This is a genomic window from Ruegeria sp. CH8, from assembly GCF_056536985.1.
Map to the genome: position 1 here is coordinate 1 of NZ_JBQFQR010000001.1, position 113293 is coordinate 113293.

The following is a 113293-nucleotide window of genomic DNA, read 5'->3' on the forward strand; positions in this document are numbered from 1 at the left end:
TCCCACCGTCACACTCCAATCCTGCCTGCTCGACAGAGAAGTGTGACACTTCTACTTTGCTAATATGGGACATTTTAACTTTGCTGCTTCATGATTAATGCGTGTAACTAGGATTCAACTTTGTTGAAAAGTGTCAGAGCGACCTTGGTCAGCGCAGACCAAAGGTTATGCTGTACTTCCGAGCTCCATTCAATATGTCATTAGAGCTTTAGTCAAAATGACCGGTCATTTACCGGTCATTTTGCTGAAGTTCTGACAGTAGATTTGTGCCGAACCGGTCGTTTAACGATGGTAGTTGTCTCCAGAACAAAGTCAGACGAACTTAAACGAACCGCCAATGAATTGAATAGACCGACTACATATCATAAGTGAAACCTTACCATTTTTAAGGGTGAGCAATCTTAAATATCGGATAAGGCTGTGCAGGATTTAAGATCAGACATCGTGCAAGTGTACACAAACCCTATGTCCGTTCATCATTATGCCGTGCCAAGTAAGGTGCAGCTTTTGGATCATCTTGCTGCCGAATTGATTGCTTCATAGCGTACTGCTTACGGTTGTGGTTCGGCGTCTTTGTTCGTACGATTCCTCTTATTCCTAATTTTTAAAAGGACACGAGTTTGCAAGAGCCGACGATTGGATGCCCAAACTGTGGAACAGAAATTAAACTTACTGAGTCGCTCGCGGGGCCCTTGTTAGCTGCGACCCGAAGTGAGTACGAAGAGAAACTAAACGCACAAAGAAAGAGCTTCCAGAGTCGCGAGGAAGCTCTCATGCTGAAGGAAGCAGAGCTTCAAGACGCGAAAGAAACCTTGGACAAGCAGCTAGAAGACCGCTTGAAGGTCGAGCGCGCGACAATCGCGGATCAAGAGAAACAAAAAGCCCAAGTCGCTTTGAAATCTGAGATCGACGCCAAAACCACTCAACTAAGTGAGTTGGAAGCTGTGCTCAAGACTAACAACGAAAAGCTTGCTGAAGCCCAAAAAGCCCACGCCGCCCTTATCAAAAAGGAACGCCTGCTTGACGATCAAAAGCGAGAACTTGAGCTGACTGTTGAGAAGCGAGTCCAGCAGTCGATAATGGAAGTTAGGAAAAAAGCCAGAGAAGAAGCTGAAGATGAGCTCAAACTAAAGGTTTCCGAGAAGGAAGAACAAATACTGTCTATGCAGAGACAGATAGAAGAGTTGCGGCGAAAGTCCGAACAAGGCTCTCAACAGCTCCAGGGGGAAGTCATGGAGCTACATTTAGAACAAGAGCTCACATCTAGATTTCCACAGGACAGCATTCAACCGGTCCCCAAGGGGGAGTTTGGTGGGGATGTTCTTCAAATTGTAAGCACACCCAACGGAACTCATGCAGGCTCGATCTTATGGGAGTCAAAGAGAACTAAAAACTGGAGTGACGGTTGGTTGGCGAAACTTCGTGGCGATCAACGAACTGCAAATGCAGACATTTCGATACTAGTTTCTCATACGCTTCCTAAGGAACTCGATAGTTTTGGCCAAAAAGACGGCGTCTGGGTCACGTCACCAAGATTCTGTATCGGTTTGGCAATTGCCCTGCGACAATCACTCACTGAAGTAGCCATGACGAAGCATGCTCTGGATGGCCAAGAAACCAAAATGGAGCTTGTTTATGACTATTTGACAGGCCCAAAGTTCAAGCACCGGGTCGAAGCTATCGTCGAGAAGTTCTCAGATATGCAGGCCGATTTAGAGCGAGAACGGAAGGCGATGACTCGCCTTTGGGCAAAACGTGAAACCCAAATCCAAAGCGTAATCGAAAGCACGGTAGGGATGTATGGGGATTTACAGGGTATCGCAGGCCGAGCCATTCAAGAGATTGAAGGGCTAGATTTACCGTTGCTGAGCGACGATTAAAACAATTCAAAAAATGAAGAACTCAATATGCATATCAAGAAGTTGGTCGTCAAAAATTTCAAACAGATACATGATGAAACTTTCGATTTTAATGACGACGTCAATATACTTGTTGGCGACAACGAAAGTGGCAAAAGTACAATCCTGGAAGCCATCGAGCTCTGCCTGAACCTTCGTTATCGTGGGAAACCACTATCATCCAGCTTGTCTGCCGACCTATTCAACCTTGACGCCGTGTCCAGTTTCCTCTTGGGAAAAAAAGACCAAAGCTCATTCCCTGAGATTTTGATTGAAGCCTACCTGGATGGAGACAGCGACCTGAAGGGGTCTAACAATACTCTAGGCAAGAATTGTCCTGGTTTATTCGTACGTATATTTTTTGACCCGGAACTTGCCGATGCCTACCTCGAATATGCAAAGAACCCAGACGAGATTTTGTCGTTACCCATAGAGTTTTATAGATTTGAATGGTTTGCGTTTTCTTGGGCCAAACTAACTCAACATAATAAAAAAATTACTTGTCTTTTTGTTGATCCGACAACCTTGCACCCGACTATGGGAACACGGCGGTATATTTCAGATATTCTTGAAACTGCGCTGGCGAAGGCCGACAAGACTCGGCTGAACGTCAACTATCGACAGTTAAAAAAGAAATTCGACACAGAGTCCGATGTTATAAAGATCAATGATGAGTTGGATTTACATGATGAAATTACGGATAAGAACCTCGAATTTTCTATAGAGAGCTCATCACAATCGAGCTGGGAGAACAATTTACAACTAAATCTGGACAGAATTCCGTTCACCCAAATTGGAAAGGGCGAACAACACCAGGTTCAAATGAAGCTAGCTCTCTGGCAAAGGTCATCGTCGGCGAATGTTGTCATGATCGAAGAACCAGAGATTCATCTTTCTCATATGAACCTAGTAAAGCTGGTAAAGTTCATTGAAAATAGGCACCGAGGTCAGCAGATATTCCTGACGACGCACAGTTCCTACGTACTCAACAAGTTGAGTTTTGAAAAAATCTGCCTGCTTGCAGAGGGCTATAAGCGCTTACAAGATATTGACCCCAAAACCGTAAAGACCCTTAAAAGACTGCCTGGTTATGACACGTTGCGCGTCGTATTGAGCAAGAAATCCATCCTTGTCGAAGGACCTTCCGATGAGCTCATACTGAAGAAAGTCTACCTAAGAACTTTTGAGAGGCTTCCAGAGGAGGATGGGATCGATATCATAGTTGTTCGAGGCATTGGATTTAAGAACTTCTTAAACATAGCTCAACACCTTGGAAATGCTGTCCATGTTGTCAAAGACAATGATGGGAACTGGCAAGAAAACATCGAAGATTGGCGAGCGCCATTCAATAAGTACCCTTTCATCCAAGTCTTTTCTCCAACGGAAAATCAAGAATACTCATTGGAGCCGGCATTCATCGAGGCAAACTCTCGGACGCAGGAGGAAATTGACGCCTATGCAAAAATAGTGCTGTCTTCCAAAACTTTCCGAAGGTACGACACAGGTGATTTAAACTCTAGAAAGTCGTTTCTATTAGATTGGTTCGCAGGTGTAGGAACGGGAGGGAAGAAGGTTGACGCGGCGATGCGCTTGTTTGATAGCGATCTGAAGTGCAAAGTGCCAACCTACATAGAAGAGGCACTAAGCTTTGACTAAGGAATTGGTTATTGCGTGTGCCGGAGCGGGGAAGTCCGCAAAAATCATCGATGAGGCAATTGATCGATATCGACACAATAAACGATCTTTGATCGTAACCTACACGGATTGCAATCAGCGCCAGATAACACGCCGAATATCCTCAAAGCTAGGGGCCGTTCCTGAAAAAATTAGGGTCAAGGGTTGGTTCACTTTCTTACTAGAAGATATGATCAGACCGTATCAGGCATGTATTCTTCCCAACCGAGTGGCCGGTCTGAAATTCAACGAGTCGAATCCGCACAAACGAGACAGATACACAATTCCCGGCCGCGCAGAGCGAACGGTGAGCGGTGAGATCAACTTCAAACATTTCGTTACACAGAACTCACTGAAGGCGCACTCGGCCTACTTGTCAAAGTTTGCCTGTAGAGTTGCAGAAGAAACAAACATTGTAAGGAAAGTTGGTCACAAGTCCTACAAGATTGGACACGCAATTGAGCGTCTTGAAGAGATTTATGACGCTGTATTCGTTGATGAAGTTCAAGACTTGGTGGGTTGGGACTTCGAGATAGTGAAGCTGCTTTCTGCTTGTCCCGATCTGGATGTCATTTGCGTAGGGGACTTTAGGCAGACAATCTACCAAACTCACAACGCGCAAAAGAAACCCAAAAGCAATGCTGAAAAAATAAAATATTTCCAAAACGTTGGCTTCGAGCTTTCGGAAATGAACAAAAGCCATCGTTCAATTGAAGCAATTTGCGCTTTCTCTGATACCATACACGAAGGCGCTAATCTCTCCGAAACTATTTCAGGCGTGGACGAACGCGATTTGCCTTCTTCTATTACGAACCATCTTGGTGTGTATCGGGTGAGAAAATCCGATTTTGATACCTACCACAAACAATATGAACCTGTCATCCTCAGGCAACGGCATGACACGGAAGTCAGCCTTTGTTCTGGGCGCGAAACATACAATTTTGGTCAGTCAAAAGGCATGACATTTCATCGTACATTGATTCTTCCGACCGGACCGCAGAAGGCATTCCTGCAAGGAAAGAAAGGCGCTTTTTCAGGCGGTTCTACGGAAAAAGCAGTTAACGCGTTTTACGTCGCAGTGACTAGAGCGAGATATAGTGTCGCTTTCCTAATGGACGAAGACGTTCTGCATCAGGGCGTTTGGGATTGGCGAACCTAGCGCCCATTAGAATCTGATGGACACCAAAATATGGGTAGGGAGACAGGATCGCGGAACCATCCGCTTGCTTTCAAGCGTCAGGTTGTTGTCGAGGCGCTAGCGTCACCGTCGATAGCTGCGATTGCCTGATGGCACGAAGTGAACGCGAACATGTTACGTCTTTGGTGCAAGGATGACCGTTTCCGCCCCGCGCCTGATACGGCTGTGCTGCTGCCGGTCGAGGTCATCCCGGACAGGCGGCACGACGGTCACACGAGCGCCGTACCGTGTCGAAGGTCGAGATCCTGATGCGGCCGGGCATCGTCTTCGCCCTGGTCGAAACCGCCAATCTGAACGGCGCAGATCCGCAAGCATGGCTGACTTGGGTGCTGGGACGCATTGCCAATCACAAGATCAACCGTCTCGACGAGTTGATGCCCTAGAGTTACGCTGCGCAGGCAGCGTGACAGGGAGGCCAATGTCCACACCAGAGCGCCTTCACCAGACGGTTGCAAAATATGCCACATATTGGTCATAGCACATAGGTTCCGGTGTCACTATGAAATCCATGTCAGTACGGGCGCCGAAGAGTATTGCTGAGCGCTTCAAAGCTGGCAAAAATAACCTGGTGTCCCTTGGCGATATGCTTGAGGAATTACTGGATAGTCAAAAATAGGGCAGGGGACCTAATCCCAAGATCAAAGACGCCTAGCTACCCGCTGGGCATTTTCATTTTTTTTCGACTTAATACCTGATACAATTGAATCTGCTAATTTTGCTTTTCGTATGGAATTTGGAATGAAGACGTTATTACTCTCACCGGTCGTGATAGGCATTTGGCTTGCAACTTACCCAGCCACTCTGGCGGCGCATGATGTAGATCAGTGCACCCCAAGTCACGTAGGGTACTTTAATCTTCAAAAGTCTAGCGGGGGTGTTGCCCCACATATTTTAGTTGCAACTGGTCAAGGCAACGACCAAGTCGTGACCTTGAAGTTAATAGACGTCTCCGGAAAGGTTGAAGTGTTCTGGCGAGAAACTGAGACTGATCCTAAATCAGGGAAAAAATTCAAGGTAACCGATGTATGGAGACCAACCAAGGGGGAGACTTCTATGGCGCGGAAGACCGCTCTCTTGTCTCTATCTATGTATCAGCCATCTAGAATCCGGGGTTGCTACCATTTTTAGACGGATAAGTTAGAAGCGTTTGACTACTGACCACGGCAAAAGATCAATCGGTTTGTTCTGACGCTCCCGGCAGACCGGACGCTTACAAAAAATACCAGAAAGCTCCAATGCAAGTGAAGTTGTGGTCTCTGTCAAATCAACCCATACGTTTTGGTTAAATTCCGGCTGACCGGCTACTCCCTAATTAAACGGCCTGTAGCTAGACGTTCAAATTCGTCAACAGACTCAACAAAGGTATGAGCAAGGAGGTTGAGGGCGCTTATCGTGTCATAAACGTCTAACGGAACGTCGAAATCGTTCCAGTTCTCTCTCATAACGGTTGCTAAATCCGTGTTAGTTGCCACGGGGTATGTTTTTAGCGCGATTTCTGAATTTAATGCATATGCGGCTTGCTTAACGGCATAAAAACTCTCGTTGATGGCTCGATCATTGAACTCATATCTAGCGCCAGTCCAATTGTGCGCGAGAGCGTCGATGCTATCGATACGATCATAGCGAAATGTATTTCCGAAGCTATGAGTTCGAAAGAAATCTAAATCACTATCTGTGATCAAGTCTCTAAACTTAGCATAGAGAGAGACATCATGCGACGTCGGTACCGGCTCTGTTTTTGTTCCTTGACGGACGTTCCATAGAAGCATCCCAACCCCGAGAACAGTTAGGAAAAAACCTACTGAAAAGTTAAGCCAAAGAGGCACTTCCGGAAGTCTTACTTTTATTCCGAACGTTTGCAATACGCTTACAATCACATGCTGCCAAAAGCCTGTCAGCGCCCCAACTCCGCCGGCTAGACACAATATACCTCCTCTGCCAAGTGGTGCGCCCCTAATGATTGAAATGGTTCTTCGTATTTCACCCCAAGGAAGTTTCTTGAGAAAGTGTCTGGTGTCTTCCATACTTGTTCCCTTGACTGGCATGCCCACGCAGATAACAGCGTACGCTGGCTTACTAAAGACTGCCTTTGTTGAATATTTTCGATTATAGTTGGTTGTGCACTTTTCCGTGTATTCAACTTAAGATATGTTCAAGATGCTCACCGTTCGTGAATTTTGAAAGCCCGTTGAACATATGTCAAAGTTGTCAGAGACACCCTTTGCAAAAAGGTGGTTGAGTGCATTTGAACCGAACGAACGTAGTGTCGCTGCATTGCTCCTAGATCGAATCATGCTGGTCAGCGCGAGCGAGTTTACGACCGGAATCCTAAAACAAATCGACAGCATCGATAGAGCTCATGAAGACAAAAGACCGTGTCTTGCTCTTTATGCTGAACGAGAAGTAGACAAGCACAATTATGATGTGCTGCCTTTTTTCCCTGGAACTGAGTCTGGGCGCGCAGTGGGTGATGGAATCCAACCTGTTAAGGTGGATCCTAAAAAGCAAGACGTTGGAAGCGAGGGCATAGTTGCGGCTTTAATTACGAAGTACAGTAAGGTGCCCGAGCATCGATCCTTGTCACACCCCGGACCAGATGCGCTCAGAGATAATCACGTTCGGAAAATTGCGATTGTAACTGATTTCGTTGGTACTGGTCGCAGGGTTCGCGAAATGTTGGATGCATTTTCAAAGGTAGCAAGCATCCAGAGTTGGATTTCTTACGGTCGTCTCGGTTTTCACGTTGTTTGCTATTCAGGCACAGAAGGTGGACTGCGGTCGGTTCGTGGTCATCCTTTGAGACCAACTGTCTCGTCTCACATCGCATGCCCGGTAATTGAAGAGACATTCTCAGGCAGTGAGTTGGGTGCGATAAAACTTCTGTGCAAAACGTACCCCAAGAAGCGTTCTCGCTACCCATTTGGTTTTAACAACACAGGATCTTTGATCGCATTTTCACACGGCGCTCCAAATAACGCTCCTGCTTTGCTCCATAGTGAGGCAGGCGGGTGGATACCTCTTTTTTCCGGAAGAAGCACACACGCATCAGAGATAGATGCAATCGCAGATAGCAGCGAATTGCTGGCTCAAAACTCAGAAAAAGTTCTAGGGATACGCAAAGCGAAAAGGGTTCTGTCTGATTCCAATGGTGAGATTTGGACGCATGCGATGCTGGTGTTGGAAGGTATCCGACGAGGGGCGCGAACTGTGACAAAGCTTTCAGCACTTACACAAGTACCGATCATGCGTGTTGAAGAAATACTCAAAACAGCAAAAGTCGCTGGCTGGGTGTCGCCAACATTGTCGTTGACCCGGTTGGGTCGAAGAGAACTTCAATTGATACAAAGATTTAAACTGGATGACGAAGAGTTTGCGTTTCCAGAAAGCCAATTGTACTTTCCAACACAGTTGAGGGCTCGATGAGTCCGTCTAGGAATGCACTGCGCAGTCAGTGCCGGGCCAGTGTCGGCCCGGAGTTTTGGATTTCCGAAACTCGTGAAGTGGAGCTGAGTCTTCGCGCTGCGCGGTATGGCAAGGAAAGCCTGGCGATGTCTTTGGCGTTCCTCGCCATACCCCCCACCTTTGGTGGACCAAAGTAGATGCATCAAACGAGCCCTCAACAATACAGAGCCGCAGGTCAAGAATTTGAGATTGATTCAACAGTTTTGACCAATGCAACCAATGCGATGCAGCGCATCTCTTCGGTCAACCCACAGCTTTTTCCTCTTTTGACCTTGAGACATCTTAGTGTTGAATCTGGTGTTTCATACGGGTTTCTCCGCTTAGCCGTCGCACGGAAAGCCGGAAGATATCGTCATTTTTATCTTAAGAAAAAGGTGCCGGGACGTAAGAACGTCCGGATGATCAGCATCCCGGAGTCTCGGCTTCTCATCTGTCAAAAATGGATATCTGAAAACATTTTGAGATATGGCACTCCGCATAGTGACAGCTACGCATACCATCCTGGCTCGAACCCAGTGTACGCTGCGCGGGCTCATACTGAGTCTAAATGGCTTATCAAAGTTGATATCCAAGACTTTTTCCCATCGATTTCAGAACATCAAGTTTACAAGGTATTTCGATCTCTTGGTTATTCCGAACTTGTGTCCTTTGAGTTAGCGCGCCTCTGTACGTATCCTTGTGAACGACAAGCATCAGATAAAGCAAATGAGAGGTACCGCGTTTCAACAATCGAGCCCTATTACTCACCCCATGTTGGCATCTTGCCGCAAGGTGCACCAACGAGCCCGATGCTTTCCAATTTGGTGATGCGACAAATTGATGTTGAGTTGTCGAAGTTGGCTAGTGACAACGTCATGCGATACACAAGATACGCAGATGACATTGTTTTTTCATGTAAAGACGAACGTGACCGAAAGGCAATCAATCGCGTCAAAAGACTAGTATTGCAAACTTTGAACAAAGGTGGTTTCAAGCCAAATCATCGAAAAACAACGATACGTGGACCAGGGACACGAAAGGTGGTTTTGGGACTACTAGTTGACGGAAAAAAACCCCGCTTGACCCGAGAGTTCAAGGACAACATTAAGCTGCACCTTCACTACCTGAATCACCCCAATTTCGGGCCTGCGAGTCACGCCTCTGCAAGGAAGACTTCAATTTCGCGGGTTTACCACCATGTATTTGGTATGATTTGCTGGGCTAAGTCTGTTGAGCCACTGTACGGAGAGGAGGCTCTTCGCTCGTTCAACTCAGTAAACTGGCCGCCCATTTTGCGCCCAGTTTTCTATTCTTAACTATAAAACCTACGATGCCGTTTGGATCGTACTGAGGCGACACCGCCGATGTGCCTTTGCATGCGGTAGGCGGATTACTACAAACCCAATACATTTATGCCCGTCGACAAAGCTCGCTGACATCTTCAGCAAGACGGTATGGTTTGAAAAAAACACTTTAAAGCAAGCTATGAGATACGCGGCAGCAACCCATAAATTCAGAATTCATGTGACATCATTGCTGTTGCCAACTATCCAGCCCAATTTCTGACCCAACAGTTCCCAAGATTCCGAACAATCCAGGCCCGGCAATTGGAATTTTAGGTACGCCCAGGTTTGCAGAATGGAACGCATTTGCATACCAGGCTCAAAGGGAACGTAATAGGAAAGATCAAATATTTGTTGGCGGACGCCGTGTTCCAGAAATCCGGAAGGGTACTGTGCCTTTTGACGGGCAGAAGGGTTTCCCCAATCCCGGAGCAATCGATACGCGGAGTCAAAAAAGACAGGTTTCGTGCCGTTCTGGATTGCGTTCAGTAGATCGGCAAAGCAAACAAGCTCAAATTCGTATATTGGGGTTCCAGAAAAATGACAGGCGGCGGTCCGGTCATTCCTGCCTTCATAGTCTCCGTTTTTCCAGCGAGTTGCCAGATGTAGCATTCTGGACATTGAGAGCTGTGAGACTTCTAAGGCGCATTCGAATCTTGGGTTGAACACATGAGGAGTGGCTTTTGATGGTGTCTTCTTGGGTTGATCCCTGAACGAAGCCAAGTGAACATTCTTGGACACGACAACTGAGCGCCTTAGCAACGCTCCCCACGTACATTTCTCACCGACAAGAGCTGGGGCAAGTTCTGCCAACACACCGTTTACGTTGATGTGTCCCTCGTTTCTACGAACACGAGCCACAATTGCAGCGGCCGCATCTCGCAATGCTTGAGCATCGGTTGCAATGACGGTTTCTTCTTTCATGCCCTCTATCCTTGGCTGCCAATTCAGCGTGGCCCTCGGCTGGAATGGGAAGGATTGAAGCAAACATCTTGGTCGCAGAAGCTATGCAGATCCAATTCGGGCCAAAGACTCTGAACAGCGGGAGTTAGACCGGCAAGACTCACAAGGATCGGCGTCGGCACCGCCGAGATGCCTCAAACAGGGGAGTGAGCGCAAGTCAGTTTTTTGAAAATTGTATTACTTTCAAAATATTTGAGGAAGGTTCCGTGAACTTCGCGCAGTCTCGCTCTTTTGGTAATAAATCTGTCTTGACGACTTGATCAGCCTATTGCACATGATTGGCGTCATGGACCAATCACGCACCAACCAGTCGCAACGAATATCGGCCTGATCTCTGATCAGAACGATGGAAGTGCGCAGGTGCGGGTGAGGGCTTTATACTCCCTTTAGCGGCAGATTACCGTGGATCCGTGGGTTCGAGTCCCACCACTTCTACCAATTTTAGGAGTGAGAAATGCTAAGAGTCGTCGTCTATGTAAACCACACAGCTGTAGCCGAAGCGAGAGCCGGAAACATGTCAGAATTGGCAGATATCTCCGACTATCGTGTGCGCGCGAAAGAGTACGGAGCGCCACGCTTAGGAATTCCAGAATCTGACGTAAGCGGTGACATTCTCGGACACCCACGGCGAACATCTGTATGGGGACTGGTCCGCAAAATCTGTGACGTTGCTCTGGGTGAGGACACGTAATCCAGGCCAACGTTCGTTATTTTACCAGCACCAGCTCACCAAAGATCAAGGCTGAACTATCACTGAAAGAAAGCGCTTTAGAGTTCACGATCATGCCCTCAGAACCGTGACATCAAAAGTCGCCGTGCTCCTACTTTTGACGTCAGAACCGTGCGAACATGAACCATTCACAACCGAAAGCGGCTCCGAAGATCAGGGATAGTTGGGTCCGGAAGACGCTGAGGGTTACACGACTTGGTTAAATTCCATTTCCAAGCGCCTCTTGAGTGTTGTTATTCGCAAGAGCGAATTTGGTGCCCGTCGAACAGCTTCATCAAACGTGCTCCTATTTCCCAGAATGATGACTTGCTTTGCTGCGCGTGTAATTGAAGTGTAAATCATACTTCGGTCAAGGATTGTACTTGGGAACATTGGCACGATAACCCTATCCCATTGTGACCCCTGACTTTTATGGACGGTCACAGCATATGCTAAATCGATGTTGACTAGATCATGTGTGGTCAACACAATTTCCCGACCATCCATTTGGACCTCAATCTTATACGGGGAAACAACTTTGATGATCCGGCCCAATGAGCCATTCCAGAGTTCTCGGTCGTAATCATTGTTTTTCCAGATAATCGGGTCGTCTTCGCAGAGCCAACTAGTGATACCGAGTCTTGTCTGGTCCGCATCGGGAAGTTCTGCCCCAGGAAAGGGTCTTCTACCTTTTCGCTCATTCAATTTATGGAAGAAATCGTTAATTTGGTGAACGTGACCAAGCCCCTTTTTCTCAGCGGCGATAACCTGGATGTCATCTCGCGCAATACCGGCGCTGTTTAAGCTCGTGCCGATACTCTTGATGATTTCGACAGCTTCATCTCTCGCACACTCAATGAATGATACACCTTCCTCAACTCTTGAGAACACACTCAAGCATGGTGGCTTACCAAATCGGATTTGTTCGGCAATGCTAGGGATGCCGCTTTCAGCAGACTGCCGTTGGACTTTGTCCAGCAGTGTCACATCCAGATACTTGCTATCCACAAGGGTGGGGAAGACCAAACCAAAGCCGATGGGGGGCAACTGCATTGGATCGCCCACAAGCAAGAGGCTCGCATCATCCAAGCGTCGCAGGATGCGCCAAGTGTCAACCAGATCAAGCATGGATGCTTCGTCAACGATCAGAAGCGTATCTGGAGACATTTGGATTTCTTGTTTAATGAATGCCGCAATGGTCATTGCCTTGCGTTCTGTGGCTTCTCTGGCGCGCTGTGCGGCTCGTCCTGATAGGGTGATGATTAGTGGAATGCGCCCAAACCGCTCTGCCAAGTAACAAACCGCACGCAGAACGGTTGTTTTGCCACTCCCTGCATATCCGGCGAGAACGTTTAACCTGCGTCCAAAGATCTTTCCGGCAACGGATCGTTGCTTAGCGGTCAGCGGGAAGGGGCGTGTCTCCTCATAGTCTTTAAGAGCCTTGTCAATTTCACCAAAGGTAGGAATCCTTGCCACAAGGTTTGTGGCCGGAGAAGAGTTCGCCAGGACTTCAAACTTCTTGGCGCAAAACGCCTCCATTTCTGCTGCGCCCGCTGGTTGGGCACCATCACTCCACTCAATCGCGCTTTGATGCTCATATGCGGCTGTGAGAGCCGCAGCGGCAACATCAACCGATTCTTTAAGGGTGGCCGAGACCCTCTTTAATATCTTGGCTCGATCCAGCCAGGTGTTCTGATCATCGAGGTTCTTGAGGAGAACGTATTCTACGGCGGCACAATACCGTTCTGCGCACCTGACCCCAAAACCCATTTTCTGCGCTATCTGATCAACACGCACGAATGGTAAGAAGCTTGCGAGAAGATAGGGATTCTGCCTAATTGCTGCCACTCCTTCGGAGCCCCACGCTCTCGCGATCCTAATCACTCGGTAACTGGGAATTTGATCGGCAACGCCTTCATCTTCAAGGAAGGCAATCAGGTCCATTTCCGGGGCTTTTAGCTGAGCCGCGCTAAACGCAGTTATCGCCAGATCTTCGCTACCCAAGACTTTTGCAACGTCTGCATATTCACCTAGCAGTGCATCGAGCAGACCGGTGCCGTAAAACTCCCCCAATGCTCGGGATTTGGCCGGCCCTATTCCTTTGAATGACTTATCCTGTGCAATAAACTCGACCAAAGCATCTGTGCGATGCGGCATAGGTACAAAGTCACTGCTGATACTCTTGGCAGATGGAGGGGTAGGGGTGTTATGCAACATCGCAGGCATCGGTCAACTACTAAACCTCCCACCAGCTGCGATAAGAACTTCCTTGGATTTCAACCTCTCTATTTCTGCTCTGAGCCTTACGCATTCTGCGGTCAGGATTGCCATGCGCTTTTCCGCATATTGAGCTCTTTGTTCCGCTCTCTTCAGCGCTTGTTCCATGGGGTCCATTGGCTGAACACTTGTTAGCGACGTCCTGTTTTCAGCTTTTATGCTTACAATGCCTTGGCGCGCAGCAGCTTGCTCCAACATCTCTCGGCATTTCTGATTTCCATAGAGTATGCGGCGATCAAAGCCACAGGCTTCTGCAACCTTTTTGGCATTCACCTTCCCACCCCAGACCGGAAGTTTTTCCGTTATACCTAGATAGTATGCGAGACGTTCTTCATAGTCCCGTGCGATATCCTGAGTTGGTCTGCCGTCAGCCATGACTACCTCTCTCGAACGTCCCGGAAGCGCGTCACCGGCCCGAGAGGCTGTTCCAATTGCTCCTCAGTAATGTTCTTTTTTCGAGCTCCATTGATCAGACGAATGTTGCGCTCCAGAAGAGCCTCATTTTCTACTTTCAACACGTCTAACTGGAGGTTCAGCCGCTGCACTTCGGCTTCTAGCTGTTCGATCTTCCGAAGCGGCGCCTTGACGGATGGCCTCCTTGTAGCTGGGGCTGCCTTCTTTTGTTGCCGGGCCTTTCTCAAGTCGTCGATTTTGCGAAGTCGTTCGCCAGAACGATTCACCTTAAAGGTCTTCAAAACAAAGGCACGCACTTCCTTCCATGAAGGGGTTGACGGTTGCTGTACCATCCATTCAGCCGTCAGCGTAATCTCTGAGGCGGTAAGCTGACGTGAACGTTTCATCGTTTAACTTCGACGAGGGCCGTCGCCTTTTGCGAGAGTCCTTTGCGCCTTTTCTCAATTGGATCGAACTGTGGAAGATTGGGGAAGTCAGACATCGAGATAAGAGAACCATCAACAACTCTGGGATCCTCTAAAACTGAAATCAGTTGTGTAAGCCGCGCCACCTTTTTCTCGTCTCGCTCAATCCAGATCGAAGCGATTTTCATTCCAGCAGCTTGCTTGTCTCGCGCATTGCGAAGTGTTTTCTGGGTGATTTCCAGCTCAAATTTTATACTTTCAAGCTTTTCGTCAGCACCTTTCATACAAACCAGATGTGTGCAATCCAAACAGCTTCCAAACATCTCACAGGACTGCGACCTAAGCGATTGCAGGCAGTACCCAACATGGGTGACATGAGCCGATTCCTTTATCTGCGCCACATCAAAGTCGCTTCGGTTCGTGATCTTTATGGATCTACCGCCGTTTCTCATTTTAGCTGCAATCTTGGCCGATTGCTCACTTGCGGTCTCGCCATCATATGTAACATTTTGATGTATGTTTGCGCGTCCAGACCAAAGTGCCTTGTCGAACTCAGGCATGGCATGCTTTGAGGCCAAGGTGTGCAGATAATGCCGTGGCTTGTGCGTGTTGATCTCAGGATATGTACCATCCGGCAGCTTTATGTTCATCATCGCCCATAGGGTTTGGGTTTCGCCAGTTTTGGTGAACTTGCCCAAGACTGAATGATAACTGAGCATTCGCACACCAAAATAGCCGCCGTCTGAAATTGTTGGCCCTAGCAAGAAGAGAGCTTCATGCCAGTGAACGAACGAACCATTTGAGACCAATCGATCCTGTTCCAACGGAATGTCGTTTTCCTCCAGCTTCTTCAGCAGATGATGCCTCGCAGGATCAGTGATCGCTTTGATCCGTTCCAACGCTTTCTGAGCGACTGGAATCATAGCCTGTGGAACATACTTCACTTGCCATTTTCCGCTCTTCTTTGGTTTCCAGCGAAGGCCAGACTGGTAGCCATCACCAGGATTGAGCAGCACATCACAATCAACCGGTAGCTCAAGAACTTCTTGGATCCGCATTGGGGCGCAGCAGGTCAGGGCCAAAATTGACGAGTACAGCTTCTCTTGGTCGCTGCTCGCCTGATTGAACGCCGTGGTGACGCATTTCAGTTCGTCTGCGGACAGTGCCTTATTCGGCGCGGCTTTGGTTAGGTTTCTCTGCTTCCTGTAACTTCCGTGAGTGTTGTGAGTCCACTGAAATGGAGTAGCAAGCAGATCATATTGCTCCAACGCTGCATGAAGTCTCAGAATTACTTGAAGGTTCTGAGCCTTGGTATATGGCTTCATCTTGGGGTTGCTGTTGATCCCGTCAATCACTTCTTCGAAGTGTTCTGGAGCCAGGCAACACACATCGTCGATACCGTTTTCCAGAGCCTCGTTGAGCACCAAGGGGTAAAGTCTCAGGGGTTTTCTAAACTTCATAATCTGCTTGGGATTTCCAATCGTCTCCGCCATCAGGAAGCAAATGATCGCTTTCATAAAATCCCGGAAGCAGTCCGGAACTTTCAAGAAATTCAGGGTGATAGAGGCTCCGGGGCGCTCCGGTTTTGCAAAACCCTCAAGGTTCCATTTGTTGCCGTTCCAATCAAACTTGGCGGATGCATGAAAGGGGAGGCGCTTAGCCGCGTAGATGAAGTCGTCATAGTTTCTGCGCGCATCACTGGACTTGGGCGTGAACTTTAAGATGGTGACGCTCTTAGCCATTGTCCGTCTCCGTCATTTTTGCATTGTAGTTATGGCAAGCTTCAATAACGTCGTTCATCGCTACGATAGTTTCGATCTTTGCGACGGCGGCAACCTCGTCACCGGCCTCTTTCAAACGGTCGTGGTCAGCTAGGGTCATTTGCAGAAATTGCTCGTGAGGGCCATCGGCCCAGGCCCGGAACTTCCGGCACACATAGCACGCAAAGGGTGCTGCATTCGCTTCGATGGCTCCACACCCGCCAATCCCGCATGACCCAAGACCATCCATCTCCCTGTTCAATATCCGCGCTTCCAATGGGCTATCATCGGCTTTAGATTCCGTGATGACGCCCATAAAGCGGTCCGCCATAGGTTGAACGGCATCACCAATAGAACTCTCGACCCGCACGTTGTGTTCGATGGACGCATCAACGTATTTGTCGGCGCTAGCCGGGTTCGTCTGACCCAAATTGGCAGCAATCTCGGATGCAGTGCAGCCCATATGAGCAAGGCTCGTCCCCACAGTGTGACGATCACGACGAGCATTAATAACAATCTTCATATTACTGATTGGGCTGGTAATTGTGCCAATACGCTCGAAAGTCGCCCTGTAGGTTTTTCCCAAACTGTCTCCACTTTGGTGCTCAGTCAGATCTTCAAATCCCACCAGAGACCTTGCACGTTTTTTGGGAAAGAGTGGGAGCAGTTCCACTCTGCTCTCAGCTGAGTCCGCCACGCTTTCAACATTTTCAGAAATATGCATTTCCAGAACGCTTCCCAACCCTTGCGGAATTGGTTTCCATGGCATGAACTGGCTCCTTGAGAGCGCTCGTTGTTTCACCATTGGGATGCGGATTTCATAAGACCCAGACGTCTTCCTCACATCCGATAATTTCATAATTGCCGCCTGTGCGGGACGCAGGCCAATTGCGCGCATCAATCGAGCCAAAGTGTAATCGGAAAGCGAGGTTTTCCCTTCATTGAATGAGTCATTCAGAGCTGTTTTGAGGAGTTGATCTTCTACTGGCCTGTAGGCGCCTTTGGTGGGGTGCCAGGAAACCACGGCATCAGCCTCCGACCTGTCTGGCACCTGAATACTCTCAAAGGTTTCAAAGCCTTCATCATCCAATCCGAAGTAGCCAAAGTTCTTCCAAACATCGATACCCATCTTCAGGATGGCATATTTATAAACCTCGTCCGTAAGCGCCCATTTGACGATATCCTCACTCGTGATAAATTCAATTTTTGATTTTTTATCAATGGCCTTTGCGAATGCGTTGAATGCGTAGTTAACGGTCTTAGGTGTGGTCGGTGATCTCGACTGGGCGAGGATATTGATAACAGATTTGATAGAGAACAGGATTTGGGAATTAAAGTAGCTTGCAGTGTCCCTCCAATAGATTGTGACGTGTTCTGCAATTTGCCACACATCCTTTTCGAGCTCGTAAACAAACCCACTAGCGGACGTGCTGTTTCGATCACCAAAAGAGATCAGCCGTTCGGGCTTTTCTGGCAGAGTGATCTTCCGCTCTTCATTCATTCTCGCGCTTCTCCAACTACCAGCCCAGCTTCATAAGCTTGCCGCGTAATCTGATCGCCGCGGTATTGCGTGGCCATTTTGCTTAGTTGAGACCAGCCGCCAAGGTAGTTTGCTAAGCGAACGAGCTCACCATCACCAATTCCATTGTCGATGGACCAGTTGGCCAGATTCTGTATCCATGCATGTCGTAAATGATGCGGTGACAATTTCTTGATGCCCAAGTGGAGACCAATCTGAGACACGACCCTTAGGGCCGTGCCACTTGAGATGGGCTCACCCTGTGAACTGGGGCCATGAGTTAGGAAGAAGAAAGGCGAGTTCGTCCTGGCCGCCACGTCGCTTTGGGCATCCTGATGATATTCTTCCAGTAGATCGAGGACATGGTCGGGTAGGGGGATGATACGGCCAAGAGTCTTAGTATTTGGCTCTTCGATCCGAGGGTCATCGGGATCGTCAGGTCTCACTTCGATTGTGACTTCGCCCATGCGGTAGTCGATATCATCGTTTTTCAGTTGTCGAGCCTCTGATTGCCGCACACCAGACACTGCCAACAATTGAACGAAAGCCCAGTTCCTTTGGCGTATAACGAAGTTAGACCAAATTTTAGAAGGGTCGCCAGTTGCCAAAAACGCGATGACCTTTGCCAATTCCCGCTCAAGAGGAATACTTTTAATTCGCGAGCCTCTAACGCTGATCCGGAGCTGTTTTAATTTCCTCAACTGGTTGATCCGAGCGTCTTTACGTTCCCGGAAAAACTGGTCGCGCTTGTCGCTGATGTTCGCCTCAGACATCCGGCCAACGTAGTCCAGATAGTCAGCTGCGTTTGAAATTCTTCGGTTTCGCTGAGCGATAGAGACCACATCATCTTTTGACCTTGTGATCTTTCTACCTTTCCTTGAGATATCCTGGCGCAATACGGTGGTTTTGAGGGCGAGTAAGTCGACCAGATTTTCGACTTCCCAGTCACTCATGTATTTGCCATCTGACATTGCCTTGTTGAGATCCGTCTTTAGAAAGACTCCACAGACTCCCAAATGAACAAGATCCTGGGAGATTGCTTTCATCGTTTGGGCTGCCACACCCTTGGCTCGCTTCGAGAGAATGAATGCCGTGGGCAAATAAGCCGGACATCCGGCTTCATCGACAACTGTGGCGAAACGCTCACCGTCAGAGAACTTGTAGGTGCGAGAGGATTGAAACGACCGGTTCAATGCATGTGTCATACTAATTCGATTCTCCACTATAAATAGAACAGGTCAAGAACAATCCGGATCATTACATGTTATCAAAGCTATGCAGGCTATGATGACCAATTTGACGTAAGTGGCATATAATTGGTATTATGGTTAAAATAGATTGACGCCAGATATCAGATTGCACAACAAATCAACCACGTTACGGTATGAACCCGAACCAGCTTTCGGGATTCTGACATGGAACTGAGCGGAAAAACTGTGGTTGTTACCGGAGCCGCTCAGGGCATTGGCAAAGGTCTGGCTGAGCGGTTCGCCCGCGACGGAGCCATTGTGGTTTGTTCGGACATAGACGCCGACGGCGTTCAACACGTGGCCAACGCCATTGGCGGCCACGCTCTAGTCTGCGACGTTTCGCAAGAATCTGACATTCAGATATTGATCAAGACCGTAGAAAACACGATCGCTCCGATTGACCTGTTTTGCGCGAATGCTGGTATTCTCACGCTTGGTGGTCCGGAGGTTTCCGACGACGATTGGGATCGGACCTGGAAGATCAATGTCATGTCCCATGTCTGGACAGCGCGCCACTTAGTGCCACGGATGATCCAGCGTGGCAGCGGTTACATCATGATTACGGCTTCGGCGGCCGGACTGCTGAACCAGCCAGGTGCCGCGCCATATGGCGTGACGAAACACGCAACTGTTGGCTTTGCCGAGTGGCTGTCATTGACCTATGGGCACAAAGGTTTGCGTGTGTCGGTCCTGTGCCCTCAGGCTGTTCGATCCGAGATGACACGTGGACACGAGGTTTCAGTGGCGTCGATTGATGGCATGTTAGAGCCTGAAGACGTAGCGCAAGCATGTGTCGAAGCCATCAGATCCGAGCAGTTTCTGGTGCTGCCGCATCCTCAGGTTTTGGATTATATTCGCCACAAGGCCGGAGATTATGATCGTTGGCTTGGCGGGATGCGTAAGTTAAATCAGCAGTTTATCGAAGATACTTAAGATTTCCTGCGCGCTTTTCGCATCAAACCTTCCTGAGCGACCGACGCGACCAGAGTGCCATCTTCTGCGTAAATCGAGCCACGGTTGAAGTTGCGTCCCTGCCCGCTCCACGGCGACTCCATCGCGTAGAGATGCCAATTCTCAAAATGAACCGGCGCGTGAAACCACAACGCGTGATCAAGGCTGGCCAGATTGACTTCACCACTGAACCAGCTCAGCCCATGCGGTCGCATTCCCGATGTCATCAGGTACATATCTGAAGCGTAAGCCAAAAGTAGGTGCTGAGTCACCGGATCGGTGCCCGCAGCAGCCGCCATGCGGAACCAAATTTGATTGTGATCGTCAGATTTTCCGGGGTTGAAGGGATCCAGATGGTTCACCTCACGCACCTGGATTGGCCGTTCACGCAACAGCTCTCCGCGCAATTTCTCGGGAACCTGATCGACGTATCGTTGTCGCAACTCAGATCGGTCCGGGTAGTTTTCCGGGGCTTTGGTCTGCGGCATGGCATGTTGATGGTCCCAACCTTCGTCCTGAACATGGAAAGAGGCCGACATGTTCAGGATTTGCTTGCCGTTCTGGATCGCGACCACACGCCGTGTGGTCATTGAACCTCCATCTCGCGCCCTATCAACTTGATAAATAACGGGAATAGATGGATCTCCGGCGCGAATGAAATAGGCGTGCAGAGAATGGCACAATCGATCTTCAACCGTGCGGTAAGCGGCCGCCAGAGCTTGCGCGATCACCTGTCCGCCGAAAATACGGGTCGGCGTTTCGCCTCCGGAACCTGTGCCGCGAAACAGGTCGACCTCAAGCCTCTCGATGTCCAAAAGATCAAGAAGAATGCGCTCTGCTTCGGTCATTCTGCGGTCTCCGGTTGGTCGTCTCGGGCTTGGGTATCAGCGCCGGAAAGGTCATTCAATCATTGCGCCGAGGACAAGCGCTTTTAGCTCCGCCCGCGACGGGTAGGAACTGGACGGTGACAGCTGTGTGAAGAAGACGGTTGTCAGATCGTTCTGACGGTCGATCCAGAAAAAGGTGGACGCCATGCCGCCCCAGCTAAAATCGCCAACCGAGCCCGGCACACGAGTTCGTCCCGGGTTCAGCACCACCGCGCCGCCCAATCCAAAACCGGTGCCTTCCATGGGTTGCTCGGCAAAGCTTTGCGGTCCCATCGAGGCAATGTCGCCCGGTAAGTGGTTGCGCAGCATGTAATCTACGGTCTTGGGTCCCAACAGACGGTGCCCGGTGCCCTGCCCCCGGTTCCGCAGCATTTCTGCAAACCGCGCGTAATCGTCGATTGTGCCTACCAGGCCACCGCCACCCGAGAATGTCGTGGTGTGTTCAAACGGCGATTCTCCGGCCTGATCGACAAGTCGCAGAGTCTCACCACCGGTTTCAGCTGAATTTAGCGCCATCGCGTCCCCTGCCAAAGGGGTATAGAGCGAGGCAAACCGATACCCTGCCCCCGGAGGCACCCGAAAACCGGTATCCTGCATTCCCAGTGGTTCAAAGATTTCCTGCGCAAAGAACTGATCCAGAGGTTGGCCCGAAACCACCTCGATCACGCGGCCCAGAACATCTATGCCGACAGAGTATTCCCAGCGGGTGCCCGGTTGAAACGCCAGTGGAAAGGTGGCCAAATCGGTCACACGATCCGCCAGAAGGCCTTGATTTGGCTTGAACATCAGGTCTTGTTCATCCATCGCCTTAGGCAGCACTCCGGGATTGAATGGATAGCTGAGGCCGCTTGTATGGGTCAGCAATTGATGCAGCGTCGGTGTCGGAGCGTCCTCGGTCTGATCTATTCGCTCCGCGTCTGGTATCAAGGCTTGCATGTTGCGAAATTTAGGAAGGAAATCCGATAGTTGCGCGTCCAGATGAAACAGGCCGCGTTCCGCCAGCATCATCAGCGCGACAGTGGTCACCGGCTTGGTCATCGAATAGATGCGCGCGATTGTGTCACGCTGAAACGGCAGATCGTTTTCGACGCTTCTTTGACCGCAGGCGTTGAAAAACACCTCGGCCCCTTTGTGTTTCACCAGCAAGGAACTGCCTGCGTATTTCCGTTCATCAACATAGCGTTGCATCCAGTCGGTGATACGGTCCAGGCGTTTGGGGTCGAACGCTGTCATCTGTAATCTGCTCGCTGTCTCATTGCTGCGATCTTGCGGCCTTACACGCTGAATTGACAGAGAATTCGACCAGAACGGTACGTTTGGCTCATCGGGCTGCTACACTGAGAGGGTAGCGGATTCGCTGGTTACGAGTTGGAGAGATTTCACCACCCAACCCTCTTGGAGGAGAAATATGACGCAACGCATCGAATTTGTTTACGATTTCTGTAGCCCAAATGCATTTCTCGCCTACAAGGCCCTGCCCGCGCTGGCTAACAAGCATCGCGCCAAGGTGGACCACGTTCCCGTTCTGCTGGCTACTGTCTTCAAGGCCACCAACAACCAGAACCCGTTTCAGGCGTTTTCGGAAAACCGCAAGAAAACAGCATATCTGACCCATGATCTGCATCGTTTTGCGCGTGCACGGGGTATAAGTTTCCACATGAGCCCACACTTTCCAGTCAATACCAAGTTCGCCATGCGCGGGGCGGTATTTGCGGTGGGTAAACCATGGGAAGCCAAATACATAGACGCAATTTTTGATGCCATCTGGGTGCATGGTCAAAAGGTTGATGAGATCGGCGTTCTCACCGAAATCCTGCAAGAGAATGAACTGCCAGTACGCAAGATCCGCGAGGCGATGACAAGCGTCGAGGTCAAGCAGCAGCTTAAGGAACAGACGAAGGCCGCCGTAAAGCGCGGTGTGTTTGGGGTGCCCAGCCTGTTCGCAGGGTCCGAGATGTTCTTTGGCAAGAACAGTCTGGGAAATCTGGAGTTGGAGCTTTCAAAGAACTCCTAGGCTTTTAGCGCGGCCAGTCCATGCTGTGCGAACATCGGGACATACGAGCCAAGAACCAAGGCGCGTTTCGGGTCCGAGGCGTTGCCATCTTGCGCGCGTTTGTAGACACCTTGAAGAATTCCTGCCATGCGAAAGAAATTGAACGCCAGATAGAAGCCGAAATTGTCGATGCCGGAGAGACCGCGACGCTGGCAATACTGGTCTATAAAGGCCTGATCTGACGGCAGCCCCAGACTTTCGCGGTCAATTCCCGCCAGCCCACGGCCCTCAGTGCCGGGCGGCATCCTCCATTGCATGATTACAGCCGCCAGATCCGCATAAGGGTGTCCGATGGTTGAAAGTTCCCAATCCAGAACACCGATGCATCGGGTTCCCTGCTTTTCAAACATCAGGTTATCAATGCGATAGTCTCCGTGCACCAGCGTCCGTTGGCCGTCATCTTCGGGCACCGAGTGTTCAAGCGCACCAATCAGGGCGTTCATCTCGGGGATTTCCGAGGTTTCCGATGCGCGGTATTGTTTGATCCAGCGCGCGATCTGGCGTTCGAAGTAGTTACCGGGCGGGCCATAGTCGGAAAGCCCAACCGCCTCGATATCAACCATGTGCAGTGAGGCCAAAACCCGGTTCATTTCATCCAGAACGGCGCTGCGCGTATCGTTGCTTTCGCCGCTCATAGTGGGTTCTAAGAAGACGCGCCCTTCGAGACGTTCCATGACGTAAAAATCCGAGCCGATGACGCTGTCGTCTTGGCACAGCAGATACATCCGGGGGACCGGGACGGCGCTGTCAGCCAATGCAGTCTGAACGCGGAATTCACGGTCAACCGCATGGGCGGATTTCAGCAATGTTCCCGGAGGTTTGCGGCGCAAAACATACGCCTTTTCTGGTGTTTGTAGCAGAAAGGTTGGATTGGATTGTCCAACCTCGAATTTCGTGGCCTCCAGTGGGCCGCGATACCCAGGAAGATGGGTGCTGAGATAGGTATCGACGGCCGCAAGGTGTAAATGCGCGTTGTTCATCTTGCTCCTCCGTGTCTCAGCTTAAAAGGCTTCGGCAAAGATGTTTCCTGCCGTCACAACGTTGATACCGCCGGACACCGGGATTACCGCGCCGGTCACGTAGCTGCCGCCGCGACCGCATAGAAACAGCATACAGCCGGCGATATCCTCATCGCGTCCGACACGGCCCAAGGGGACGGACTTGCCAACTTTTGCCCGCGTCTCTTCGTCACCCGTGGCAAAGGCCGTCATGCGCGAGACAAATGGGCCCGGCGCAAGCGCGTTTACCGTTATGTGGTAGGGTGAGAACTCCTTGGCCATGATCTTGGTCAGGTGTATGACGGCCGCTTTCGACGCCGAATAACTGTAGGCGCCGTCACCCATCGGCACCTCTCCCATGACCGAGCCGACATTGATGACACGGGCAGGATCGTCGGCAGAGCCGGAATTCATCAGCATAGGCAGCAGCTTTTGGGTCAGGTCGAACAGACCCGCAACATTCACCGACATGATCTTTTCCCAAGCTTCATGGGGAAACTGACCCATCGGCGCGCCCCAGCTTATGCCTGCATTATTCATAAGGATATCAAGTTGATCCGTTCGATTTTTGACCTCGGATACCAACGCCTCGACCCCTTCTTTGGTGGCCACGTCTCCGCCGAAACCCTCGGCCTGACCGGGGGCGTCCAACGCATTCAGCTCCGCCGCGACGGCTTCGCAGGCCTCGGCTTTGCGCGAGGCGATCAGAACACGTGCCCCTGCCCGCACCAGAGCTTCGGCGGCCATCCGCCCGATCCCGGTGGCTCCACCCGTGACGAGCGCTGTTTTGCCTTGCAAGGAGAAAAGTGTTTCCGGGGTCATGGTCTGCTCCTCAGTCGTTTGGTCTTTGGCGAGCTCATTCCCAGAGTGGGAGGAGGTGAGTAACGAAAAGTTGTGGTTTCTTGACAAGACCTTTCGCTAGGCCAAAGCTCGTCCTTACCGAATAACAAGGATAACAGGGCCGATATGCAAGCTTTACTCAGCGTCGCGCCGGGCGGGCCGGAAACATTGGAGTTGACCACCCTACCCGATCCATCGCCGGGACGGGGCGAATTGCTGATCGGAATCAGGGCGGCGGGCGTCAATTTTCCGGACACGCTGATCATTCAGGACCTTTATCAGATCAGGCCACCCCGCCCGTTCGCGCCAGGTGGCGAGATCGCCGGAGAGGTGTTGGCTATCGGTGAAGGCGTAAACGGCTTCGATGTCGGAGACCGGGTTCTGGCGTTGACTGGACATGGTGGCTTCGCCACGCACCTGACCATCCCGTCGGCCACTGCCATCAAGTTTCCTGAAACGATGCCGTTCGAAGACGCGGCCTGTTTCATTTTCACCTACGGTACCTCTTACCACGCCCTGAAGGACCGGGCTGATTTGCAACCCGACGAGACGCTGCTGGTACTTGGTGCCGCAGGCGGCGTCGGATCGGCTGCGATCGAGTTGGGCAAGGCTATGGGTGCGCGGGTAATTGCCGCCGTATCCTCGCAGGACAAAGCGGATTTCTGCCGTAGCCTGGGCGCGGATGAGACGGTTCTATATGCGCATGACATGGACAGGGACTCGCAGAAGAAGTTCACGACGGAAATCAAGGACTTGTCCGCGCCGTTGGGGGTGAATGTCGTCTATGACGCGGTGGGCGGAGACTATGCCGAACCCGCGTTGCGTAGCATGGCTTGGAACGGGCGCTTTCTGGTGGTCGGATTCCCGGCAGGCATTCCCAAAATCCCGTTGAACCTGCCGTTGCTTAAAGGCTGTCAGATCATAGGCGTGTTTTGGGGCGCTTCGGTGATGCGCGACCCCGTTAGCCATTCTGAAAATGTGAGGAGTTTGTTTCAGTTATACAGCGATGGAAAAATCAAACCCAAAATCAACGCACGGTATCCGCTGGATCGCGCATCCGATGCGTTGACGCACATGACAAGCCGTTCTGCACTGGGCAAGACCGTGGTGACAATGCCTGCTCACGCCGAAGGTGAGTGACGTAACTTCCCCCACTCGCCTTATGCGCGCGCTGGCTGGTGGACATTGACACCCTTTAGCGTCTATGAACCTGAAATGGGAACAGTGAAATAATGCACAAAGCTTTGATTTTGAACGGTCCGAACCTGAACCTTCTGGGTACAAGGCAGCCCGAGGTTTATGGCAGCACCACGTTGGAAATGGTTGAGGATTTGTGCCTGAACCATGGATCTTCTATCGGGATAGAAGTGTCGTGCTTTCAGTCCAACCACGAAGGCGCGCTGATCGATGCCATTCATGAGGCCAAGGGGGATCAGGACGGGATCGTTCTGAACGCGGGTGCCTATACCCACACCTCTATCGCCTTGATGGATGCCATCGCGTCGGTCGAGCTTCCGGTGATCGAGGTGCATCTGTCCAACATCCACGCGCGTGAAGCGTTCCGGCACGTGTCCTACATCTCAAAGGTCGCTGTTGGCCAGATCTGCGGCTTTGGCGCGCAGGGATATGTGCTGGCGCTGGATGCATTGGCTGCGCATCTGAAAAGCGGGCCGTCTGCATGACGCTGAGTGAATATCTGCACTTTCTCAGCTACACCAAAACTCTGGAAGAGCTTTGGGATGCCCATTGCCGCCAAATGGCCAGTTTCGGGTTCGATCGGCTAATCTATGGGTACACTCAATACCGCACGGAAACCTCACTTGGCGACCCCGAAGATTTCGTGATTCTGACCAATCATGAAAAACCCTATCTGGACGGCTTCCTGCGGGATGGGATGTATTTCCATGCTCCGATGTTGAAATGGGCGCTGCACAATGAAGGCGCGGCCAGCTGGAGCATCGCGCAGGAGATGGTGGCCAGCGGAAAGCTGACGACGCAAGAGCTGGACGTTCTGGAATTCAACCGGTCGCAGGGTGTAACCTTCGGGTACACGGTCAGCTTCACCTCGGTCTCGATGCGGTCGAAAGGGGCGATTTCCCTATCGTCCGGAGGCGCTGCCAGTCAGGCCGAAGTGGATGCGATGTGGGCCAAGCACGGCGATGACATCCTTCTGATGAATAATGTCGCGCATCTGAAAATCCTCACCCTGCCCTACAATGCCCCCAACCGCGCCCTGACCAAACGCCAACGCGAAGCCTTGCAATGGGTCGGCGACGGTAAGACCACGCAGGACATTGCGCTGCTGATGGGGCTGACGTCGGCGACGGTAGAAAAGCATCTGCGGCTCGCACGCGAAGCCCTATCCGTCGAAACCACAGCGCAGGCGGTTCTGAAAGCCTCATTGCAGAATCAGATGTTCGTGATGGAGGTCTAGTGTCCCGAAAACTGACGCCAAATTGCGTCAATTTACCCTAGGTAAGGAAATCATGACTTTTCAATCCTGAGGGGGAGTTGCAAAGTGATATTGTTCCGTGAGTGGTGGCTTTAGCCAGGGAACATTTGGTTGGATCTTTGTAATAACAGGGCTCTCCAACCGCTCTGACAAGAAGGCGCCTATTGGTCAGCGTCTGATTGCTGGAATTTGGGGGGCCTCGACCATCCCCATCATGCGGGGCCCCTCAATCCTTCTTCAGGAATGAGTTGCAACGGACGCGGCAGCGTCCTTTTTTGATTCAGCACGCATAAAACGAAAAAACCGGCCACGCATACACGTGACCGGTCTATTGCTTTCTCCGGACCCGCAGAACAGGTCCAGTCGCTTTTTTTAGCCCTGTGCGGCTTTCGCAACTTCAGCAGCGAAGTCTTCTTTTTCGACTACGATGCCTTCGCCAACTTCCAGACGGATGAAGCCGGTGATGGTTGCACCCGCTTCTTTGGCCGCTGCTTCAACGGTCAGGTCAGGGTTCACAACGAAAGACTGGTTCAGCAGAGTCGATTCGGCGACGAATTTCTTCATGCGGCCTTCGATCATCTTTTCGATCACCTGCTCCGGCTTGCCGGATTCGCGGGCGATGTCCATCTGAACCTGCTTTTCTTTCTCGACAACAGCCGGGTCCATGTCCGCTTCGGACAGAGCCGCCGGGTTCACAGCCGCGATGTGCATCGCAACCTGTTTGCCAATCGCTTCGTCGCCACCGGTCAGAGCAACCAGAACGCCGATTTTGCCCATGCCGTTGGTGGCCGCGTTGTGGACGTAGGATACAACGGTGTCGCCCGACAGCTTGGCCATGCGGCGCACCGACATGTTCTCGCCGATGGTGGCGATCTTGTCGGTCAGGGTGTCGGCAACGTTCTTGCCGCCCAGATCAGCCGCCAGCAGAGCTTCGACATTGTCGACGCCTTCTGCAGCGTAGGCGATCTTGCCGACCATTTCCTGGAATTCAGCGTTTTTCGCAACGAAGTCGGTTTCCGAGTTTACTTCGACAGCAACACCGTTGCCACCGTTTACGTGAACAGCAACCAGACCTTCGGCTGCGGTACGACCCGATTTCTTGGCCGCTTTGGCCAGGCCTTTGGTGCGCAGCCAGTCAACGGCTTCGTCCATGTTGCCTTCGGTTTCGGTCAGCGCTTTTTTTGCGTCCATCATGCCTGCGCCGGTCTGGTCGCGCAGTTCTTTCACCATTGCTGCTGTGATTGCCATCTTTTGGCTCTCCTCAATTCAAACGGAATTGGGGCAGGTCATACCCTGCCCCACATGTCATTTACGTGACGGGCAGCTTACGCTTCGGCAGTTGTTTCTGCTTCGGCGGGGGCTTCTTCTGCAACGACTTCTTCAACCGGTGCTTCTTCGAATGCGCCCAGGTCAACGCCTGCTGCACCCATCTGAGCAGTCATACCGTCCAGCGCGGCACGTGCGGCCAGATCGCAGTACAGAGCGATTGCGCGGGCTGCGTCGTCGTTGCCGGGGATGATGTAGTCAACACCGTCGGGCGAGCAGTTGGTGTCGACAACAGCCACAACCGGGATACCCAGTTTGTTGGCTTCGGCGATGGCCAGTGCTTCTTTTTTGACGTCGATGACGAACAGCAGATCCGGAACGCCGCCCATCTCACGGATGCCGCCCAGCGAAGCTTGCAGCTTGGCCTGGTCACGTTCCATGCCCAGACGCTCTTTCTTGGTCAGGCCTTCAGCGCCCGATTCCATCGCTTCGTCGATCTGGTTCAGACGGTTGATCGACTGGGAAACGGTTTTCCAGTTGGTCAGCGTGCCGCCCAGCCAGCGGTGGTTCATGTAGTACTGAGCCGACTTTTCAGCAGCGTCTGCGATCGGGCCAGCGGCCTGACGCTTGGTACCAACGAACAGAACGCGGCCACCTTTTGCGACGGTGTCACGAACAGCCTGCAGAGCCTGGTCCAGCATAGGAACAGTCTGGGTCAGGTCCATGATGTGGATGCCATTGCGCGAGCCGTAGATGAACGGGCCCATGCGGGGATTCCAACGCTGTGTCTGGTGACCAAAGTGAACGCCAGCTTCCAGCAGCTGACGCATGGAGAACTCGGGAAGAGCCATGCTATTTTCCTTTTCCGGTTTACGCCTGGGCGGGGGTGAAAGAAGCGGATGCTCCAACCGGCGGTCTTGATGAGGATGTCTCCCTCAAAAAGGCCAAACCCCGCCTGCGGGTTTGAATGGCGCGCGTATACGGCAGGTTTGAACGCAGTGCAAGGGTCTATTGCCCTTATTTTTCAAGCCGCGCCAAGCTGTGCGCGTGACGCACGGCCTCTTCACAATGCGCAGCCAGCGCCTTGCGGTTTTCAAAATCGCTGACCTTGGCTGGGGAATGATAGATCAGCTCAACGTACCCCTGCCTGCGCGCACCGAGTGTCTTTAGCAGATGTGGCCCGAACTCCATGTCTCCCCACCAGCCATAGAACCGATCCGGCTGGCCTTCGGGTGCGTGAAAGATAACCGAGACCGGCTGCACATACATGAAATCACGCAGCTCTTCTGCGAAGAACGCGGCAAAGAGTGTTGTTTTAAATGGCAAAACTCGCAACCCGTCGGTCGACGTTCCTTCGGGAAAAAACAGCAGTTTGTGGCCTGCTTTCAGGCGGGTCTCGAACACTTTGGTCTGTTCTTTGGCTTTTTTGCGGTCTCGCTCGATGAACACGGTGCCGGTCGCGCGGGCCAGCCATCCGATGCCGGGCCATTTCGCAACTTCGGCCTTGGACACAAAATAGACCCTTTTCCGAGCGTTCAGCGCGAAAATGTCCAGCCAGGAGGTATGGTTCGCAACCACGGCCCCCCGCTGCTGCATCAACTCGCCCGAGGTGCGAAAACCGATGCCCAAAAGCCGGAGTGCATTTCGACAGACGAATTGCGCGATAAACGGAGTGATCGGGCGGCGCACCCCGAACAATGGGAGTTCGACCAAACGAATAGCCAGAAGGATGATCAGACCACCAAAAACCAGAATGGCCAGTGGCACTCCGCGCAGGATGACCAGAACCCAACCCATCAGACCCAGATTGATCGGGTCCGGTGCGTCCTCACTATTCCACAGCGCGTCGTTCACCGGGTTACGCTCCGCCATAGATGCGTTTCTGGCGTTCGTTCATGCGGGCAGTGTCAAGGATCAAGCACACGTCTGTGGTGTTGAAGGCGTGGTCAATGAAGGCCCCCTCGCCCACGAAACCGCCCAGCCGCAGATAGGCTTTGATCAGTGCCGGAACCTGCACCATCGCCGCGCGGCGATCCAGATCATCCGGCGCCACGAGGTCCATCGATTGAAATACGTCCGGCTGCGCCCGCACCCGAAGATCGGGCGGCGCCAGATGGTTGTGATGCAGCATCGACAAGGGCTGCGCCAGTCTCTGAACATCGGTGCCATGAAAGCTGGCGACACCGAACAGGACCTCGATCTCGCGTTCGTTGACATAAGCGGCCAGACCGTTCCACAGGTGATACATGGCCGTGCCGCCGCGGTAATCGGGATGCAGGCAGGACCGCCCCAGTTCCAACAGCTTGCGGCCGCTTTGTTTCAGAACGGTCAGATCGTATTCGTCCTCGGAATAAAACTGCCCCAGTTCTGCTGCACGTTCGCCCGGTAACAGCCTGTAAACGCCCACAGTTTCACCAGTCAGGTCGTCTATTGCCAACATGTGGTCAAAATACGGATCGAATTTGTCACGCTCCAGACCCGCCTCGTGATCGACCATCTCTCCACCACCGCCCAGTTCGCGAACGAACACGTCATAGCGCAGCCTTTGCGCGGCACGCAGTTCGTCCTCGGTCTCGGCGAGCTTGACGGTAAAGGAAGGGCCTGCATCCGGCATTTGTGGTTCCGTTCTTGTTTTTGCGCTGATACCGCAGTTTCCGGGGGGATGGCAACAAGAGCGGATTTGCGGGGTGTTAACCTTTCTTAAACCAGTTTCACGGATCAAAGATCGGCATCAGGGCGATGCGTGTTCCGTCAATCACTACTTTACCCTGCTCGCGAAAGTTGACGGTGATCTTGCCTCCGATGTTGGACTGCACCTGTCCAACACCCCAATCGGGGAAATCGGGGTGGCGGACATACATGCCCGGTGCAAGAATAGCATTGAGGTCTGACATGTCTGGGCTCCGGGTCCGGCGGCAGATGCAGCAGGAGGTACGCATGAGCGACACCACAGTCAACCTGGCCGAGTTGATCGGCTCTCGGATCTGCCACGATCTGATCAGCCCCATTGGCGCGATCACCAACGGTCTGGAGCTGCTTCAGATGGTCGGTGCCACTCAGGGCCCCGAGATGGAGTTGATCTCGGGCAGTGTCGGCAGCGCTGGGGCGCGAATCCGGTTCTTCCGTGTTGCTTTCGGTTCGGCCAGCGATCAGCCTTTGGGACGGGCCGAGGTGTCAGAATTGCTGAAAGATGTCGAACGGGCGGGCCGTGTGCGCGTCAATTGGCACCTGATCGAGGCTGTTCCGCGCAATCAGGTGAAACTGGCGTTTCTGGCGTTGATGTGCTGCGAAAGCGCGATGCCGTTCGGCGGTGAGGTTACGATCACGAACAACGGTGATAGTTGGACAGTGACCGGCGCGGCCGACAAGCTGAACTTGGACAGTGATCTGTGGAAGAACCTGCCTCTGGGCCGTTTCGCCAACAAGGTCACCCCCGCCCAGGTACAGTTTGCCCTTCTGCCCGAGGCCGCAGCGTCAATGGGACGGCGGGTTGCGGTGGAAACCACCTCAACCCGCATTGTGATCCGGTTCTAGGACCGGGTCGTTCCGTTTCCACGCACCAAATACTTGAAACTGGTCAGTTGCGCGGCGCCCACCGGTCCGCGCGCGTGCATCTTGCCGGTGGCGATGCCGATCTCGGCGCCCATGCCAAATTCCCCACCATCGGCGAATTGTGTCGAGGCATTGTGCATCAGGATCGCGCTGTCAAGCCGCTCAAAGAACTTCGCGGCGGCACCCGCATCCTCGGTCATGATACAATCGGTGTGGTTCGAGCCATACTGACGAATATGCGCGATAGCCGCGTCGATATCCGCAATCGGTTTAGCGGCAATGATACTGTCGAGGAATTCTTTGCCCCAATCGTCAGCGGTCGCGGCGACCGTGCCGTCCATAGCCAGCGCGCCTTCGGCGTGAACCTCAACACCAGCCGCCAGCAGAGCCGAGATGACGTCCCGACCCAGCGTTTCGGCGACGTCCTGATGTATCAGCAGACATTCGGCGGCACCGCAGATACCGGTGCGGCGGGTCTTGGCGTTCAGCACCACATCCAGCGTTTTCTGCGGGTCGGCTGATTTGTCGATATAGATGTGCACAATGCCTTCGAGATGCGCGAAAACAGGCACACGGGCTTCGCGCTGGACCAGACCGACCAGACCTTTACCGCCGCGCGGTACGATGACGTCCACATAATCGGTCAAGGTCAGCAGTTCCTGAACCGCGGCGCGGTCCCGTGTTGGCACCAGTTGAATTGCGTCTTCGGGCAAGTTCGCGGCCTTCAGACCTTCGACCAGACAGGCATGGATCGCACCCGAGGAATGAAAGCTTTCAGACCCGCCTCGCAGGATTACCGCATTGCCGGATTTCAGGCACAGTGCCCCGGCGTCCGCCGTCACGTTCGGGCGGCTTTCATAGATCACGCCAATCACGCCCAAAGGTGTGCGGACGCGTTGGATGTTCAGACCCGAGGGCATGTCCCATTCGGTCAGCACTTCGCCAACCGGGTCAGCCTGATCTGCCACGGTGCGCAGACCGTCGACCATACCCTGAATGCGGGACTCGTCCAGCATCAGACGGTCCATCATGGCCGGGCTCAGGCCTTTTTCGCGGCCGAACTCCAGGTCTTTCTTGTTGGCTTCGATGATGTCGGCCCGGTTTGCCCAAACCGCATCCGCCGCGGCAATCAGCGCGGCGTGCTTACGTTCAGCACTGGCACAGGCCAGATCGGCCGAGGCCGCCTTGGCGCGTTTTCCAAGATCGGCCATCAGGGTGGGAATGCTGTCGAAATCCTTCATCTCATGTGCCTTTCGGTCGGTATTCTGGTGTTCTATCATCGCGCTTCTACAGCGCCAAATCGTCCCGGTGGATCAAAACGGCCCGTCCCGGATAGCCCAATGTCGCTTCGATTTCCGAGGACTTACGCCCCTTGATCGCATCCGCTTCTTGCGCGGTGTAACGGCTGAGGCCTTGCGCCAGACGGCGCGAGGTTGGGTCAAGGATGGCAACGGGATCACCGCGGCCAAAATCTCCGGTCACTTCGACGATGCCTGCAGGCAGCAGGCTTTTGCCGTTGCCGAGCGCCCGCGCGGCGCCCGCATCCACCACGATCTCACCGCGTGGCTTCATCGCCGAAATCCAGCGCTTGCGGGCTGCATGTGGGTCCAACGTCGCGGTAAACCAAGTGCAGTTCGCGCCATTTTCAAGCGTTTTCAGCGGGTTCAGGGGCGATCCTTCGGTAATCGCCATGTCACACCCCGCCGCTGTGGCCATCTTGGCGGCCAGCAGCTTGGTTTTCATACCGCCCTTGGACAGTCCCGACCCGGCATCGCCCGCCATCTCTTCGATCTCGGGGGTGATGTTATCGATCACGTCATAGCGCGTGGCCGAAGCGTCCTCATTCGGGTTGCCGGTATAGAACCCATCCACGTCCGAAAGCAGGATAAGTTGATCCGCACCGACGGTCACCGCGATCTGGGCTGCCAGTCGGTCATTGTCGCCGTAGCGGATCTCATCCGTCGCGACTGTGTCGTTTTCATTGACAATTGGCACCACGCCAAGGCTCAGCAACGTCTCGAGCGTCGCACGCGAGTTCAGATAACGGCGACGGTCAGCGCTGTCTTCCAACGTTACCAGGACCTGAGCGGTGGTGATCTTGTGCGGGGTCAATGCCTCTTCATAGGCGCGAGCTAGCCGGATTTGGCCCACAGCGGCAGCGGCTTGAGACTTCTCAAGCGCCAGTGCCTCCATCGGAAGGTTCAACACTCCGCGCCCCAAAGCGATTGACCCGGACGAGACCAGAATGACATCCGTCCCCTGCCCCTTGAGCCATGCCACGTCCTGCGCCAGTGAATGCAGCCAATCCGACCGCAACAACCCCGTATTCCGGTCCACCAGCAAAGCGGACCCGATCTTGACCACCAGTCGTTTGGCCGAGGTCAGGGTTGCCACGACTTCTCCTCCTCAGCGGGCTTTTGGCGCAGTCGGTTTTCGTCGATCTGAGCACGCAGTGCCCGCAGCACTTCGGTCACGCCCAGATGCGCAACGCCGGACATGGTCATGACGGGGCCGCCAACGGCCTCTTCCAACTCAGCCTTGGCCAGCTCGCGCTCTTCGTCATCCAGCGCGTCGACCTTATTCAGCACCGTGATGCGCGGCTTTTCGGCCAACTCGCCGCCATAGGCCTCAAGCTCATGGATAATCGTGCGGTAATCGTCAGCCACGGTCTCAGACGTGCCATCGACCAGATGCAGCAACACGGCACAGCGTTCGACATGGCCAAGAAACCGGTCACCGATGCCGCGGCCTTCATGCGCGCCTTCGATCAGGCCGGGAATATCAGCCACGACGAACTCCACGTTATCGACACCAACAACGCCCAGATTGGGGTGCAGTGTGGTGAACGGATAATCGGCAATCTTCGGGCGTGCGTTCGATGTTGCCGCCAGAAAAGTCGACTTGCCCGCGTTGGGCATCCCCAGCAGACCCACATCAGCAATCAGTTTCAACCGCAGCCAGATGGTGCGGTCGATCCCCGCCTGCCCCGGATTGGCGCGGCGCGGGGCCTGGTTGGTCGCCGATTTGAAGTGCAGGTTGCCAAAGCCGCCATTGCCGCCCTTGGCCAGCAAGACGCGCTGTCCCACCTCGGTCAGGTCGCAGATGACGGTTTCTTCGTCTTCGTCCAGGATCTCGGTGCCGACGGGCACGCGCAGGACGATGTCGTCGCCATCTTTACCGGTACGCTGCTGCCCGCGACCGGGCTGACCGTTCTTGGCAAAGAAATGCTGCTGATAGCGGAAGTCGATCAGCGTGTTAAGGCTCTCCACGACTTCGACCCAGACCGAGCCGCCTTTACCGCCGTCGCCGCCATCGGGACCGCCGTATTCGATGTATTTTTCGCGTCGGAAGCTGACGCAGCCGCCACCTCCGGCCCCGGACCGGATGTAGACCTTTGCAAGATCGAGAAATTTCATGGCTGTCCCCTACTGCAAAGGCCCCATCGGCCACAAGTCAGAGTTTTTTACTGTAAGTCCAAGTGGGCACGTTTGCATCACGCGCCACCGAGTAGCTTTCGGCATCACCAAGGTACTGGAAGCCGCAATGGGTCAGTACCCGGGCCGAGGCAGGGTTGTCTTGGAATACGCTGGCGAACATGGTGGCGTTCTCCAGCGGGTTTGCGTTGACCAGCGCCTCGACGGCCATCGACGCGACACCCGTGTTCCAATAGACCGGTGCGACCCAATAGCCGACTTCGGACTGGTTGCGATCCAGACGTGTCAGGGTGATCAGGCCGATCAGTTCCGGGCCACTGTCCTTGGTGGCATCCATAACCCAGACGTCCTCATCGCGCTCTTCGGCCATGGACCGGGTCACGAAGGCCTCGGTCGAGCCGGGCGGTAGCGGATGCGCAATACTGGTTGTCATGCGTGCCACGCGCTCATCGCCTGCGTAATGTTCAATGAGACCCATATCCGACCGACGCAGCGGGCGCAGGTCGAACCGCTCGGTTTCTATGACCGGCTGGTTTATAATTGTCTCAAGTTTCATGAGTTCGTTCCTCCTCCGAACAACACGTAAATCGCGGACGCAACGGTGAAACCGATTAACTTCCACATCAGATATTTGTGGCCCATACGATCTTCAACCGCAGGAGCGATCCTTCCCTGAATCAGGGAGGGGATTATGCTTGCTGCGTGCGACATCGGAGCCATTGATCAAAACTGCGTTAAAACGAGAAAGGGGACCGGCATTTTCTGCCGGTCCCCCATGAATTTTTCAAACCTTATGGGTTTCGGCTTACTCTGCGGCCTCCGCCACTGGCAGGACCGAAATAAAGGTGCGGTTCTTGAGTCCCTTGTGGAACTTCACGGCGCCATCAACAGTTGCAAAGATGGTGTGATCTTTGCCCATGCCTACGCCTTCGCCCGGCCAGAACTTGGTGCCGCGCTGACGTACGATGATGTTGCCTGCGATGGCTGCCTGGCCACCATACAGTTTCACGCCAAGGCGGCGACCAGCTGAGTCGCGACCGTTACGGGAGGAACCGCCAGCTTTTTTATGTGCCATTCTCTCTCTCCTTAGCCTTGAGCCAGCTCTTTGGCTTGCTCAACCCATTCGGGCTTCACTTTGATGGTGTCGATAGCAGCAATCTGCTCGTCCGACAAGGCGGCCAGAGCGGCAAAGCTCTCGATACCGGCCTCAACCAGCTTTTTGGCAGCAGCAGGGCCGACACCGTTCAGCTTGGTCAGATCGTCAGCGGCAGCAGCGGCGGGTGCCTCTGCCTTGGCTTCAGCTTTCTTGGCAGGCTTGGCAGCAGGTGCCGCTTCGCCAGCCGGAGCCGAACCGGTTGCAGCTTTGATGCCCGACTTGTCAGCGCCAGACGACAGAATGTCGGTGATTTTGACCAGTGTCAGTTTCTGACGGTGGCCAACGGTACGCTTCGAGCTGTGCTTACGACGGCGCTTGACGAACTTGATGACCTTGTCACCTTTGACCTGTTCGATCACTTCGGCCTGTACGCCTGCGCCTTCAACGAAAGGTGCGCCAACAACCGGAGCGTCGCCGCCCAGCATCAGAACATCGTTGAATTGAACTTTTTCACCTGCGTCGGCAGCCAGTTTTTCAACGCGGAGCACGTCGCCCGCCTGAACCTTGTACTGCTTGCCGCCAGTCTTGAGGACCGCAAACATGCGTCTTTCCTTTTCATACCCGCGTTCTGTGGTCCCCTTTATGGGCGTTTTTGGCCTCAGCCACCTCGAACAGCGCGCCCTTTTCGGGCTGTGTGACGACCCTTGGGAAACTCCCTATGGGTCAATAATAACGAGACCCGGCGCGGAAAACCGGCCGGGATGCGCGCTTATCCATAGATTGCGGAGGAAAGTCAACATCAAAAGCAGGTCTACAGGTCGGACCCTTTCAAAACCTGTGCGACCGCCGCGCCCAGTTGAAAATAGATCGTGTCGAACATCCAGTCAAAGCTCTCGAACAGGGCATCATTGACCGCCCTGCCCGTCGTAGTGCGTGAGAATGCGATGTTCTCGCGCATTTGGGCGTCGGTCAGCGGCTGATAGGCCAGCAGAAAGAAGGAATACAACCACGTCCGGGTTTCTTCGGTCATACTGTCCTTTTGCGTCAATAGCTGGGCCAGAAGCTCGGTGTCGTCCACGCCTGCGTCTAGGTTCATCCCGCGGAAAAAGTTGTAGTCCGCGCTGATGGTGTTCTGAACGTTTTCATCAATCAGATTGTTGACCTCAATATACTCCTCAACCAGACGATATAGTTCGGAATCGCGGTCACTGTTTCTGTAGGCCTCCTCTGCCATATCTTCTATGGTCTCGTCGGCCAGCGCTATGCGTGCCGTAAGTTCAAGCGAAACGATAGTCTGACCCAAGTCACTTTCAAAAAAAAGAATGGCGCGGTCCAGATCAGTGTCGGAAAGTGTTTGATCGAAGACCTCGGCAACTTGATTGCGCATTCTATCGGCGTCGTAAATTCGGACGACTTGGTCCTGAAATACTGGTCCGCCAATGTTGTCGAGAAATGACTCCTGCAGGGTCTGGCCCATCGAACTGCCCTCATCCTGCAAAATCTCGATTAACTCATCCAGTTGCAAAGCTTGCAGCAGGCGTTCAACCTTTTCTTCGGCTTGCAATTGCAAGGTCCACAGAAACAGAGCTACAGATGCCCAAATGAGTCGCATCAGATGTCCTGCGCCGGGTGCAAATCTGCCATCCGGACGGCCAATATTTCGAACTTCATCGCCATGATTTCATACTGAACCGCATTGAGAAGCTCATACACTTCCTGCATCAGCGGCTGTTCCAAGGCTTCGGCATAGGCGATGACATCCGCGTCAGAAAAGTCCTGATAGGTATACGCAGCCCCCGCAAGCGCAGACAATTGCAGAGCTTGTCGCATACTGGTTTCGTTTTGCTTCATCATTTCGCGCAGATCATCTGCGCCCAATTGTAGATCAATCACGCCCGATGCGCTGGCAGCCAGTAAAAACCTCAACTGGATTTCCTGAAGTGCGCGCAATGCAGTCCCGCTGGAATCAATCGCAGAGTTCATGCGTTTGAGGTGTTCAACCCGTTTGGAGCCATCCTTGATCAGGTCTGAAACGATTTCCTGACCTTCCTGCTGCTTGGCGTCATCGTCCTTAGTCATATGAGACGCGTTTTCCGCCTCGACCAGCCGTTGCCCAAGGTCCGAGGCATAGAATTCGACGGCATGGTTCAGGGCATCATCACTCAATGTTTGTTCCAGAATGGACACCGCAATTTCGTGCATGTCATCCGTATCGAACACTTCTTCGGTCAGCCGCGTCCAGTCGGCGCCGAATCCGTCGGGATCGATTCCCAGCATCCTGGGTGCCGAGGCCGACGAGAGCGCAATGCTCTCAAGCGCTACGTCGAAGCCGGTTGTGGTCAGAAATGCCTCGATCCGGTCGCGCCCGGCGGCGAAGGTTGATTGGGGAACCGTTGCAAGCGCAAGGATCAACGGAACAAAGAAAAGTGCGATGCGGCGAAGGTGACAAGTCATACCTAGAAGCCTAGGCGTTTTATGCCATCTGGCAATGGAAAATCCCGTGTTGGTGAATTTGGGGAATTTTCTACTTGCACCCCCGCGCGTTCCTCACTAAATCCCCCCCTCACAGACCCCCGCGGAGAGGTGCCGGAGTGGTCGAACGGGGCGGTCTCGAAAACCGTTGTGGGTGCAAGCCCACCCAGGGTTCGAATCCCTGTCTCTCCGCCACTAACATATTGAAAATAATAATTTTTCAACGTTAGAGATTCGGTGTCAAAGTGCGCGCCAAAGCTCCTTTTCCCCAAGAGTCGGCATAACTATGCCGAGATTTGATGCTCCGATTGCACCGACTATGCCGAGATCGGGATCAAATTCCTCCACTTTGCCCCCTCGCCAGTCGAGGTTCGCAGTGCAAAAAATGGGCCTTGCATTCCTGCGAGACCCGTTTGCCAGTACCTCCAATTTCCGGGTCAGAACCCGTTGTCACCATCCGACAGACATACGTCCTGTTGTTTCTGACCCAGATGTCGGAAGTAGTATTTCTCGGTCGTTTTGACAGAGGTGTGACCTATGTATCGGCTGACCCTGTAGATGCTCCATCCTTCCCTCGGGCGTTCGCTTGCGAACTTGTGCCTGATATCGTGAAGCCGTTCTTCGAACCCTGTTTCTTCACCATATTCCCCAAACAGGTTGGATGCGTCCTTAAAGTAGCCGTGACCATGGTAGCTCCAGAAAACAAGGGTAGACCTGTTCGACTTTGGGGTTTTCAAAAGAGAGTTTTCTCACACTTTTTCTCCCAGAGTCGACTATACGAACCCACCAATCACACTTCTTCAATTGCTCAGCGCAAGCTGGGAGGCATGCAACTACGAAATTAAGACATACTGCAACAACAAGAAACCAAGCATCGGTTCTTGGCCAACCTCCTCATCACCCGTATCACTATAAGTAAGAAAGATCGTGCTTCCTACACATGCAGTGGGCTTTTCTTTTTGCTGAAAAAGTTCGCGCAACCGCTATAACGCACTGATATTATGGCAAAAAAATTAATGATTAGGCAAATCCTAATGTTTAGTGAGGAAGTCAGTTCTTAGGACGGTAGCGCAGCCCGTATATACCCGAATGGAATTTCGCGGTGCTCAGGAGGCGCAATTGTCTGACAAAGAAAATATCGCGATTGACGTGCGGGATGCGGTGAAACGCTACGGCGATTTTACCGCACTCAAGAAGATCTCGCTGTCGATCATGGACAATGAGTTCTTTACTCTTCTGGGCCCGTCTGGCTGCGGCAAGACCACTCTACTCAGGATGATCGCCGGGTTTGAAGCCGTCACCGAGGGGGCGATCTACCTTTATGGCGATGAGATCGAAAATCTGCCGCCCAACAAGCGTCCTGTGAACACGGTTTTCCAGAACTACGCCCTGTTTCCGCATATGACCATTCTGGATAATGTGGCGTTCGGGCTGGAAATGCGCGGGGCCTCTAAATCTGATGCGCGCAAAAAGGCGGGCGAGATGCTGGAATTAGTGCAGCTCTCTCAGTTCTCTGCGCGCAAGCCCAGTCAGTTGTCTGGTGGTCAGCAACAACGTGTCGCGTTGGCTCGCGCCTTGGCGCCACAGCCCAAGGTTCTGCTGCTGGATGAACCCTTGTCTGCGCTGGACTTGAAGCTCCGCAAAGCCATGCAGCTTGAATTGAAGCACCTGCAGCGCGAAACGGGGATTACGTTTATCTTCGTCACTCACGATCAGGAAGAAGCCCTGACCATGTCCGACCGCATCGCGGTTATGTCGGCTGGCGAGATGCAACAATTGGGGTCTCCGACGGACATCTACGAGCGTCCGCACAACATGTTCGTGGCCGATTTTATTGGCGAGACCAACTTGTTGGAGGTTTCCGTCGACGGCATCTCGAATGGCCGCGCCACCTGCCACTTGGGCGGAGGGCATGAGTTGACTTGCAATTCGGTCGAGGGAATTGGCATCGGCTCCAAGGTTCACATGTCGATCCGGCCAGAGCGGCTGTATATGTCGGACACCCCTGCAGAAACCGAAAGCCTGAAGGGGCGTATAAAAGAGAACATCTTTGTCGGCACAGATATAACAACCATCGTGGATCTGCAGGACGGCCCGGACTTTGTCGTGCGCACCTCAAATTCAGACCGCGGGAACAAACGTATCTTCGAGCCAGGCACCGAGATGTACGTCAACATGGAGCTGGGGGCTGGTCGCCTCCTGGTCGACTGATGGCAGCGGGTGCAGCAAGCGGCGGCAGCGCAACGACAGATACGTATAAAGAGGCGCGTACTTGGCTCCTTCTGCCCGCCTGGGTGACACTGGCCATACTGGTTCTGGCGCCGGTAATCATGATGCTGATCTACTCCTTCCTGACGAAAGAGTTTCGGGGCGGTGTGATCTGGGAGTTCTCTCTGGCGGCTTACGATCAGTTCTTCTTTGACCGAGGATTGTTCGGCGACGATCCCCCTAAGATCGAATGGACCTATATAACGATTTTCTGGCGCTCAATCTGGCAGGCAGGTGCTGCCACACTGCTCAGCCTCGTGATCGGCTTTCCAACGGCCTATTTCATCGCCACCCGATCCGAGAATATGCGTCCGGTTTGGGTGTTCCTGATCACTATCCCCTATTGGGTGAACCTGCTGATCCGGACCGTGTCAATGAAGTTCCTTCTGCGCGATCAAGGGCCGTTGAATGATTTTCTGATGAATACCGGCTTGATCGACAGTCCGCTGCATATCGTCAACACCAACTTTGCGGTTCAGCTGGGCCTGTTCTATTCCTACCTGCCCTTCATGGTGCTGCCGATCTATGCGGCTGTTGAGAGGTATAATTTCGCCCTGTCCGAAGCTGCGGCTGACCTCTACGCGTCAAAATGGACCACCTTGCGCCGCGTGCTGCTTCCTGCAGTCAAACCGGGCGTCTTTGCGGGCTGCATTCTGGTATTTGTTCCGTCGATGGGATCTTTCCTTGCACCCGATCTTTTGGGTGGTGCCAAGAACTTCATGATTGGCTCGCTGATTGAGGAACAGTTCAAGGGCAATGCAGGCAACTGGCCGTTTGGCGCCGCCGCTTCGATGATCCTGCTGACAATGGTTTTGATCATTCTGATGTTCTCGGCCCGTCAGCAGGCCAAAGCCGACAAGGCGGGGGTCTGACCGATGGCAAGCAAGCAATTCGACATAAAGGCGTACACAGGTTTCAAAGGGATCACTCTGCTCTGCCTGGTCATTCTCTATGCTCCGCTGGTCGTCGTCACGATCTACAGCTTCAACGCTTCGCAATCATTGACCAACTGGGAAGGCATATCGCTGCGCTGGTACGCGGATGTCTTCACCGGGCCGGAAAGCGGTAAGTTCAAAACGGCTGCCAAGAACAGCTTTATTATCGCGATCATCGCTGCAACCACGGCGACGGCTATTGCCACTCTGGCTGCTACGGGCATGGTACGCGGCGGCAAATTCCGCTTTCGCACGCTGTCTTTCGGTCTGATCAGCTTACCGCTGATGGTGCCCGAGATTGTTTTGGCGGTCGCGACTCTGATCTTCTTCAACTCGATCGGGTTCGAGCGTGGGCTTCTGACCATCCTGCTGGCCCATATCGCTTTCTGTATTCCGTTCGCCTACCTGCCTATCTCGGCCCGGATGCAAGGGATCGAAGACAGCTATGAGCAAGCTGCACTGGACCTCTACGCCACAAAACGGCAGGCCTTTACCAAGATCCTGCTGCCACTAATGATGCCAGGCATCATCTCGGGCTTTCTGCTGGCCTTCATCGTCAGCCTGGATGATTTCATCATCACCAACTTCGTGAAGGGTGCGGGGGTCGAGACCTTGCCCACGGCTATCTTTGGCTCGGTCAAGCAAGGGATCAAACCGAATATCATGGCGATTTCGACCATGTTGCTGAGTGTGTCCATCGTCATGGTCACGATCAGCTATTTCGTCAGCAAATCTGACAACACAAAATAACCAACAGATGGAGAGACACATGAAACATATGATGAAAAACGGGGTCGCTGCCCTTGCTTTGGCAATTGGCGCAAACGCTGCAGCAGCCGAGGGTGAACTGGTTCTGTACCACTGGTTCGAGTACATGCCGCAAGAGTTGCTGAACAAGTTCACCGAAGAAACCGGCATCACTGTCACTATGGACACTTACGACTCGAACGAGGCGATGCTGGCCTCGCTCAAGGCAGGCGGCATCGGCACCTATGATGTGTCCGTGCCGGGCGACTATATGGTTTCGATCATGGCCGGCGAAGGCATGCTGGATACCATCGCCGACGGTGAATTGAAGAACAAAGGCAACATCGCGCCCGAATGGGCCGATCCCGGTTTTGATCCCGGTCGCCAATCCTCGATCCCGTATCAGTGGGGCTCGACCAGCTTTGCGGTCAGCCGCGATGCCTTTGAGGGCGACATTCAAACAACAGACATTCTGTTCAACCCACCGGCTGAGCTGCAGGGCCGTATAAACATGCTGGACAGCCAAGGCGAAGTCATGGCCATGGCCGCGCTGCACATGGGTATCCCGCAGTGTTCCACAGACCGCGAGCAACTAAAGGCGCTGAACGCCATGCTGCAAGAAGCGAAGCAGCACTGGGCATCGTTCAATTCGGATACGGCGAAAGAGGTTCTGGTTTCCGGTGACGCAGCTGTAGGCCAGATCTATGACGGGTTCTCGGCCAAGGCGCGCGAGGAAGGCGCAAATGTGGAATACGCTTTTCCGACGCAAGGCTACATCGCGTGGATGGACAATGTCGTTCTGCTGAAAGACGCTCCTAACCGCGAGAACGCGCTAATCTTCATGGATTTCCTGTTGGAACCTGAAAACATCGCTGCCGTGTCCAACTTTGCGCAGTACAACGCTGGTGTGAACGGTGTTAGCGAGTTCCTTGATCCGGCATTGGCTAAACAGCCCGAAAAGAACCCCCATGCCAATGCAGGCCAGGGCGTGTTTATCGAAGTCTGTGATGAGCAAACCCAGGCGGTCTATGACCAGATCTGGACCAACCTGAAGAAATAAACTCAACCATTTCGGATTTTTGCCCTCCGGTCTGGCTCTGGCTGGTTCGGGGGGCTTTTATTAACCCGCCCCCATAAGGAGATCGCAAACATGAGCATGCCTATTCGGCTTTTGCCCGACGGACACCCGGAAAACGGTTTTGTTCCGTCCTCTGCCGTTTCCACCGATGATTTCACCACGGAAGATCGGACAGAACGCATCAGCGGTTTCTACGAAAGCACCGACGGCAAGGTTCTGTCCGGTGTCTGGGAATGTGCACCCAGCCTTGAAGTGTTCGATGCATATCCTGTCGATGAAATGATGACCGTCGTCTCGGGTTCCGTGAAGCTGACCAGCCCGGACGGGACTGTGCAGGCGTTTTCCGCAGGCGATACGTTCTTCATGCCCAAGGGCACGCCCTGTACATGGGAAATAACCCGTACCCTGCGAAAATTCTACATGATTGCGTCCTGAGCCGGTTGTCCTGCCCGTCCGCGCCTCAGCGGCGGATATCGTCGAGGATGCGATCCATCATCGCGTCGCACGCGTTTAGTTGATCAATTTCAAGGTATTCATCCGGTTTATGCCCTTGGCGCTCCATGGAACCGGGTCCGCAGACAACGGTTGGAATTCCCAACTCGCTGAAGAACCCGGCCTCGGTGCCAAACGCGACCTTGGTGGTGACGTAGCTTTGGGCAAGTTTCTGGGCGTAAGAGATGACGCCCTCGGTCTCGACAACATCCAGTCCGGGATAGGCGTTGTACTGTTCGACCTCAATACGTGCTTCTTGGCAAAGAGCCTGATAACGGGCCCCTACCCTAACCGCGGCGTCTTGGATCTGTGAAAGGATATCTTTGCCATGATCCGAGGCAAGATGACGGTATTCAAAAGTCAACTCAGCGCGGTCGGGAACAATGTTCAGCGCTTTGCCACCCGAAAGCATACCCACGTGGAAGGTCGTATAAGGCACTGAATAGGCCGGATCGCTGTTTCCACTCTTAGCATAGACGTCTTGTAGTGCTCGCAACTCGGTTACAAAATCGGTTGCAAGGTGCAGCGCGTTGACGAATTTAGGGGCTAGCGCGGAATGCCCGCTTTGACCGTGGCAAACAGCGCGCAGCGCAGCTTTGCCTTTGTGCCCGATAGCGACCTGCATTTCAGTCGGTTCGCCAACGAAACACGCTCGGGGTTGACCCAGCATTGGGGCAAGCCGATCGAGCATGTGTTGAATGCCGACGCACCCAACCTCCTCGTCATAAGACAGCGCGATCTTGAGTGGTTCTCGCAGGTCGATCCCGGTAGCCCGATCTGCCAACGCCATGACTGACGCCACGTAGCCTTTCATATCTGTGGTACCACGACCGTAGACACGGTTTCCTTCGCGCGTTAGGCGAAACGGGTCCCTGGTCCAGCTTTGGCCTTCGACTGGGACGACATCAGTATGTGCCGAAAGCAGAACCCCATCTCCCGCAGGGCCTTTTTCCGCATAAAGCCCCGTTTTGTCACCACCGGGATCGGTGATGCGATGAACTGCAAAACCGCGTGCTTCCAGAAACTCTTCGACATAAGCGGCAAGTTCAAGGTTCGAGTTCTTGCTGACCGTATCGAAGCCAACCAGCTTTTCGAGAATGCCCAGTGTAGACGTCATGCGAATTGAACCTGCTTTTCGAGTTGCCGACCGGTTTGATCCCCACTGTGTCGGGGATTTAAGCAAAGCCTATACAACAGGCAGAATACTTAAATCTGGGAATGACGAAGCAGAGGTTAGGAGATTTCTAAGGACCAGCAATCACTCCCGCCCTGAGGAATGCAAACCCGGAAGTGTTCCCGATTTCACGGCGCGGGCGCAGTGCTCGACAAAGGTTTTCAGAGTGTTTGTTTCGTTTTCAGCTTTTGCCCGCAACAGACCAAGACGCAATGGGCGTAATTCCCCGGCCAAAGAAACATAAGCCAGTTTTTTCCCATCTGGTGACAAAGTGTTATGAGGGCGAATATTCGCAATTGAGAACCCGAAACCATTGGCAACCAACGAGCGCATCACCGACATGTCCGAAGTACGTTCCGCGATGTTGGGCTTGATATTTGCCTCACGGAAGAACGACAGGAAATATTCACCACTGAATGGAAGGTCCAGCAGAACCATGGGGCTGTCCTGGAGATCTGAAATCGTCAATTCGGTACGGCCAGCCAATGCGTGATCTTCCCCCAGCACCACGTAAGGCGGCAGTTCGTGCAAAGGCTGGAATTCAAGATCAGCCGGGATATCCAGATCATAAGTCAGTGCGATGTCCAGTTCAGCCCGACGCAGCTGGCTGAAGATATCCGCCTGATTCAACTCACGTTGTTCGATCCTTACATCGGGGTAGTTTTGTTCAAAATCTCGCCGTATTCCCGGCAGAATGAACTGAGCAAATGTAGCAAGACACCCGACGGACAGAATGCCCTGAATCTTGCCTGTGATTTCCCCGGCGAGCGTTGCCAGAAGATCAGCTTCACGTAGAACAAACTCGGTTCGTTCCATGATCCTGTGTCCGGCCTTCGTCAGCGAAAGCCCCCGCGCATGTTCGCGTACAAACAACGTGACACCGAATTCGACCTCAAGTTGCGTGATCGCCGCTGAGATCGACGGCGACGACACGTTCAGTTTGTCGCTGGCCGCAGCGATGCTGCCCGCCTTTCCGACCGCAACAAAATACTCAAGCTGTCGCAGCGTGTATCTGAAAGGCAATGGCGCATCTCCGCTTGGCCGTGGATTAAGCCTTGTACTTAATCCAAGTGGTCTTCAAAGCAGTATACTTTTCAAGCGAGTGCAATGACAAATCACGTCCAAAACCTGACTGCTTCATACCGCCAAACGGAGTCATCGCGGACAATGCGTCAACCGTGTTGACCGACACGGACCCCGCCATCAGCTTGTCAGACACCCGGCAAGCCCGGGACAGGTTGTCGGTCCACACCGACGCGGCCAACCCATAGATCGAGTCATTTGCCATCGCCACCGCCTGCTCTTCGGTGTCAAACGGGATCACTGACAAGACGGGGCCGAAAATCTCATCCCGAGCCAATGGATTGTCGTGGGCCACGTCGTCAAAGATTGTTGGCTGAACAAAGCAGCCTTTGCCCTCGACGGTGACACGTTCACCGCCTGTCACCAGATTGGCTGACTTCTTGCCCTCTTCCACAAAGCGCATGATGCCCTGTGTTTGCTTTTCATCAACGATTGCACCCATTTTCGAGGTTGGATCCAGTGGGTCACCCGGTTGCATCGCCTGTGCGCGGGCAATCAATTTCTCGACAAATGCGTCCTTGATCGAGCGTTCCACATAGAGTCGAGAATTCGCCGAGCACACTTCGCCCTGATTGAAAAAGATGCCAAAGGCCGCCATGTCGGCAGCGGCATCCAAATCCTCGCAATCGGCGAAGACAAGATTGGGGCTTTTGCCCCCGGTTTCCGGCCAGACCTGTTTCAGGTTTGACTGGCCAGAATACTGCATGAACATCTTGCCGATTGCTGTCGACCCGGTGAAGGCCAGGCAGTCGACATCCATGTGCAGGCCAAGCGCCTTGCCTGCAGTCACACCAAAACCTGGAACAACGTTGAATACGCCATCTGGAACACCTGCTTCAGCCGCGAGTTCTGCCAGTCGCAGTGCAGACAAAGGTGATTGTTCAGCCGGTTTGAGGACCACCGAGTTTCCTGCGGCCAGCGCGGCGGCGGCTTTCCATGTCGCCATATCAAGCGGGAAGTTCCACGGGGTTACTGCACCAACCACACCCAGCGGAACACGACTGACCAACGCCAGATCGCCGGGGCCGGTTGGAGCTACCTCATCATATACCTTGTCAATTGCCTCGGCATACCACTGGAAGAAATGGGCTGAGCCTGGCGCGTCGATAGTCGCGGCATCCGTCACCAGCTTGCCCATATCAAGGCTGTCCAGCAGTGCCATCTCTTCCAAGTTTTCCCGGATCAAGTCGGCCAGCTTCAGCATCACCGTCTTGCGGTCACCCGGAGCCATTCGCGACCAGCGACCATCCTCAAAGGCAGCACGGCCTGCGGCAACGGCACGATTGACGTCTTCTTCGTCACACTCGGCGACCGGGGTCAGAACCGCGCCAGTGGCCGGATTAATACTGTCAAAGGTCTTACCTGATGCCGCATCGGTGAATTTACCGTCGATAAAGGCTTGTCCCCGAAACGTCAGGCCGGCAGCACGGCTTTTCCAATCCTCGTGGGTATTATCCAACATTGTCTGTCTCCCTGATTATTCGTCGCCCGGAACGCCGTAAGACGGTGCTTCGCGCGGGTCGAGCGCACGCTGGGTGTAGGCGTCAAGTTGCGGTTTGTAGATATCCCATGCGGTTGCGATAGCCTCGATTGGGCAATCCTCGGTCCAGTCGCAGCGAAGATCGGCGACGGGCCAGCTAACCTTGTCAACGATCTTCATACCAGCCGAATGTACCGGGCCTGCTTCGCCACCGGCGGCTAAACCGGCCCGCATTGCGGCGATCAAGCGGTCTCCAATATGCCCGGAAGACGACAGAAACCCATCGACGATGGCTTGAGGTATGCCTTCATTGTCCAGAAGGTTTCCGCCAGAGGCAACATTCTCTGCCTGCGCTTGCGTCCAGATCCCAAGGCTGTTGGGGCCGGAATGGATCGCCGTGCGACCTTGATCATCCACAGCCAGAACCTGTCGGTATTCGATGAACTTAGCCTGCGCCTTCATGGCGTCGATCGCCTGAGGCGCAGTCTTGCCTTGCTCCATCAGATCCAGCGTCAGCGGACCGAGACTGGGGTCAGTAACGTTCTGCGACGCAACCGCACCAACACCTGCCCGGGCAAAGGAACAGCGCGCGGCAACTGCGGGTGACGATGACGAAATCGCCAAACCAAACATACCGGTATCAGCGCAGCGGGCGACCAATGAAAAAGTCATTCGGCTCTCCTGAAAAAAGAAAGTCCGGACCGCGCCTATTTTGGGGGAGAACAAGTGGCGCGGTCCGGTCAATTTGATTGATCAGGTGGATCAATCGGGAATAACGGCGGTTCCGTCGATTTCAACCAACCAGTCGGGTCGCGCCAATGCCTGTACCACCAGCCCTGTCGAAACAGGGTGAACACCTTTGATGTATTCGCCCATGGTCCGGTATACAGCCTCACGGTGGCGCACATCGGTGATGTAGACGACCACTTTGACCAGATGTTCCATCGAGCCGCCGGCCTCTTCGATCAACTGCTTAATGTTCTGCATCACTTTATGGGTCTGTTCGACCGGATCGTGGCTGTCGATATTGACCGCGTCATCCAGATTCTGCGGGCACTGGCCGCGCAGATAAACTGTCTTACCACCCTGTGTCACAACGGCCTGACACAGGTCGTTGTCCAGGTTTTGCTCGGGGTAGGTTTCTTTGGTATTGAATTTGCGAATGCGTGTATGCGCCATTTCGAAGTCCTGACTGCTTATTCTGCTGCGGCGGTTGCGACGATGGCCGCTTCACCGTCATATTTGGCATATGCTCGTTGAATTGCGATCTGATCAGCGATGTATTTCGCATCGTGCCAAACGCCCCAAATGAAGGTCGAACCGCGTCGCGATTGCCAAGGCAGGCCAAGAAAATAAATGTCGGGTTCAACCGAGACGCCACGTTGATGGATTGGCGCTCCTTTAGCATCAAAGGCGTCTGCTTTAATCCAACTGAAATCCTGACGGAAGCCTGTCGCCCAAATGATTGTTGTGATGCCTTCCTTGGCAAAGTCGACCGATGTCAGGGGGTTGGTTAGGCTGTCAGGATCAGCAAACCGCTCACGCGCCTCGGGCTCTTCGGGTAGATCAATACCAGTGCGCTGGATATAGGCATCTGCCATATCCAGCATTTCAAGGTAGTTGGCATCACCTGCTGCGACATTGCTCTGGAGATCATCGGCAAAGCTGAGAACGCCGTTCTCGAAGCTCTTGGTCATCCCGGTAAGGGTCACACCTTCATTCCCCAAGCGGCGGAAATCCATCGTGTGCCCGCCATGTGCACCGCTGACCGAGATCGTAACATGTTCAGTTCCCGGTTTTTGTGCAGCCATGTCCCAGAGACCCAGAACGCCCAACCACCAAACGTTGTCGCGGGTACGATAGCGACGCGGGGGGCGGTCATGCGGACCAACGGATAGGAAAACCTTGCGACCGGCGCGGTTTAACTCATCTGCAATCTGCGCGCCGGACGAACCAGCGCCCACAACCATGACTGCGCCTTCGGCCAGTTGCTCAGGATTTTTGTAGTAAAAAGAATGAAGTTGCTCAACGCCAGCCGTTTCCGGCACGATGGGCGGAATAACCGGGTGCTGGAAAGCGCCTGTAGCGGCGACAATACGCTTGGCATGGAATTCACCGGCGGTCGTCTCAACGCGGAACCCACCTTTGCCGGGCAAGCGCTCGGCTTTCAGCGCCTCAACACCCTCGCGGATTGGTGCCTTCACCATTTCAGCATATTCGACGAGGTATTCAGCGACACGGTCCTTGGGCACAAACGCATCCGGATCGTCCCCTTTGAAATGGAGGCTGGGAAAACGATCGTGCCAGCACGGGCCGTTTGCGACCAAAGCATCCCAACGACCAGTGCGCCACGCCTCGGCGGTGCGGTTCTTTTCCAAAATGATATGGGGCACATCGTTGTTTCCAAGGTGCTCGCTCAGCGCGATACCCGCCTGCCCGCCTCCAACAACCAGCGTATCCGTTTTCTCAATGGACATGTGTCGGTTCCCTATTACTGCGTCACGATTTGACCTGAGAAGGCCGTTGTCTTCGTGCGTTTTTTGCTGCCCGGACGGACGAACGACCACAACGGGCCGAAGGCCTTGTATTTTCGAAACTAAAGACGCCAGAGCAGAGCTTTGGCGCACCGTTTCCTGTGCCACTCCAGCACGTATTGCACGTTTCCGGGTTAAAGTTTCACAAGTTGGGAAAAGGCGAAATTACTGTCTAACTTACTCTTAATTAGGCTTTGACTAACCCGTCGGTAATTGCCCTTGTTTCCCAGTCTGTTGTCCGCTTTCCGAAAGATACGGAGCGATCAGATAGTAGAGTTCACCCTGCGAAGAGATATGGCATTTGCGGTAGAGTTGCTTGCGCAGAACCTTGACGGTCTGAGGGCTGATACCCAGCGTCAGGCCAATAGATATCGACGAATGACCTTGAAGGATCAACAACGCCACCTGCGCCTGTCGTGGACTTAATCCAATGTCTCTATCATCAAGCAAACGCTGACGCAGTTGCGCAACGATATCTTCCGGCTTTTTTTCATTCGAGGGCTTTAGGTCAGGCCAGTTCCTTCTGACCAGCGCATTGACAACCGGTGCCACACTCTTGGCCGCGTTAAAATCCTTGCTGGAAAAACGCGATGCTGTGGTTGCGTCCCTACCGAGACACACAGTGACAGAACTTGCGGGACTGAGACCGGCGAAAAAGGCCAACTCATCCGTCAGCGTCGTATTTGTGTAGTAGGATTTGAAGTATTCGTTCCGTTGAAACTGATCCGGTGCAATATCGTTCAATCTATAAAGGCCGTCCGCGGCACGGCTTTGATGCAGACCATAAAATGGATCCAACAGATAAGCACCTTTGACATAGTGGCTATCGATCCGCTCAAAAACACGGCTGTCGAGCGCATGAGTCTTTAGGACTTGGGGACTGCTGTGTTGAAAGAAGGCAATGATTGCGAAATTGTCAAAAGAACAAGTTGATTTTAGCCACGTGTAAAGCGCATCGCCGAAACACTCCGATCCGACCGCCAGTATTGCGGCTGACAGAGCGTCTGGTGCTTGAATGGTCGACATTTCTAATACCCCCCTGGGGGTATATACCCCTTAAATCAGCCAAAGTAACCTTCACTGTAATATAGGGTGGTATGCAAGCGCCAATACGATCGTGGTTTCTGAGAGGCCTCGCCGGATCAGCAATATTGCATCGGGAAAACAAAGAGTTTGATCATGGCCAAAGATACACTCGACATTCTTGCACAGGACGAACACCTGATTCAGTCCTTCGCCGATCTGAACGCGTTGAAGCAGCAAGGCGCACGTACAGTGATCTCACGCGCAAAGGGCGCATTTGTTTACGACAGCGATGGCAATGAACTGATCGATGGCATTGGTGGCCTTTGGTGCGTCAATATCGGCCACGGCAATGTGGAAATGATTGAGGCGATCTCGGATCAGCTGAAAACACTGGATTACTACTCGACCTTCTACAATTTTACCCACCCGGCAGCGGCAGCACTGGCTGAGAAGATTGCCCAGCTTGCGCCGGGTCATTTGAACGCCGTGTATTTTGGCAATTCCGGTTCGGTCGCCAATGACAGCGCCATCCGGATGCTGCATCACTACAATATCAGGAAAGGGAAGCCGGAAAAGAAACTGGTTCTGTCTCGGCACGGGGCCTATCATGGCTCGACCCATCTGGCGATGGCGATGACCACACCCGGCTATTCTGAAGGCTGGCACGCGGCCAGTGAACTTGTGCATCATCTGCGCTCGCCCCATTACTGGCGCGAAGGCGGTGAGATGACCGAGACCGAGTTCCTCGACGCCCTCATCGACGATCTGAAACAGAACATCGAGCGCATAGGCGCCGAGAACATTTGTGCCTTCATTGCAGAACCGATCCAAGGCGCGGGCGGTGTTGTGACCGCGCCAGCTGGCTATCACAAACGCGCGTGGGAGGTCTGTCAGGCCAACGACATTAAGTACGTTGCCGATGAGGTCGTAACCGCCTTTGGGCGTCTCGGACACTTCTTTGCGTCTGAAGACGTATTTGACATGGTGCCCGACATCATCACCACGGCCAAAGGTCTTACCTCTGGCTATCAGCCGCTGTCTGCCACGATCGTTTCTGACGATATTCACGAGGTCATCTCAGGCCCCGACGGTATGTTCCTGCACGGTATGACTTATTCGGGCCACCCCGCAGCTGCAGCGGCCGGTCTGACCAATATTGCAATCATGGAGCGGGAGGGCATTCCCGAGCGTGTACAGAGGACTGGGAAACAGTTTGAAAACAACCTGCGCGGTCTGAACGATATAGAACTTGTCGGCGAAGTACGCGGCAACCATTTCATGATGGGCATCGAGTTCGTTAAGGACCGGATCACTAAGGAAAGCCATCCGGCAGAAGCGCAGGTGGGCCTGAAGGTCGCGCGCGCTTGTCAGAAGCGCGGTCTCATCGCTCGCCCCCTCGGTAACGTTCTGATCCTGTCTCCGACACTGATCATGGACGAGCCGATGATTGATCGCATCGAAGCTATCCTGCGCGACGCCATCACCGAAGTCGCCGCCGGTCTCTAATCCTGTATTCGGGGCGACACAGCCCCATCAAACACGTCTGCCAGCCACAAGGAGCCAGCTATGCGCGACCCACGCTACGACATTCTGTTCGAACCGATGAAGATCGGCCCCCTAACGGCCAAGAACCGGTTCTATCAGGTGCCTCACTGCAACGGCGGCGGATATCGCGACCCGTCTGCGGCAGCCGCAATGCGAGGCATCAAGGCCGAAGGTGGCTGGGGCGTCATCTTTACCGAACAGTGCGAGATGCACCACACGTCTGAGATTACTCCGTTCATCGAACTCCGCCTTTGGGAAGACAAAGACATCCCCCAATTGCGCAAGATGTCCGAGCGTATGAAAACCCATGGCGCGCTGGCCGGCATTCAGCTTGCCTATTCCGGCATCAACGGACCTAATTTGTACACCAAAGAAGTCCCACTGGCCCCTTCGGCCATGCCGATCCGTACCTTTACCAATGATCCGGTTCAGGCGCGTGCCTTGGACAAGCAGGACATCAAGGACTTGCGCCGTTGGTTCGTGAATGCAGCTAAACGCTCGAAGGAAGCAGGTTTTGATCTGATCTGTCTGTATGGCGCGCATGGATTTGGTATCTTCCAGCACTTCCTCAGCCGGGCCACCAACCAACGCAGCGACGAATATGGTGGGTCTCTGGAAAATCGTGCTCGGTTCAGCCAAGAGGTGATCGCTGATATGCGTGATGCCGTGGGCGATACGATGGCGATCACGCTTCGGGTGTCATTGGATGAAACCATTGGGGATCTGGGTTTCTCAAATGCCGAGGTTCGCGACTACATCGAAATCAACAAAGACCTGCCCGACCTTTGGGATTTGGCGCAGGGCACATGGGAGGATTGTTCCGGCCCTTCGCGGTTCAAGGAAGAGGCTGCGCAGGAACAATTGGTGCGTGGCATTCACGAGTTGACCGACAAGCCCATCGTTGGGGTCGGACGGTTCACCTCACCCGATGTGATGGCCAAGATGATCAAGTCCGGCACGCTGGATTTCATCGGCTGCGCACGCCCCTCAATCGCTGATCCGTTTTTGCCGAAAAAGATCGAAGAAGGTCGGATCGAAGACATCCGCGAGTGTATCGGCTGCAACATCTGCATCACCGGCGATATGACCATGTCGATCAGCCGCTGCACCCAGAACCCGACATTCATGGAAGAATGGCGCAAAGGCTGGCATCCAGAGAAGATGAACGAAAAGGGCGAAAGCTCAAACGTGCTGGTCGTAGGTTCTGGCCCCGCAGGGCTTGAGGCCGCTTGGGCGCTGTGTCGTCGGGGATACGATGTTGCGGTGGCCGAGGCGCGCGATGTGATCGGCGGACGCGTGGCCCGCGAACGCCTGCTGCCGGGACTGTCGGCCTGGGGTCGTGTCGTGGACTATCGTGACTACCAGCTGAGCCAACGTCCGAACGTGGAAATCTATCGCGAAAGTGAGTTGGATGCCGAGAGCGTTCTGGAGTTCGGTTTTGAAAACGTCTGCATCGCCACCGGATCTACCTGGCGGAACGATGGGGTTTCACGTCAGCACGTTGTTCCAATGCCGATTGCTGAAGGTGCCAATGTTTTTACACCGGACGATCTAATGGACGGCACCATCCCATCCGGCTGTGTGGTGGTCTATGACGATGACCACTATTACATGGGCGGCGTTCTGGCCGAACTATTGGCCAAGAACGGTGCAAGAGTGACTCTGGTCACGCCGTCGGCATATGTCAGTGACTGGACGAACAACACGCTTGAGCAAATCGCCATCCATTCAAGGCTGGTGGATGCAGGGGTCGAGATCGTGCTCAACCAAGGTGTCGCCGAAATTCACCCGGATCACGTGGTCTCGAACTGCGTTTACACCGACCGAACCTGGAAGATTGAGGCGGATGCCGTGGTGATGGTAGCATCGCGCCTGGAAAACAACGCCGTATTCAATGACCTGAAAGCGCGCGAGGCCGAATGGGTGGATGCAGGTATCAAGTCGGTAAAATTGATTGGCGATGCCAATGCACCGGGACCGATCGCCTGGGCAACCTATGCCGGTCACCGTTATGCGCGGGAGCTTGATGGCAGAGATTTAGGTGACGACCTACCATTTCGCCGCGAGATCACAGAGCTCGCGGTAGACTGAGCTCACATGCGCGTTATGGGCGGTATAGTTTCACCTATGCCGCCCCTGCACTCTGAGGCACCAGTTATGTCCGCGGAGTGTTGCCCTCCACCAAAATGATGCGGATTAAGTCACAGGCCAACTCGAAAACGAAATTCCTTGGTTGTTTTGGACGCACAATAGGTGTTTTCACCGGCAACAGACTCTAAAACTCAGCAGCGTTTACTTGTAAAAACCTCGCAGCTTCACTCTTAGCTAACCACGAGCTTTTCAAGCAGATCCCGTAATGTAGTATCAAAGCTGAAATAGCCCAAGCGCAGACACGACTTCACGCTTGGTAGCGTCAGTCCGTTCCCCGGTTCGCTCTGTCCCTTGCCGGATAACATCCAGAACATAGCCACGGTCTTTGGACAGTCGTGCCTGCCGCTCGCGGATTGGAGCAATGAGCGCCTGCAGTATGTCCTCCAATCGTGCTTTGAGCTTGCTATCACTTAATCCACCACGTTGGTAGTGCGCCTTAATTCCCGCCAGATCTTCTTGAGCTTTGTCAAAAGCGTCCAGATACGTGAAGACGACATTGCCTTCTATTTGACCCGGATCCTCAATTCTCAGGTGATTTGGGTCGGTGAACATGGCGCGGACAGCAGCGCGGATCCCTTCAGGCGACGCAGAGAGCAAAATCGCATTGCCTGTGGATTTGGACATCTTCGCTTTACCGTCGACCCCAGGTAGCCGACCAGATTTGGGAATGACAGCGCGCGCTTCAGGCAGAACCACCGCGCCTGCGGCTACATTTATCCTGCGCACGAGCTCGTTTGTTTGCTCGATCAGAGGCGCTTGGTCTTCGCCGACGGGCACGACAGTAGCTTTGAATGCGGTGATATCCGCCGCCAGTGCTGCGGGGTAGCAGAGAAAGCCGGCAGGGATGTTTCTGCCGAAACCACGCGCGCGGATTTCATCTTTGATCGTAGGGTTGCGCTCCAGTCTCGCGAGGGTGACGAAGTTCAAATAAAGCATCGACAGCTCCGCCAGCGCAGGCAGGTGCGATTGCAGGCAGATTGTTGTCCGCTCGGGGTCGATGCCCACAGCCAGATAGTCCAGTGCGACTTCGATGACGTTGCGACGCACCTTGTCGGTATCATTCGCGTTGTCGGTCAGGGCTTGGGTGTCCGCCAGGAGCAGGAATTGTTCATGGTGTCCTGATCTCACAGGCGATTAGAAAGCGATCCCGCATAGTGGCCGATATGCAGCGGCCCCGTGGAGGGGTCTCCGGTCAGGATGACAGGTTTGATCATGTGCGTGTCTTCAGTGGTCGTGAGGCGCCGCATTGGGGACTTTGGAATCAAAAGACCGCCTATGCGGCGGCCTCGGACTAAAATAAACAGGATTGCCCGGCTGCCTTGTCAGGAAGCCAGCCACCAGATTGTCGAAATGAGCATCAGGTTGTCCATGCCGACAGCAGTATTGTCAGCTGTCTCCGCCGTCAAACCGATACAAGGGGCGATACAACCGCGGGTCGGCTCACATAACTCCCGTTCAGCGATGTTCGCAGTTTGTTACCGCGGGCGGCGTTCACGCGGGTGTTGCGCAGCAGAGTCAAATGTTCGCAGCAAATGCCGCAATGACCCGCAGTTGGTTTTCAACAGAGATCAGCAATTTTCTGATGCGGTGGTGGACGTGCTTGGCCTGAGCTGAAACAGCGGTGTATATTGGTTGAATGGATGACAAGTTGAAGAAGCTAAGCCGGTCTGATCTGATTGCTCTCATAAGTGAGTTTGCTCCAGCCAACGAACTTGAGCAACGCGTCGAAAAACTGCTGCAAGAAAAAGCCATTAGATCTGCTGCTTGGTGCCGTGACAGTACGGAGGGCATTACTGATGAGCAGCGCAGGTTAGAGAAAACAGGTGACCCAAAGCAATAGAAGACTTGAGTATTCAGCCGGGGCCACATCTGTAAACCGTGCGTCGTCTGCTCTATGGAAAGATGGCCCGCTCAATATGCGTTACCTTCCCTAACGCGGAGTACAGCGGTTAAAGATCGCTCTCAGTACAAATCAGTGTGGCTCGGGACACTTCAAAAGACGGACCAACCCAGCCCGTGCGCCAATTCTTCGATAGCCTTGAGAGCGAGCACAGAGTTTCCTTTTTCGTCCAATCCAGGACTCCAAGCGACGATCGATCCTACGCCCGGCGCGATTGCAACCACGCCGCCTCCTACACCGCTTTTGCAAGGTAGACCAATTCGAAAGGCGACTTCGCCGGAGGCGTCATAGCAACCGCATGTCATCATAAGCGCGTTGATGCGCCGTGTACGCTCAGGCGTGACGCCTGCAATTTCCGCATTGGGCCCTTCACCGCCGGAGGCAAGAAACCGCGTCGCTTCAGCAAGCTGGCGACAAGTCATGGCGATGCTGCATTGACGAAAGTAGCTTTCGGTGACTTTTTTCACCTCGCCTTTGATATTGCCCTCGGCCAACATAAAGTATGCTAATGCCCGGTTCCGATCGCCAGTCTTGACCTCAGATACAAAGACCTCTTCATCGACCGATATGTCATTGGCGTCTGCCAGGCGGCGACAAAGCTCCAGAACCGGGTGCCGACCAAATTCGCCAGATTCGTGCTCGAGTATTACGTCTGAGACTACAATCGCACCGGGATTAATAAACGGATTTCGGGGTTTGCCGCGTTCGAATTCAAGCTGAACGATCGAGTTGAAAGGATCACCGGACGGCTCGCGCCCCACACGCCTCCACAACGTCGCGCCAACATGCCCCAGTGCCACGACCAAAGCGAACACTTTTGAGATGCTTTGGATAGAAAACGGCACATCAGCATCGCCCGCAAAGATCGGTGGACCGTTCAGCGGAGCGACAGCGATACCAAACTGGTTTAGGGGTACACGTGAAAGTTCCGGGATATAGCTGGCGACTTCCCCACGATCCGCTTCGCCCGCCATTCGGCTTGCAATGTCGTCTAGAGCACACTGGATTTTTGCAATATCAATCTGTTTGGGCATCTTCGTTCCAGATTTTTGGAGAAACTCCATCTGTCGTACCTTCGAAATTCTCCAGAACGAAAATCGGCTCCTGACCAGCCTTTCTCTGGCTGAAATAGTCTTTGGTGAGACGATAGACTGTACCCGACAACAGCAGGATCGCGGTCAGATTGATAACCGCCATTAAGCCCATGGCAGCGTCGGCAAAGTTGAACACGGTCGCCACGGTTTGCAGCGCGCCCCAAACCACCATGCCCAGGCAAGCGGCGCGCAGCGCGGTTATGGCTACTTTACCTTCGAGACCCAGAAAGGTCATGGCGTTCTCTGCGTACGAGTAGTTTCCAAGGATTGAAGTAAACGCAAAGAATATGATCGCAACGGCGATGAAATATGTGCCGACTGGCCCCAGATGAACATCCAGCGCGTTTTGGGTCAGTTGCATACCGGTGGTCCCATCGCCCGTCAGAACACCGGACAACAGGATCAACAGTGCGGTTGCCGTACACACAAGGATCGTATCGACAAAACATCCGAACGCCTGCACCAATCCTTGACTTGACGGATGATGCGGAGATGGGGTGGCTACAGCAGCGATATTCGGGGCGGAGCCCATACCAGCCTCGTTCGAAAACAAGCCGCGTTTGATGCCATTCAGCATGGCCGCCATTACGCCGCCCGCGACACCGCCTGCGGCTTCTTGCAGACCCAACGCGCTGGAAACGATTAACCATAATAAGCCCGGGACTTCGGTAATGTTGAGAGCCATCACGATGAGCGCGATCAGCAGGTATGCACCTGCCATAAATGGAACCAGAATTTCGGCGACACGGGCAATGGCTTTGATGCCACCGAAAATCACAATCGCCGCAGCAGCAGCAACGGCAACCCCCACCCAGAGTTTTTCAATACCAAATGCTCCATTCAGTGCCTCGGCGATCGAGTTGGACTGAACCGCAACAAAGATGAGACCAAAACTGAGGATCAGGCAGATGGAAAACAAAGCGCCTGCCCAAGGAGCGTTAAGGCCTTTCGAGATATAAAAGGCCGGTCCGCCCCGGTAGTCTCCAGACTTGGATGTTACCTTATACAACTGCGCCAGAGTGCTTTCGGAATACGCCGTCGCCATGCCAACCAGTGCCACCATCCACATCCAAAAGATGGCACCGGGTCCTCCGAGGGTCAGCGCGACAGCTACTCCGGCAAGGTTGCCGGTGCCGACCCGAGACGCGAGGCTAACCGTCAGGGCCTGAAACGGCGTGATACCGCGCTTATCAGTGCTGGAGGCTGACGTGATGACACGCAGCATCTCTCCAAAATGAAGAAACTGCGGAGCGCCCAACCGGATCGTAAAATAGAGCCCGGCCCCCAACAGGCCGTAGACAAGGACATAGTTCCAGAGGATGCCATTTAGCCCATCAACAAAAAAATCCATCACATGCCCTCGGTCAATTGGATTCAAATAATACGCACAAAACTGGATGCAGTCGCACAAATAAATTCAATTACCAATATACCTTAGCACTTCGTTTTGCCATGCGGGACTTTTTCGAACCGTTAGCGAGGCGCGGTTCAGGACTTCAACATATTCGCTTTTATATATGTTACTTTCACTGACCCGGAGTAAAGTAGGTATCCTGTACTCGTCGCAACTCCAACATTTTGAGACTGGTGTACTCGCGCATCGCGGACGAATTTGTTGATACCCTGCCGACCCCAATGCGTAACCGCAGGCGTCCCAACCGCTAAATCTGGTCAAAAATAACCGGATCAGTGATCTTGTCATCGTCGGCCAACAGGAATGCCTTGTTCAGAATTGTCGAGAGCGTCGCATCCCCTTCGAACGGCAGCGCAACTTTTTTCGGCTTTCCATCCGGTACGATGCAGACGTGCTTTCGACTGTCTTCCAGAAGAACGACCGCAGAACCCAAATGAATCAGATATGCTTGCCGTTTTCCCTGCACCCTCAGATGCATATCGTCCAGACTGAAACACTTGGTCTTCTTAAAACGCGGAAGCAGAACATTCTGTCTGAGAGGTTTTTGAGGTTCGTGCCGAGGGCACGATTTTCTTCGGGCTGATCGCTCTGGTCTGAGTCCTTGGGTAGGTGTTCAGCAGGAAACCCCAAAAGCGAATCAATTGGTTCGATGCCGAGTTTTGGCAAAACACCGGGCTTAACTTGTTTTGCAAACAGCGAAATACGATCTTTCTCAAATATTGAGCTTAACGACTGCTCTCGTCCCCCTTTCATTGGGAAAAGCTGCAGAAATACAGCCTCGTTTTCTCCAAGAGCATTCAGACGTTGGTCAGCAAGCTCAATTTAGTCGTCATTCCAAAAGAACAGAAACGCTCCGTTTGAAAATACCTTTAGAGCATCCTGAACTGCTCCGTCTCATGTGTCGGATAATTGGAAATCGCCAACATTCAACCAATGGACCAGATCTTGTCGCGTCTCAAAACCCGCCAGCTTTTTTCTCTGAGTTTTGGTCCATTCAACGCGAACCCGAGCGGCAATGATCTCAGATGCTGTCGCCGTTTCGGCGACGATGCGAAGTGACGGGCCGTCTTGGCGCTATCTGCCACCTCCGCGGCCCCAGATTTCATCAATGATTTGAACTGCATTAAACATGTAGAAACCGAAATCACTCAAAGTAGATCAATTTTTGGCAGTAAAACCATAAGCTGTGGCGTGAAAGGGTTGATTGTGGTGTTTCAGGCAACCACATGAATTACCCAAGTTTTCAATGGTGCCGCAACTTTTATGCATACTCCCGGAGACGCCTGAGACCGCGTGACTTCCAGCTTCAGTAAATCTTATTCCGGAGGCCCTGAACTATGACATATTTCTATGCCAATCCCTGCCGCGAACTATGCCGGTTTTGCTTCTAAATGAGGCGCCCTGCCCTTGTTTTATTAGAGTTAAACTCACTTAAAATCTGTCAGAAACGGTCTAGAAAACCGTTGTGGGTGCAAGCCCACCCAGGGTTCGAACCCCTGTCTCTCCGCCACTGTCCCGATGTAAAGAAATGAAAGTATACGCACCATCTGGGAGTGGTGCGGCTTCCTCTATTGGCGATGCCATGGATTAACGGTGTACAGCTTGGTCGTTCGGACAAGCGATATCTTGAGTATTTCGCCGAAGGATTTTCCTGACTGGCCAGAGTCGCAATACAGGATCGGTCTACTTTCTTTCCGAGAAACTGACTTCCAGCGCTCTGAAACCTCCGTGAAAGACGTCATTTTCGACGAATTTGTGCCAATGATCCGTTTGACCATCTCCTGCCTCAAATTCTGCCCACCATTCAGCGAAGGTTTCGTCGCGGTCCGTGATCGGCGAGAACTTCATTCTTGCGACATAGTTCACAAATGGAAGTGGACCGTTTGGCAGCATGTCATAAGAGATTGTTCGATCCGTATGCGACAGTGACAGTAGGGTTTCTCTGATACGCCCGGACCCATCAGCAAGCGCGAAGTTGCGAACGCAGCCAACTTCTCCATTGGCGCGACCTTCTTCAATTCGGCTGTCGGTCGCAGCAGGGTGCCAGTTGTGCAAACCGTTGAAATCTCGCACGCGCTCCCAGACCTGATCAACGGGCACAGCGATGATGGTTGAGGAATAGGCTCGGATCATTGTGTTGCTCCTTCTGTGACGCGTGCGCCGCGGCGCAGTTTTCCGAATTCGGCGGTCTGGCCTGCGATTGCTCGCTCAGTAGGCAGGCGCTCCATTGATGACGCACCGTAAAAGCCATGGCAATCGGGGCAAAGGTCAAGGAATTTTTGTGCATCCTCAGGCTCAGCCAGTGGTCCACCATGGCAAATGAAGATCAGGTCATCGCGATATGTTCGGGCGGCAGTTGCCCATTCGTTGTAAAGGCGTGCGCATTCTTCGATGTCTGGTGCGCTGTCCCCTGCCCCGATCGAACCTCCGGTCGTCAGGCCAAAATGCGCGACGATCACATCTGCACCTGCTTTGGCCATCTCTGCCGCGTTATCCGCGCTGAACACGTAAGGGGTCGTAAGCAGGTCGCGTTCATGGGCCTTGGCGATCATGTCGACCTCCAAGTCATAGGACATCCCAGTCGCCTCAAGCTCACGCCGGAAACGGCCATCGATAATGCCAACAGTCGGAAAGTTCTGAACGCCCGCAAAGCCCATCGCGGCCAGATCGTCCAGAAATTTCTCCATGATGCAAAACGGATCGGTGGCGTTGACCCCGGCAAGAACCGGCACGTTTTGGACCACTGGCAAAACCTCTCGGCCCATGTCGACAACGATCTCATTGGCGTTGCCGTAGGACATATAGCCCGCAAGAGACCCGCGCCCCGCCATGCGATAGCGACCCGAGTTATAGATTACGATCAGGTCGATGCCGCCTGCTTCTTCGCATTTGGCGGACAGGCCAGTGCCAGCGCCACCACCAACAATGACCTTGCCTGCCGCGATTTTCGCCCGAAGGTGACCGAGGATTTCTGCGCGTTCTGTGACTGCCATCTCAGTTATCCTTTTTATTGAAGATTTCATTGAAGTTGCTGATTGCCGCCTCGGCGAAGGCTGAATCATTGATATGCATGTCCAGCTCAACCAATTGCCGGTCAGCGGTTTGTTTCACGGTGTCCCGCAGCGCCTGAAACAGCGCCTCGTTTGCCGCCGGGTCATGGAAAGCTCCGCCGTCGACATCCAGCGCCGACACGCCACGTAGAGGCAAAAGAAACCTCACCGGCCCGTCACAGACGTTCAGTTTGTCACCGATCCAGACACCGATCTGAGCGCATTCCTCGGGGGTCGAACGCATCAAGGTAACCTGTGCATTGTGGTGATAGAAGTTCCGCCCCTTGAATTGCGCGGGCACCGTTTCGGGCGCCCAGAAATTGGCCATGTCCAGCGCTCCGCAAGAGCCCACATATGGCAGCTTGGTCCGGGCGATGCTGTCCAGTCTTTCTTCGCCCGCGCTGAGCATTCCGCCAACGATCAGGTCGCAAATCTCGGTTGTGGTGACGTCGATGACACCGGCCACATCGCCCTGATCGACCAGTTGTTCCATCGATCGGCCACCGCTGCCGGTGGCATGGAAGACCAAACAGTCGTAGTTGTCGCCCAGACCTTCGGTTATCGCTTGCACTGCAGGGGTCGTGACACCGAACATGGACAGCACCAATGCGGGGCGATCGTCGGCGGCCTCTGGCACTTCGTTGGCCATCATTCCAGCCAACGCGTGGGCCGCATTGCCCAGCAAACGCCGCGAGACGCGGTTCAGGCCGGACACATCCGTCACTGGGTGGAATATGTTCACATCCGACGCACCCACATAAGCAGAAACGTCGCCTGAGGCGAGTGTCGATACAAGAACCTTCGGCACCCCGATGGGCAAAGCCTGCATGGCTGGCGCGATGATTCCGGACCCGCCAGACCCACCCAACCCGATGACGCCGCCCAGATCATCCCGACCCAATACGAAAGCAGTCAGAGCCTTGGCCATTTCGGTCACGGCCTGCCCTCTGTCGTTCACGAACACAGCGGCAGGTCCGTCGGGGTGGCAGGCGGCGACACTTGCTGCGGTTACGTCCACGCCAGCCTCGCCGCCTTTGGTGCCGACATTGACCAACACGGTTTCCATCCCTGTCGCATCGATCAGGTCGCGCACGTAACGAAGCTCTGGCCCTTTGGTATCGGCAGTACCGATCACGTAAGCTCTTTTTGTCATCCTTCCTCCTTCCTTAGCCCGATTGTCCGGGCTCAAGCCCCAGGTGACGCTTTTGCATTGCTGCGTCATTCTCCAGGGCGTCTGCCGTCATCTGCTCGACAACTTCTCCGCCAACCATGATGGCCACTTCATCGACTGCGGCCAACGCGGCGTGCATGTTCTGTTCGACCAGCAGGACAGCTATGCCTTCGCGGGCAATGAGACCAATCAGGTCGATCACATCCGAAACAATAGCGGGGGCCAGACCTTCGGTTGGCTCATCCAGCACGATCAGACGCGGATTCAGCAACAAAGCGCGGCCAATCGCCAGCATCTGTTGCTCACCGCCCGACAGGCGGTCCCCCAAGTTGCGACGGCGTTCTTTCAGGCGCGGGAAGGTTTCATAGACCCGGTCAATCGACCACGCGCCACCTTTGCTCTCGGCAATTTTGAGATGTTCCTCAACCGTGAGCGAGCGGAACACACGCCGCCCCTGCGGAACATACCCGATCCCCATCTGCGCGCGCTTTTCAGGTGGCAGACCAGTCATGTCCACGCCATCGAACCGGATTTCGCCAGCGGAATGCGCGTGCAGTCCCATGATGGCATTACAAAGACTGGTCTTGCCCATGCCATTGCGGCCCAAAATGCCCAGCGGTCGGTTCCCGTGGCTCAGATTCACCCCGTGCAAAACATGGCTTGAGCCGTAGCGCAGGTCCAATCCGCTGATCTGGAGCAACGTATCAGTGGCCATGTGCGCCTCCGATATAAACGCGGTGAACTTCTTCGTTCCGCATGATCTCGTCGGGCGAGCCTTCGGCCAGCATCCGGCCGTTATAAAGGACCGAGACGCTTTCCGAGGTCTGTAGGGCGATATCCATATCATGTTCGATCAGAACAACTGTCACATCCTTGGGCAAGGACATCAACAACGCGCTGAGCTTGGGACGTTCTGCCGGAGAAAGCCCGGCGGCCGGTTCATCCAGCAAAAGGACCTTCGGGTTTTCAGCAAGCGCGATCCCGATCTCAAGCTGGCGTCTTTGTCCGTGGCTCAGTTCCGATGTTTCGCGGTCCAGAACGTTTGTGACGCCGGCGATTTCGGCAAGACGTTCGGCCTCGGCCACGCGTTCGTCATTGGAGCGCAGGGGCAGCACTTGCAGCCATCCACCTCGCACTCCAGCCACGGCCAGAAACAGAGTGTCGCGTACGGTCAAGCCGTTGAACAGATGCGCGTGCTGATAGGTTCGGCGTAGACCGCCTTGAATGCGTTTGTTGATCGGCTCACGTGTCACACTGTCACCAAAAAGCGTTATCGAACCGGTTGTCGCGCTGGTATCTCCGGTCAGAACGTTGAACAGGCTGGTCTTGCCCGCGCCGTTTGGCCCAAGGATCGCGCGACGCTCGCCGGGGCGGACAGTCATGTCAATGTCCTGAACCGCCCAGAACCCGCCGAAGCGTTTGCCAATGCCCCGGACCTCCAGGGCATTGGCGTTGATATGTGAGTGGTTTACGGGCACGAAGGGTTATCCCGGCTGACCGCACCCGAGGCCAAGAATGCCTCTTCGTCCTGTCCCAGTAGCTGGTCGACGTCACGCACAACTTTAACAACCCGGTTGCCCAGCGTTCCGTCATCACGCTCGTAGACTTCGGTGACAAAGTTATCGATGATCCCGTTGCGGTTCTTGTCCAGGCGCATTGTGCCGCCGGTCGGGGTGGTGAAAGTCAGATCATTCAGCGCCGCACGGAAAGCCGCATGATTGTCAGACAGATCGCCATCCACCTCGTCCAAAGCCATCATCGCGGCCTTGGCGCTCATGTAGTAGTGATGCGCAAAGATCGACGGGGCCGAGAATCCATCCGGGAAGGCTTCGGTGTAGCTGGCGGTAAAGGCTTTCCATTCATCTCCGTCATAGTCGCTGACCGTAGGTGTCCCTGCAGGCGCCCCCACCAGCAGCTTCTTGAACGGACCTTTGCTGTCAAGGATCGACTGGTCGATGGTAATCGAACCACCAATGATCGGCTTGTCGCCCCCCGCCTGACTGTACTGAGTCAGGAAGTTCACCGCATCCGCGCCGCCAAGCGCCACGAACAGCGCATCAACATCCTGCGGGATCGAGTAAACGACCGAGGAATAGTCCTTGTTGCCGATGGGGGTCCAGAATTTCTCGGGCACCTTGCCGCCTGCCTCACAGAACTCGGTCATGAAGCCCAGTACCTGCGTGTAGGGGAAGGAATAGTCCTCGGCGACGATTGCCACCGATTTGTAACCCATGTCGTTGAAAGCATAGTCGCCCACGCCGACCATCCACTGTGCGCCGTCTCCGCCAAAGCGGTAGAAATTGTCAGACCCATCACGCAGCGTGGTGTCCTGAGCAGCTGACGAGCCGTTCAGGAAAGTTACGCCGGGATAGGATTTCGACAGATCTCGCAAGGCAAGACCTTCAGAACCGGACAGCGGGCCAACGATGATGTCTACGCCATCCTGCTCAATCAGTTTGCGGGCCGCATTCACCGCGCTGTCCGGGCTTGCGTCCGACGACATGGTGATGACTTCGATCTTGTTGCCGTCAACCTCTCCTCCGGTCTCCAACACCGCCAGCTCTGCACCGCGAATACCGTCTTGTCCCAACGCCGCGAAAGCGCCTTCAAGGATCGAGATAACGCCAACCTTGACGTCTTCGGCGGATGCCGGAACCGACATTGCGCAGAGCGCAAGAGCCGAGGCGGCCAGTTTGAGCTTATTCATTTCAGGTTCCTCCCTATGAGTGCTCAGATGCTTGTTTTGGTTTTGCCTGAGGACTACGCAGCCGCGCCGCCCAGTCTTGAGCCAGTTGCTGCAGCCCGCCGGGGGCCACGATGACAATCAACAACAGCACAGCGCCTATCAGAGTGTTGAACCGTTCACGGTCGATCAGATCGACGGCAAATGTGTCGAGCAGGACGAAGACGACGGCTCCAACAAACGCTCCACCAGGATGGCGCAGGCCACCGATGACCGAGATGATCAGGATGTCGATGATCGGCCCCAGACCAACCGAGAAAGATGAGATGCGCTCCTGATACCAGACGTTCAGAATACCCCCTGCCCCGGCCAGCAGCCCCGAGAAGGCAAAGGCGGCGACAATCGGCGTCGTGACCGATATACCCAAGGCCAGCACTCGACCGGGCGCATCGCGGACTGCTTGAATGGTCAAGCCCAGCGGCGACCGGACAAAACCACTGACCAGCGCCAAGGCAATTCCGGCTGTTGACAGCGACAGCAGGTAAAGCAGCAGCGGGTTACGCAGGCTGACACCTGCGACTTCTGGTGCACGAACGCCCGAAAAGCCAGTCCATCCGTTGAACAGCGTGTAATTCTGGCGCGTGAAGTAGAAGAACGCAACTCCGATCGCCAAGGTGATCATGATTGCATAGATGCCGCGCGACCGGCGCGCGATCAGCCCGACCAGAGCACCGGACAACGTGGCAAAAATCAGCGCCATGGGAATGGTCACCCAAAACGGAAGCGGCGTTCCAACACCCACCGTATTCGGGCCGAAATAAGCGATCGTGTACCCGGCGATCCCCGCCATTGTGGCCTGTGCGAAAGACACCACGCCCAGATAGGTCGCCAGAAAGCTGAGGCTCAATGCCATCACGCCAAGGATCAGAGACCGCGTCGCAACCTGTGTCAGCCAGAAATCGTTTAGTACCAACGGCAGGGCCAATAGAGGTATCAGGATCAGGGCTTGCTTCATAGCTCGGCCTTCCCCATCAGCCCTTGAGGCCGTACCGCCAGAACCAACACCATGATCGCGAACGTAAACACAACGCCATAGGTCGGCGCGTAGGCCAATCCGTACTGCTCGGCTAAACCAACCAGCAAGGCACCGAGAGCCGCCCCGCCGATCGAACCCATGCCGCCGACAATTACGACCACCAGCGAAGAGAGCAGGAATTGCAGGTCCGTACCCGGCGCGATGGAAAGAGCACTCGCCGCAACGACACCTGCCATTCCGGCCAGCATCCCACCCAACGCAAACACAAGAACAAAGATGCGATTGATCGGATATCCAATCGCGCGCAGCATGTCCTGATCATCCACGCCAGCCCGGATCACCGCACCAAACCGCGTGCGCTGGATCAGGAACCAAAGGGCGACGCCGGTTGCCAGCGCAAAGCCCATCAAAGCCAGACGAATGGTGGCATATCCGACACCCAACACCGGCAGACGGTGCCCTCCGGCCAGCAAGTCGGGCAACTCGACCTGATAGGTCAGACCGCCCCAGTGCCACAACATCAGATCCGCCATAATGATCGAGATGGCGATCGACGCGAGGGTCTGGCGGAGCTCATCCCCCTGCATCCAGCCCAAAACCCCCGCCTGCACGATGGCACCGGCCAGACCCGCCGCCAGTCCGCCGCCCACAACGCCCAAGCCCCATGAGCCTGTGGCCTCGACAATGCTGTACCCAACGTAGCCACCCAGCAGAAGCAAAGCGCCATGCGCCATGTTCACCGTCCGCATCAGCCCAAAGATCAGGCTGAAACCGCTGGCGGCCAGAAAATAGAGTGCTGCAAGCGTCAGCCCATTCAGGGTGACGATCAGAAATAAAGTCATGGTTCCTCCCGTTGATGGCAATAATTGCGCAAATTTCGGAAAATGCGCAGATCGACCATCAAAATGCTGAAGAAAAAAATTAATCTTAACAGTGCTTTATGTGGGTGAATTGTGCTTTGGTAAATTCGCAGTAGGAAAAATTAAGAAATAGTTTCTCTTTTCTGGTGTTTTTTTCCTATACAGGCCTATGAACAAATTAACCCTCACCGGCACGCGATCCTCGAATCAAACTCTGTCCGATCGGATATTCTGTCCGGCTTTGTGTGGATTGACTGCAAGGCAGGCAGATTTGGCCTTCGTGATGCCGAGACTGGACCACAACCGCGTCATCCGAGAAAGCCGCCGACAAGGAGATTGGGCAGCGCTGTTGGCAAGTGACCCTTTCGGCTCTGAGGTGGCGATGTTCAGGCAACTATATGAACATGGCTATCTCGGTATCACCAATTGGCCTTCTTCGATCCTGCTGGATGGGTCGCTAAAGCAGTCTATGTCGACCATCCCGGCCTCGCCCGAGTTTGAGTATAAATTCCTCGCGCGCGCCAATGAGGCAGGATTTAGGACCTTAGCCTTTTTTCTATCACTCGATCAGGCCCGCTTGGCGTTGAAATCCGGCCTCTCGCAATTGGTTTTGCATCCCGGTCTGCTGAATGTCGGAAGCGTAGAAAGCGGTGCAATGGTTTTGGGGTCGCTACAGCGCCTGATTGAGACAATCAAAGCCGAAGCGGAAAACGCGACTATTTTTGCTTACACCTCAGAGTGGCACGAACAGGTCGTGCCGCTTAGTACGCTTGATGTCGATGGGTTGGTCTGGTGCAAGGCAGAAAATTGAACGAAAGCGACAAGAGATTTCTGTTCGGTGCGGTCGTCGGATCGGGACTGACGGCAAAAGCGGCTGACAAGGCGGGCGCGGACTACCTCCTGGCCCTCAACGCCGGTCGGTTTAGAGTTCAGGGTGCCTCCTCTCTCACCAGTTTTTTGCCCGTACGGGCAGCCAATGACTGGGTCGTCGAATTTGCTGAACGTGAAATGCTGGGGCGATGCAACGCGCCGATCTATGCTGGCTTTTCCGTGAGTGACCCGGCATTGAATATCACCGATCTGGTGATGCGCGCTAAAAACCTTGGCTTTTCGGGTGTGTGCAATTTCCCGTCAACGACACTAATCGACGGACGGCTGGGTGCTCTGATCCAACGCGAAGGTCTGGGATTGGACCGCGAGGTCGCACTGGTTCAAGAGGCGGTTAAGGTCGGGCTTGGCGCTTTCGTTTATGTCCAAACCAACGCGCAAGCCCGCAAAATGGTCGATGCCGGAGCAACTGCGATCTGTGTGAATATTGGTTTCACCAGCGGCGACACAGGGGTCAATACGCATCTGACGCTTGAGACTGCGGCAGCTCAGATAGAACGGGTCCTTGCAGGTGTGCCATCTTCGGTCGACAAGCTCTGCCACGGCGGCCCCATTACATCCCCAGAAGAAGCGCTCGCAATCACGCGTATTTGCGGCGTGCAGGGGTTTGTGGCCGGTTCGACACTTGATCGACTACCCGTGGAGCAAACGCTCAGCGAGGTTACAAAGGGCTTTACGTCAATTCCCAACCTGTCGCGCATCAAAGCCAATTCCGTAGACTCCGACAGCGATCTCGTCGGATCATCTTTCGCGATGCGGATGATCCGCGAGGAGTTGGATGACCTCGCCTACGAGGATATCCCTGTTTTGCTGGTTGGCGAGACCGGAACGGGAAAAAGCAGGGCAGCTCAGAGACTGCACACAGCAGGGCCTTCGGCGAAACGGCAGCTTGTGGTTGTGGATTGCCCTGCCCTCGAAGGTGCTGAAGGCAGCATCCACCTACTTGGTACCGCACCCGGGGCGTTTGGAGGCGTTGGCAGTCAGCGCGGCGCCTTGGAGCAAGCGTCTGGCAGCACAATAGTCTTTGATGAAATTGCCGCGCTGCAACCGGAGCATCAGGGGAAGATCTTGAAATTCACCGATGAAAAGGTGGTTCAACGTATCGGGGATCATACGCTACGCAAGGCTGATGCAAGGATTGTCTCTACTACAACACCGAAGCTGCTGGACGCGGTCGAAGCCAAGGACTTTCGGCAGGACCTGTATTATCGGGTTTCCGGCCATGAAATTCACTTGCCGCCTCTTCGTGAGCGTATTGATGACATCCCAGAACTGGCACTGCATATCGGAAAACAGATAAGTAGAGAGACTCCAAAATTCTCAAACGCGGCGCTGCGGCTCATGCTGGAGCACAATTGGCCTGGCAATATGAGAGAGCTGTTTTTTGCAGTTCAACGCGCGGTTCGAAAATCTGATGGATCAACAATCAATTCAAAAGATATAGATTTCTTGCGTCGACCTCACGCGGAAAAAACAAAGCCACGTCGCAAGGATGCGCCGGGCCGCGTTTCAGTTTCCGAGCGCGACTGGATAGCCGACGCGCTGGCTCGCAACGGGTTTCGTCGCGCGCAGACAGCCGAAGAACTGGGGATGACCACCCGAACACTTTACAACAAAATCAAGAAACATGGGTTACAGGGGTAGCTTGTGATATCCCTGCTATCGGCAGCGGCCAAATACGCTTTTACATTCAAACCGAACAAGCCCTGCCGTTGGCACATGACAGGATCGTGCTTCAGTTTCCGTTCTATTGGTACTCCGCACCGCCCGTCATGGTGGCATGGATGGATCAGGTGCTAAGTTTTAGCTTTGCCAATGGGCCCGGCGGTGACCAATTGAAGGGACGTGAGTTTCTGATCCTTGTCTCCACCGGTGGACCGGAACACGGCATGCCACACGGGCGTCTAAAAAAACTTTTCGATGGCCGAGTTCTTGAAGCTGTATCAACAGACATCCAATCTGGCGGGTATGACCTATCTTCGCCCGTTTGTGGCGCATGGAGTGGCGCTTGCGACCGAAGAGCAGATCGAAGCGAACGTGCCAAAGATGCTTGCACACGTTACCGATCCCAATCTGGTTCCCAGGGAAAAACTGGCGCGCCTGCACAAAAACTGCAAGACGATCCGGACACGGCTGCCGCCGTCAGCTGAAGTCTTCGACCCTTGGCCAAGCCCAAAAACCCACTTGAAACTGTTTTTGGTCGACCTTTTCAGCGTGGGTTCTTTCAATTCGATCAATATGTAAAATGTCGGCAGCTCAAGAGTATTGCGAGATGTTCGTGTCTGAAATTGATCCATTGAACCATTGGCTGGTTTCCGAGGGGCGGTTGCTTGGTGACGAAGTAGAAATTGTCAACGGCTATTGCGAAGGCCTAGTGCAACTCGGTGTTCCTTTGGCGCGCGCGCGGATTGCACAGACCTATTCCAACCCGCTGCTTAGTGCTTGGGGCGTTATCTGGACTCCGCACAAAGTACATCGCTACACCGTTGCTACGACGATTCTGTCGACAGACGCATGGCATGGGAGCCCGTTCGAGTACGTTGTCACTCAACGTCGTCCTTTGCGTAAGAGGCTGGTAAACCTCGACTTTGAGGCAGAGCATCCGGTTTACGCTGAACTTGCGGCAGAAGGTGCGACCGATTTTCTGGCCATTCCGTTGGAACATGGTAACGGATCGGTACAAGGCACCAGTTTCACTACAAATGCTAACTCGGGGTTTTCAAGCGAACATATTCGATACCTTGAGGACTCGCGCTATGCGCTGGCGGCAGCTTTGGAACCCATCGCAATGCGCGAGTCACAAAAGAGCCTGCTGCAAACCTATCTTGGTCACGGCCCCGCCGAAGAAATCGAACAAGGGCATATCAATCGTGGAGAACACAGAACCGTTTCAGCAGCGATCCTGTTTGCAGATCTCCGAGGCTTTACAGAAAAAGCGGAAGCCTGGCCTGAAACCCAATTGCTGGCCATGATGGGTGACTATTTCGAAATGGTGGTGTCCCCCATCCAACAAATGGGAGGTGACGTTCTCAAGTTTATGGGGGACGGCATCCTGGCAGTTGTCGACGTTGAGGACAGTGCCGAAAAATCCTGCAGGTTGGCTGCAGAGGCAGCGGAGAAGTCCATGATCAATCTCCGGGATTACAACGAAGATGGGCTACGCAATGGGCGCGAACCAATAGAATTCGTAATTGGCATGGATTTTGGTAAAGTGACATTCGGCAATATCGGAAGTCCCGACCGACTAGATTTTACAGTTGTAGGTCAAGCCGTAAACGTGGCCAGTCGTGTTCAGGAGCTTTGTAAAGAACTGGCTGAAAATGTCCTGATGACAGCAAGTGTCGCCCAGCACATGGGCGATAAAGCTCACCCCGTCGGCTTCCACTCTGTTCGAGGGCTCGCAGAGGACATCGAGGTATTCAAAACGTCTGCAAAGCTTGGCTGAAACCAGAATAAGTTGTTTGGTCGACCCAACCATAGTTGATTGCTTCGGTATTTCCCCCAGGGATGCTTAAGGGGTTAGTGTTGTCGGACGCGCCAAATTGAATCACTTGAATCGGGAAACTTTCAGTGCCGGAAGAACAGCCCAAAACGATGGGCACTTGCATGTGGGGACTGACCTAGACACGGGCTGTGTTTCCGAATTTCTTACAAAGGTAGAAAACCTGGAATGACATTTCCTAACAATTACATCTCGCTACAAGACATCAAGTTAGCTGCAAAGCGGATTGCGCCTATCGTGCGCAAGACGTCGTTGATCTTCTCAGAACCTTTGTCTGACCGAGCCGGGTTTGAAATTTGGCTGAAGCTGGAAAACCTTCAAACCACCGGAAGCTTCAAGCTGAGGGGGGCTTCGAACCGCATTCTACAGCTGAGCAGCGAGGAAAAAGCGCGCGGGATCATCGCAGTGTCCAGCGGCAATCATGGCCGAGCCGTCGCATTTCTGGCTAAGCGTTTAGGTATAACAGCCCGTGTTGTTGTTTGCTCTCTTTGCCCCGAAAACAAACGGCAGGCGATGCGAGAACTCGGAGCCGAATTGATCTTGCACGGCGACACACAGGACGAAGCACAAGAGCACGCTGATCGGTTGATCGAAGAACATGGTTATACATGGGTCGATCCCTTTGACGATCTGCATGTTATCGCGGGGCAAGGTACTATTGCGCTTGAGGCGCTGACGGAATTGCCCAACGCAGACATGATTGTCTCGCCTCTGTCTGGAGGTGGATTGTTGTCTGGTATTGCACTGGCCGCAAAGTCGATTTCACCTGATATTAGCGTTGTTGGATCATCCATGGAAATCGAACCGGGAATGGTGCGCAGTCTGGAAGCGGGCAAGCCAGTTCATGTCGAAGAGCATCCCAGCCTCGCAAGCAGCATCACGGGTGCAATCGGTCTACACAACCGTTACACCTTCCCAATCATCCGCGACTTAATGGACCGGTCCGTTCTGGTCTCCGAGGATTCGTTGGCCCCCGAAATGGCGAGATTTGCCGACTGCGAAGGCATGATTGTCGAGGCTGGCTCCATGACATCCGTTATCGCTGCCCTCAGCCCCGAAGTGCACGAAATGAACCCTAAACGCGCGATTGTGGTTATCAGCGGTCGAAACGTAAGCCTTTCGACCTTCCAAGCTGCAACGGCCGCCCATTGCTGACGCACTGGCGGCCCATAGCAAGAACACAGAACGCCCTGCATCAGAGAAAATGTTCCCGAATCCGGATACAGAGGTGTTTTCGAATTTCATCCGGGGGTTTAAGTAAAATCGGACTATGCCTCGGACCGAATACCAGGGAAATCATAATGACCGGTACATCCCAATCTGCACTTGTTCTGAACGCCGCAGCCGTTCGGGGCTTATTGCCAAAGGTAGACGCACTCGGCGCGATGCGCGCGCTGTTTACTGAACTGGGGCGCGGTCAGGCCGTGCAACCTGCGCAGACCCTCACCGTTTTCCCCGAGGACAAAGGGGATTTCATCACGTATCTGGGGGCCAGTACCGGCGCTGACTTATTCGGGGCGAAACTTTCGCCTTATCTGGTGCGTCCCGGTAAACCCGTGATCACCGCCTGGACAGTGCTGATGTCGATGGAGACCGGCCAGCCGCTGATGCTGTGCGACTCGGGCGAGTTGACCACCGAACGTACTGCCGCCACGACCGCATTAGCCGTTGATCATCTCGCCCGTCCGGACTCGCGTATTCTGGCGATCATCGGGTCAGGTAAAGTAGCTCTGGCCCACCTCAAGCACGTGCTGGCGCTGCTTGACTGGACTGAGATTCGTGTCTATTCCCCCAATCTTGCGAAAAATAGAGATGTCGCAGAGCAATGGCTGGCTGCGGACAGTCGTGTGCAACTGGCTGACAGTTCCGAAGCCGCAGGTCTGGACGCCGATGTAGTGATGCTCTGCACATCTTCCGGGACGCCGGTCTTTGATGCGGCATCAGTGGCGCCGGGTGCGCTGGTCACCTCTATCAGCACCAATGTTGCCAACGCGCATGAGGTTGCCCCTGATTTTCTCTCCAATGCCGAAGTCTATTGCGACTACCGCGCAACCACGCCCGGGTCAGCCGGGGAAATGAAGCTGGCAACCGAGGCCGGTTGGCAGGCAGAAGCCATCCGTGGTGATCTGGCTGAGTTGCAGACCGAAGCCTGTGAGGTCCCGTCTGGCACACAACCCGTTTTCTTCCGCTCGATCGGGTTGGGTCTGGAAGACATTTTTATGGCGCGTGCCATCTATGACGCGGCATCGGCCTGATCTGCGAATTTAGGAGAGACCCATGGATATCAGACCTTTTGGCGTCGAAATGTGGATGAACGAGTTCGAGACGAAATGCGAACTCAACCTGGCGGAAACCTGCGTGGAATCCATTACTCTGGGCGAGCTGTTCGAGATGGCCGGGCAGCACAACAGCATCCTCAACGACCTGTCGGCCATGAAAATGACCTATGGCGCAATCGAAGGCTCGGACCGTCTGCGCGATGCCATCAGCAGCTTGTACGAAAAGCAGACCCCCGACAACATCTTGACTACGCACGGCACCATCGGAGCTAACTCGCTGGTGCATCAAACGCTTGTTGCGCGCGGCGATCATGTGATTTCGGTGATCCCCACCTATCAGCAACATTATTCCATCCCCGAAAGCATCGGCGCGGATATCGAGCTGCTGCACCTGCAACCGGAAAACGCGTTTCTGCCCGATCTGGACGTGCTGCGCGCGATGGTGCGCCCGGACACTCGCCTGATCGCGATCAACAACCCGAACAACCCAACCGGTGCCTTGATGGATCGCGCAATGCTGGAGCAGATAGTCGAGATCGCCCGCAGTGTCGATGCATGGCTTTTGTGTGATGAGGTTTATCGCGGCACCGATCAAACCGGAGATGGCTTCACGGCTGCGGTTGCGGACCTCTATGAAAAAGGGATCAGCACGGCCGGAATGTCCAAGGCCTATTCTCTGGCGGGTCTGCGGGTAGGCTGGATCGCGGGTCCAAAGGACATGTTGCACGACGTGATGATCCATCGCGACTACAACACGATCTCGGTCGGTCAGGTTGACGAATTGCTGGCCTCAATCGCACTTGAAAATCGCGATAAGATTCTGGCTCGCGCTCAACGGATCACTCGCGAAAACCTGCGGATCGTTGAGAACTGGATCGAAAATGAACCATTGATCAGTTGGGTACCACCGAAATCCGGCACTACGGCACTGTTGAAATACGACTTGCCAATGTCCTCTCGCGATCTTTGCGTGACCCTTTTGAAAGAGGAAGGCGTCATGCTAACCCCTGGCAGCGCCATGGATATGGAGGGTTGGCTCCGCCTTGGATACACTAACCCAACGGCTGATTTGAAAGCCGGACTGGCGAAGTTTTCGGATTTTCTAGCGCGCCACAGTTCGTCGTAAAGAGCAATCAATGACAGAGATTGATGAGAGGCCGCTTCCTAGTTTTTTCGACTTTCCAGCCGCTGTTGATGCAATTCGCGATACCTATTAGCGCCAAAGCTTACTCTATGCATTGGTTCCGCATGCAAATGGAAACCAACTTCTCCTATTCAACATAGTTTTGTACGTTCTCAAACCCGCGCAACCAGGCTTTCGCCAACCGGGCTGCGTCTTGTCCGGCACGGTGCGGAGGAGATCCCAGTGTTTCCAAACTTTGATAGACGCGCGCAATCGCGGCCTCCTCAATCAGGCTCATCCGCACGTAACTGTCAAAGTCAAGAAGCTGAACTTTTGGAAATGGAAGGTCTGTCTCTAACAGACGAATGAGCCAACGCCGCTCGAATTCCGGATTGTCCGTAACTGCGATCCCGTTGTTTTCTGTCTTGAACCATTGTACGACCTTCTGCGGATCGTCGCCTTCAGCTTCTAGATAAGCTCGGCTCAGACCATGTACTTGCGCACTGATTTCTGACCAACCGGCATCGTCCCAGTCCGGGTGAGGTTTGATCAGACGAGAACCAGTCACCACCTCACCACCAACTACACGCGCTATGCCAATCTCAATTGGCCAACTGATCGCGCTCAGCGAACTCGCTTCGAAATCAAGAAAAAATGCGGGTTGGCTCTGTACCAGATTTTTCGTTCGCTCAGTCAAAATGGGTGATCCAAAATTCTCGAGTTGTCTTCGAAAAGCGTATACCACACCCCGACTGTCTTCTCACTGTCGGAGCGCCAATTGTAGAACATTTTTGAACGTTTAAACCGACACACAATCAATTTGTCGGGCGTGTTTGTGCCGCAAACTCTAAGTCCTGTGAAAGCGTTCAATGTTACAAGATTTATGTGCAGTCGTGAGAAAAGGTGTTTCCGATCTTCGACAAGTGAACAATACCTTTCTGCTCTCTCGACACAACCAAAGCGGTCGTGCACTCAAGCTTAACGAGTGACGGCGTGTTGTTGCCATAGTTGGCCAGCCGATCGGCATAGCATGGCTCAATCCCCGGATTTGAAAAGAATTTCCGGGATTTCCCCTTTGAATTTGGGTAAATTTAAACCATCTCGGCGACACATTTTCTAAAGGAGAGACACATGTCGCGCACTATCCTATTGGCTGTAGCCGTCGCCGCAATTGGCGCCGGCGTATATTATTACCTTTCTCAACCCGAACCCACGCCGGCCGAACAATTGCAATCGGCGGCACAGGATGCCGGCGATGCGGTTAGCGAAGCGGCACAGAATGCAGGCGATGCTGTAAGCGAGGCGGCAAATTCTGCGGCCGAACAGGCAACCGAAGGGGCTTCGTCCATCGCCGAACAGGCGACTGATGCAGCCGAGCAGGCTGGTCAAACGGCCACGGACCTTGCAAATCAGGCAGGTGAAGAAGTTGCCGCATTGGCAAACCAGGGCCAGGACCTGCTGAATTCCTGGATTGAAAGCGGCGCGCTGACCCTTGAGAATTTTGACTATGACACAATGGTCGCCTCTGTTCAGGAAAGCGATCTGGCACAGGATTTGAAAACACAGGCCGTTCAGATCCTCGACGATATCAAGGCTTCACCAGAAACGATCGCGGTAAAGTTTCAGGAACTCCGCGACCTTCTGTCGGGACAGTGAAGCAAGCGGGTCGCCTGGATCGGGCGGCCCACTCTACGGACGTGGCTTAGTTCCATCCACGTCGTGCATCAGCCGATTGACGCACGACGGTTCATTTGTTTGGCTGTAATCAAATTGCAAACAAACCCAAATTTTTGTGTGGCACGGTGCAGCCGATAGTTGCCGCCAGTTACCGGGTTTCATCTGCGATGCGATCGGTTCAAAAACAAGGAACGACCATGACCACCCTGCCCTCAACTATGTTTGCAACTGTTCTTTTACACGACGGTTACTCCGGCGAAGCCACCGGTCCATATATCGAGAACGCCGGGGATTGGCTGACCGAAGCTGAGTTGCCGGTACCCGAGCCTGGCCCCGGACAGGTTCTGATCAAGTTGCGCGCAGCATCAGTGAACCCGTCTGATATCCACTTCATCAAGGGCGAATATGGGCAGCCCCGCATCAAAGGGGCGGCCGCCGGGTTTGAGGGCTGTGGCGACGTCGTCGCAACCGGTCAGGGTGCCGAGGCTCTATTGGGCCAGCGCGTCGCTTTCATCACTGCCAGTTCCGGCGCCTGGGCCGAATACGTTCTGGCCCCGGCCATGATGTGCATCCCTCTGCGCCCCGAGATTTCTGACGAAGACGGCGCGGCGCAGATCGTGAACCCGCTGACCGCGATGGCGATGGTCGATATCGCCCAAAGTGCCGGGGATGCTTTTGTGGTCTCGGCGGCTACCAGCCAGTTGGGTAAGTTGATGTGTGGCCTCGGGCGTGATCTTGGGCTGAAGCCCATCGCCTTGGTCCGGCGTGCCGAAACTGTCGATACGTTGAAAGATCACGGAGCGGCAGAGGTTCTGGTGACCACCGATCCGGACGTTGCTCAGAAATTTGCCAAAGTCAATCAGGTGCTGAAACCCCTAGTGTTTCTGGACGCCGTGGCTGATCAATTGTCCGAGCAGGTGTTCTGTGCCATGCCCAATCGGGCGCGCTGGATTTGCTATGGAAAGCTCAGCGCCGACCTGCCGCAACTGACGCAGATGGGCCAGTTGATCTTTATGGGCAAGCGGATCGAAGGGTTTTGGCTGACCAATTGGGTGACCTCGACCCCGCCACAAGATCAGGCGCGTGTCGTGGCTGAGGTTCAGGCCCGTTTTGCCGATGGCCGCTGGAAAACCGATATTTCCGAACGGCTTGCGCTGAGGGATTTGGTGCCAAATCTGGCCGAAGCCCTGAAAAAGAGTGACGGGAAGGTGATTATCACGCCATAGTAGAACAAAGCCCCGGGTGACGGAGGACCTCCGGGGCGTTCAAAACGCCGGGTCTACCGGCTGGGAGGGTGAAATTGGACAACGCGCAGCTGCTGATCAGCGGGCTGGCAAATGGCTGTGTCTATGGCCTGATCGCTCTTGGTTTCGTGTTGATCTACAAAGCGACCGAGGCGGTGAACTTTGCCCAAGGCGATTTCATGATGCTGGGCGCTTTTGTCACCATCGGGCTGACCAATACCGAATATATGGGGCTACCCTTCTGGCTCGCTCTGCCGATCTCTCTGGGGATCATGGGGGCGCTTGGATATCTTCTGGATCGGCTGATCATCCGCCGCCTTTTCGGGGAAAGCCAAACCGCTGTGGTCATCCTGACGATCGCTCTGGGTTTTGTAATCCGATTTGTCGCCGGGCTGATCTGGGGGCATGAGCCACAAACCCTGCAGAACCCTCTGGCCGGAAAGGAGTTCCGGTTTGGGGGCATTGTTCTGGGGATGGAGGATGTGGCCGTCATCGTTGTCACCGTTTTGCTGACCTGGGCGATGTATGTGTTTTTCAACAGGACGAAACTTGGGCTGGCGATGCAGGGTGCATCGCAGAACCAGTTGGCGGCCTATTACATGGGCATTCCCGTCAAACGCGTTCAGGGATTCATCTGGGCCTTGGCCGGAGTGGTGGCCGGGATTGCAGGCGTGTTGTTCGCGGCCAAGGGCGCGGTCGACCCAACAACCGGCCTGCTGGGGATCAAAGCCTTCGCCGCTGCGGTGATCGGCGGGCTTGGCAGTTTGCCGGGAGCGCTGGCCGGAGGGCTGATCGTTGGCGTCATCGAACCCTTCGCCAGCCGCTATATCGCTGCGGGCTACAGCCAGATCGCGCCGTACGCGCTGTTGCTGGCGGTGCTGATCTTCCGTCCCAATGGTCTGTTCAGGCAGGTTCGGGTCAAGAAGGTTTAGACCCATGCGGATCGTGTTCAAAACCAACTATCTGCAGGATATCCGCCCCTGGAAGGATCGCTATCAGTTCAGCCTCTACCTGATCCTTCTGGCCGTCGTCGCCGCCGCGCCGTGGTGGTTGGACGATTTCTATCTGGGAGAGCTGACAAACGTCCTGATCTGGGCCATCGCAGGTTTGGGTCTGATGGTTCTGACCGGCCATACCGGGCAGGTCAGTCTGGGTCATGCGGCGTTTCTGGCCTTTGGGTGTTATGCCAACGTCATCCTGATCGAGGCAGGTGTGCCGTTTCTGGTCGCCTTCCCTCTGGCCGGTGTCCTGACGGGCGTTGCAGGGGTGACGGTTGCCATCCCTGCCCTGCGATTGCACGGTATCTATCTGGCGATCTTCACCATGGCACTGTCGATCCTGATGGATGACGTGATCGTTCTGGCAGAGCCGCTGACCGGTGGCGTGGCTGGCAAGTATCTGGGCGGGGTCGAGATTTTTGGCCATCTGGTCGACCGCTGGGCCACCCCCGATCAGTTCTTCTGGTTGGTTCTGAGTGTCGCTGTTCTGGTCACCCTTGGTTATATCAACCTGCTGCGCGCGCCCTTGGGGCGCTCTTTCATCGCGGTGCGCGACTCCGAGATTTCGGCGCAGGCGATGGGGATCGATATTGCCCGCACCAAGATGGTTTCCTTCGCGTTGTCCTGCGCCGTCACCGGCTGGGCCGGAGCGCTCATGGGCATGTACGCAGGCGCGTTTAACAACGAGACTTTCAGTGTTCTGATCTCGATCCAACTGCTTATGATGATCGTAATTGGTGGGCTGGGGTCGATCCACGGCGCGTTCCTGGGCGCCATCGTGATCGGGTTTCTGCCGCAGTTCCTGTCTATCTCAAAGGAATACGTGGGCGCATTGGTCGGTGGCAATACGGTCGCCATACCGGGGCTGGAATTCGGCATCTTCGGGATGATCCTGATCGCCTTCATCCTGTTCGAACCGATGGGCCTTTATGGCCGCTGGCTGAAAATTCGCACATGGTTTGAGCTGTTCCCGTTCTACCGAAAGGACATGTTCAAACGGCAGAAATCCTACCTCAAGACAGAACGCCTGCGATGAGCCTGTTGGAGTTCCAAAACGTCACCCTGAAATTCGGTGGCCTGATCGCGGTCAACGACCTATCCTTTTCGGTCGAACAGGGCGAGGTCTTTGCCATCGTCGGCCCGAACGGTGCGGGCAAGTCCACCGTGTTCAACCTGATATCGCGGTTTTATGACCCTTTTGCCGGTTCGATCCGCTTTGAAGGGCACGATCTGCTGCAGGTCAAACCCTCGGGCGTGGCCGCTTTTGGCGTGGCCCGTACGTTCCAGAACATCGAGCTGTTCGAACACGCAACCGTCTTGCAGAACCTTTTGGTCGGACGGCATCAGCATCGCCGCACCAACCTTCTGTCCGAGGTTCTATTCCTGCCCTCGGCCCGGCGACAAGAGGTTGAAAACCGCGAAAAGGTCGAAGAGGTCATCGATTTTCTCGACCTCCAGGCCTATCGAGACAAGATGATCTCAGGCCTGCCCTACGGTGTGCGCAAGGTGGTCGAAGTTGCCCGCGCATTGGCCACTGATCCCAAACTGCTGTTGCTGGACGAACCGGCCTCGGGCCTGTCGGTCGAAGAGACCACGGACATGCGCTGGTGGATCGATGATATCCGGCGGCAGATGGGCATCACGGTGCTGATGGTTGAACATGACATGGGTCTGGTCTCGGGCGTTTCCGACAGGGTTCTGGCCATGGCTGACGGCGCAAGACTGGCGCTTGGCACGCCTTCAGAGGTGCAATCTCACCCGGCCGTGGTCGAAGCCTATCTGGGGAAAGCCTCATGAGCGATCCCGTCCTGACCATCCGTAATGTCGAGAGTTTCTATGGCCCCATCATGGCAATCCGCGGCGTGTCTCTGGACGTGCATCGAGGTCAGATCGTCTCGATCCTCGGGGCTAATGGCGCGGGGAAAACGACCCTTATGAAAACGGTCTCGGGCGTTATGGATCCGGAAAAGGGGAAGATCACTTTTGACGGCGTCGAAATACAGGGGTCAGAGCCGCACAAGGTCGTCGAGATGGGCATCGTCCACGTCCCCGAAGGGCGTGAGGTCTTTCCACTGATGACGGTCGATGACAACCTCAACCTCGGGGCATATACTCTAACTGACAAATCCCGGATCGATCACAACCGTGAACTGGTATTTACCTACTTTCCCATCCTAAAAGAACGGCGCACCCAAGAGGCTGGCACCCTCTCGGGCGGTCAGCAGCAGATGCTGGCCATAGGGCGTGGTCTGATGGCGAACCCGAAGATTATGCTGCTGGACGAGCCGTCTCTGGGCCTGTCCCCGATGCTGGTGCAGGAAATCTTCGGCATCCTGAAACGCCTGAATGACGAACAGAACATGACCATGATGCTGGTCGAACAGAACGCCAAGGCCGCCCTTGAACTGGCCCAGCACGGCTATGTGATGGAGGTCGGCCGCATCGTCATGGATGGCGCGGCGGATGTGTTAATGGAATCTGAGGACATCCAAAATTTCTATCTGGGCGTGCAAGAGGAAGGAGCGCGGGAAACCCGCCGCTGGAAACGCCGAAAGACATGGAGGTGAGCGGTTGAACATTAGCACCCTGCCCCCTCAGACCAATATCAACGGCGTCTGGTTCAACGCCACCGCTGGTCAGCGCCCGGTGCATGTGGACGAATGCACCACCGTTACCCAGCTGTTTCAGAAACGCTGTGCCGCGCTGGGGGACAACGCCGCGCATCGGGAAAAGGACCTTGGGATTTGGAAGTCCTATTCGTGGACCGACTATTGGCAACACGCCAAGTGGATCGGGATGGCGCTGTGTAAGCTGGGGCTGAAACGCGGCGAGGTTGTCTCGATCCTGTCCGAAGACCGTAAGGAATGGGCTTGGTTCGACATGGGTATTCAGGCCGTCGGCGGCATTGCGTCGGGCATCTACACGACGGACTCGGCCCACCAGTTGAGCTACCTGATCAATGACAGCGACAGCCGCTTCCTGATCGTCGAAAATGAAGAGCAGCTGGATAAATACCTTGAGATCGAAACCGAGGTACCAGGCCTGCTGAACGTCATCATTCTTGAGGATGAGGGCCTGCACGACCTGAACCATCCCCGCTGCATGATGATCGACGAATTGTATGCGTTGGGACAACAGGCCGAGGCTGATGATCCTACGCGGTTCGAGGCCGAACTGGCGCTGGCATCACCTCAGGATACGGCGCTGCTGATCTACACATCTGGCACCACCGGCAAGCCCAAGGGGGCGATGCTGAGCCACGAAAACATCCTGGCCGCCATCGAAAGCGGTGCCCGCGCCCTACCCGCCTTTGAAACCGACGAACAGCTGTGTTTCCTGCCGCTCTGCCATATCCTCGAACGTGCGGTTTCAATCTATTTCCCGTTGGCCGCCAAGTGCGTCGTCAATTTCGCCGAAAGCCCCGAGACTGTTTTCGCCAACCTGCAAGAAGTCACTCCCACTACGTTCGTCGCCGTGCCGCGTGTGTGGGAGAAGATCTACTCTCACGTCCAGATCATGGCGCAGGACGCCACACCGGCGGGCCGGGCCGCCTATCGGATGGCGCTGAAAGCCGGGCTCGCACGGGCCGAGTATATTTGCGCAGGTAAGCCCGTTCCGGCAGGCGTTATGGCGCGGTTCTGGCTGTGGGACCGTCTGGTTCTGCGCAACCTGCGGCGGATGCTGGGTCTGGACAAAATGCGCCGGGGCGGAACCGGGGCGGCACCGATCTCGCCCGATTTGTTGAAATGGTACTGGGCCATAGGCGTGCCGCTGATCGAAGGGTTTGGGATGACCGAAACCTCGGGGCTGGCGACGATAAACAGTGTTGAGACCAACAAGATCGGCACCGTTGGTCCGGCCATCGCCAGCAATGACATCCGTATCTCGGACGAAGGTGAGATCCAACTGAAGGGTCTGAACATCTTTCAGGGCTATTGGCGCAACAATGCCAAAACGGCTGAGACATTCACCGCCGACGGCTGGCTGCGGACCGGCGATCTGGGGCATATCGACGATGAAGGGTTCGTCACCATCACCGGGCGGCTGAAAGACATCATCATCACCGCCGGCGGCAAGAACATCACCCCGGCCGAGATTGAAAGTCGGTTGAAGTTCAGCCCTTATATCTCGGACGCGGTGATCATCGGTGATGCGCGGAAATACCTGACCGCCCTGATCATGATCGATCAGGAAAACGTCGAGAAATACGCGCAGGATCAGAAAATCCCGTTTTCGAACTTCGCCTCGCTCTGTGCGGCGCCTGAGGTCAAAGATCAAATTGGGGTTGAAGTCGCTGCGGCCAACAAAGAGTTCGCGCGCGTTGAGCAGATCAAGGATTTTCGCCTGATCGACGTTTTGCTGACTGCCGATGACGATGAACTGACTGCGACAATGAAGCTGAAGCGCAGCTTTGTGGAACAGAAACACGCGCATCTTATTGAAGACATGTATAAATAAGGAATTCACTGGGAGGAGAAGTTATGACGAAGGGGATCAAAGGCTTGGCTGCAGCGGCCGTTTTGACGGTGTATGCGACCTTAGCCTCGGCGCAAACGCAGGGTGTTACAGATGATGAGATTGTCATCGGCTCGGTCAATGATCTAAGCGGTATTTTCGCCGCCGTGGGCGTCCCGGCAACCAAGGGTGCGAATGTGGTGTTCGACCGGGTAAATGCCGCGGGTGGCGTGCATGGCCGCACCATCCGCTATGTGGTCGAGGATAACGGCTATCAGATGCCGCGCGCGATGCAGGGTTATAACAAGCTGCTGAACCGCGACAAGGTATTTGCCATGCTGCAATCCTTGGGCACGCCAATGAATCTGGCCGGGTTCAAGCTGCTGGATCCCAAAGGCATTCCGAACATCGCCCCGCTGACGGCCTCAAGCCAGATGCTGCAAGAGCCGATGAAGAACAAGTTCATCTCGTTTTCCACCTATTTCGACCAAAGTCGCATTGGCGTTAAATATCTGGCTGGTCAGTTCGGTTCGCAAAATGTCTGCACCATGTATCTGCCGACGGATTTCGGCGAAGAGATTCTGGAAGGCAGCAAGGCCGGTGCCGAAGAAGCCGGTATCACCTTCGTCGCCGAGACAACGCACAAGCCGGATGAGACCGATTTTGTTGGCTCGCTGAGCAAGCTCAAGGAGGAAGGTTGCGATATCGTCACGATTGCGCTGGGTGTGCGTCAGGCGATTACAGTTGTCGGCACGGCCAAAAAGATGGGCCTGACCGATATGAAGTTTCTGGGCACCGCTGCAAGCTTCCTGACTGTTGTCGCACAGGTTCCGGGTGGAGTGACGGACGGTTTCTACGCCGCCGCCTCATGGAAGGATCTTTGGGCCCGCGCCGGCGATCCCGCCCCCGCCGCGTTTATCGAGGAATACAAGGCTGCAACCGGCGAAGACCCCGTCGGGTTTTCAATGCTGGGCTATTCTGCCGCTGAAATGATGGTCAAGGCGTTGGAGGCCGCCGGGCCCGACCTGACCCACGAAAGCTTCATCGCGGCCATGGAAAGCCTGGATTACGAAGACGAACTGGTTGGAAGCCGCCTCACCTATGGCCCGGACGATCATCAGGGCGCTGACATTGTCTTCATCAACGTGGTGGAAAACGGAGCCTGGAAGCTGGTCTTCGAAGAATAACTAAACAGAAAAAGGGCCCGCCTAAGCGAGCCCTTTGAAAGTCGTATTCCGCAGCGATTAACGCTTGGAGAACTGGAACGAACGACGCGCTTTGCGCTTACCGTATTTCTTACGTTCCACAACGCGGCTGTCGCGGGTCAGGAAGCCAGCAGCTTTCAGGGCGCCACGCAGCGACGGATCGTACAGCTGCAGCGCTTTCGAGATGCCGTGCTTGACCGCACCGGCCTGACCGGTCAGGCCACCGCCTTTGACGGTTGCAACAACGTCGAACTCGCCTTCAACGCCGGCAACCTGGAACGGCTGGCGCAGGATCAGCTGCAGAACGGGACGAGCGAAGTACTTGTCCTGGTCTTTGCCGTTTACGGTGACCTTGCCGGAACCCGGCTTGATCCAAACGCGGGCAACAGCGTCTTTACGCTTGCCGGTGGCGTACGAACGACCCAGCTCGTCACGTACGGGCTCACGCACGATGACTTCTTCGGCCACGGTTTCAACGCCTGCGACGGCGCTCAGCTCTTCGAGAGTATTGATCTGATCAGCCATCGGTCATTAGCTCCGGGTGTTTTTCTTGTTCATGGACTTAACGTCCAGAACTTCGGGGGCCTGGGCTTCGTGCGGGTGCTCGGCACCGGCGTAAACGCGCAGGTTGGTCATTTGCTGACGCGACAGGCGGTTGCCCGGCAGCATACGCTTGACCGCCTGGGTCACAACGCGCTCGGGGTGTGCACCCTCGAGGATCTGCTGCTTGGTACGCGACTTGATGCCGCCCGGGTGGCCAGTATGCCAGTAGAAGTTCTCTTCGCGCTTCTTGCCGGTCATCTGGATTTTGTCAGCGTTGATCACGATGACGTTGTCGCCCATGTCCATGTTCGGGGTGAACGACGCTTTGTGCTTGCCACGCAGACGCATGGCGACGATCGAGGCAAGACGGCCCAGAACAACGCCCTCTGCGTCGATCAGGATCCATTTCTTGTCGATGTCTGCAGGTGTTGCAGAAAAGGTTTTCATGGCAGGATAGTCCTGTTTGATGTGAAAGACCGCCCCAAGACAGAGCGGCCCGAATTCGATGGAGCGTATTTAGAGGTGTGCGCTGCGCAGGTCAACAACAGTAAACGCTTTTAAAATGAGCAATTTCAATAAGTTAAAAAATAGGTATTATTTTACCCCATACTCAGACGCTGATTTGTTCCGGCGGATTGTCCAGCAACCTGCGTAACCGCTGCATTGCGTCTTCAAACCGTTCCAGCGACACGTGGCCATTCATCGCAATGCGCACGGCGTTTGGAGCCCGCCCGTCACGCAAAGCAAACTCATCTGCGGACCGCAGTTGTATCCCTTCTCGTTCGGCCGCGCGCGTGAACGAGCCAGCGCGCCAACCGGACGGAAGGTTGAGCCACACAAAGGGCACGTCCGGCGCCCAGTTGAGGTCGAACCCACCCAACGCATTCACTGCCACACGTACATAATCACCCATCCGTACGCGCACATCCTTGGCGATCTGAAGAGTACGGGGGTCAGAAAGCAGCAACCGGGTGAGTTCTGCCAACGGCTGCGCCAATCCGAAATAACCGTATTCCGCCGACCGCCGTAGATCGACGCTCCTCTCTCGGGGAGCAATGGCAAACCCAACGCGTAGTGACGGTGTCAGGATTTTCGAGATCGAGGACACATGCCATCCACGCTCGGGTGCCAGCGCCCGATAGCTGGGCTCGCGCGCGTCGCCCATGCGATAGCAGTCGTCCTCGATGATCTGCAGGTCAAAACGCCGGGCGACCTCAACAACCTCTTTCCGGCGTTCTAAAGGCGTGTGCGAACCGGTCGGGTTCTGCACTTCGGGCGAGACACAGACGGCCTGCGCAGTGGTTTGGCGCAACACTTGCTCCATAGCTTTGGGGTCGACCCCCCATTTGTCCATCTTCACGCCAATGACGTCCGCGCGCATCAGTTCGCCGGCGCGGCGGAACCCGGCGTATGACAGGTCTTCGACCAGAACCACAGGCTTGGGTCCGCGTAGGATAGTCTGAAACACCAAGCACAACCCGTTCTGGCCGCCGTGTGTCAGTACAATGTCGTCATGGGTCAGCGCGCCCAGCGGCAAGTCAGACAGCCATTCGACCACCGCCTGTCGCATGGGTTGATAAGCGTCGCGGGTTGGGTAGTTCAAAAACAGCTCCGGATCGGCTAGCGATACCTTCTGCAGACATTCGCGGATCAGAGAGACCTGTCCCATATCTGCCAAGCGCGGACTGAACAGGCTGACATTGGCGTTGTATTTATCATCACGCAAATGCAGTTGTCTGGCCCACACGTCATCCAGAATTGGGGATTTTGGTGGGGCTACGAATGTACCACGTCCGACCTCGGCTTGTAACAATCCCTCATCGGTCAGAATCGTATACGCCCGCGCAACTGTGCCCGGTGTAATTTGTAACCGATACGCCAGTTCCCGCACTGGAGGTAGTTTCGTACCCACACCCAGCAGCTTGTTATCAATGGCTTTTCGGATTGTATCAGCGACCAAAGTATACTTCGGCCCCTTGGATTTCGGTAGCGCCTCTGGCCAAATTGTATCCATTACAATTCTTCCTTTGATTTTGACACAATCCTGAATGTATCAATCACATGTACCGAACAAACATACTTTGTGTCAATACAATTTGAAAGGATACCTACTATGACACGCGCAATGCACAACCCCGCCCTCATGCTGCTGAACGACAGTCCCCGGCTGCCGCTGATCGCCGCGCTGGCCGTGCGGTTTGCGGCGACAGTGACAAAGTGGGAACGCCAACGCCGCAGCCGAGTCAATTTGTCAAATCTTGACGACAGGCTTCTGAAAGATGTCGGTCTGACTAAATATCAGGCCCGCAATGAATACACCCGTTATTTCTGGCAGGACTAAGATTCCCCAGTCCCTTGACGGGACCTCTTCCTGGCCGGGCTCTGCCCGGCCTTTTTTATCCGAATGATGCGGCGGCGGACCCCTCGGGCGGCAGTGAATATGTCATCGTGGCCCGCGCAACGGGCTTGTCGGACCCTTCCGAGAACATCAGAACGTCGCCTACCGCCAGGCTGCGGCCCAGTTTCAGCAAGCGACACTGCGCGATCATGTCCTTGCCACCCTCGGGTTTTCGCAGAAAATCCAATGAGCTGTTGGTGGTCACCGCCAGTGACTGACGCCCCTTGCGGGCCAGAACCAACGCATAGACACATACATCCGCCAACCCAAACATGGACGGGCCGGACACGGTTCCTCCGGGACGCAGGTGCCTGTCTTCGACCACCAGTCGCATGACAATCGAGTCCTCGGTCAGGTCCTCTATTACAAAATCCCGATGCACCTGCGGAAAGATCTGCCCCATATACTCCATCAGGTCTTCCCGACCCATTGCCAACGTCATACTTCCCCTCCTCGCTTTGCCGACCTAGAGTTGGCCCGACATCAGATCGGAGGGCAAGATGGCAATTCTGGAACGTAACGACACAGGCGCGGTTGCGACCCTTAAAATGAACGCGCCTGAGCGCTTGAATGCCCTGAGCGATGAGATGTTGGCCGCGCTGCAATCCGAATTTGACGCCCTGAGGGACGACAGCTCGATTCGCGCAGTAATCCTGTCAGGCGAAGGTAAGGCATTTTGCGCGGGTCATGATCTGAAACAGATGACGGCTGGGCGTCAGTCCGAGGATGGCGGCAAGGCTTATTTCCAGGATCTGTTTGCCAGATGCGCGCAGATGATGTTGTCAATCCAGACCCTGCCCCAACCTGTCATCGCACAAGCGCACGGAATTGCCACGGCTGCAGGGTGCCAGCTGGTCGCTACCTGCGATCTGGCTGTTGCCGCCGAGGGCACCCGGTTTGGCGTCAATGGGGTGAATATTGGGTTGTTCTGCTCAACGCCGATGGTTGCGCTCAGCCGGAACATCCCGCGCAAACGCGCGTTCGAGATGCTGACGACCGGCGATTTCATCTCGGCCGAAAAAGCGGTTGAGCTGGGGCTGATCAACCGTGTGGCGCCCGAAATGCTGCTGGAACACGAAACGACAACCCTTGCCGAGCAATTAGCTGACAAGCTGGGATCAGCCGTGAAGATCGGCAAGCAGGCCTTCTACAAGCAGTTGGATATGTCAATTGAAGAGGCCTACGCCTATACCGGCGATGTAATGGCTCAGAATATGCTGCATCGGGATACCGAAGAAGGAATCTCTGCGTTCATCGAAAAAAGACCGCCAAATTGGCATCAATGAGGCAATTGTCGTCCACATTTTTAGGTACTGTCCTCATTTTAGCACTTTTCAAAATGGCGACACTATGGCAAAGCTGGGACAGAGCGTATGCTCTGGAGACACTTTTGGGTCGCCGTGGGCGGAAGGTCCCTCCAGTCGGTTTCTCTCACCGGCATCGACATTCCCGCAGCGGCGACCCCAAAATCCCCCTATAGTTTCAAACCAACTCACCCATGTTGCGTTGCGCGGTGCTCTGTCCTATGTGGCAGCCCATGACACAGAAATTGCATATCGTGGGCGGCGGCATGGCCGGGTCCGAAGCAGCCTGGCAGGCGGCAGAGATGGGCGTGGATGTTGTGATCCACGAAATGCGACCCAAAGTAGGAACCTTTGCGCACCAAACTGGCAACCTGGCCGAGATGGTGTGTTCGAACTCGTTCCGCTCGGACGATGATGAGCAGAACGCGGTTGGCCTGTTGCACTGGGAAATGCGCCAAGCCAACGGGTTGATCATGACAACTGCCGATGCGCATCGTCTGCCCGCCGGTGGAGCACTGGCCGTGGATCGCGATCCCTTTGCCGAAGCGGTCACTGAAAAACTGCGCGCCCATCCCCGGATCGAGGTCACCGGCGAAGAGGTCACCACCCTGCCCGACGACGGTCACTGGGTCTTTGCCACAGGTCCCCTGACCTCGGCCGCGCTGGGTGAAGCCATTCGGACTGAAACCGGTGCCGAGTCGCTGGCTTTTTTCGATGCCATCGCCCCGATCGTCTATGCCGACAGCATCGACATGAGCAAAGCCTGGATGCAGTCGCGCTATGATAAGGGCGAGACCGAGGAAGAACGCACCGCTTACCTGAATTGCCCGATGGACCGCGATCAGTACGAGGCGTTCATCGATGCCCTGCTGGCCGCCGATAAAACAGAGTTTCACGAAGGCGAAACCGCGGGCTATTTCGACGGTTGCCTGCCGATCGAGGTGATGTCGGAACGTGGCCGCGAAACCTTGCGCCATGGTCCGATGAAGCCGGTTGGCCTGACCAATCCGCATCAGCCGGACGTGAAACCGCATGCCGTCGTGCAGCTGCGTCGTGACAATGCGCTTGGTACGCTGTTCAACATTGTGGGCTTTCAAACCAAGATGAAATACGGCGCGCAGACCGAGGTGTTCCGTATGATCCCCGGATTGGAGAATGCCAGCTTTGCGCGTTTGGGCGGCATCCACCGCAACACGTTTATCAACTCACCCACGCTGCTGGATGCGCAGATGCGTCTGAAATCCAAGCCGAACATCCGTTTCGCCGGGCAGATCACCGGAGTTGAGGGGTATGTCGAAAGCGCGGCCATGGGGCTTCTGGCCGGTCGTCTGGCCGCAGCCGAGATTCTGGGCCTTGACCTGCCCGAAGTGCCGCAGGACAGCGCCATGGGCGCCCTGATCCACCACATCACTGGCGGGGCCGAAGCCAAGACCTTTCAGCCCATGAACGTCAATTTCGGCCTGTTTCGCCCGGTAGACGGGCTGAAAGGAGGGCGTCGTGGCCGCAAGGATCGGTACAAGGCCTACACTGATCGGGCCAAGGCTGAATGGTTAAACTGGCTGGCCAATTGTTGACTGGACGTACCCCGGCCTGGCATCCTAACATCTGCGTATGAGCGACAATAACTTCAAAGATGCCTTCAACTTAGACACGCCCGAATCCACACGCGCACATTATCAAAAATGGGCTTCCTCCTACGATGCGGAAGTCGGCGCAAATGGTTACGCGACCCCCGGTCGGGTTGCCGAAGCCCTCTGGTCGTCAATGCCTGAACCCCAGACACCTGTTCTGGACTATGGGTGTGGAACGGGTCTTTCGGGAGAGGCGTTACGCTCCGTCGGGTTTCAGGTCATTGATGGGATCGACCCGACGCCCCAAATGCTTGAGGGAGCCGAGGCCAAGGGTATTTATCGTACTCTCTCAACTTTTGAGATCACCGACACGAACCCTTTGGAGGAAGGCGCTTATAAAGCTATTGCCGCCATCGGCGTCATCAGCGTGGGTGCCGCGCCGCCTGAGGTGTTTGATCTGCTGATGGGCGCCCTGCCTCAAAACGGTCTTCTGGCATTTTCCTTTAACGATCATACCCTTACAGACAAGTCTTACACGATCCGGCTAAATGATTGGCTGGACATGGGCGCTGCGAGACTTCTGTTTCGAGAATACGGTCCTCATTTGCCGGGAATGGACCTGAAGTCTGAAGTATATGTTGTTGAAAAAGCGTGATATTTAAGACTCGCTTCGCGCCATCACCCACTGGCCCTTTGCATTTGGGTCATGCCTATTCGGCAATGCTGGCTCATGATCTTGCCGAGGCTGAAGACGGACAATTCCTGCTAAGGATCGAGGATATCGACCGTTCGCGGTCTCGGGCTCCTTGGGAAGATCAAATATATGATGATCTTCGATGGTTGGGCCTGAGGTGGCCTGAACCCGTGCTGCGGCAATCCGATCGTTTGGTCGCCTACGAAAAGGCGCTGGACGAATTGTGGGCGCGTGGTTTGCTGTATCCATGCACCTGCAACCGCAAAGATATCGCTGCCGCCGCCAGTGCGCCGCAGGAAGGTGTGCCTTTGCATGGGCCGGACGGGATCATCTATCCCGGTACCTGCCGAGCGAAATGGCAGCCAGTCTTAGCAGATGGCCCGCGCCCCAAGGACATACCGTTACGCTTGGATATGGCTGTTGCAGGCAAATTCCTTCTGAACGCCGCGCAAGCTGACGCCGTTGTTGGATCATTTCAGGAAGATGGTGCTGGACCCAATGGTGAGACGGGTGCCATCACCTTCACTTTGGAGGAACTGACGGAAACCATCGGCGACGTCGTTTTATCCCGGCGGGACATGGGGACGTCCTATCACCTATCGGTCGTTTTAGATGACGCCGCTCAGGGCATCACCCATGTCATACGCGGTCAGGACCTGTTCGAAGCCACGCGAATTCATGTCGTTTTACAAGCCCTGCTCGGGCTACCGACGCCGCGATACCTTCATCACCGGCTGATCCGGGACGACGCAGGTAAGCGTTTGGCAAAACGCGACGATGCGCGAGCGATCTCGAAATACCGGGCCGAGGGTGCATCACCTGTAGGTATCCGGGCAATGGTGGGCTTGTGACCGACTCACTCCATTGGTGACATCAACTCAACCTCAGAGCCATCACGCACGGCGGTGTAAAAGCAGGTACGGCGGTTTGTGTGGCACGCGGCACCCGTCTGACGCACCAAAACCAACAAGCAATCACGGTCGCAGTCAAAGCGGAAATCTACCAATTCCTGCACATGACCCGAGGTTTCGCCCTTGATCCAGAACGACTGGCGCGACCGCGACCAATATGTAACGCGCCCGGTTTTCAGCGTCTTCTCAACGGCTTGGACGTTCATCCAAGCCATCATCAATACCTCGCCCGAGCTTTCATCCTGGGCAATGGCCGGGATCAGACCAGCCACGTTGTATTTTAGTTGAGTCGGGTCAAATGCGACAGTTGCGGACATGATGAAAACCTTTTGCATCCCGGTGGATGGCCTCTATGTATGGGGAACACGTAACGAGGGAAACCCATGTCCGGCGAGAACGATCTGATTAAGCTCTATTCCGGCCGCATTCTGGCGCTGGCTGCGGATATTCCGCACCTGGACCGGCTTGAAAGTCCCGACGCTACGGTGAAAAAGCGCTCGCCCCTGTGCGGATCGACCGTAACCGTGGATGTGAAGATGCAGGACGGCAAGGTCTCAGATTACGGGCAGGATGTAAAAGCCTGCGCGCTGGGACAGGCTTCGGCTTCGGTTGTCGGCAGTGCAATTGTTGGGGCGACGCGGGCGCAGGTTGAAACCGCGCGCGACCAGCTCTCGGACATGCTGAAAAAGAATGGTCCGGCGCCTGACGCACCCTTCAATGGGCTCGAAGTTCTGATCCCCGCGCGAGATTACAAGAACCGCCATGCCTCAATTCTGTTAGCCCTGGAGGCTGCAACCGAGGCCATGAAGCAGGCTGAACAGGCCAATTGCGCCTAAGCGTGGCTTTCCGACGCAAACCCGTCTAATCTCAGCCAAAATTTGGGGGAGGGATTGGTTTGAATAATCTGCTTGAGCATTTTGTTACCCTTTGGGTCGTTATCGATCCCATTGGCACCATCCCCGTATTCATCGCGGTGACGGCCACCCTTACGGCTTCGGCCCGTCGCAAAACGGCCTTTCTTGCGGCTTTGGTCAGCGCCGGGGTCCTGCTGTTTTTCTTAGTCTTCGGGCAGCTTTTGATCGAAGCGCTTGATATCGGGTTGAACTCGTTTCAGGTAGCCGGAGGGATCATTCTTTTTTTATTCGCTCTGACGATGATCTTTGGGGAAAGCAAACAGGTTGTCGAACAGCATGAAGCCGAAGAGGAGCTGGAAAGGCCATCACACCGCCCCAACCCGGCGATCTTTCCCCTGGCAGTTCCTTCTTTGGCGTCCCCCGGAGCGATGCTGGCCGTTGTCATCCTGACTGACAACCATCGCTACAGCGCCGCAGATCAGGGCATTACGGCGTTGGTAATGCTGTCCGTCATTCTGATTTCGTTCTTTTTGATGCTGCTGGCCGACCCGATCATTCGCCTTATTCGGTATTCCGGTGCTGCCATTATCAGCCGGGTCATGGGGATGATCCTTGCCTCGGTCGCGGTGAATTCTGTGCTGTCTGCCATGCTTGAGATCATCAAAACAGGTGAACTGTAAGAAAAAACCGCCGCGCCTTCCGGGCGGAAAGGGCGGCGGTAGGTTGTGCGTGTCTCGCGTGGGGTCCGGATAGTCGCGCGGGGCCGAGGCAGGCCCCTCAAGGGAAATGGGACAGGCAGGTCACCCTTGACTGAAATGGGAATGACAGCGCGGTATGATCGGCACGAGATCGCAGGCAGAAAAGGGTCAGAACGTTCCAGGCAGGTGAAGGGCCACCATCAGCATGACCACCAGAGACACAGCCCCCACAGCATCCTGCAACAGCGTTGATTGCGAGCGGCTAATAGCGGTCTTGATCTGGGTCAGCATGGCCTCACCTCCGGTCAGAGCTTTAATCCTTTGTTGACCTTTTGTTCTCATATTTTGCCGAGTCGGTAAAGAACTTTTTGAGAACATTTGTGAACTTATAGGAACAAAACTCCTAACCCACTGAAATCAAACGAATAGCCTGATCCTGTTTCATCAGCCACAAAAGAACACGCGCCGCCTGCCCTCGGTCCGAATTCAGTTGCGGGTCAACTGACAGTAATGCACGCGCGTCAGTTTGGGCGACAGCCATCAATCCGGCCTGTCGTTCAAGGTCCGCGACCCGAAACTTCGGCAAACCGGATTGCGCCGTGCCGATCAGATCCCCGGCACCACGCATTTGCAGATCAGTTTCCGAGATTTTAAAACCGTCCTCGGTCTCACGCAGTACCTCAAGCCGTTTCCGCCCACCTTCACTGAGCGGAGGTTGATACATCAGCAAACATGTTGAATCTGCCTCGCCCCGCCCAACGCGACCGCGGAGCTGATGCAATTGAGCCAGCCCGAATATCTCTGCCCGCTCTATGACCATAATCGACGCATTCGGAACGTTGACTCCGACTTCGATCACAGTCGTTGCTACCAAAACTTTGGTCTGTCCTTCCTGAAACGCTTTCATAGCCGCATCTTTGTCGGCCGAAGGCATCTGACCGTGGACCAACCCGACTGTTCTTTCCCCCAAAATCGCGCGCAGGCGTTTGAACCGTTCTTCAGCAGCCGTCAGGTCCGACACCTCGGATTCGTCGACCAATGGACAGACCCAATAGCACTGGCGTCCTTCGTCAATCGCCCGGCGCAGATGGGACACGACCTCTTCCATGCGTTCGGTACTGACAATGGCCGTTTTGATCGGCTTCCGCCCTGGCGGTTTTTCATCCAACACCGAGACATCCATATCGCCATACTGCGCCAGCGCCAGGCTGCGCGGGATTGGCGTAGCTGTCATGACCAGAACATCCGCGCCCTGCCCTTTATCAGACAGTTCCATCCTCTGCCGGACGCCGAACCGGTGCTGTTCATCAACAATGGCTAAGCGGAGCGCTTGAAACTCCACATCACTTTGGAACACGGCGTGGGTTCCGACCAGAATGTGAATATCGCCGTTCTTCAATGCGGCCAGTTTTGCACGGCGCTCAGCCCCCTTGTCACGTCCGGTAAGGATATCCAGAACGATACCGGCTTCCTCGGCTAAAGGCCGTAAGCCCTCCAGATGTTGCTGGGCCAGAATCTCAGTCGGAGCCATCATGACACCCTGTCCGCCCGCCTCGACCGCGACGAGAAGCGCCATGAACGCAACCAGTGTTTTTCCCGCGCCTACATCGCCCTGTAGCAAACGGTTCATCCGTGCATCCGAAGCCATGTCTGTCGCAATTTCATCAATTGCCCGCATTTGCGCGCCAGTGGGTTTATACGGAAGGCTGGCCAGAACCTTCGACTGCAACGCGCCGGTCCCGAGGCTGACGATGCCCCGAGCCTTACGTTCGCGCTGGCGCGCCAGAGCTAGCGTCAGTTGATGCGCAAAGAGCTCGTCGTAAGCCAGACGTTCGAGCGCGGGCGCATGAGGGGCGACATCATCCGCCCCCTGTGGATTATGCGCAGCCGTAATTGCAGCCGACCAATCCGACCACCCCTGTTTCGATATCAAAGCCGGGTCGATCCATTCCTTCAATTCCGGTGCTCGCGCCAAAGCGCTGCGCGCAGCCTTGTAAGCCGTCTTTTGCGTGATCCCCTGTGTCAGGTGATACACCGGTTCAAAATCTGGAATGTTCTGCGCCTCTTCCACCGGCAGCATGTGGTCCGGGTGGACCATCTGCGCCAAGCCGTCGAACAATTCCAGTTTGCCCGAGATCACGCGCCTCGACCCCTGCGGCAGAACACGCTTTAGATAGTCGCCGCGCGCATGAAAGAACACCAGTTGGAAATCGGCCTGACTGTCCTCAACATGCACCCGATATGCACCGCCTTTGTTGCGCGGTGGCCTGTGCGTGCCAACTGTCACTTCAACCGTCAGAGTCTTGGGCAGGTCGGCGCCCTGAATGGTGTCGCGGCGCCTGCGGTCGATGACGGCATACGGCAGGTTGAACAAAACGTCGCGCGGCGAGTCCGTACCCGCCTGCGCCAGAACCTGTGCCGTCTTCGGCCCAATACCATCCAGCGTTTCCAAACCCGCAAACAACGGGAATAACTGTTCTGGGCGTCCGCTCATGCGGTTCCGATCAGCTGCAGCCAGCCATCTTCGTCCAGTGTTTCAATCCCAAGCTCGGCGGCCTTTTTCGCCTTGGACCCCGCCCCGGGGCCCGCCACCAGAATATCGGTCTTTTTACTGACCGAGCCCGAGACTTTTGCGCCCAACGCCTCGGCCCGGGCCTTGGCTTCGGCGCGGGTCATCTTTTCCAGCGTGCCGGTGAAAACAACTGTCTTGCCTGCAACAGGGCTACCGGTGGTGTCGGGGCGCTTGGCTTCCTGCACGTCCAGTTGCGCAACAAGCGCGTCGATGCTGGCGCGTTCAGCCTCTTGCGCGAATGCCGACACAAGGGCGCGGGCCATGACTTCGCCGACACCGTCGACACTCAGCAGATCCTCCCATTCGGGTCCTTCGAACTTAGCTGCAGCGGTTATAGCATTTTCGAAGTCGGACCATGTGCCATAATGGGTGGCGATCAGATTCGAGGCCGCCTCGCCCATATGCCGGATGCCCAACGCAAACAGCAGACGCCCAAAGGGTATCTTGCGCTTTTCATCAATCGCAGCCCACAGGTTGCCGGCACTTTGCGCGCCCCACCCCTTGCGGTTGGCCAGTTTGTTCAGGTTCGCAGCATCACGCTTTTGCAAGGTAAATATATCAACTGGCGTTCTGACAGGCAGATCGGGATCGTCATAGAACATTTCGATCTGTTTTGCCCCCAAACCCTCGATGTCGAAGGCTTTGCGCGAGACAAAATGTTTCAGCTTTTCCATCGCCTGCGCCGGACAGATCAGGCCTCCGGTACAGCGCCGGACAGCGTCTCCTTCCTCGCGCACGGCATCGCTGTTGCATTCGGGGCAGGTCGTGGGAAAGTCGAAAGGCTCGGCCCCTTCGGGGCGCTTTGAAATGTCCACATCGGCCAGTTTGGGAATCACGTCGCCGGCGCGGTAGACCTGCACCCAGTCGCCAACACGAATGTCCTTGCCGTCTCGGATCGTACCGCCCTTGGCGTCGCGGCCTGCGATATAATCCTCGTTGTGTAGCGTGGCGTTAGACACGACCACACCGCCCACAGTCACTGGATGCAGCCGGGCCACCGGGCTGAGCGCCCCGGTGCGTCCCACCTGAATGTCGATCGCCTCAAGCCGTGTCCAGGCCAGTTCGGCCGGGAACTTATGTGCGATGGCCCAGCGAGGCGTCGTTGACCGAAACCCGAGCCGCGCCTGCAGAGACAGATCGTTCACTTTGTAAACGACGCCGTCGATATCATAACCCAGCGTAGACCGCTGAGCCTCGATATCCCGGTAGTGGTCCAGCATCTGGCTGGTCGTTTCGCATAGCTGGGTGAGCGAGTTGGTGGCAAATCCAAATTCACTTAACCGGTCAATCGCGCCCATTTGGGTGTCAGACAACGGCTCGGACAATTCGCCCCACGCATAGGCAAAGAACCGTAGCGGACGCGAGCGTGTGACCGTCGAATCCAATTGCCTCAGCGAACCGGCGGCGGCGTTCCGCGGGTTGGCAAAGGGTTTTTCCCCTGCCTCTTCCTGACGAGCATTCAAAGCTTCGAAGTCTTCATGCGACATGTAGACCTCACCACGCACCTCCAGAATTTTTGGCGCATCTGCAATGGTTTGAGGAATGTCGGAAATCGTCCGGGCATTGGCGGTGACGTTTTCTCCAACCTCGCCATCGCCACGGGTAGCAGCCTGAACCAGTTGCCCATTTTCATACCGCAAAGACAGTGACAAGCCGTCAATCTTGGGCTCAGCGGTGAAGGACAAAGGTTCTGTCGCTTCTAGCCCAAGGTATTTTCGGATCGAGCGATCAAAATCCTGAACGTCTTCGTCATCAAAGGCATTGCCCAGTGACATCATGCGCACGGCATGGGTGACTTTGGAGAACCCATCAGCCGGACGCGCGCCCACCTGATCCGAGGGGCTGTCTGCCCGTTTCAACTGCGGGAATCGCGCCTCGATCTCGGCGTTTCGACGTTTGAGCGCATCGTATTCAGCGTCGGAAATGTCAGGCGCGTCTTCTGCGTGATACAGCGTATTTGCCCGAGACAATTGTTCGGCCAAATGCTCAAGTTCCGCCCGCGCGGCGTCCTCAGTCAGGTCAGATACCGGAATCAATTTGCTCATGGCCTCGCCCTGTCACGTATTCTTGGACCTCAGTGATAGGGCGAGGCCATGGCTAGGTCCAGTCGTGCTGTTCAGTGAGTGAGAAAGGCCGCCCCGGACCAACGGCGACCATGTTCAAATCAGGCGCCGACGGCCATGCGGGTTTCGTCAACACTATTGCTTTGCGGATCGCGCAGGACATAGCCCCTGCCCCAGACGGTTTCGATATAGTTATCTCCGCCGGTCGCATTGCTGAGCTTTTTGCGCAGTTTGCAAATGAACACGTCGATGATCTTCAACTCTGGCTCATCCATTCCGCCATAGAGGTGGTTCAGAAACATCTCTTTGGTCAGTGTCGTGCCTTTGCGCAGGCTCAGCAGCTCAAGCATCTGGTATTCCTTGCCGGTCAGATGCACCGCCTTGCCTTCAACTTCTACCGTTTTGGCATCCAGATTCACGGCCACCTGACCCGTATGAATGATGGATTGCGAATGCCCTTTCGAGCGGCGGATGATGGCGTGGATACGGGCCACCAGCTCCTCGCGATGGAACGGCTTGGTCATGTAGTCATCGGCGCCGAAACCAAATCCCTTGATCTTGCTTTCAGTGTCATCCGCGCCCGACAGGATCAGAATCGGCGTCTCTACCCGCGAAATACGCAACTGGCGCAGCACTTCGTGCCCGTTCATGTCCGGCAAGTTCAGGTCCAACAGGATCAGATCGTAGTCATAGAGTTTCGCCAGATCGATGCCTTCCTCGCCGAGGTCTGTCGCATAGACGTTGAGGTTGGCATGCGTCAGCATCAGCTCAATGCTTTTCGACGTGGTCGGATCATCCTCGACAAGAAGTATACGCATTTACTGCTCCAATTCGGGTCAATTTACCAATTTCAAATTGAGCCTGCTCAAAAATGGTTAATCTGACGTTACCGTTGAATCATCTATTCACTTTCGCCTATAGGTTGTCGATTTTTTTTTTTAGCGCGGTCACTTTCAGAGCATCCGTTCCATGTTCTGCAACCGCTGAAACCCACGCATTGAACTCCTCATCACTCAGCCCATAACGTTTTTTGGCATCTGACAGTGTGATAAGCCCGTAAACCACGCCCCGAACGACAATTGCCTTGCGCGAGGCCACCCACCGGGTCGTGTCCTCTGGTGGCAGATCGGCGCGCGATAAAACCGTTCCATCCGGTAGTGTTACGGACCTTGGTCCTTCTACTTTGTGCAAATACATCTCTCGGTCCTCTTCGTGCTGCGACAAAGCTGACACCAGCCTACTTAATGCAGAGTGAAACCGCCTCTTGAGAGTGTGTAGAATTTTCCTATATTCTGCCGGTCTTTCTTAACCCGTACTGGAATCGTCATGGCACTCGATACCGAGACACCGCTGAACTCGCTTGGCTTTGCCAAACCCCCGTCGGAAACGCGGGTGGTTGTTGCCATGTCGGGTGGCGTGGACAGTTCCGTCGTGGCCGCCCATTTGGCCGAAGAGGGCTATGACGTGGTGGGCGTCACATTGCAGTTGTACGACCATGGCGCGGCGCTGGCCAAGAAAGGCGCCTGCTGCGCAGGGATCGACATTCACGACGCGCGCCGCGTGGCCGAAGAACGCGGGTTTCCGCATTACGTTCTGGATTACGAAAACATCTTTAAGGATGCAGTAATCGACGAGTTCGCTGACAGCTATCTGGCCGGCGCAACTCCAGTGCCTTGCATCCGCTGCAACGAACGAGTGAAGTTCAAGGATCTGCTGGAAACCGCCAAGGACCTTGAGGCCGACTGCATGGCAACCGGTCACTATATCCAGCGCAAGATGGGTCCCAATGGCCCGGAACTGCACAGCGCCGAGGATGCGAACCGGGATCAGTCATACTTCCTGTTCTCGACCACGCCTGAACAGCTGGATTTCCTGCGCTTCCCGCTGGGCCACCTGCCCTCAAAAGACGCAACTCGTGAGATGGCAGCGCAATACGGGTTGGCCGTGGCAGACAAGCCTGACAGCCAAGACATCTGTTTCGTGCCTGATGGCAACTATGCCAGCGTGATTGAGAAACTTCGCCCCGGTGCGGTGGAACCGGGTGAGATTGTGCACGCAGACGGCCGCGTTCTGGCCCAACACAACGGCGTCATCCATTACACAATTGGTCAGCGTCGCGGGCTTGGGATCGGTGGCCTTAGCGAGCCGCTTTATGTGGTCAAGCTGGACGTAGACAAAAAGCAGGTAGTTGTCGGCCCCAAAGAAATGTTGGCCACACGCACCATTCCCGTACGCGAGATCAACTGGCTGGGGGATGAGCCGTTCACCTCGCGAGATGAATGGCACGTCTTGGTCAAGGTCCGCTCAACCCGCCCCCCGCGTGAAGCGATCATACGCCCCCTGTCCGACACCACCGCCGAGGTCGAACTGTTGACGCCAGAAGAAGGCGTTTCCCCGGGTCAGGCCTGCGTGTTCTATGCCTCGGAAGGCAGCCGCATCTTTGGCGGCGGCTGGATTTGGCGCGGTTATTAAACCGCGTCAGTCCACGAGTTGCTGAGAATATACAGACCGGCACAGATCATCACGTAGGGCACAAGGCTCTCCAACCGGCGGGCCAAAGCACCGCTCATGAATGGGGCTTTCGATCCAAGCATAGCGATCGCAGCCAGACTGACGGCAGCAAGAGCGGCGCCGATCACACCCGCTGTTCGGAAACTCGGCGCCGAGTCCGCCAGCAACGGTGCAAGAACGGCGAAAGTGTCCATCGACAGGCTGATGAACAACAGCGTGACCATGATGACCGATGCCCCGGTTTCCAGATTGGGATTAGTCGTTGTTTCCTTACCGCGCTTCCGGCGGATCAAAGCCAGAATACCAAGGCTCAGTGGGATAACCCCCAGATACCCGGCCCAGTGCGGCACCACGTCTTCGACGCCCAAAGCCAGCAAAAGTGCGGCTCCGATTACGATTGCCTGCGCCGTCAGAAACCCGAAAACTGAGCGCTTTGTCCCGGACACCAGCGTCAGAGCCAAAAGCGCCGCAAGGTTGTCGAGATTGGTCAGAACCTGAGCCATAAATGCCGATAGACCAAAAAGCACAAAATCCAGCATCACGCGCTCATCCGGGAAAGAACCGCTTTGGCTGCCCGCAAGCCGGGGGCTTCTCCGCCACGTCCAAGCCGCTGCATCGTTGTTGCCATCGCCTCATGTTGCGCACCCGATGCGTCCGAGACTTGTCTCAACGCGGTTGCGATGTTTTCAGGTTGGCAATCATCCAGCAGGCATTCGGGTACGGTACGGGTCTCGGACACCAAATTGACCAAGGTGACAGTGTCGAGCTTGACCATTCGCTTGGCGATAAGGGTGGTAAGAAAATTCAGATTATAGGCAATCACCATTGGAGTGGCCTGTGCTGCCAGTTCCAGTGAAACAGTTCCCGAAGCAGCCAGTGCAAGCTCAGCCGCCGCGAATGCAGCTCGTTTTTGGGCGACCGCTTGATCGGAGGGTATGTTGCGCGGGTCGACTACCACCGGGTCTCCGGGCCAGGCTTTCACATGCTCGGAGACTGTTTCCACCATATGAGCAACGGCGGGCACCACGACCCGAACGTCCGGCCGATCTTGCAGATAAAGCTGCAATGCCTTGCCAAAAACCGGTGCCAGACGCTCGATTTCCCCGCCACGCGATCCTGGCAGCGCCAGAAGAACCGGCGCACCACCAAGATCGTAGGCTGTCCGGAATTCCTGAATTTCGTCCTGCGTAGCCACCGGTTCATTGGCAACCGGATGACCAACGAAATCGCACTCCATGCCCGCGCGCTCCATATAAGGGGGCTCGAAGGGCAGTAGCGCAAGGACGTGATCGATTACCTTGGCCATCTTGTCAGCCCGACCCGGTCGCCACGCCCAGACGCTGGGGGCGACGTAGTGCACGGTTCGAATATCGCTCTGCGCTTTTACAATCTTGGCTACGCGCAGCGAGAAGTCGGGGCTGTCGATGGTGATCAGCACATCCGGTCGCGTGTCCAGAACGGCCTGTGCAGTTTCAGCGATCCGGCGTTTGAGGTGGAAGAATTTAGGCAGAACCTCAACCAGACCCATCACTGAAAGCTCAGCCATAGGAAAGCGGCTTTCAAGCCCTTGCGCCTGCATCAATGGCCCGCCTACCCCGTCGAACTGCACATCGGGAACTAGGCTGCGCAAGCCTTCCATCAAGACACCGCCCAAACGGTCGCCCGAAGGTTCACCGGCGACCAGAAACACCCGCATCAGCTGGCCCGTTCGCGTGCGTAAAGGAACAGTCCAAGTCGGTTGCATTCCTCAACGACCTGCTCTTGCTGCAAGACGATGACGCCGCCCTTTTCAATGAAGATACCCGCCAGGCCTGCAGCCACAGCGCCCGATACGGTGTCTGGACCAATCGTAGGCAGATCGGCCCGACGGTCCTGATCCGGTTTCGGAGCTTTAAACAGCACCCCTCCGCCCGCATCAGGGCGTTGGGTCAAGGACTGCAGCATCCAATCGGTACCAAAAATGTTCTCTACAGCCAGCGCTTGCCCCTTGGAGACCGCACAAGCCTGACCGATATCCGCCGCGCCCATGGCCCGCAGAATCCCCGCCGCCCGGTCGGCGTCGGCCAAATCGGCCTCCGAGGGTTGCGCCTCGGTCAGGCAACCAAGCTGCGGCAGTAAGCCCGGGGCTATTTCATGCGCTGCGCGAACGACAAAGCCGGACTCCTCGAAGATGCTGATTACAGCGCGCAGGGCCCCATCATCCCCAGACATCAACGCCTGCTGCAGCACCGGCACCAGTGGCATCGTAGCCGCGTCAATTCGCGACGGGTCAATGACAGGTCGCCGAACCGCGCCTGCCAAGCAGATCTCGGTCACACCACGCGTTTTCAAATCCGCGATGAAGCTGCCAAGCTGTTCCAGCGGAAACACTATATCGGCAGTCAACGTGTCAGGAGTGAAACCCTCCATCGCGCAGATAACGGGGCGTTCGACGAGGCAATTGACCACCTCTTCCGGTAATGCGCCCGTTCCAGCAATCAGCGCCAGCATGGGTTACTTCCTCGGTGTCAGGAAGGATCGGTCCGATTGCCCGGTGACAAAATCAACGATCCGTTGCACGTATTCGCTTTCGTTGTCCACACCAACTCGGTGCGCCCGCTCCATGAATGTACCCTCTCCAGTCGATAACTCGCGGAACGCAGCGCGCAATGCTGAGATTTCTTCTCGAGAAACACCCTTGCGCTTCAGGCCAACCAAATTCAGACCGTCCAATTCGCCACGCGGCGCCTGCACAAGGCCATAGGGGATGACATCATTCGGAACCATGGTCAGTGCGCCAATGATCGCGCCGCGACCGACACGTACCCATTGGTGCAGACCGGAAATCCCACCCACGATCACATCGTCTTCGATGACACAATGACCTGCCGCACCGGCGTGATTTACCATGATAACGCGGTTACCGATCTGAACGTCATGCGCCACATGAACACCGGCCATCAGCAGGCAATCGTCGCCGATTCGGGTCACACCGCCGCCACCTTCAGTTCCGGTATTCACTGTCACGTGTTCCCGAATACGGTTGCGCTTTCCAATCTCAAGCCGAGTATCTTCGCCGCCGAACTTCAAGTCTTGTGGTATTTCTCCGATCACCGAAAAATTGAAGATGACGGTTTCGTCGCCAATCAAGGTGTCGCCGGTGACAACAACGTGCGATTTAAGCTCAACCCTATCCCCCAGACGAACCTGAGCGCCCACGTAACAAAACGGGCCGATGATGCATCCTTCACCGATCTGGGCACCGTCTTCAACAATTGCGCTTGGGTGGATGCCGCTCATGTTGTTTTTTCCATATCCCAATCGACATAGGCCGAGAATTCGGCCTCGGCTGCGACCTCACCTTCGACGGTGGCCTTGCCGCTGAACTTGAAGATCTTGCCGCCCTTCTTGCCGCGCACGGTTTCGACATGCATCTCTAGCACGTCACCCGGGATCACCTTACGGCGAAATTTGCACTTGTCGATGTTCATGAAATAGATCAGCAGCTCGCTGTCTATCACGTCCATACCCACGCCCAGCATCACGCCCGCAGTTTGTGCCATCGCTTCGACAATGGTCACGCCCGGCATGATCGGTGTACCTGGGAAATGTCCCTGAAAATGCGGCTCGTTCATAGTGACGTTCTTGATGCCAACAGCCGACTGATAGCCCGAGATATCAACTACCTTGTCGACCAGCAGAAACGGATAGCGATGCGGCAGGATCCTTTGGATCAGCTGAATATCGGCGCTTTTTGTTTCCGTGCTCATGGAGTATTCGTCCCGTTCTGAATTTCATTTTGCGGCGTGGTAGCAATACCACGCCGTAAGGGCAAGCAAACCTATTCGCTGGCCTCGTTTTCGATAGAGCTGCCATCGCCGATCACCGCGTCGATACGGGCAATGGCCGCATCGGTGATGTCTGTACGGTCCGAGCTGAGAAAAACGCTGGATCTTTCTATGATGATCGAAGCGCCGGAGTCGCGTAACAGGTCAATCAATACCGGTTGCACCAACTCAAAGAACGTTTGGCGTGCTTCTTCGCTGCGGCGCGCAAGGGAGTCAAGTTTTGCGCGCTGACCTTCGCGGTGCGATTGGACCTTCTTGTCGAAAGCATCTGCCAAGGGGCGGAATTCATCCGTTGTCATAGCGGCGCGTTTGTCCGTCAGACTTTTTTCTTCCTGACTCAACTCGGCCACAATCCGTTCGTTTTCCTGACCCAGCAATACACCTTCGGCTTCAATCTCGCGCAGGACGCGCCGACCAAAGGCGGAGTCTGAAAACAACCGCTCGCTGGACAGGGTAACGACGCCACTTTGTGGTACACCTAGTTGTTGGGCTATGGCCGGTGTCACAAAGGCGATAGTCAGAAAAACACTCAGGGCCCTGGTAGGGCCCTGAAGTTTGTTTAAAATACGCGTCAACATTCGGGATCAGAACCGGGCCTGGACTGTCAGGTCAAAGCTCTGTTCCTTGTCGAAGTCTTCTTTTTTCAACGCTTTCGAGAAGTTAAAGCGCAAAGGACCGAACGGTGTTTCCCAAAGAACCGATACGCCGAGCACGTGACGGATCGATCCATCGGCACCCACGATGTCTGCGCCGGCGGTGTTCACATCATTAAGGTTGTAGAGGTTGCCAAAGTCATAGAACACGCCCCCTCGTAGGCCAAATTCCTCAGGAAGGCCAAGTGGGAAATCCGATTCCAGACGCGCTACCCAATAGTAGTTGCCCCCGATCGCATCATCCTGATCATTCGACAGGTCACGCGGACCGATACCAGCAGGTTCAAAACCGCGGAAAACACTGGGACCCAGAACAAAGCGATCAATGGTACGGCTGAAATCGTTACCGCGCCAATGCAGAGCACCCGCTTCTATGCTTGCACGCAACACAACCTCTTCATTCCAGACACGTGTCTGAGCTATGCCACGGGCCGACGTTTTGTAGAATTCATTGTCTCCGCCCAGTCCCGCTGCATCGAAACCGGCTTCAAACAGGACGCCTGCATTTGGATTCAGACCGCCCAGTCGGCTGTCGTATATGTAAGACACACCCAAAGAGCTGGTTGAACGTTCACCCTGATCGATTTCCGAGGAAATAACCGCACCGTTGTCCTCGTTATCCTGTTGGGTCATCTCGCTGTTTTCCCAGCCATAGCGCAACCGAAGCGAAGATAGTTCGCCAATGGCGTAGCTTAGCTGGGGCCGGAAAAACAGAGTTTCAGTATCATAGCTCGCAAAGCTCGAGTTAGTCGTCGCAAGGCCAAGTCCCACGTCGAAGCGCAGTCTACGTCCCAGAAGATAAGGCTCGGTAAAGTTCAGCGTGTATTGCTCTGAATCCTGCGCGGTCGACAAGGTAAGACCAACAGTCTGTCCGCGCCCAAGGAAGTTGGTCTCGCGCAGTCCGATCGCAACGCCAAAGCCGTCAGCGACCGAGTAGCTACCGCCGAGGCTCAGCGAGCCGGTTGGTTGCTCTTCAACGTCGACGTCCACAATCACCTGACTGGGCGAAGACCCTTCGCGAGGCTCGACATCAGCGGTTGCAAAGAATCCCAGTGCGCGAATACGTTCAGCGGCCTGACGGATTTCTCGCGGGTTGAAGGGATCACCTTCCACTGTATCGAATTGTCGGCGGATCACGCGGTCCAGCGTTGTGGTGTTTCCTTCGATATCGATCCGCTCAACAAAAATGCGCGGCCCGCGGGTCAGAACAAACTGAACATTCAGCCTCAGGTTACGCGCGTCCCGGGTTACACGGGGTTCAACCCGCAGGAAATCGACACCCTGCTTGATCCCCAGACGCTCCATCCGTGCAATCGAGTTTTCGACCAGAGACGGCGAATAGGTTACACCCGGCTTGATTTTCAACGCAGCCTGATACGGAGCCGGGTCTACACCCGGAATTTCGCTGACCGTGCTGATTTGCCCGAATGAGAATTTCTGGCCCTCGGTAATGTTCATCACGAGGAAAAAGGCGTCACGTTCGCGGGTGAATTCCACATTCGCGCTGTTGATGCGAAAATCTACATAACCGCGCGACAGGTAAAAGTCCCGGATAACCTGTTTATCGAATTCGATCCGGTCAGCGATAAAGGTATCACCGCTGAGGAAAGTCCGCAGGACGTTCGCTTGCTTGGTTTCTAGAACCCGGCGCAAACGGCGGTCGGAATATGCACGATTGCCAACAAAACTGACGCGTTCAACTTCGATCGTGGTGCCTTCTGCAACTTCGAAAACCAGGTCGACGCGATTGTCACTGCGGCGAATGATGCGGGGAATGACCGTCGCGGACACGCGCCCCTGCGCCGAATAAATCTCGGCGATCAAATCCGCATCCGCTTCGGCGACCTGAGGAGTGAAGACACGCCGTGGTTCCGACGAGATCGCCTCAAGCAATACGTCGTCTTTGACGCGGTTGTTTCCTTCGATGCTGATCTGGTTGATGGTCGGGTATTCCTCGACCTCAATCAGCAGCGTGTTGCCACGGGGGGTAAGCTCGACTGTCTCAAAAACACCACTGTCAAGCAAACGCTGATAGGCATCATTCAACTGTCCACCAGTGACGGACTGGCCAGGTTGAATGCCCGTGCGCGCGATAATCGTCGAGGTTTCAATACGCCGGTTCCCTTCGACGTCAAACGAGTTGATGACGAAATTCTGAGCCCATGCAGCCTGCGGAACAGGCACCAAACCTATCAATGACAAAAGGAAAATAAACGTTAGTGATCGCCACAAAATCTTGTTTTCCGGCTTCTGCCCCCCGCAGGATGTACCCGCGCCTCGCCTATCAGTCATTTTTCACTACCCGATATTTTTTAGACTTTATTGCTGAGTAGCGAGAATATTTATGCTTGTCAAAAGACCAAAACAGAAAGCGGCCTCAAGGGCCGCCTCGCGTGGTTTACAAAGATGGTGCTGAGAATCACATGGTGATGAGGTATGCCCAACCGCCCAAGGCAACAGCTGTAACGCCAAAGAACAGCAGCATGTCCCAGTTCAATACGAACAGAAACCCGACACTTTCGGCAGATTTACGCAGGGCCTTTGACATGACAACCTCTGACACAGAATTAGCTCTGTAGGAAACCATACGTTCAGATTGGGGCGGAATTGCGGCGCTTTTTTGCGACACTTGCCACAATCAGCAGAACAGGTCGTTCGACACCGAAAAGACCATCAAGCCAAGGATCAGAGATATCCCAACCGTCATCAAAACACCTAGAACCTTATCGCTGGGTGGTTTTCCGGTTACTGCCTCATATGCGTAGAATACCAAGTGCCCGCCATCCAGCGCTGGAATAGGAAACAGGTTCAGCAAACCCACGGCGGTCGAAAGAACCGCAATGAAAAAGATGAAGTTTTGCGCCCCTTGGCTGGCCATTGCACCCGACGTTTCGGCAATACCAATGGGTCCGGATATGTTGCAGGTGCTGATCGCGCCAGTAACCATGTGCCAAATCCCGGACAACGACCCCTCGACAATGCGCCAAGTCTGTCGAACTCCGCCAGAAAGGGATTCCAACACCCCTGCAGGCGTCGTTGCTGGCTCCAGCGCCATACCTCCAACAATCCCAATGCGCCAATGGGTTATAAATCCACCTTCGGGTTTTGGCTCATCCGTGCGGCGCGGAGCCAATGCAAATTCAAGTTCAGCCCCATCGCGCCAGACATCCAGTAACAAGACCTTGCCATCCGAGCCCTCTACTTGTTCTTTGAGTTGCTCAAAGGCAAAAACCGGTTCCCCATTGATCGCCGTAATGACATCGCCGGATTTCAGATCGATATCCATGGCGGCGCTGCGTGGAGTAACCTGCTGGATCAGTGGTGGAAACAGCCAGGGACCGGATACATCTATCGTTTGCCCCTCGCGGATCACCGTGTAATCCAGCTCTGGCTCAACAGGCAATGCGCCGGTGAATTCGGCCCAGGCGCCCTGCTGATCGAAATTCGGCACCGGAACGCCTGCGATGGCCACAATCTCATCACCATCCTGCAGTTGCTGTTCCGTCCCCGGCAGAGGGTACAGCTTGCCAACAGTCAACGGCTCTCGGGTCACGCCCTGAGAAAAGAAGATCAGGCCAAACACCAGAATGGACATCACAAAGTTGAACACCGGGCCAGCGGCAACTGTGGCCGCCCGCGCCCACAGGGGCGCGCCATGCATAGTGCGCCGCAGTTCTTCCGGGCTTTGCTCGGTGATTTCCTGCATTGCCTCTTCGTCCTTGCCGGACGCGGCGTTGGCATCACCCAAAAACTTCACATACCCGCCAAACGGCAGTGCAGCGATCTGCCAGCGGGTACCGCGCTTGTCGACGCGGCTCCACAGCACCGGGCCAAACCCAATCGAGAACACCTCGGCGTGGATACCCGACCAACGCCCAACGATATAGTGGCCGTATTCATGCACCGCGACGATGACGGACAGCGCAATCACAAAAGCACAGATCGTATACAGCAGGTTGCCGAATTGAGGGATCAGAGAGATTAGGTCCAAGTTTTTATCCTGCTGATTGGATGGCGGCCTCATCGGCCCACTTACGTGCCAAATGGTCCGTTTGCAGCACGTTATCAAGGTTTAATGGGGCATCAAGAAGGCCGTCTGACGCCTCAAACCTGTTCAGAACGGCCTCAACAATATCAGCCATCTCAAGAAAGCCGACGCGACGCGCGATAAAGTGATCCAGCGCGCGCTCTTTGGCGGCATTGAAAACAGCACCGGACAAGCCGCCCCGCTGCATCACATTGCGGGCCAGGCGCAAGGCCGGATAGCGCGCCTCGTCCGGTTCCTGAAAGCGCAACTGTCCCAGCTTGGCGAGGTTCAGGCGCTCGACCGGCAGGTCACGCCTTTCCGGCCAGTGCAATGCATAGCCGATCGCGTGGCGCATGTCGGGCGCGCCCATATGCGCCATGACCGCCCCGTCGTTGAACCCAACCAGCGAGTGCACGATGGATTCGGGATGAACAAGCACTTCAATCTGATCGGGCGAAACGCCAAAGAACTCTTTGGTTTCAATTAGCTCCAACGCCTTGTTGAACATCGAGGCACTGTCGATGGTGATCCGCTGCCCCATGTTCCAGTTCGGGTGGTTCGAGGCCTGCTCGACCGTGGCACTGGCCAGATCGCTCAGCGGCCAGTCGCGGAAGGCGCCGCCGCTGGCGGTGATGATGATCCGCTCAACGGCGTCCATATCCTCACCGACCAGAGCCTGAAATACCGCTGAATGTTCGCTGTCCACCGGCAGTAGGCGCGCATTGTGCGCCCGAGTAGTTTCCAGAACCAGCGCCCCGGCGCAGACCAGCGTTTCCTTGTTGGCCAGCGCAAGCGTCGCACCCTGTTTCAACGCCTCAAGCCCCGGCGGCAATCCAGCAGCCCCGACAATGGCGGACATGACCCAATCGGCGGGCTGTGCCGCGGCCTCGGTCAACGCCACCTGCCCCGCCGCGGCCTCAACACCGCTGCCGGACAACGCGGCGCGCAAATCCTCCAGTCGATCCTCATGCGCGGTCACGGCTATATCGGCATTCAAACGACGCGCATCTTCGGCCAGTTTTTCGATATTCGCCCCACCGGTCAGCGCAACAACGTCATAAGCCGACGGGTTCCGGTCGATCAGATCAATGGTGTTCTGCCCGATCGAGCCGGTTGCACCAAAAATCGAGACTTTGCGCATCACATGCCCCCGGGGGAATAGATCAGGCCAGCAATCAGAACGAACAAGGCCGCCCCCATCATGCCGTCGAACCGATCCAGAAAGCCGCCATGCCCCGGAATCAGGTTCGAGCTGTCCTTTACCCCGAATTTCCGTTTGGTTGCGCTTTCGACGATGTCACCCGCCTGGCTGGCCATCGACGCCATCACAGAGATCACGACGAACAAGAAACCGAACCCGGCATGTAGTGCGAAAATGGCCCCAACAATGGCCGCCGCAACCCATCCGCCAGCCGTTCCCGACCAAGTTTTCTTGGGACTTACCTTTGGCCAGAACTTCGGGCCCCCGAAGGTTTTGCCAACAAAGTACCCGGCCACATCCGTAGCAACCACCACCGAGATCAGCCAGACCATCCAGCCGAAGCCCATATTCTCGCGGATCGAGATGAACCCCAGCCCTGCAGCCGCGATCCAGATAGCAAACAGTGCGTAGGTTGTCTTGGACCGGCTGACTTGTCCCGTCCCAACCAAGGCCGGAGCAATAAGTACGGGCAATTTGTATAGCGGCGGCAAATGATAGCTGAGCAGAACCGCAGCCCCGGTCAGGATGCCAAGTTGCACAGCTGCCCCAGTCTTGTCCGGATCGATCATCCGAACCAGTTCCCAGGTCATCAGGCTACATGCGATTGCAATAAAGGTCTCGAACCACAACCCGCCCAGCCAAACCTCGATCGAGCCGACAAGGACCAGCACAGCAGCCGACAGAACCCGGGCGGTCAGATCAGACCATCGGCCCTCACTCATACCGGAACTGCCCCGAAACGTCGTTCGCGGGACCCGAAATTGCGGCACAACCGTTCCAGCTCGGCCGCGGTGAAATCGGGCCACAGAGTGTCAATGAACTCATACTCGGAATAAGCGGATTGCCACAGAAGAAAGTTTGAAATCCGTGCTTCACCACTGGTTCGGATAACCAAATCCGGATCCGGAAGAACTCGTGTATCCAGATACTTAGGTAGAGTCTCTTCATCTACATCTTCAGGGCGCAAGCGACCCTCTGCCACGTCCCGCGCGAGACGTTTTGTGGCTCGCGCCACTTCGTCCCTGCCTCCATAGTTCAGAGCGACCGTCAGATGAACCAGATCATTGTCCTTGGTTTCCTCTTCCAGCGTATCCATCAGCGCGGTCAGCTTGGCATCAAGTCGTACTCGATCCCCAATGAATCGCACCCGAATCCCGTTATTCTTCAGGGTCCGGGTTTCCTTTATGATATAGCGCCGAAACAGGCTCATCAGACCGGCAACCTCGGCCTGCGTGCGTTTCCAGTTCTCGGTCGAAAACGCAAAAACCGTTAGGTATTTGACCCCAAGACCCGGACAAGCCTCTACCACTTCGCGCACGCGCCGCGCACCGGCGTGGTGCCCGAACAGCCTAGGCCGTCCACGTGCCTGCGCCCAACGACCGTTCCCGTCCATAATAATGGCGACGTGGCGCGGCCCAACGACGGGCGCAGTATGTGGGGCGTTAAGCATATTCCGGTCTCAGACCTGCATGATCTCGGCCTGCTTGGTCTCAAGCGCGGCATCAACGTTTTTGATCATCTCG

At 54.8% G+C, this 113293-nt stretch carries 111 protein-coding genes, 1 tRNA gene and 2 pseudogenes (1 of these 114 cut by a window edge); 45 read left to right on the forward strand and 69 right to left on the reverse strand.

Annotated features, from left to right (window positions below):
• Positions 1-773 precede the first annotated feature (773 nt).
• The 4 genes and pseudogenes from ACR0ER_RS00005 to ACR0ER_RS00020 all read left to right on the forward strand — a co-directional run.
• Positions 774-1880: a DUF2130 domain-containing protein gene (locus ACR0ER_RS00005; RefSeq protein WP_480767170.1), complete on the forward strand. Its 1107-nt coding sequence runs from the start codon at positions 774-776 to the stop codon at positions 1878-1880.
• Between the two features lie 27 nt (positions 1881-1907).
• Positions 1908-3554, forward strand: coding sequence for an ATP-dependent nuclease (locus ACR0ER_RS00010; RefSeq protein ID WP_480767171.1), 1647 nt, complete (start codon positions 1908-1910; stop codon positions 3552-3554).
• Entirely contained in the window at positions 3547-4731 is a 1185-nt protein-coding gene (locus tag ACR0ER_RS00015) for a UvrD-helicase domain-containing protein (RefSeq protein WP_480767172.1), read from the forward strand. The genes ACR0ER_RS00010 and ACR0ER_RS00015 overlap by 8 nt, the downstream gene beginning before the upstream one ends.
• Positions 4732-5030: 299 nt before the next feature.
• Positions 5031-5153, forward strand: a pseudogene (locus tag ACR0ER_RS00020) (transposase domain-containing protein); the annotation flags it as partial.
• 918 nt (positions 5154-6071) lie between these two features.
• Here the strand turns inward: ACR0ER_RS00020 and ACR0ER_RS00025 are convergent.
• Positions 6072-6794 carry a hypothetical protein gene (locus ACR0ER_RS00025; protein ID WP_480767173.1) on the reverse strand — a complete coding sequence of 241 codons (723 nt, stop codon included), beginning with the start codon at positions 6792-6794 and terminating at the stop codon, positions 6072-6074.
• Between the two features lie 172 nt (positions 6795-6966).
• Between ACR0ER_RS00025 and ACR0ER_RS00030 the strand changes: the two genes are divergently transcribed.
• Positions 6967-8193: a phosphoribosyltransferase-like protein gene (locus ACR0ER_RS00030; protein WP_480767174.1), complete on the forward strand. Its 1227-nt coding sequence runs from the start codon at positions 6967-6969 to the stop codon at positions 8191-8193.
• Between the two features lie 176 nt (positions 8194-8369).
• Positions 8370-9527: a reverse transcriptase family protein gene (locus ACR0ER_RS00035; protein WP_480767175.1), complete on the forward strand. Its 1158-nt coding sequence runs from the start codon at positions 8370-8372 to the stop codon at positions 9525-9527.
• Positions 9528-9731: 204 nt separating this feature from the next.
• Here ACR0ER_RS00035 and ACR0ER_RS00040 read toward each other — a convergent pair whose 3' ends face one another.
• The 7 genes from ACR0ER_RS00040 to ACR0ER_RS00070 form a co-directional block, all read right to left on the reverse strand.
• Positions 9732-10478 (reverse strand): hypothetical protein, encoded by a 747-nt coding sequence (locus tag ACR0ER_RS00040; RefSeq protein WP_480767176.1) that lies wholly within the window; start codon positions 10476-10478, stop codon positions 9732-9734.
• 955 nt (positions 10479-11433) lie between these two features.
• Complete coding sequence (locus tag ACR0ER_RS00045) at positions 11434-13443, reverse strand: AAA family ATPase (protein WP_480767177.1); 2010 nt, start codon at positions 13441-13443, stop codon at positions 11434-11436.
• A gap of 12 nt (positions 13444-13455) precedes the next feature.
• Complete coding sequence (locus ACR0ER_RS00050; protein WP_480767178.1) at positions 13456-13878, reverse strand: hypothetical protein; 423 nt, start codon at positions 13876-13878, stop codon at positions 13456-13458.
• Between the two features lie 2 nt (positions 13879-13880).
• On the reverse strand, positions 13881-14303 hold the full coding sequence (locus ACR0ER_RS00055) for a hypothetical protein (RefSeq protein ID WP_480767179.1): 423 nt from the start codon (positions 14301-14303) through the stop codon (positions 13881-13883).
• Positions 14300-16063 (reverse strand): hypothetical protein, encoded by a 1764-nt coding sequence (locus ACR0ER_RS00060; protein WP_480767180.1) that lies wholly within the window; start codon positions 16061-16063, stop codon positions 14300-14302. The genes ACR0ER_RS00055 and ACR0ER_RS00060 overlap by 4 nt, the downstream gene beginning before the upstream one ends.
• Positions 16056-17582: a hypothetical protein gene (locus ACR0ER_RS00065; RefSeq protein WP_480767181.1), complete on the reverse strand. Its 1527-nt coding sequence runs from the start codon at positions 17580-17582 to the stop codon at positions 16056-16058. The genes ACR0ER_RS00060 and ACR0ER_RS00065 overlap by 8 nt, the downstream gene beginning before the upstream one ends.
• Complete coding sequence (locus ACR0ER_RS00070) at positions 17579-18805, reverse strand: tyrosine-type recombinase/integrase (RefSeq protein WP_480767182.1); 1227 nt, start codon at positions 18803-18805, stop codon at positions 17579-17581. Before ACR0ER_RS00070 ends, ACR0ER_RS00065 begins: the two co-directional genes overlap by 4 nt.
• A gap of 210 nt (positions 18806-19015) precedes the next feature.
• Between ACR0ER_RS00070 and ACR0ER_RS00075 the strand changes: the two genes are divergently transcribed.
• Entirely contained in the window at positions 19016-19783 is a 768-nt protein-coding gene (locus ACR0ER_RS00075; RefSeq protein ID WP_480767183.1) for an SDR family oxidoreductase, read from the forward strand.
• Here ACR0ER_RS00075 and ACR0ER_RS00080 read toward each other — a convergent pair.
• Together ACR0ER_RS00080 and ACR0ER_RS00085 are read right to left on the reverse strand one after the other, a co-directional pair.
• Positions 19780-20649, reverse strand: coding sequence for an acyl-CoA thioesterase (locus tag ACR0ER_RS00080; RefSeq protein WP_480767184.1), 870 nt, complete (start codon positions 20647-20649; stop codon positions 19780-19782). The genes ACR0ER_RS00075 and ACR0ER_RS00080 overlap by 4 nt on opposite strands.
• Before the next feature lie 51 nt (positions 20650-20700).
• Positions 20701-21921, reverse strand: coding sequence for a serine hydrolase domain-containing protein (locus tag ACR0ER_RS00085; RefSeq protein WP_480767185.1), 1221 nt, complete (start codon positions 21919-21921; stop codon positions 20701-20703).
• Between the two features lie 175 nt (positions 21922-22096).
• Here ACR0ER_RS00085 and ACR0ER_RS00090 point away from each other — a divergent pair, with 175 nt between their 5' ends.
• Complete coding sequence (locus tag ACR0ER_RS00090; RefSeq protein WP_480767186.1) at positions 22097-22702, forward strand: DsbA family protein; 606 nt, start codon at positions 22097-22099, stop codon at positions 22700-22702.
• On the opposite strand, the gene ACR0ER_RS00095 is transcribed toward ACR0ER_RS00090, so the two are convergent.
• Entirely contained in the window at positions 22699-23721 is a 1023-nt protein-coding gene (locus ACR0ER_RS00095) for a phosphotransferase family protein (protein WP_480767187.1), read from the reverse strand. The genes ACR0ER_RS00090 and ACR0ER_RS00095 overlap by 4 nt on opposite strands.
• Before the next feature lie 21 nt (positions 23722-23742).
• Positions 23743-24561 carry an SDR family oxidoreductase gene (locus ACR0ER_RS00100; RefSeq protein WP_480767188.1) on the reverse strand — a complete coding sequence of 273 codons (819 nt, stop codon included), beginning with the start codon at positions 24559-24561 and terminating at the stop codon, positions 23743-23745.
• Between the two features lie 144 nt (positions 24562-24705).
• On the opposite strand from ACR0ER_RS00100, the gene ACR0ER_RS00105 reads away from it, so the two are divergent.
• The 3 genes from ACR0ER_RS00105 (at position 24706) to ACR0ER_RS00115 (ending at position 27013) form a co-directional block, all read left to right on the forward strand.
• Positions 24706-25719 carry an NADPH:quinone oxidoreductase family protein gene (locus tag ACR0ER_RS00105; protein ID WP_480767189.1) on the forward strand — a complete coding sequence of 338 codons (1014 nt, stop codon included), beginning with the start codon at positions 24706-24708 and terminating at the stop codon, positions 25717-25719.
• A 92-nt stretch (positions 25720-25811) separates the two neighbouring features.
• Positions 25812-26261: a type II 3-dehydroquinate dehydratase gene (gene aroQ / locus ACR0ER_RS00110; RefSeq protein WP_480767190.1), complete on the forward strand. Its 450-nt coding sequence runs from the start codon at positions 25812-25814 to the stop codon at positions 26259-26261.
• The gene (locus ACR0ER_RS00115; protein ID WP_480767191.1) at positions 26258-27013 is read left to right on the forward strand and encodes an autoinducer binding domain-containing protein; all 756 of its coding nucleotides are present in this window, start codon (positions 26258-26260) and stop codon (positions 27011-27013) included. Before aroQ ends, ACR0ER_RS00115 begins: the two co-directional genes overlap by 4 nt.
• Before the next feature lie 390 nt (positions 27014-27403).
• Here the strand turns inward: ACR0ER_RS00115 and tsf are convergent, their stop codons facing one another.
• From tsf to ACR0ER_RS00140, 5 genes are all read right to left on the reverse strand, one after another.
• Positions 27404-28279: a translation elongation factor Ts gene (tsf, locus tag ACR0ER_RS00120; protein WP_170330110.1), complete on the reverse strand. Its 876-nt coding sequence runs from the start codon at positions 28277-28279 to the stop codon at positions 27404-27406.
• 77 nt (positions 28280-28356) lie between these two features.
• On the reverse strand, positions 28357-29148 hold the full coding sequence (rpsB, locus tag ACR0ER_RS00125) for a 30S ribosomal protein S2 (RefSeq protein WP_480767192.1): 792 nt from the start codon (positions 29146-29148) through the stop codon (positions 28357-28359).
• A gap of 166 nt (positions 29149-29314) precedes the next feature.
• Positions 29315-30169, reverse strand: a complete 855-nt coding sequence (gene olsA, locus ACR0ER_RS00130) for a lyso-ornithine lipid O-acyltransferase (protein WP_480767193.1) — start codon at positions 30167-30169, stop codon at positions 29315-29317.
• Positions 30156-30911, reverse strand: coding sequence for an L-ornithine N(alpha)-acyltransferase (gene olsB / locus ACR0ER_RS00135; RefSeq protein WP_480767194.1), 756 nt, complete (start codon positions 30909-30911; stop codon positions 30156-30158). Before olsB ends, olsA begins: the two co-directional genes overlap by 14 nt.
• Before the next feature lie 97 nt (positions 30912-31008).
• A complete protein-coding gene (locus tag ACR0ER_RS00140; protein ID WP_480767195.1) occupies positions 31009-31191 on the reverse strand; it encodes a DUF3553 domain-containing protein in 183 nt (60 codons plus the stop codon).
• A gap of 43 nt (positions 31192-31234) precedes the next feature.
• On the opposite strand from ACR0ER_RS00140, the gene ACR0ER_RS00145 reads away from it, so the two are divergent.
• Positions 31235-31831: a histidine phosphotransferase family protein gene (locus ACR0ER_RS00145; protein WP_480767196.1), complete on the forward strand. Its 597-nt coding sequence runs from the start codon at positions 31235-31237 to the stop codon at positions 31829-31831.
• On the opposite strand, the gene ACR0ER_RS00150 is transcribed toward ACR0ER_RS00145, so the two are convergent.
• From ACR0ER_RS00150 to ACR0ER_RS00185, 8 genes are all read right to left on the reverse strand, one after another.
• Positions 31828-33090 carry a glutamate-5-semialdehyde dehydrogenase gene (locus ACR0ER_RS00150; RefSeq protein ID WP_480767500.1) on the reverse strand — a complete coding sequence of 421 codons (1263 nt, stop codon included), beginning with the start codon at positions 33088-33090 and terminating at the stop codon, positions 31828-31830. The two genes, ACR0ER_RS00145 and ACR0ER_RS00150, sit on opposite strands and share 4 nt — an antisense overlap.
• Before the next feature lie 46 nt (positions 33091-33136).
• Complete coding sequence (gene proB, locus ACR0ER_RS00155) at positions 33137-34243, reverse strand: glutamate 5-kinase (protein WP_170330105.1); 1107 nt, start codon at positions 34241-34243, stop codon at positions 33137-33139.
• On the reverse strand, positions 34231-35265 hold the full coding sequence (obgE, locus tag ACR0ER_RS00160; RefSeq protein WP_170330104.1) for a GTPase ObgE: 1035 nt from the start codon (positions 35263-35265) through the stop codon (positions 34231-34233). The genes proB and obgE overlap by 13 nt, the downstream gene beginning before the upstream one ends.
• 37 nt (positions 35266-35302) lie before the next feature.
• The gene (locus ACR0ER_RS00165; RefSeq protein WP_480767197.1) at positions 35303-35839 is read right to left on the reverse strand and encodes a GNAT family N-acetyltransferase; all 537 of its coding nucleotides are present in this window, start codon (positions 35837-35839) and stop codon (positions 35303-35305) included.
• A 249-nt stretch (positions 35840-36088) separates the two neighbouring features.
• Complete coding sequence (gene rpmA / locus ACR0ER_RS00170) at positions 36089-36358, reverse strand: 50S ribosomal protein L27 (protein WP_010440093.1); 270 nt, start codon at positions 36356-36358, stop codon at positions 36089-36091.
• A gap of 11 nt (positions 36359-36369) precedes the next feature.
• Positions 36370-36981, reverse strand: a complete 612-nt coding sequence (locus tag ACR0ER_RS00175) for a 50S ribosomal protein L21 (RefSeq protein WP_480767198.1) — start codon at positions 36979-36981, stop codon at positions 36370-36372.
• 209 nt (positions 36982-37190) lie between these two features.
• Entirely contained in the window at positions 37191-37991 is an 801-nt protein-coding gene (locus tag ACR0ER_RS00180) for a DUF2059 domain-containing protein (protein ID WP_480767199.1), read from the reverse strand.
• Positions 37991-38833 carry a DUF2059 domain-containing protein gene (locus ACR0ER_RS00185; RefSeq protein WP_480767200.1) on the reverse strand — a complete coding sequence of 281 codons (843 nt, stop codon included), beginning with the start codon at positions 38831-38833 and terminating at the stop codon, positions 37991-37993. The genes ACR0ER_RS00180 and ACR0ER_RS00185 overlap by 1 nt, the downstream gene beginning before the upstream one ends.
• Positions 38834-38956: 123 nt before the next feature.
• On the opposite strand from ACR0ER_RS00185, the gene ACR0ER_RS00190 reads away from it, so the two are divergent.
• A tRNA-Ser gene (locus ACR0ER_RS00190) sits at positions 38957-39046 on the forward strand.
• A 242-nt stretch (positions 39047-39288) separates the two neighbouring features.
• Here the strand turns inward: ACR0ER_RS00190 and ACR0ER_RS00195 are convergent.
• The gene (locus ACR0ER_RS00195) at positions 39289-39588 is read right to left on the reverse strand and encodes a tyrosine-type recombinase/integrase (RefSeq protein WP_480767201.1); all 300 of its coding nucleotides are present in this window, start codon (positions 39586-39588) and stop codon (positions 39289-39291) included.
• Between the two features lie 352 nt (positions 39589-39940).
• Between ACR0ER_RS00195 and ACR0ER_RS00200 the strand changes: the two genes are divergently transcribed.
• The 5 genes from ACR0ER_RS00200 (at position 39941) to ACR0ER_RS00220 (ending at position 44314) form a co-directional block, all read left to right on the forward strand.
• Positions 39941-41062 carry an ABC transporter ATP-binding protein gene (locus tag ACR0ER_RS00200; protein WP_480767202.1) on the forward strand — a complete coding sequence of 374 codons (1122 nt, stop codon included), beginning with the start codon at positions 39941-39943 and terminating at the stop codon, positions 41060-41062.
• On the forward strand, positions 41062-41991 hold the full coding sequence (locus ACR0ER_RS00205) for an ABC transporter permease (RefSeq protein ID WP_480767203.1): 930 nt from the start codon (positions 41062-41064) through the stop codon (positions 41989-41991). Before ACR0ER_RS00200 ends, ACR0ER_RS00205 begins: the two co-directional genes overlap by 1 nt.
• A 3-nt stretch (positions 41992-41994) precedes the next feature.
• The gene (locus ACR0ER_RS00210) at positions 41995-42804 is read left to right on the forward strand and encodes an ABC transporter permease (protein WP_480767204.1); all 810 of its coding nucleotides are present in this window, start codon (positions 41995-41997) and stop codon (positions 42802-42804) included.
• A 19-nt stretch (positions 42805-42823) separates the two neighbouring features.
• Positions 42824-43861: an extracellular solute-binding protein gene (locus tag ACR0ER_RS00215; RefSeq protein ID WP_480767205.1), complete on the forward strand. Its 1038-nt coding sequence runs from the start codon at positions 42824-42826 to the stop codon at positions 43859-43861.
• Between the two features lie 90 nt (positions 43862-43951).
• The gene (locus ACR0ER_RS00220) at positions 43952-44314 is read left to right on the forward strand and encodes a cupin domain-containing protein (protein WP_480767206.1); all 363 of its coding nucleotides are present in this window, start codon (positions 43952-43954) and stop codon (positions 44312-44314) included.
• A 25-nt stretch (positions 44315-44339) separates the two neighbouring features.
• On the opposite strand, the gene argE is transcribed toward ACR0ER_RS00220, so the two are convergent.
• The 7 genes from argE to ACR0ER_RS00255 form a co-directional block, all read right to left on the reverse strand.
• Positions 44340-45488: an acetylornithine deacetylase gene (gene argE / locus ACR0ER_RS00225; protein WP_480767207.1), complete on the reverse strand. Its 1149-nt coding sequence runs from the start codon at positions 45486-45488 to the stop codon at positions 44340-44342.
• Positions 45489-45629: 141 nt separating this feature from the next.
• Positions 45630-46568, reverse strand: a complete 939-nt coding sequence (locus tag ACR0ER_RS00230; RefSeq protein ID WP_480767208.1) for a LysR substrate-binding domain-containing protein — start codon at positions 46566-46568, stop codon at positions 45630-45632.
• Between the two features lie 25 nt (positions 46569-46593).
• A complete protein-coding gene (locus tag ACR0ER_RS00235; RefSeq protein WP_480767209.1) occupies positions 46594-48090 on the reverse strand; it encodes an aldehyde dehydrogenase in 1497 nt (498 codons plus the stop codon).
• Positions 48091-48105: 15 nt separating this feature from the next.
• Positions 48106-48780, reverse strand: a complete 675-nt coding sequence (locus tag ACR0ER_RS00240) for a DUF1028 domain-containing protein (protein WP_480767210.1) — start codon at positions 48778-48780, stop codon at positions 48106-48108.
• A 90-nt stretch (positions 48781-48870) separates the two neighbouring features.
• A complete protein-coding gene (locus ACR0ER_RS00245) occupies positions 48871-49287 on the reverse strand; it encodes a RidA family protein (protein WP_170330089.1) in 417 nt (138 codons plus the stop codon).
• A 17-nt stretch (positions 49288-49304) separates the two neighbouring features.
• Positions 49305-50585 carry a flavin-containing monooxygenase gene (locus ACR0ER_RS00250; RefSeq protein WP_480767211.1) on the reverse strand — a complete coding sequence of 427 codons (1281 nt, stop codon included), beginning with the start codon at positions 50583-50585 and terminating at the stop codon, positions 49305-49307.
• A 255-nt stretch (positions 50586-50840) separates the two neighbouring features.
• Complete coding sequence (locus tag ACR0ER_RS00255; RefSeq protein WP_480767212.1) at positions 50841-51668, reverse strand: helix-turn-helix transcriptional regulator; 828 nt, start codon at positions 51666-51668, stop codon at positions 50841-50843.
• A gap of 153 nt (positions 51669-51821) precedes the next feature.
• Between ACR0ER_RS00255 and ACR0ER_RS00260 the strand changes: the two genes are divergently transcribed.
• Positions 51822-53174 carry an aminotransferase class III-fold pyridoxal phosphate-dependent enzyme gene (locus tag ACR0ER_RS00260; RefSeq protein ID WP_480767213.1) on the forward strand — a complete coding sequence of 451 codons (1353 nt, stop codon included), beginning with the start codon at positions 51822-51824 and terminating at the stop codon, positions 53172-53174.
• A gap of 60 nt (positions 53175-53234) precedes the next feature.
• Positions 53235-55304, forward strand: a complete 2070-nt coding sequence (locus tag ACR0ER_RS00265) for an oxidoreductase (RefSeq protein WP_480767214.1) — start codon at positions 53235-53237, stop codon at positions 55302-55304.
• Positions 55305-55577: 273 nt separating this feature from the next.
• On the opposite strand, the gene ACR0ER_RS00270 is transcribed toward ACR0ER_RS00265, so the two are convergent.
• The gene (locus ACR0ER_RS00270) at positions 55578-56492 is read right to left on the reverse strand and encodes a tryptophan--tRNA ligase (protein WP_480767215.1); all 915 of its coding nucleotides are present in this window, start codon (positions 56490-56492) and stop codon (positions 55578-55580) included.
• A 508-nt stretch (positions 56493-57000) separates the two neighbouring features.
• On the opposite strand from ACR0ER_RS00270, the gene ACR0ER_RS00275 reads away from it, so the two are divergent.
• The gene (locus ACR0ER_RS00275; protein ID WP_480767216.1) at positions 57001-57204 is read left to right on the forward strand and encodes a hypothetical protein; all 204 of its coding nucleotides are present in this window, start codon (positions 57001-57003) and stop codon (positions 57202-57204) included.
• Between the two features lie 152 nt (positions 57205-57356).
• Here ACR0ER_RS00275 and ACR0ER_RS00280 read toward each other — a convergent pair whose 3' ends face one another.
• The 11 genes from ACR0ER_RS00280 to ACR0ER_RS00330 all read right to left on the reverse strand — a co-directional run bounded on the left by ACR0ER_RS00280 (position 57357) and on the right by ACR0ER_RS00330 (position 68554).
• Positions 57357-58298 carry a glutaminase gene (locus ACR0ER_RS00280; RefSeq protein ID WP_480767217.1) on the reverse strand — a complete coding sequence of 314 codons (942 nt, stop codon included), beginning with the start codon at positions 58296-58298 and terminating at the stop codon, positions 57357-57359.
• Positions 58282-59709 carry an alanine/glycine:cation symporter family protein gene (locus tag ACR0ER_RS00285; protein ID WP_480767218.1) on the reverse strand — a complete coding sequence of 476 codons (1428 nt, stop codon included), beginning with the start codon at positions 59707-59709 and terminating at the stop codon, positions 58282-58284. Before ACR0ER_RS00285 ends, ACR0ER_RS00280 begins: the two co-directional genes overlap by 17 nt.
• 310 nt (positions 59710-60019) lie before the next feature.
• Entirely contained in the window at positions 60020-60295 is a 276-nt protein-coding gene (locus ACR0ER_RS00290; protein ID WP_480767501.1) for a DUF7737 domain-containing protein, read from the reverse strand.
• Positions 60296-61455: 1160 nt separating this feature from the next.
• Positions 61456-61905 carry an SRPBCC family protein gene (locus tag ACR0ER_RS00295; protein WP_480767219.1) on the reverse strand — a complete coding sequence of 150 codons (450 nt, stop codon included), beginning with the start codon at positions 61903-61905 and terminating at the stop codon, positions 61456-61458.
• Positions 61902-62765 (reverse strand): phosphoenolpyruvate hydrolase family protein, encoded by an 864-nt coding sequence (locus ACR0ER_RS00300; RefSeq protein WP_480767220.1) that lies wholly within the window; start codon positions 62763-62765, stop codon positions 61902-61904. The genes ACR0ER_RS00295 and ACR0ER_RS00300 overlap by 4 nt, the downstream gene beginning before the upstream one ends.
• A gap of 1 nt (position 62766) precedes the next feature.
• Entirely contained in the window at positions 62767-63975 is a 1209-nt protein-coding gene (locus ACR0ER_RS00305; RefSeq protein ID WP_480767221.1) for a Tm-1-like ATP-binding domain-containing protein, read from the reverse strand.
• Between the two features lie 13 nt (positions 63976-63988).
• Entirely contained in the window at positions 63989-64708 is a 720-nt protein-coding gene (locus ACR0ER_RS00310) for an ABC transporter ATP-binding protein (protein ID WP_480767222.1), read from the reverse strand.
• Positions 64698-65471: an ABC transporter ATP-binding protein gene (locus ACR0ER_RS00315; RefSeq protein ID WP_480767223.1), complete on the reverse strand. Its 774-nt coding sequence runs from the start codon at positions 65469-65471 to the stop codon at positions 64698-64700. The genes ACR0ER_RS00310 and ACR0ER_RS00315 overlap by 11 nt, the downstream gene beginning before the upstream one ends.
• Complete coding sequence (locus ACR0ER_RS00320; RefSeq protein ID WP_480767224.1) at positions 65462-66700, reverse strand: ABC transporter substrate-binding protein; 1239 nt, start codon at positions 66698-66700, stop codon at positions 65462-65464. The genes ACR0ER_RS00315 and ACR0ER_RS00320 overlap by 10 nt, the downstream gene beginning before the upstream one ends.
• Positions 66701-66713: 13 nt before the next feature.
• Positions 66714-67691, reverse strand: coding sequence for a branched-chain amino acid ABC transporter permease (locus ACR0ER_RS00325; protein WP_480767225.1), 978 nt, complete (start codon positions 67689-67691; stop codon positions 66714-66716).
• Positions 67688-68554 (reverse strand): branched-chain amino acid ABC transporter permease, encoded by an 867-nt coding sequence (locus ACR0ER_RS00330; RefSeq protein ID WP_480767226.1) that lies wholly within the window; start codon positions 68552-68554, stop codon positions 67688-67690. Before ACR0ER_RS00330 ends, ACR0ER_RS00325 begins: the two co-directional genes overlap by 4 nt.
• A 301-nt stretch (positions 68555-68855) precedes the next feature.
• On the opposite strand from ACR0ER_RS00330, the gene ACR0ER_RS00335 reads away from it, so the two are divergent.
• From ACR0ER_RS00335 to ACR0ER_RS00370, 8 genes and pseudogenes are all read left to right on the forward strand, one after another.
• The gene (locus ACR0ER_RS00335) at positions 68856-69383 is read left to right on the forward strand and encodes a phosphoenolpyruvate hydrolase family protein (RefSeq protein ID WP_170330071.1); all 528 of its coding nucleotides are present in this window, start codon (positions 68856-68858) and stop codon (positions 69381-69383) included.
• Positions 69365-71104, forward strand: coding sequence for a phosphoenolpyruvate hydrolase family protein (locus ACR0ER_RS00340; protein WP_480767227.1), 1740 nt, complete (start codon positions 69365-69367; stop codon positions 71102-71104). Before ACR0ER_RS00335 ends, ACR0ER_RS00340 begins: the two co-directional genes overlap by 19 nt.
• A gap of 44 nt (positions 71105-71148) precedes the next feature.
• Positions 71149-71340, forward strand: a pseudogene (locus tag ACR0ER_RS00345) (NAD(P)H-dependent oxidoreductase); the annotation flags it as partial.
• A gap of 40 nt (positions 71341-71380) precedes the next feature.
• Positions 71381-71704 (forward strand): hypothetical protein, encoded by a 324-nt coding sequence (locus tag ACR0ER_RS00350; protein ID WP_480767228.1) that lies wholly within the window; start codon positions 71381-71383, stop codon positions 71702-71704.
• Positions 71705-71738: 34 nt separating this feature from the next.
• Entirely contained in the window at positions 71739-72905 is a 1167-nt protein-coding gene (locus tag ACR0ER_RS00355; protein WP_480767229.1) for an adenylate/guanylate cyclase domain-containing protein, read from the forward strand.
• Positions 72906-73130: 225 nt separating this feature from the next.
• A complete protein-coding gene (locus tag ACR0ER_RS00360; RefSeq protein ID WP_480767230.1) occupies positions 73131-74117 on the forward strand; it encodes a pyridoxal-phosphate dependent enzyme in 987 nt (328 codons plus the stop codon).
• A 146-nt stretch (positions 74118-74263) separates the two neighbouring features.
• Positions 74264-75217, forward strand: a complete 954-nt coding sequence (locus ACR0ER_RS00365) for an ornithine cyclodeaminase family protein (protein ID WP_480767231.1) — start codon at positions 74264-74266, stop codon at positions 75215-75217.
• 22 nt (positions 75218-75239) lie between these two features.
• Positions 75240-76367 (forward strand): aminotransferase, encoded by a 1128-nt coding sequence (locus tag ACR0ER_RS00370; RefSeq protein WP_480767232.1) that lies wholly within the window; start codon positions 75240-75242, stop codon positions 76365-76367.
• 145 nt (positions 76368-76512) lie between these two features.
• Here the strand turns inward: ACR0ER_RS00370 and ACR0ER_RS00375 are convergent, their stop codons facing one another.
• Positions 76513-77061, reverse strand: coding sequence for a 3'-5' exonuclease family protein (locus ACR0ER_RS00375; RefSeq protein ID WP_480767233.1), 549 nt, complete (start codon positions 77059-77061; stop codon positions 76513-76515).
• A gap of 434 nt (positions 77062-77495) precedes the next feature.
• Here ACR0ER_RS00375 and ACR0ER_RS00380 point away from each other — a divergent pair, with 434 nt between their 5' ends.
• The 8 genes from ACR0ER_RS00380 to ACR0ER_RS00415 all read left to right on the forward strand — a co-directional run bounded on the left by ACR0ER_RS00380 (position 77496) and on the right by ACR0ER_RS00415 (position 85925).
• Positions 77496-78020, forward strand: a complete 525-nt coding sequence (locus tag ACR0ER_RS00380) for a hypothetical protein (protein WP_480767234.1) — start codon at positions 77496-77498, stop codon at positions 78018-78020.
• Positions 78021-78238: 218 nt separating this feature from the next.
• Positions 78239-79267 (forward strand): alcohol dehydrogenase catalytic domain-containing protein, encoded by a 1029-nt coding sequence (locus ACR0ER_RS00385; RefSeq protein WP_480767235.1) that lies wholly within the window; start codon positions 78239-78241, stop codon positions 79265-79267.
• A gap of 74 nt (positions 79268-79341) precedes the next feature.
• Entirely contained in the window at positions 79342-80217 is an 876-nt protein-coding gene (locus tag ACR0ER_RS00390) for a branched-chain amino acid ABC transporter permease (RefSeq protein WP_480767236.1), read from the forward strand.
• A 4-nt stretch (positions 80218-80221) separates the two neighbouring features.
• Entirely contained in the window at positions 80222-81319 is a 1098-nt protein-coding gene (locus ACR0ER_RS00395) for a branched-chain amino acid ABC transporter permease (RefSeq protein ID WP_480767237.1), read from the forward strand.
• The gene (locus ACR0ER_RS00400; RefSeq protein WP_480767238.1) at positions 81316-82080 is read left to right on the forward strand and encodes an ABC transporter ATP-binding protein; all 765 of its coding nucleotides are present in this window, start codon (positions 81316-81318) and stop codon (positions 82078-82080) included. The genes ACR0ER_RS00395 and ACR0ER_RS00400 overlap by 4 nt, the downstream gene beginning before the upstream one ends.
• Positions 82077-82850, forward strand: coding sequence for an ABC transporter ATP-binding protein (locus tag ACR0ER_RS00405; RefSeq protein WP_480767239.1), 774 nt, complete (start codon positions 82077-82079; stop codon positions 82848-82850). The genes ACR0ER_RS00400 and ACR0ER_RS00405 overlap by 4 nt, the downstream gene beginning before the upstream one ends.
• A gap of 4 nt (positions 82851-82854) precedes the next feature.
• Positions 82855-84741, forward strand: a complete 1887-nt coding sequence (locus ACR0ER_RS00410; RefSeq protein WP_480767240.1) for an AMP-dependent synthetase/ligase — start codon at positions 82855-82857, stop codon at positions 84739-84741.
• A 23-nt stretch (positions 84742-84764) separates the two neighbouring features.
• Positions 84765-85925 carry an ABC transporter substrate-binding protein gene (locus ACR0ER_RS00415; protein ID WP_480767241.1) on the forward strand — a complete coding sequence of 387 codons (1161 nt, stop codon included), beginning with the start codon at positions 84765-84767 and terminating at the stop codon, positions 85923-85925.
• Positions 85926-85982: 57 nt separating this feature from the next.
• Here ACR0ER_RS00415 and rpsI read toward each other — a convergent pair whose 3' ends face one another.
• The 3 genes from rpsI to ACR0ER_RS00430 all read right to left on the reverse strand — a co-directional run bounded on the left by rpsI (position 85983) and on the right by ACR0ER_RS00430 (position 88500).
• Positions 85983-86468 (reverse strand): 30S ribosomal protein S9, encoded by a 486-nt coding sequence (gene rpsI / locus ACR0ER_RS00420; protein ID WP_039535473.1) that lies wholly within the window; start codon positions 86466-86468, stop codon positions 85983-85985.
• 6 nt (positions 86469-86474) lie between these two features.
• The gene (gene rplM / locus ACR0ER_RS00425) at positions 86475-86933 is read right to left on the reverse strand and encodes a 50S ribosomal protein L13 (RefSeq protein ID WP_170324880.1); all 459 of its coding nucleotides are present in this window, start codon (positions 86931-86933) and stop codon (positions 86475-86477) included.
• Positions 86934-87096: 163 nt separating this feature from the next.
• Complete coding sequence (locus ACR0ER_RS00430; protein WP_480767242.1) at positions 87097-88500, reverse strand: aminotransferase-like domain-containing protein; 1404 nt, start codon at positions 88498-88500, stop codon at positions 87097-87099.
• 99 nt (positions 88501-88599) lie between these two features.
• Between ACR0ER_RS00430 and ACR0ER_RS00435 the strand changes: the two genes are divergently transcribed.
• Entirely contained in the window at positions 88600-88827 is a 228-nt protein-coding gene (locus tag ACR0ER_RS00435; protein WP_170330054.1) for a DUF1127 domain-containing protein, read from the forward strand.
• A gap of 55 nt (positions 88828-88882) precedes the next feature.
• Here ACR0ER_RS00435 and ACR0ER_RS00440 read toward each other — a convergent pair whose 3' ends face one another.
• Complete coding sequence (locus tag ACR0ER_RS00440) at positions 88883-89326, reverse strand: PaaI family thioesterase (protein WP_480767243.1); 444 nt, start codon at positions 89324-89326, stop codon at positions 88883-88885.
• A gap of 58 nt (positions 89327-89384) precedes the next feature.
• Between ACR0ER_RS00440 and ACR0ER_RS00445 the strand changes: the two genes are divergently transcribed.
• From ACR0ER_RS00445 to gluQRS, 4 genes are all read left to right on the forward strand, one after another.
• A complete protein-coding gene (locus ACR0ER_RS00445; protein ID WP_480767244.1) occupies positions 89385-90170 on the forward strand; it encodes an enoyl-CoA hydratase in 786 nt (261 codons plus the stop codon).
• Between the two features lie 251 nt (positions 90171-90421).
• Complete coding sequence (gene trmFO, locus ACR0ER_RS00450; protein WP_480767245.1) at positions 90422-91762, forward strand: methylenetetrahydrofolate--tRNA-(uracil(54)-C(5))-methyltransferase (FADH(2)-oxidizing) TrmFO; 1341 nt, start codon at positions 90422-90424, stop codon at positions 91760-91762.
• 37 nt (positions 91763-91799) lie between these two features.
• Positions 91800-92414, forward strand: coding sequence for a class I SAM-dependent DNA methyltransferase (locus tag ACR0ER_RS00455; RefSeq protein ID WP_480767246.1), 615 nt, complete (start codon positions 91800-91802; stop codon positions 92412-92414).
• Positions 92411-93304: a tRNA glutamyl-Q(34) synthetase GluQRS gene (gluQRS, locus tag ACR0ER_RS00460; protein ID WP_480767247.1), complete on the forward strand. Its 894-nt coding sequence runs from the start codon at positions 92411-92413 to the stop codon at positions 93302-93304. Before ACR0ER_RS00455 ends, gluQRS begins: the two co-directional genes overlap by 4 nt.
• 5 nt (positions 93305-93309) lie before the next feature.
• Here gluQRS and hisI read toward each other — a convergent pair whose 3' ends face one another.
• Positions 93310-93699, reverse strand: a complete 390-nt coding sequence (gene hisI, locus ACR0ER_RS00465) for a phosphoribosyl-AMP cyclohydrolase (RefSeq protein ID WP_480767248.1) — start codon at positions 93697-93699, stop codon at positions 93310-93312.
• Positions 93700-93747: 48 nt separating this feature from the next.
• Between hisI and ACR0ER_RS00470 the strand changes: the two genes are divergently transcribed.
• The gene (locus ACR0ER_RS00470; RefSeq protein WP_480767249.1) at positions 93748-94200 is read left to right on the forward strand and encodes an iron-sulfur cluster assembly scaffold protein; all 453 of its coding nucleotides are present in this window, start codon (positions 93748-93750) and stop codon (positions 94198-94200) included.
• A gap of 59 nt (positions 94201-94259) precedes the next feature.
• A complete protein-coding gene (locus tag ACR0ER_RS00475; protein WP_480767250.1) occupies positions 94260-94898 on the forward strand; it encodes a MarC family protein in 639 nt (212 codons plus the stop codon).
• Between the two features lie 186 nt (positions 94899-95084).
• Here ACR0ER_RS00475 and ACR0ER_RS00480 read toward each other — a convergent pair whose 3' ends face one another.
• From ACR0ER_RS00480 to sciP, 5 genes are all read right to left on the reverse strand, one after another.
• Positions 95085-95207, reverse strand: coding sequence for a hypothetical protein (locus ACR0ER_RS00480; protein WP_302478167.1), 123 nt, complete (start codon positions 95205-95207; stop codon positions 95085-95087).
• Between the two features lie 112 nt (positions 95208-95319).
• Positions 95320-97410: an ATP-dependent DNA helicase RecG gene (gene recG, locus ACR0ER_RS00485; RefSeq protein WP_480767251.1), complete on the reverse strand. Its 2091-nt coding sequence runs from the start codon at positions 97408-97410 to the stop codon at positions 95320-95322.
• A complete protein-coding gene (gene ligA / locus ACR0ER_RS00490; RefSeq protein ID WP_480767252.1) occupies positions 97407-99533 on the reverse strand; it encodes an NAD-dependent DNA ligase LigA in 2127 nt (708 codons plus the stop codon). Before ligA ends, recG begins: the two co-directional genes overlap by 4 nt.
• 119 nt (positions 99534-99652) lie before the next feature.
• Complete coding sequence (gene ctrA, locus ACR0ER_RS00495; protein ID WP_480767253.1) at positions 99653-100369, reverse strand: response regulator transcription factor CtrA; 717 nt, start codon at positions 100367-100369, stop codon at positions 99653-99655.
• A 97-nt stretch (positions 100370-100466) separates the two neighbouring features.
• Positions 100467-100748, reverse strand: coding sequence for a CtrA inhibitor SciP (gene sciP, locus ACR0ER_RS00500; protein ID WP_480767254.1), 282 nt, complete (start codon positions 100746-100748; stop codon positions 100467-100469).
• 129 nt (positions 100749-100877) lie between these two features.
• On the opposite strand from sciP, the gene mnmA reads away from it, so the two are divergent.
• Positions 100878-102023: a tRNA 2-thiouridine(34) synthase MnmA gene (mnmA, locus tag ACR0ER_RS00505; RefSeq protein WP_480767255.1), complete on the forward strand. Its 1146-nt coding sequence runs from the start codon at positions 100878-100880 to the stop codon at positions 102021-102023.
• Here the strand turns inward: mnmA and ACR0ER_RS00510 are convergent.
• The 13 genes from ACR0ER_RS00510 to frr form a co-directional block, all read right to left on the reverse strand.
• A complete protein-coding gene (locus ACR0ER_RS00510; RefSeq protein ID WP_480767256.1) occupies positions 102020-102601 on the reverse strand; it encodes a cadmium resistance transporter in 582 nt (193 codons plus the stop codon). The two genes, mnmA and ACR0ER_RS00510, sit on opposite strands and share 4 nt — an antisense overlap.
• Entirely contained in the window at positions 102601-103758 is a 1158-nt protein-coding gene (gene lpxB / locus ACR0ER_RS00515; protein WP_480767257.1) for a lipid-A-disaccharide synthase, read from the reverse strand. The genes ACR0ER_RS00510 and lpxB overlap by 1 nt, the downstream gene beginning before the upstream one ends.
• Positions 103758-104552 carry an LpxI family protein gene (locus ACR0ER_RS00520; RefSeq protein ID WP_480767258.1) on the reverse strand — a complete coding sequence of 265 codons (795 nt, stop codon included), beginning with the start codon at positions 104550-104552 and terminating at the stop codon, positions 103758-103760. The genes lpxB and ACR0ER_RS00520 overlap by 1 nt, the downstream gene beginning before the upstream one ends.
• Positions 104553-104555: 3 nt before the next feature.
• The gene (gene lpxA, locus ACR0ER_RS00525; protein ID WP_480767259.1) at positions 104556-105341 is read right to left on the reverse strand and encodes an acyl-ACP--UDP-N-acetylglucosamine O-acyltransferase; all 786 of its coding nucleotides are present in this window, start codon (positions 105339-105341) and stop codon (positions 104556-104558) included.
• Entirely contained in the window at positions 105338-105811 is a 474-nt protein-coding gene (gene fabZ, locus ACR0ER_RS00530) for a 3-hydroxyacyl-ACP dehydratase FabZ (RefSeq protein ID WP_170324861.1), read from the reverse strand. The genes lpxA and fabZ overlap by 4 nt, the downstream gene beginning before the upstream one ends.
• Before the next feature lie 71 nt (positions 105812-105882).
• Positions 105883-106395: an OmpH/Skp family outer membrane protein gene (locus ACR0ER_RS00535; RefSeq protein ID WP_480767260.1), complete on the reverse strand. Its 513-nt coding sequence runs from the start codon at positions 106393-106395 to the stop codon at positions 105883-105885.
• A gap of 78 nt (positions 106396-106473) precedes the next feature.
• Positions 106474-108834, reverse strand: a complete 2361-nt coding sequence (gene bamA, locus ACR0ER_RS00540) for an outer membrane protein assembly factor BamA (protein WP_480767261.1) — start codon at positions 108832-108834, stop codon at positions 106474-106476.
• 127 nt (positions 108835-108961) lie between these two features.
• The gene (locus ACR0ER_RS00545) at positions 108962-109090 is read right to left on the reverse strand and encodes a hypothetical protein (RefSeq protein WP_302479247.1); all 129 of its coding nucleotides are present in this window, start codon (positions 109088-109090) and stop codon (positions 108962-108964) included.
• Between the two features lie 90 nt (positions 109091-109180).
• A complete protein-coding gene (gene rseP, locus ACR0ER_RS00550; RefSeq protein ID WP_170330035.1) occupies positions 109181-110533 on the reverse strand; it encodes an RIP metalloprotease RseP in 1353 nt (450 codons plus the stop codon).
• A gap of 4 nt (positions 110534-110537) precedes the next feature.
• Entirely contained in the window at positions 110538-111710 is a 1173-nt protein-coding gene (dxr, locus tag ACR0ER_RS00555; RefSeq protein WP_480767262.1) for a 1-deoxy-D-xylulose-5-phosphate reductoisomerase, read from the reverse strand.
• A complete protein-coding gene (locus tag ACR0ER_RS00560; RefSeq protein WP_480767263.1) occupies positions 111710-112492 on the reverse strand; it encodes a phosphatidate cytidylyltransferase in 783 nt (260 codons plus the stop codon). Before ACR0ER_RS00560 ends, dxr begins: the two co-directional genes overlap by 1 nt.
• Positions 112489-113220 carry an isoprenyl transferase gene (locus ACR0ER_RS00565; RefSeq protein ID WP_480767264.1) on the reverse strand — a complete coding sequence of 244 codons (732 nt, stop codon included), beginning with the start codon at positions 113218-113220 and terminating at the stop codon, positions 112489-112491. Before ACR0ER_RS00565 ends, ACR0ER_RS00560 begins: the two co-directional genes overlap by 4 nt.
• A 9-nt stretch (positions 113221-113229) precedes the next feature.
• A protein-coding gene (gene frr / locus ACR0ER_RS00570) for a ribosome recycling factor (protein ID WP_170330031.1) crosses the window boundary here: on the reverse strand, positions 113230-113293 show its 3' end. Its footprint extends 500 nt past the window's final position; the window shows 64 of its 564 coding nt (coding positions 501-564); its start codon lies beyond the right edge, outside the window; the stop codon is at positions 113230-113232.

Bases quoted from the DNA above. Each gene is read 5' to 3' on its own strand.
- ACR0ER_RS00065 (WP_480767181.1), bottom strand. From the start codon at position 17,582: ATGAATGAAGAGCGGAAGATCACTCTGCCAGAAAAGCCCGAACGGCTG.
- ACR0ER_RS00030 (WP_480767174.1), top strand. From the start codon at position 6,967: ATGTCAAAGTTGTCAGAGACACCCTTTGCAAAAAGGTGGTTGAGTGCA.
- ACR0ER_RS00200 (WP_480767202.1), top strand. From the start codon at position 39,941: ATGGAATTTCGCGGTGCTCAGGAGGCGCAATTGTCTGACAAAGAAAAT.
- ACR0ER_RS00005 (WP_480767170.1), top strand. From the start codon at position 774: ATGCTGAAGGAAGCAGAGCTTCAAGACGCGAAAGAAACCTTGGACAAG.
- ACR0ER_RS00455 (WP_480767246.1), top strand. From the start codon at position 91,800: ATGAGCGACAATAACTTCAAAGATGCCTTCAACTTAGACACGCCCGAA.
- tsf (WP_170330110.1), bottom strand. From the start codon at position 28,279: ATGGCAATCACAGCAGCAATGGTGAAAGAACTGCGCGACCAGACCGGC.
- rpmA (WP_010440093.1), bottom strand. From the start codon at position 36,358: ATGGCACATAAAAAAGCTGGCGGTTCCTCCCGTAACGGTCGCGACTCA.
- ACR0ER_RS00320 (WP_480767224.1), bottom strand. From the start codon at position 66,700: ATGAATAAGCTCAAACTGGCCGCCTCGGCTCTTGCGCTCTGCGCAATG.
- argE (WP_480767207.1), bottom strand. From the start codon at position 45,488: ATGACGTCTACACTGGGCATTCTCGAAAAGCTGGTTGGCTTCGATACG.
- hisI (WP_480767248.1), bottom strand. From the start codon at position 93,699: ATGCAAAAGGTTTTCATCATGTCCGCAACTGTCGCATTTGACCCGACT.
- ACR0ER_RS00070 (WP_480767182.1), bottom strand. From the start codon at position 18,805: ATGACACATGCATTGAACCGGTCGTTTCAATCCTCTCGCACCTACAAG.
- obgE (WP_170330104.1), bottom strand. From the start codon at position 35,265: ATGAAATTTCTCGATCTTGCAAAGGTCTACATCCGGTCCGGGGCCGGA.
- fabZ (WP_170324861.1), bottom strand. From the start codon at position 105,811: ATGAGCACGGAAACAAAAAGCGCCGATATTCAGCTGATCCAAAGGATC.
- ACR0ER_RS00180 (WP_480767199.1), bottom strand. From the start codon at position 37,991: ATGCGACTCATTTGGGCATCTGTAGCTCTGTTTCTGTGGACCTTGCAA.
- ACR0ER_RS00440 (WP_480767243.1), bottom strand. From the start codon at position 89,326: ATGACGTTGGCAATGGGTCGGGAAGACCTGATGGAGTATATGGGGCAG.
- ACR0ER_RS00565 (WP_480767264.1), bottom strand. From the start codon at position 113,220: ATGCTTAACGCCCCACATACTGCGCCCGTCGTTGGGCCGCGCCACGTC.
- ACR0ER_RS00105 (WP_480767189.1), top strand. From the start codon at position 24,706: ATGCAAGCTTTACTCAGCGTCGCGCCGGGCGGGCCGGAAACATTGGAG.
- lpxB (WP_480767257.1), bottom strand. From the start codon at position 103,758: ATGCGGGTGTTTCTGGTCGCCGGTGAACCTTCGGGCGACCGTTTGGGC.
- ACR0ER_RS00235 (WP_480767209.1), bottom strand. From the start codon at position 48,090: ATGTTGGATAATACCCACGAGGATTGGAAAAGCCGTGCTGCCGGCCTG.
- ACR0ER_RS00045 (WP_480767177.1), bottom strand. From the start codon at position 13,443: ATGTTGCATAACACCCCTACCCCTCCATCTGCCAAGAGTATCAGCAGT.
- ACR0ER_RS00025 (WP_480767173.1), bottom strand. From the start codon at position 6,794: ATGGAAGACACCAGACACTTTCTCAAGAAACTTCCTTGGGGTGAAATA.
- olsA (WP_480767193.1), bottom strand. From the start codon at position 30,169: ATGGCGGAGCGTAACCCGGTGAACGACGCGCTGTGGAATAGTGAGGAC.
- ACR0ER_RS00520 (WP_480767258.1), bottom strand. From the start codon at position 104,552: ATGCTGGCGCTGATTGCTGGAACGGGCGCATTACCGGAAGAGGTGGTC.
- ACR0ER_RS00405 (WP_480767239.1), top strand. From the start codon at position 82,077: ATGAGCGATCCCGTCCTGACCATCCGTAATGTCGAGAGTTTCTATGGC.
- ACR0ER_RS00220 (WP_480767206.1), top strand. From the start codon at position 43,952: ATGAGCATGCCTATTCGGCTTTTGCCCGACGGACACCCGGAAAACGGT.
- rpsI (WP_039535473.1), bottom strand. From the start codon at position 86,468: ATGGCTGATCAGATCAATACTCTCGAAGAGCTGAGCGCCGTCGCAGGC.
- ACR0ER_RS00510 (WP_480767256.1), bottom strand. From the start codon at position 102,601: ATGCTGGATTTTGTGCTTTTTGGTCTATCGGCATTTATGGCTCAGGTT.
- ACR0ER_RS00560 (WP_480767263.1), bottom strand. From the start codon at position 112,492: ATGAGTGAGGGCCGATGGTCTGATCTGACCGCCCGGGTTCTGTCGGCT.
- recG (WP_480767251.1), bottom strand. From the start codon at position 97,410: ATGAGCGGACGCCCAGAACAGTTATTCCCGTTGTTTGCGGGTTTGGAA.
- ACR0ER_RS00050 (WP_480767178.1), bottom strand. From the start codon at position 13,878: ATGGCTGACGGCAGACCAACTCAGGATATCGCACGGGACTATGAAGAA.
- ACR0ER_RS00480 (WP_302478167.1), bottom strand. From the start codon at position 95,207: ATGCTGACCCAGATCAAGACCGCTATTAGCCGCTCGCAATCAACGCTG.
- ACR0ER_RS00415 (WP_480767241.1), top strand. From the start codon at position 84,765: ATGACGAAGGGGATCAAAGGCTTGGCTGCAGCGGCCGTTTTGACGGTG.
- ACR0ER_RS00095 (WP_480767187.1), bottom strand. From the start codon at position 23,721: ATGAACAACGCGCATTTACACCTTGCGGCCGTCGATACCTATCTCAGC.
- ACR0ER_RS00240 (WP_480767210.1), bottom strand. From the start codon at position 48,780: ATGACTTTTTCATTGGTCGCCCGCTGCGCTGATACCGGTATGTTTGGT.
- ACR0ER_RS00435 (WP_170330054.1), top strand. From the start codon at position 88,600: ATGACACGCGCAATGCACAACCCCGCCCTCATGCTGCTGAACGACAGT.
- ACR0ER_RS00295 (WP_480767219.1), bottom strand. From the start codon at position 61,905: ATGATCCGAGCCTATTCCTCAACCATCATCGCTGTGCCCGTTGATCAG.
- bamA (WP_480767261.1), bottom strand. From the start codon at position 108,834: ATGACTGATAGGCGAGGCGCGGGTACATCCTGCGGGGGGCAGAAGCCG.
- ACR0ER_RS00185 (WP_480767200.1), bottom strand. From the start codon at position 38,833: ATGACTTGTCACCTTCGCCGCATCGCACTTTTCTTTGTTCCGTTGATC.
- ACR0ER_RS00075 (WP_480767183.1), top strand. From the start codon at position 19,016: ATGGAACTGAGCGGAAAAACTGTGGTTGTTACCGGAGCCGCTCAGGGC.
- ACR0ER_RS00115 (WP_480767191.1), top strand. From the start codon at position 26,258: ATGACGCTGAGTGAATATCTGCACTTTCTCAGCTACACCAAAACTCTG.
- ACR0ER_RS00245 (WP_170330089.1), bottom strand. From the start codon at position 49,287: ATGGCGCATACACGCATTCGCAAATTCAATACCAAAGAAACCTACCCC.
- ACR0ER_RS00150 (WP_480767500.1), bottom strand. From the start codon at position 33,090: ATGAAGGATTTCGACAGCATTCCCACCCTGATGGCCGATCTTGGAAAA.
- ACR0ER_RS00445 (WP_480767244.1), top strand. From the start codon at position 89,385: ATGGCAATTCTGGAACGTAACGACACAGGCGCGGTTGCGACCCTTAAA.
- ACR0ER_RS00360 (WP_480767230.1), top strand. From the start codon at position 73,131: ATGACATTTCCTAACAATTACATCTCGCTACAAGACATCAAGTTAGCT.
- ACR0ER_RS00140 (WP_480767195.1), bottom strand. From the start codon at position 31,191: ATGTCAGACCTCAATGCTATTCTTGCACCGGGCATGTATGTCCGCCAC.
- ACR0ER_RS00250 (WP_480767211.1), bottom strand. From the start codon at position 50,585: ATGTCCATTGAGAAAACGGATACGCTGGTTGTTGGAGGCGGGCAGGCG.
- ACR0ER_RS00060 (WP_480767180.1), bottom strand. From the start codon at position 16,063: ATGGCTAAGAGCGTCACCATCTTAAAGTTCACGCCCAAGTCCAGTGAT.
- ACR0ER_RS00055 (WP_480767179.1), bottom strand. From the start codon at position 14,303: ATGAAACGTTCACGTCAGCTTACCGCCTCAGAGATTACGCTGACGGCT.
- ACR0ER_RS00260 (WP_480767213.1), top strand. From the start codon at position 51,822: ATGGCCAAAGATACACTCGACATTCTTGCACAGGACGAACACCTGATT.
- ACR0ER_RS00035 (WP_480767175.1), top strand. From the start codon at position 8,370: ATGCATCAAACGAGCCCTCAACAATACAGAGCCGCAGGTCAAGAATTT.
- mnmA (WP_480767255.1), top strand. From the start codon at position 100,878: ATGGCACTCGATACCGAGACACCGCTGAACTCGCTTGGCTTTGCCAAA.
- ACR0ER_RS00350 (WP_480767228.1), top strand. From the start codon at position 71,381: ATGGCCGAGTTCTTGAAGCTGTATCAACAGACATCCAATCTGGCGGGT.
- lpxA (WP_480767259.1), bottom strand. From the start codon at position 105,341: ATGAGCGGCATCCACCCAAGCGCAATTGTTGAAGACGGTGCCCAGATC.
- ACR0ER_RS00300 (WP_480767220.1), bottom strand. From the start codon at position 62,765: ATGGCAGTCACAGAACGCGCAGAAATCCTCGGTCACCTTCGGGCGAAA.
- ACR0ER_RS00100 (WP_480767188.1), bottom strand. From the start codon at position 24,561: ATGACCCCGGAAACACTTTTCTCCTTGCAAGGCAAAACAGCGCTCGTC.
- ACR0ER_RS00330 (WP_480767226.1), bottom strand. From the start codon at position 68,554: ATGACTTTATTTCTGATCGTCACCCTGAATGGGCTGACGCTTGCAGCA.
- ligA (WP_480767252.1), bottom strand. From the start codon at position 99,533: ATGAGCAAATTGATTCCGGTATCTGACCTGACTGAGGACGCCGCGCGG.
- ACR0ER_RS00335 (WP_170330071.1), top strand. From the start codon at position 68,856: ATGCCGAGACTGGACCACAACCGCGTCATCCGAGAAAGCCGCCGACAA.
- ACR0ER_RS00430 (WP_480767242.1), bottom strand. From the start codon at position 88,500: ATGGATACAATTTGGCCAGAGGCGCTACCGAAATCCAAGGGGCCGAAG.
- ACR0ER_RS00285 (WP_480767218.1), bottom strand. From the start codon at position 59,709: ATGGATTTTTTTGTTGATGGGCTAAATGGCATCCTCTGGAACTATGTC.
- rplM (WP_170324880.1), bottom strand. From the start codon at position 86,933: ATGAAAACCTTTTCTGCAACACCTGCAGACATCGACAAGAAATGGATC.
- aroQ (WP_480767190.1), top strand. From the start codon at position 25,812: ATGCACAAAGCTTTGATTTTGAACGGTCCGAACCTGAACCTTCTGGGT.
- ctrA (WP_480767253.1), bottom strand. From the start codon at position 100,369: ATGCGTATACTTCTTGTCGAGGATGATCCGACCACGTCGAAAAGCATT.
- ACR0ER_RS00325 (WP_480767225.1), bottom strand. From the start codon at position 67,691: ATGAAGCAAGCCCTGATCCTGATACCTCTATTGGCCCTGCCGTTGGTA.
- ACR0ER_RS00205 (WP_480767203.1), top strand. From the start codon at position 41,062: ATGGCAGCGGGTGCAGCAAGCGGCGGCAGCGCAACGACAGATACGTAT.
- ACR0ER_RS00470 (WP_480767249.1), top strand. From the start codon at position 93,748: ATGTCCGGCGAGAACGATCTGATTAAGCTCTATTCCGGCCGCATTCTG.
- ACR0ER_RS00215 (WP_480767205.1), top strand. From the start codon at position 42,824: ATGAAACATATGATGAAAAACGGGGTCGCTGCCCTTGCTTTGGCAATT.
- ACR0ER_RS00365 (WP_480767231.1), top strand. From the start codon at position 74,264: ATGACCGGTACATCCCAATCTGCACTTGTTCTGAACGCCGCAGCCGTT.
- ACR0ER_RS00280 (WP_480767217.1), bottom strand. From the start codon at position 58,298: ATGCCCAAACAGATTGATATTGCAAAAATCCAGTGTGCTCTAGACGAC.
- ACR0ER_RS00090 (WP_480767186.1), top strand. From the start codon at position 22,097: ATGACGCAACGCATCGAATTTGTTTACGATTTCTGTAGCCCAAATGCA.
- ACR0ER_RS00210 (WP_480767204.1), top strand. From the start codon at position 41,995: ATGGCAAGCAAGCAATTCGACATAAAGGCGTACACAGGTTTCAAAGGG.
- ACR0ER_RS00145 (WP_480767196.1), top strand. From the start codon at position 31,235: ATGAGCGACACCACAGTCAACCTGGCCGAGTTGATCGGCTCTCGGATC.
- ACR0ER_RS00380 (WP_480767234.1), top strand. From the start codon at position 77,496: ATGTCGCGCACTATCCTATTGGCTGTAGCCGTCGCCGCAATTGGCGCC.
- ACR0ER_RS00305 (WP_480767221.1), bottom strand. From the start codon at position 63,975: ATGACAAAAAGAGCTTACGTGATCGGTACTGCCGATACCAAAGGGCCA.
- ACR0ER_RS00395 (WP_480767237.1), top strand. From the start codon at position 80,222: ATGCGGATCGTGTTCAAAACCAACTATCTGCAGGATATCCGCCCCTGG.
- ACR0ER_RS00545 (WP_302479247.1), bottom strand. From the start codon at position 109,090: ATGTCAAAGGCCCTGCGTAAATCTGCCGAAAGTGTCGGGTTTCTGTTC.
- ACR0ER_RS00265 (WP_480767214.1), top strand. From the start codon at position 53,235: ATGCGCGACCCACGCTACGACATTCTGTTCGAACCGATGAAGATCGGC.
- ACR0ER_RS00400 (WP_480767238.1), top strand. From the start codon at position 81,316: ATGAGCCTGTTGGAGTTCCAAAACGTCACCCTGAAATTCGGTGGCCTG.
- ACR0ER_RS00080 (WP_480767184.1), bottom strand. From the start codon at position 20,649: ATGACCGAAGCAGAGCGCATTCTTCTTGATCTTTTGGACATCGAGAGG.
- ACR0ER_RS00385 (WP_480767235.1), top strand. From the start codon at position 78,239: ATGACCACCCTGCCCTCAACTATGTTTGCAACTGTTCTTTTACACGAC.
- ACR0ER_RS00175 (WP_480767198.1), bottom strand. From the start codon at position 36,981: ATGTTTGCGGTCCTCAAGACTGGCGGCAAGCAGTACAAGGTTCAGGCG.
- ACR0ER_RS00040 (WP_480767176.1), bottom strand. From the start codon at position 10,478: ATGAAAGAAGAAACCGTCATTGCAACCGATGCTCAAGCATTGCGAGAT.
- ACR0ER_RS00165 (WP_480767197.1), bottom strand. From the start codon at position 35,839: ATGAAACTTGAGACAATTATAAACCAGCCGGTCATAGAAACCGAGCGG.
- ACR0ER_RS00275 (WP_480767216.1), top strand. From the start codon at position 57,001: ATGGATGACAAGTTGAAGAAGCTAAGCCGGTCTGATCTGATTGCTCTC.
- ACR0ER_RS00085 (WP_480767185.1), bottom strand. From the start codon at position 21,921: ATGACAGCGTTCGACCCCAAACGCCTGGACCGTATCACCGACTGGATG.
- ACR0ER_RS00010 (WP_480767171.1), top strand. From the start codon at position 1,908: ATGCATATCAAGAAGTTGGTCGTCAAAAATTTCAAACAGATACATGAT.
- ACR0ER_RS00310 (WP_480767222.1), bottom strand. From the start codon at position 64,708: ATGGCCACTGATACGTTGCTCCAGATCAGCGGATTGGACCTGCGCTAC.
- sciP (WP_480767254.1), bottom strand. From the start codon at position 100,748: ATGTATTTGCACAAAGTAGAAGGACCAAGGTCCGTAACACTACCGGAT.
- trmFO (WP_480767245.1), top strand. From the start codon at position 90,422: ATGACACAGAAATTGCATATCGTGGGCGGCGGCATGGCCGGGTCCGAA.
- olsB (WP_480767194.1), bottom strand. From the start codon at position 30,911: ATGCCGGATGCAGGCCCTTCCTTTACCGTCAAGCTCGCCGAGACCGAG.
- dxr (WP_480767262.1), bottom strand. From the start codon at position 111,710: ATGCGCAAAGTCTCGATTTTTGGTGCAACCGGCTCGATCGGGCAGAAC.
- ACR0ER_RS00255 (WP_480767212.1), bottom strand. From the start codon at position 51,668: ATGTCGACCATTCAAGCACCAGACGCTCTGTCAGCCGCAATACTGGCG.
- rpsB (WP_480767192.1), bottom strand. From the start codon at position 29,148: ATGGCTCTTCCCGAGTTCTCCATGCGTCAGCTGCTGGAAGCTGGCGTT.
- ACR0ER_RS00370 (WP_480767232.1), top strand. From the start codon at position 75,240: ATGGATATCAGACCTTTTGGCGTCGAAATGTGGATGAACGAGTTCGAG.